Genomic DNA, 112908 nt, shown 5'->3' with positions numbered 1-112908 from the left:
CCAAGTCCTACCGCGTGGCCGGCTTCCGCTCCGGCTGGGTCGCCATCTCCGGGCCCAAGCAGCGTGCGCAGAGCTATATCGAAGGCATCGACATCCTCGCCAACATGCGCCTGTGCGCCAATGTGCCGAGCCAGCACGCCATCCAGACCGCCCTCGGCGGCTACCAGAGCATCAACGACCTGGTCCTGCCCAACGGCCGCCTGCTGGAGCAACGCAACCGCACCTGGGAGCTGCTCAACGACATTCCCGGCGTCAGCTGCGTCAAGCCCATGGGCGCGCTCTACGCCTTCCCGCGTATCGACCCGAAGGTCTGCCCCATCGTCAACGACGAGAAGTTCGTCCTCGACCTGCTGCTCTCCGAGAAGCTGCTGATCGTCCAGGGCACCGCCTTCAACTGGCCCTGGCCGGATCACTTCCGCGTGGTCACCCTGCCCCGCGTCGATGACCTGGAACAGGCAATCGGCCGCATCGGCAACTTCCTCAAATCCTATCGCCAGTAAGGAACGCCAGCATGGGCCAGGCCAGACGCTACCTGCTCACCGGTGCCAGCTCCGGCATCGGCATGGCCCTGGCCCGGCGCCTCGCCAGCCAGGGATATGACCTCGCCCTCGCCGCGCGGCGCGAGGAAACCCTGCAGCAACTGGCCGAGGAACTGCGCAGCCAGTACGGTCGCACCATCGCCGTGCTGCCGCTGGACGTCACCGACTACGCCGCCTGCAAGGACGCCGTAGGCCTGGCGCAGAACGCCCTGGGCGGCCTCGACGGCCTGATTGCCAACGCCGGCATGGGCCTCGCGGGCAAGGCCGGCAGCGGCCGCTTCGAACGCTACCGGCAGACCCTGGAAACCAACCTGCTCGGCGCCATCGCCTGCCTCGACGCCGCCACCGAAGTGTTCCGCGAGCAGGGCCACGGCCATCTGGTCGCCATCGCCTCGGTCGCCGGCAAGCGCGGCCTGCCCGCCACTGCGGGCTATTCGGCGAGCAAGGCCGGGCTGATCAGCTACATGGAATCCCTGGAGCTGGAACTGCACCGCAGCCCCATCGCCACCACCCTGCTGCTGCCCGGCTACATCGACACGCCGATCAACCAGGATGCCGGGCCCCGGCCCTTCCTCATCGACGTCGAGCGAGGCGCCGCACTGATCGCCCGACACATCGAGAAACGCACGCGCAGCGCCTATGTGCCCGGCTGGCCCTGGGCCCTGATCGGCCGCCTGCTGCCGCTGCTGCCCACCTCGCTGATCGCCAGGGCGCTGTGACCATGGACCTGCAGATCGACGACTTCTACAAGGACTGCGCGGCCGGCATGCTGATGCTCTACCAGGCCTTCCCGCGCAAGGTCGCCCTCTATATCGAGGACCTGATCGGCCACGAGGAACCGGACGAGTTCGGCCTGCCCAGCAAACGCCACCAGAGCTGCCTGGGGGCCCTGATCTGGCTGGCCGAGGAAGGCTACATCCGCTACGAAAGCGCCATTCGCTACGAGGCGCTGGACCAGGCCGTACTCAGCGAAAAAGGCTTCCTGCGCCTGTCCCGCGCCCTGCCCCACGTCGTGCGCAGCGACGACGAACTGCCGCCCAGCGTGCGCCGGGTTCACTCAACCCTCGCCCACCAGCTGCGCGAAGCGCTGGCCAGCCGCAACAGCGAACGCACCGCCCGCCTCACCCGGCTGCTCTTCGCCGGAGCCGGCAATGCCGCAGGCGACACAGTTTGAAATAGAGCCCAGGTTGAATAGGCCTCTGGCGCACCTTATATAACCCCGCATTACACCGTCTTTCCCTGAGGAGACCGCTTTAACCATGATGCGCATCCTGTTGTTCGTGGCCACCAACCTTGCAGTCCTGGTGATCGCCAGCATCACCCTCAAGCTGCTGGGCGTAGACCGCTTCACCGGCCAGAATTACGGCAGCCTGCTGGTGTTCTGTGCCGTGTTCGGTTTCGCCGGCTCCCTGGTCTCGCTGTTCATCTCCAAGTGGATGGCGAAGATGAGCACCGGCACCGAAATCATCACCCAACCCCGCACCCGCCACGAACAGTGGCTGCTGCAGACCGTGGAGCAACTGTCCCGCGAAGCCGGGATCAAGATGCCGGAAGTCGGCATCTTCCCCGCCTACGAGGCCAACGCCTTCGCCACCGGCTGGAACCGCAACGACGCACTGGTCGCCGTGAGCCAGGGCCTGCTGGAGCGCTTCTCGCCCGATGAAGTGAAGGCCGTGCTGGCCCACGAGATCGGCCACGTGGCCAACGGCGACATGGTCACCCTGGCGCTGGTCCAGGGCGTGGTGAACACCTTCGTGATGTTCTTCGCGCGCATCTTCGGCAACTTCGTCGACAAGGTGATCCTGAAGAACGAGGAAGGCCACGGCATCGGCTACTTCGTCGCCACCATCTTCGCCGAACTGGTCCTGGGCATCCTCGCCAGCATCATCGTCATGTGGTTCTCGCGTAAACGCGAATACCGAGCCGACGAAGCTGGCGCCCAGCTGGCCGGCACCAATGCCATGATCGGCGCCCTGCAGCGCCTGCGTGCCGAACAGGGCGTGCCGGTGCAGATGCCCGACAGCCTCACCGCCTTCGGCATCAACGGCGGCCTGAAGAACGGCCTCGCCGGCCTGCTGATGAGCCACCCGCCCCTGGAAGACCGCATCGAGGCCCTCCGCCGCCGCGGTTGATACACGGCAAACGAAAAAGGCGGCCGATCGGCCGCCTTTTTCATGCCCGCAATAAACCACTAGGACCGGTGCAAGCGGAACACCGGCTCGAACAGTTCGTCCAGGCCACGGGAGGCGAACTTCCAGTTCTTCTCCAGCACGTCCTGGCGCTCCAGCAACTCCACGCCCCAGAGGGGCTCGAAGCGCTGGCGCACCTCTGCTTCCGGCACCGAGAACGGCGGGCCGTCCAGGCGCTGCTGGTCGTACTCCAGGGTCACCGCCAGCCCCTCGCAATGGGCCGGGAGTATCGCCGCGAGGTGCGCCACATAGCGCTCGCGCATCTCCGGCGGCAGGGCGATGAGCGCGGCGCGGTCGTAGAGCCCGCCACAGTCCGCGACCTCCTGCGCATCCAGGGCGAAGAAGTCCCCCTGGAGGATGTCGATGCCGCCCGCGCGGTAACGGCGCAAGGCACCCTCCTCGCTCACCTCAGGGGCCAGGCCCTGCTCTTCGAAAAAGTCCGTCACCGCCTTCTCTGCCAGCTCCACGCCCAGCACCCGATGGCCCTGGGCAGCCAGCCAGACCAGATCCAGGCTCTTGCCGCACAGCGGCACCAGCACCCGCGAGCCCTGGGCCAGGCCAAGCGACGACCAATACTGCTGCAGGTAAGGGTTGACCTCATCCAGATGAAATCCGATCTGGTCGTTGGCCCATCTGTCCTGCCAGAAACTCTCGTGCACAATCCACCTGCCGATTCGATAGGAACGCTCAAGAATTTATGCTGGATGTCGATACATCCAGCCCCGAATATGGCGCTCATCCTAACGGAGGAAGTGCCCAATGCTACCCAGTCTTTTCATCTCCCATGGTTCCCCGATGCTCGCCCTCGAACCCGGCGCCAGCGGCACCGCCCTCGCGCGGCTGGTCCGTGAACTGCCGCGCCCGGAGACGATCCTGGTGGTGTCCGCCCACTGGGAAAGCGAACACCTGGCGATCAGCGGCGGCACGCAGCTGGAAACCTGGCACGACTTCTACGGCTTCCCGCCCGAACTGCATGCGGTGCAGTACCCCGCCCATGGCGCCCCGGAGCTGGCCAGGGAGGTGCAGCAACTGCTGCGCGACAACGGCCTGGAGGCCGCCATCGACCCACAGCGGCCCATGGATCACGGCGTGTGGGTGCCATTGACGCTGATGTACCCCGAAGCCGATATCCCGGTGCTGCAACTGTCCCTGCCCAGCCGCCTCGGCCCCGCCTTCCAGACCCGGATCGGCCACGCCCTGGCCGCCCTGCGCGAACGCGGCGTGCTGCTGATCGGTTCCGGCAGCATCACCCACAACCTCGGCGAGCTGAACTGGCGCGCCGGGCCGGAGGTGATCACGCCCTGGGCCCTGGAATTCCGCGACTGGATGGTGGAGCGCCTGGAGGCCGGCGACGAGCATGCCCTGCACGACTACCGCACCCAGGCCCCCCACGCCCGCCGCAGCCACCCCAGCGACGAACACCTGCTGCCGCTGTATTTCGCCCGGGGCGCCGGCGGGGATTTCAAGGTGGAGCACAGCGGCTTCACCCTCGGCGCGCTGGGGATGGATATCTATAGGTTCGGTTGAGGCCCCGGGCTGCCCTGCAGCCTTGGGCGAATGTATTGGCTCTGTCTGCGTTAAGTGTTGCCAGAGGATCTAAGCCCAGCTGATTGCCGAGTTTTGCTGGTGCTTCTGGTTTCGCCCACCCGGACGAGTCCCTTTTCCAATCGTTGAAAAGGAACCAAAAAACTTGCCCCTCCATACAGGTCTGGCTTCGCCAGACTCCCCTCGCTCCATCATCGTTCCAGGGGCACGCGCTGACGGGCCATCCCTGGCCCGACATCGCTCTCGCGACATCCATGTCGCTCACCCCCTTACACGACGATTCGCTCGGCCTCCTGGGAAGGGGCGTTTGGCGGCTGCTCCAACTTTCTTCGCTCGAATCCTCACATTGATATACGCACCAACCCAGTACGTGGTGGCGGCTTTCGTAGGATGGTGTAGAGCGAAGCGAAACCCATGCGGTGGAGGTGGTAGAGAGCTAATGAATTCGCCCCTACAGAAGCGCCAACCACTTAACCACCGCCCATAAAAAAGCCCCGCTATTGCGGGGCTTTTTCGTCAGGCGCTGATCAGTCTTCGCGGTAGCGGCGCAGCTTCAGGGACTTGCCCGCGACGCGGGTGTCCTTGAGTTTGCCCAGCAGGCGATCCAGGCCGTCTTCCGGCAGCTCGATCAGGCTGAAGGTCTCGCGGATCTGGATGCGACCGATGGCGTCACGTGCCAGGCCACCCTCGTTGAGGATGGCGCCGAGCAGGTTCTTCGCGGCGATGCCGTCGCGGGTCCCCAGCGCGGTGCGGCAACGCACGCGGCCTTCGGTCAGCGGCAGCGGAGCACGACGCTCGCGGTACTCGCCACGCTCACCCGAGGAACGCTCGCCATCACGCTCGCGACGCTCACGCGGCTGCGAGGCGCTCGGCACCAGCGGCTGCTCGCGCTCGACGTCGGCGAGGTTCAGCGCCTGGCCATTGGTGGCCTTGCGCAGCAGGGCTGCGGCCAGGGCACGCGGGCTGCAACCGATGTCGGCGATCAGGCGATCCAGCAGCTCACCATGGGTGGCTTCGGCATCGGCCACCAGGGGCGCGAGGCCGGTGGTCAGCTTCTTGATGCGCGCGTCCAGCACTTGCTGGGCGTTGGGCAGGCGTACTTCGGCGACCTTCTGGTTGGTCACGCGCTCGATCACCTGCAGCATGCGGCGCTCGCGCGGGGTAACCAGCAGCAGGGCACGGCCTTCGCGACCGGCACGACCGGTACGGCCGATACGGTGCACGTAGGACTCGGGGTCGTACGGCATGTCCACGTTCAGTACGTGGGTGATGCGCGGTACGTCGATACCACGGGCAGCGACGTCGGTGGCGACGACGATGTCCAGGCGACCGTCCTTGAGGGACTCGATCACGCGCTCACGCTGGTTCTGGGCGATGTCGCCGTTCAGCGCGGCAGCCTTATAGCCCTTGGCTTCCAGGGCGGAGGCCAGGTCCAGGGTGGCCTGCTTGGTGCGCACGAAGGCGATCAGGGCGTCGAATTCCTCGACTTCCAGCAGGCGCAGCACGGCACCGACCTTCTGGTCGGCGTGGACCATCAGGTGAGCCTGCTCGATGCGGGCCACGGTCTGGGTTTTGGCGGCGATCTTGACGTGCTGCGGCTCTTTCAGGTGACGCTCGGCGATCGAACGGATCGACGGCGGCAGGGTGGCGGAGAACAGCACGCTCTGACGGCTTTCCGGCAGGGCCTGGAAGATCACTTCCAGGTCGTCCATGAAGCCGAGCTTGAGCATTTCGTCCGCTTCGTCCAGGACCAGCTGCTGCACGGTGGTGAGCATCTGGTCGTCACGACGCAGGTGGTCGCACAGGCGGCCGGGGGTGGCCACGATGACCTGGGCGCCCTGGCGCAGGGCCTTGAGCTGCGGACCCATGGGCGCGCCGCCGTATACGGCGACCACACTCAGGCCGGGCATCTGCTTGGCGTAGGTTTCGAAAGCGGTGGCGACTTGCAGTGCGAGCTCGCGGGTCGGTGCCAGGATCAGCGCCTGCGGCTCACGTTTGGCCGGATCGATACGGGAAAGGATGGGCAGCGCGAAGGCTGCGGTCTTGCCGGTACCGGTCTGGGCCTGGCCAATCATGTCGTGGCCGGCGAGGATCACCGGAATCGACTGGGCCTGGATGGGGGATGGCTCTTCATAGCCCACTGCCGTGATGGCGGAGAGAACATTGGGATGAAGTCCGAGCGCGGCGAATCCGCCGATATCCTGGGTCATGGGTCTGCCTCATGTGCATCCGCAAAGACCCAAATCCCAGAGCTGCATATGCCGAAAGACCTTGTGGGTCACCCTGGCAGCCTGGGAGAGAATTTGCGAGTTGCTTATTGATATGGATGTAACGTCAAGGGTAGTCCGCGTAGCGGACGGTGCAGCCGAAGGCGAATGCCTCGAAAAATGCAGTTCCTGAACGGGGCCAGTTAAGGCCGGCGCGAATCATACCGGAAAAAGCTGACCGCCGTGCGGGTTTTTCACACGTTCGTCATCAACGCCGCCGGACGGTCATTCCCCCGTGGACAAGGGCCGGCGCTCCGGCTATATCCTCCATGCCCCCGCCCCTCCCACGCCAAAGGACCCACCCCATGACCCAAGCCACCCCTGGCCGCGTAAGCCGTGAGAAACGCGGCCACGTCCTGCTGCTCGGACTGGACCGCACCGCCAAGCGCAACGCCTTCGACCAGGCGATGCTCGACGATCTGGTCACGGCGCTGGGCGAGTACGAGCGTGACGACGAGGCGCGCTGCGCACTGGTGTTCGCCCATGGCGAGCACTTCACCGCAGGGCTGGACCTGGCCAATGTCGCCGAAACCTTCAGGAATGGCTGGCAGTTGCCCGATGGCGCGGTCGACCCCTGGGGCACCTTCGGCGGCAAGCGCCTGTCCAAGCCGCTGATCCTGGCGGTGCAGGGCTACTGCTTCACCATCGGCATCGAGTTGATGCTGGCTGCCGACATCAACCTGTGCGCCAGCAACACCCGTTTCGCCCAGATGGAAGTGCAACGCGGGATCTTCCCCTTCGCCGGTGCCACCCTGCGCCTGCACCAGGCCGCTGGCTGGGGCAATGCCATGCGCTGGCTGCTGACCGGTGACGAATTCGACGCCCACGAGGCCTACCGCCTGGGCCTGGTGCAAGAGGTGCTGGCCAGTGAAGAACTGATGCCCCGCGCACTCTGGCTGGCCGAACGGGTGGCCGCCCAGGCGCCCCTCGGCATCCAGGCCACCCTCGCCTCCGCGCGCCAGACGGTGAGCGAAGGCGAAGAAGCAGCCGCCCGCAACCTGTCCGTGGTCGCCAAGCGCCTGCTGGGTTCCGAAGATGCCCAGGAAGGCGTCCGGGCGATGCTCGAACGCCGCCCGGGCGAGTTCAAGGGGCGCTGAAGCTGCCGGGCATCACGCTGGTGCTGCTGCCGGGCATGGACGGCAGCGGCGAGCTGTTCGCTCCATTGATCCAGGCACTGGGCGGCGACCTGCACACCCAGGTCGTGCGCTACCCGCCGGAACAACCACTGGGTTATGGGCCATTGATAGAACGTGTCCGGCAGCAGTTGCCCGCTGGCCGGCCGTTCATTCTGCTCGGCGAATCCTTCTCCGGGCCCATTGCCGTCAGCCTCGCAGCTGAGCGCCCCGCCGGGCTGCTGGGCCTGGTGCTTTGCTGCACCTTTATTCGCAACCCACGGCCACAGCTGGCCTGGCTGAGCGGCCTGCTGCCGCTGGTGTCTCCCCGATTGGCGCCCCGAGCCCTGCTGAGCCAATTGCTGCTCGGCAGGTTCGCCACTCCAGCGCTGGGCCAGGCACTGGTCGACGCCCTGGCTCCACTGTCATCGGCAACCCTGCAGGCCCGGCTACGGGCGGTGCTGGAGGTGGATGCCACCGCGCACCTGCAACAGGTCCAGGTGCCGCTGCTTTATCTGCAGGCGACAGCCGATCGGCTGGTGCCGGCGGATGCCGCCCAGCTCATCGCACACTATTCAGGAGACTTTCAGTGCCTGCAGCTGGAGGCCCCGCACTGCCTGCTGCAAACACGCCCCCACGAAGCCGCCCACGCGCTGGAGCGCTTCGCTAAGACGGTCGACAACGATCAGGGCGATCAGGTCGCCGGGCGCAGCACATCCAGCAGGGGTTGCAGCGAGTAGCCCAGGCGCGGTGCCAGGGCCTCGCAACGGGCGGTGAGCGTACGGATGTCGAGCTGCTGCTCGAGATCGGCGGGAACGATAAGGATGACGTTGCCCTCCTTCACCGGGCACTCCCAGTAATGCCGGTGGTACAGCCCACGCAGCAACGCCGCGCCAAGCGGCCGGCCGTCGTTGCCGGCCCATTGGTTGATCACCAGCCAGCCACCGGGATTCAGGCGCTTCTGGCAGTTTTCAAGGAAGCGCCAGGCCAGGTGGCCGACGCCCGGGCCCGTATCGGTGTAGAGGTCGACGAAGATCAGGTCGGCGGTCTCGGCGGTTTCCAGCAGCTCCAGGGCATCGCCGATGCGCACGGTGAGGCGCGGGTCGTCGTCGAGGCCGAGGTATTCCATGGCCAGGCGCGGCACGTCCGGGCGCAACTCCACCACCTCGACGTCGTCCAGCGGCAGGAACTTCATGCACGCCTGGGTCAGGGTGCCGGCGCCCAGGCCGAGGAACAGCGCGCTTTCCGGGTACTCGTGGCACAGCGCACCCAGCAGCATGGCGCGGGTGTAGTCGTACTCCAGCCAGGCGGGATCGGCCGTGAAGACGCAGCTCTGCTCCACCGCCTCGCCGAATTCGAGAAACCGGTAGTCACCCACCTCGAGCACGCGGATGACGCCGAACTCGTCATGCACCTCTGCCAGCAAACGCTCCTCGCGCATCACCACTCCCCAATCCGCCCCGTGACATTTCGCACCAAGGGCACGCCACAAAGGCGCCGTTTGCCATTGAAGCGAGGTGCCCTCACCTCGCCATAATCCGGGCATGCCGCAGGCCTCGCCAGGCGCTGCCCGAAAAAACCCGAGAAGAATAACAGCCAAGAGGTGCATCCCACTCATGTACGCCATCATCGGCGCCGGCCCCATGGGCCTTTGCGCGGCCCGCCAGTTGCAGAAGCATGGAATCCCCTTCGTCGGCTTCGAGCTGCACGAGGACGTCGGCGGGCTCTGGGACATCGACAATCCCCACAGCACCATGTACGAGTCCGCGCATCTGATCTCCTCCAAACGCACCACCGAGTTCAGCGAGTTCCCCATGGCCGACGACGTGGCGCCCTACCCGCACCACAGCGAGATGCGCCGCTATTTCCGTGATTACGCCCAGCACTTCGGCCTGCGCGCGCACTACCAGTTCGGCACCCGCGTGGAGTCCCTGGAGCGCCGGGAAAAGGGCTGGAAGCTCACCAGCGAGCGCAATGGCGAACGCCGCGAGTGGCTGGTGGACGGCGTGCTCATCGCCAACGGCACGCTGCACGCGCCCAACCAGCCGGAGCTGCCCGGCCGCTTCGACGGCGAACTGCTGCACTCCGCCGACTACCGCTCCCCGGCCCTGTTCGAGGGCAAGCGGGTGCTGGTGATCGGCTGCGGCAACTCGGCCTGCGACATCGCCGTCGATGCCGTGCACCGCGCCCGCTCGGTGGATATCTCGGTACGCCGTGGCTACTACTTCCTGCCGAAGTTCCTCCTCGGCCGCCCCATCGACACCTTCGGCGGCGCGGTAAAACTGCCGCGGGCACTGAAGCAACGCATCGACGGCGCATTGATCCGCGCCCTGATCGGCAAGCCTTCCGACTACGGCCTGCCCGACCCGGACTACCGCCTCTATGAATCCCACCCGGTGGTGAACTCCCTGGTACTGCACCACCTCGGCCATGGCGACATCAAGGCGCGGCCGGACCTGGCCAGCATCGAGGGCCGCCAGGCGGTGTTCTGCGATGGCAGCCGCGCAGACTACGACCTGATCCTCCAGGCCACCGGCTACAAGCTGGATTACCCCTTCATCGCCCGCGAGGAGCTGAACTGGCCCGAGCGGGCCGGCGCGCCGCAGCTGTACCTGAACATCTTCCATCCCGAGCACGACGACCTGTTCATGATGGGCATGGTGGAAGCCTCCGGCCTCGGCTGGCAGGGCCGCGCCGAACAGGCGGAGCTGGTGGCGCTGTTCATCCGCCAGTGCCAGGCCGGCAGCGCCTCGGCCGAGCGTTTCCGCCGCCTCAAGGCCGAGCGCGCCGGGCAGCGCCTGGACGGCGGCTACGCCTACCTGGAACTGGAGCGCATGGCCTACTACGTGCACAAGGACAGCTACCGCAGCAGCGTGAAACGGCATGTCGACGAGCTGCGCCGTGACCTGCGCGAACAGCCCGCCGACATCAGCGCCCTGGCCTGAGGTGGCGGGCGATCCCTGGCTCTGGCTGGGCCTGTTCATCCTCTTCGCCTATGGCCTGGAAGCCGTCACCGGCTTCGGCAGCACGGTGGTGGCCCTGTCCCTCGGCGCCCTGCTGCTGCCGATCGGCCAGTTGCTGCCGGTGCTGGTGCCGCTGAACCTGCTGATGAGCGGCTACCTGGCCTGGCGCTACCGGCACCTGGCCGATGGGCCGCTGCTGCTGGGCGGCATCCTCCCCGCAATGCTCGCCGGCACCCTGCTCGGCTACGCCCTGCTGCCCTGGCTCGAGGGGGCCGCACTGAAGCAGGGCTTCGGCGTGCTGCTCCTCTGGTTCGCCCTGCGCGAGCTGTGGCGCCAGCGCCATGAACGGCCACGGGGCCATTCACCCGCCTGGATGACCCGCCTGCAGATCGGTGCCGGCGGCATCTGCCATGGCCTGTTCGCCTCGGGCGGCCCGCTGCTGGTCTACACCCTGGCCGGCACGCCGCTGTGCAAGGCGCGCCTGCGGGCCACCCTGGCCTGCGTCTGGCTCAGCCTCAACGGCCTGCTCAGCCTGGCCTTCCTGGTGGATGGCCGCCTGGCTCCCGCCCTGCCCCACCTGGCGCTCTACCTGCCCCTGCTGGTACTGGGCGTGGCGGCGGGAGAATGGCTGCACCACCGCGTGGCCGAACGGCACTTCCGCACCCTCACCTACCTGCTGCTGTGCCTCTGTGGCCTGTTGCTGGCCTGGCACGCCTGAAGCACCGCCAGGCGCTGGCAGCGCGGGGCCTTTCGGTTACCATGCGCCATCCGCCACACAGCCCTGATCGAGACCCTGATGAGCAACTTGTCGTCCAGCGCAGACTGGAGCCCGGAAAGCTGGAGAACCAAGCCGATCCTGCAACAACCGACCTACCCGGACGCCGCGCGCCTGGCCAAGGTCGAGCAGACCCTGGCCAGCTACCCGCCCCTGGTGTTCGCCGGTGAGGCGCGCGAGCTGCGCCGCCAGTTCAGCGAAGTGACCGAAGGCCGCGCCTTCCTCCTCCAGGGTGGCGATTGCGCGGAAAGCTTCGCCGAGTTCTCCGCCGCGAAGATCCGCGACACCTTCAAGGTGCTGCTACAGATGGCCATCGTCATGACCTTCGCCGCCGGCTGCCCGGTGGTGAAGGTGGGCCGCATGGCCGGCCAGTTCGCCAAGCCGCGCTCGGCCGATGACGAAACCATCGGTGGCGTCACCCTGCCCGCCTACCGCGGCGACATCGTCAACGGCATCGGCTTCGACCCGGCCAGCCGGATTCCCGACCCGGAGCGCCTGCTGCAGGCCTACCACCAGTCCACCGCCAGCCTCAACCTGCTGCGCGCCTTCGCCCAGGGCGGCTTCGCCGATGTGCACCAGGTGCACCAGTGGAACCTCGACTTCATCGCCAACTCGGCGCTGACCGAGAAGTACAGCCAGCTCGCCGACCGCATCGACGAGACCCTGGCCTTCATGCGCGCCTGCGGCCTGGACACCGCCCCGCAACTGCGCGAGGCCAGCTTCTTCACCGCCCACGAGGCGCTGCTGCTGAATTACGAGCAGGCCTTCGTGCGCCGCGACAGCCTCACCGGCGGCTGGTACGACTGCTCCGCGCACATGCTCTGGATCGGCGACCGCACCCGCCAACTGGACGGCGCCCACGTCGAGTTCCTGCGTGGCGTCGGCAACCCCATCGGCGTGAAGGTGGGGCCAAGCATGCCCAGCGAGGACCTGATCCGCCTGATCGACACCCTCAACCCGGACAACGACCCGGGCCGCCTCAACCTGATCGTGCGCATGGGCGCCGAGAAGGTCGGCGAGCACCTGCCTCGGCTGATCCGCACCGTGCAGGCCGAAGGCCGCAAGGTGCTGTGGAGTTCGGACCCGATGCACGGCAACACCATCAAGGCGTCCAGCGGCTACAAGACCCGCGACTTCGCCATCATCCTGTCCGAGGTGAAGCAGTTCTTCCAGGTGCACCAGGCCGAGGGCAGCCACGCCGGCGGCATCCACATCGAGATGACCGGGCAGAACGTCACCGAGTGCATCGGCGGCGCCCGCCCCATCACCGAGGATGGCCTCTCCGACCGCTACCACACCCACTGCGACCCGCGCCTCAACGCCGACCAGTCGCTGGAGCTGGCCTTCCTCATCGCCGAGACGCTGAAACAGGTCCGCCGCTGACGGCACGGCCTTCAGAAACGACGAAGCCCCGCCAATGCGGGGCTTCGTATTTTCAGCGGGCTCAGGCGGCGATGAACAGCTCGCCGATGCGCTGCTGGGCGCCCTTGATGGCGTTGGCGCGCGGGTCTTCACCGTAGGCCAGGCCTTCGGCGCGGACGATCTCGATATCGGTGATGCCGAGGAAGCCCAGCACCTGCAGCAGGTAGGCCTCATGGGCCTGGCCGCTGGCCTGGCCGGCGTGGATACCACCGGCGGTGGAAACGATCACCACCTTCTTGCCACCGGCGAGGCCCTTGGGGCCGTTCTCGTCGTAGGCAAAGGTTTTGCCGGCGACGGCGATGCGGTCGATCCAGGCCTTGAGCTGGGTGGGCACGGTGAAGTTGTACATGGGCGCACCGATGACGATGGCGTCGGCGGCGAGGAATTCGGCGAGGGTTTCCTCGGCCAGGTTCACTTCGGCCTTCTGCGCGGCGTCACGCAGTTCCGCCGGGGTGCCGCCGGCAACCAGGCTGGCTGCGGAAAGGTGGGCATAGGCGTCGGTGGCGAGGTCGCGGTAGCTGACCTGGGCGGCAGGCTCGGCGGCCTGCCAGGCCTGAACCACGGCACCGCTCAGTTGGCGGGAGGCGGAGGCGTCGCCGAGGATGCTGGAGTCAAGGTGCAGAAGCTTCATGGGTATCCCCTGATTTGGCGATCACCGGATGTGATCGAAGTGAGGAGAATCCTATCCATGAAGCGAAACCCTGATTAGTCGGCAAAAATGCGATGCACCGTCTCATCAGCAGGACGAACCTACGGATCATCGTGCCGAGGTCTGCAGGTCGCTCAGGGTCTGGGTGAAGAAGCGCACCGCCTCGGCATTCAGCTGGCGGTGGATGGCGACCCGGTCGACACCTTCGGCGTCCTGGCACAGCTGCGGCAGCATGGCGTCCATTTCCGCCGAGCACGGCGCCATGAACACGAAGTGCCCCGCCCCCGGCAACAGGCGGAACTCCGGCGGGTTCGGCAGGCGCCGTTGCAGCGCCCCGGCGTTCTGCTCCAGCTGCAGGGTGCGGTCGTCGTCCCCGGAATAAAGCAGCACCGGCACCTGCACCGGTTCGAGTTCCTTGCGGCCGAACATCAGGCCCAGCGGCGCCATCAGCATCAGCGCACTGACCCGGGAATCGGCGATGGCTTCGAGGTCGTCGCGGTCGGAGATCAGCTCGCCGGCATGGCCGCAGGCATCATCGTCGCCCGGCCATTGCCGGCAATAGGCACGCAGGCGCTCGGGTTCGGGCTGGGCGCCGGCGAGGATCAGCGCCGTCTCGCCGCCGGCCGAGTAGCCGATCACACCGACCCGCTCGGTGTCCAGGCTGCCGGCCAGCAGTGCGTCCTGCTCGGCGGCATCTATCGCGGCGGTCAGCTGCAGTGGGCGCCCATAGAGGTTGCTCAGGGTGCCGCTGCGGCTCTGATCCTTGTAGTTGTCGCCGGTGTGCAGCACGGCCAGCACGACGAAACCACGGCGCGCCAGGGCGGTGGCGAGGTCGTGATGGGCCAGGGGCGAACCGCCGTTGCCGTGGGAAAGCAGCACCAGGGGGAAGTGGCCGGTGGCGATGGGCGCATCCATGCCGGCATCGACCTGGTAGAGGCCAAGCTCGGTGCGGGTCGGCTCGCCGGATGCAGGGTAGAAGGCAACGGCGCTCATCTCGCGCTGCCCGTCCACCGGGTCGGTGAGAACCAGGCGATGCACGCCCACCGCCTGCGCGCCGAATGCGGGGAGGGTCGCCAGCAGCGACGCCAGGGCCAGTACTGCAGAAAGACGAACCAACATGGTGCTCACCTTCCGTTCCAGGTTCAGGAATCGGGCGTGCCTGCCATCAATTGCGCCTTGCTTCGCTCCTTGAGCCGGCAGCGCCGACGGCCTATCCGCCGGCGCCACATGCATTGCATGGATCACGCCACAAGTCGTGGCACGGGAGGGGCGATCAGACGCCGCCGAGGAAATCCATCTTGCCGATCTTCACGCCGTTGTGGCGCAGGATGTTGTAGGCGGTGGTGATGTGGAAATAGAAGTTCGGCAGGGAGAAATTCAGCAGGAAGGCCTGCCCCGGGAAGCTCACCTCGCTGCCACGCATCTTCAGCACCACGGTGCGGCCCTCGCTGCCATCTATCTGCTCCGGGCGGATCTCCTGGATGAAGCCGAGGGTGCGGGCGATGCGCTCCTGCAGCTCCGGGAAGCTCGCCTCGGTATCGGCGTAGGGCGGCACCTCCAGCTGCGCCAGGCGCGCTGCGCAGCCCTTCACCGAGTCGGTGGCGATCTGCACCTGGCGCACCAGGGGGAACATGTCCGGTGCCAGGCGCGAGTTGAGGAACACGGCCGGCTCTATGCCTTGCGCCTCGGCGTGGGCAGCGGCCTTGTCGAGGATGGTGGACAGGTTGCCGAGCATGCGGGTGAAGACAGGAATGGAAGCCTCGTACATGGACAAGGACATGGTGCTGACTCCGTGATGGCAGGGGGATGGACCGGGCGAAGGTGCCGGTCGCCGCTCCACGATACACCCGCAACGGGCGGCTTGTGCAGGGCCGCGAGATTGTCCCGCCGACGAAATCCGTGGCGCCGGAATCAGCGTCGGTGCCATAGTTCGTCCCCTCTACAGGACAATCCCCATGCAAGACCTCAACGACCTCTTCTACTTCGCCAAAGTCGTCGAACACGGCGGCTTCGCGGCCGCCGGGCGCCTGCTGGGCATCCCCAAGTCGCGGCTGTCGCGCCGCATCGCCGAACTGGAAACCCGCCTGGGCGCCCGCCTGCTGCAACGCACCACGCGCAAGCTGGCCCTGACCGATGTCGGCGAGCGCTACCTGCGCCATTGCCAGGCGATGCTGCTGGAGGCGGAGCAGGCCGACGAAGCGGTGGCCTCGCTGACCAGCGAACCGCGCGGGCGCATCCGCGTCTCCTGCCCCACCGAGGTGGCGCGCATGCGCCTGCGCCATGTGTTCCCCAGCTTCCTCCAGCGCTATCCGCAGGTGCAACTGGAAGTCATGCTGAGCAACCGGCGCATCGACCTGGTCAACGAAGGCGTCGATGTGGCACTGCGGGTGCGCGAGCAGGACGACGAAGACCCGTCGCTGATCTGTCGCCAACTGAGCCCCGCCCGCGCCCTGCTGGTGTGCGCACCGAGCCTGCTCGAGGGCGTGACTGTGAACGGCCCGGACGACCTCCAGCAATTGCCGGCCCTCGGCGCCCTGGAGACCGACCGCCGCCTGCACTACTTGCTGCGCGACAGCCGGGGCAACCGCCGCGACATCGTCCTGGAAGCCCGCCTGAGCATCGAGGACTTCGAGATCCGCAAGCTCGCCGCCTTGCAGGGGCTGGGCATGACCATGCTGCCGCAGATGAACTGCCAGCAGGAGCTGGAGGCCGGCACCCTGGTGCGCCTGCTGCCGGGCTGGGAGCTGCCGGGTGGCAACTTGCAGGCGGTCTACACCCACCGGCGCGGCATGCTGCCGGCGGTGCGCGCCTGGATCGAGCACCTGGCCGAGGCGTGCCAGGCCGAGGGGCTGCAGCCCATCTGAGCCTTGCGAAGAATAGTTAGCTAGCTTTCATTCACCGCATGACTGGGTGATGATGGCGCTCTTCCCCAGCCCCAGCCGGACAAGCCCCATGAGTGCCGCCGAGCAGTCTGCGACCGCCACCACCTTGCAGATCGTCTCCATCGTCTTCTTCACCTTCATCAGCTTCCTCTGCATCGGCCTGCCGCTGGCCGTACTCCCGGGCTACGTGCACAACGACCTCGGCTACGGCTCGGTACTGGCGGGCATCGTCATCAGCACCCAATACGCCTCCACCCTGCTCTCGCGGCCCATGTCCGGCGCCGTGGCCGACCGCCAGGGGCCCAAGCGCGCCGTGCTCTACGGGCTTGCCGGCTGCGCCCTGAGTGGCGTGCTGACGCTGGCCTCCACCTCGCTGCAACAGTTCCCCACCCTGAGCATGACGCTGCTGCTGGCCGGGCGCGTCGCCCTCGGCGTCGCCCAGGGCCTGGTGGGCACCGGCTCCATCAGTTGGGGCATCGGCCGCGTCGGCGCCGAAAACACCGCGCGGGTCATCTCCTGGAACGGCATCGCCTCCTATGGCGCCGTGGCCCTGGGCGCGCCCCTGGGGGTGCTGATGGTGGGCGGCGTGGGGCTGTGGAGCATGGGCGCGCTGATCGGCCTGCTCGGGCTAGGCGCCCTGGCGCTGGCCTGGAACAAGGAGGCGGCCCCCATCGTCCAGGGCGTGCGCCTGCCATTCCGCAACGTCTTCATGCGCATCGCCCCCAACGGCACGGCGCTGGCCCTGGGCTCCATCGGTTTCGGCACCCTGGCCACCTTCGTCACCCTCTATTACGCGAGCCGTGGCTGGGATGGCGCGGCCTGGTGCCTGACCGCCTTCGGTTGTGCCTTCATCGGTGCACGGCTGCTCTTCGCCGGCGCCATCAACAGCCGTGGCGGCTACCGCGTGGCCATCGCCTGCCTGGGCATCGAGAGCCTCGGCCTGCTCCTGCTGTGGCTGGCCCCGCAGCCCTGGCTGACCCTGTGCGGCGCAGCGCTGACCGGTTTCGGCCTGTCGCTGGTGTACCCGGCGCTGGGCGTGGAAGCCATCTCGCGCATTCCCGCCTCCAGCCGCAGTTCCGCCCTGGGCGCCTACGCGGTGTTCTTCGACCTCGCGCTGGGCATCGCCGGCCCCCTGATGGGCGCCATCGCCACGGGCTTCGGCTTCGGCTCCATCTTCATGGTTGCCGCCGCCATGGCGCTCGTGGGTATGCTGCTCAGCTTCTACCTGCTGCGTATCGACGAACGCAGCGGGCCCACCCCCGCCCCGTGAAGGAACGCCCATGACCGCCGACGAGATCGCCGCTTTCTGCCTGCAATTGCCGGGCGCCCGTGAAGACCTCAAATGGGGCAGCAACCGGGTGTTCTCGGTGGCCGAGAACAAGATGTTCGCCATCCTCGACTTCCTCGGCAGCGACCTGGCCTTCAAGGTGGACGCCGACCTGTTCCTCGGCCACGTCGACCGCCCCGGCATCCGCCCGGCGCCCTACCTCGCCCGCGCCCACTGGGTGACCCTGGCCATGCCGCCTTCGGTGGGCGGTGAAGAGCTGCGCTCGCTGCTCACCCGCTCCCACCAGTTGGTGGTGGCCAAGCTGCCCAAGTACAAGCGCGTAGGCCTGCTGCTGGACTGACTGCGACAATCCGTCAGCTGCACGGGGCCCCTGGTCGTTCTATCGTCCGCGTCAAACCAACAACAAGGACGTCACCCCATGCCTGCACGCCTGTCTGCGCTTCTCGCCCTTGCCGCCTTCGGCGGCTATACCCTCTATGTCATGGCCATCAGCGAACAACCGCTCCTGGAGTTCGGTGCCCAACTGATGAGCCGCCCGGATACCGCCCAGGTGGTGATCGACCTCTACCTCGCCTGCGGCCTGATCGGCATCTGGATGTACCAGGACAACCGCCGCCAGGGACGCGGGCTGCTCTATCTGCTGCCCTTCTACCTGGTCACCGCCGTATTCGCCTCCATCGGCCCGCTGCTCTACCTGGCACTGCGCAGGCCCACCAACCGGACAATCGACGATGGCAGCCACCGCACTGTGGCAGCACCTGTGGAACAGCCAGGCACCGACCCCAGGGCTTGAGCACCTGCGCCTGGAAGGCCGGCGTGCGGACAGCGTCCTGCTGGCCTTCGATGAACAGGGCTGCCCCTACCGCCTGGGCTATCGACTGGAATACAGCCAGCACTGGCGGCCACGCCGCCTGCACGTCCGCGTCGACGACGAGCGCGGCGCCCGCGAGCTGCGCCTGCATTGCAACCGCAGCGGCGAATGGCGGGACGGCTCGGGTGCCCCGCTGCCGCAGCTAAGCGGCTGCCTGGACCTCGACCTCTGGCCCACGCCCTTCACCAACAGCCCGGCGATCTGGCGCCTGGACCTGGCCCAGGACCAGCGCGAAGAAATCGCCGTCGCCTACATCGAGGCGCCGAGCCTCGACCTGCGGGTGATGCGCCAGGCCTATACGCGGCTGGACGAGCGCCACCTGCTGTACCAGAACCTGGATGGCGGTGGCTTTCATGCCGTGCTCCGGCTTGGCGACGACGGGCTGGTGGAAGACTACCCGGGCCTGTTCCGCCGGCTGCGCTGATGGGCGCAACAGGGCCCGCCATCGGCGAAGGCTCTGGGACGCGATTTACGGGAAAAATCCCGCTCATGAGTTGTAAAGTTTTAGATACACTTCACAAAAATTTTCGGCTCAACTTTGGTGCATGCACGCCGATACCCGCTCTAAGCCTTGCGGAAGAACACTATGAGAAACAATCAGCCAGTCACTCAGCGCGAACGTACTTTTCCCGCCCAACAACGCTTGATTTCCACCACGGACAGCAAGGGCGTGATCACCTATTGCAACGAAGCCTTCACCGAGATCAGCGGCTACAGCCGCGACGAGCTGATTCGTTCGCCGCATAACCTGGTGCGCCACCCGGACGTTCCGCCCGCCGTCTTCGCCCATATGTGGGCGACGCTGAAGAAGGGCCGCCCCTGGATGGGCATCGTCAAGAACCGCTGCAAGAGCGGTGACCACTACTGGGTCAACGCCTACGTCACCCCCATCTACGAAGGCAGCCAGGTGGTCGGCTACGAGTCGGTGCGGGTCAAGCCCACCGCCGAGCAGGTACGACGCGCCGAGGCGCTGTACCAGCGCATCAACGCCGGCAAGTCGGCCATCCCCAGCCGCGATCGCTGGCTGCCCATCGTGCAGGATTGGCTGCCCTTCATCCTCATCAGCCAGATCGGCTTCATGATCGGCGCCTGGCTCAACTCGCACTGGGGCTTCCTCCTCGCCGCCCTGCTGTCCGTGCCCCTGGGCCTCAGCGGCCTGGCCTGGCAGAACCGCGGCATCAAGCGCCTGCTGCGCCTGGCCGAGCAAACCACCTCGGACCCGCTGATCGCGCAGATGTACACCGACAGCCGTGGCGCCCAGGCCCGCCTGGAGATGTCCATCCTCAGCCAGGAAGCGCGCCTGAAAACCTGCCTGACCCGCCTGCAGGACACCGCCGAGCACCTCACCGAGCAGGCCCGCCAGGCCGACGCCCTGGCCCACAACAGCTCCGAAGGGCTGGAGCGCCAGCGGGTGGAAACCGAACAGGTGGCCACCGCGGTGAACCAGATGGCCTCCACCACCCAGGAAGTCGCCAGCAACGTGCAGCGCACCGCCGACGCCACCCAGGAAGCCAACCGCCTCACCGGCCAGGGCCGCAGCATCACCGCCGAAACCCGCGAAGCCATCCAGCGCCTGTCGCGCGCCGTGGGGGAAACCGGCGAGACGGTCACCCGCCTGGCCCAGGACAGCAACGAGATCGGCGGCGTGGTCGATGTGATCAAGGGCATCGCCGACCAGACCAACCTGCTGGCGCTCAACGCCGCCATCGAAGCGGCGCGTGCCGGCGAGATGGGCCGGGGCTTCGCCGTGGTCGCCGATGAAGTGCGCCAACTGGCGCAGCGCACCGCCGAATCCACCGGGCAGATCCACCAGCTCATCGCGCAGCTGCAGAAGACCGCCGAGGAAGCCGTGCGCACCATGGAAACCGGGCGCCGCCAGGCCGACGAGGGCGTGGAGCGCGTGCTGGAGGCCGACCAGGCCCTGGTGGGCATCAGCGAGGCGGTGGCCAACATCACCCAGATGACCGACCAGATCGCCGCCGCCACCGAGGAACAGAGCGCCGTGGCCGAGCAGATCAACCAGAGCATCAGCAGCATCGCCCAGCTCGCCGACCAGACCTCCGGCGAAGCCCAGCGCACCGTGCTGCTCAGCGAAGAACTGACCACCACCGCGCAAGGCCAGTACTCGCTGGTGGACCGCTTCAACCGCTGACCTGCTTCACCCCGTAAAAGGGCGCCCTCGGGCGCCCTTTTCGTTTCCGGCCTCAGCCCATGATCAGGCTCATGACCAGATGGATACTCAGCGCCTTGCGCGCCGGCAGGCTTGCGTCGGAGCGATCCCCGCCCGGCTACTCAGCGTCCACCAGCGGGGTGCTCCAGATCACCAGCTCAAGGGCCGCGGCGATCTGAATGCGGTGGTCGGCAAGCTGCACGGGCAACAGGTCCTGGGCCCGCTCCAGCCGGCGCAGCAGCGTGTTGCGGTGCGTGCCCAGCACTTCAGCGGTCTGGGTGATGTTGCAGCCGTTGGCCAGGAAGGCGTGCAGCGAGTGCTGAAGAACCCTGGGCTCCGTGGCCAACCGCCCCAGCGTACTCAGGACGAATTGCCTGGCGGCGCGGAGGTCCTGGGTCATCAGGGAAACCATCCTGACCTGATCGATGGTGGCGACGGCGGGCGCACCCGCCAGGCGCCCCATCAAGCGCTGGGTGGTCAGGGCCTCCAGGTGTGACCGACGGAAGCCGTTCACCCCCATGGCCGGGGAGCCGATGGCCGCGCGTACTTTTGGAAACTGCTGGGCGACGCCTTGCAGCGCGTTCAGGTCCAGCGGCCTTGCCGCGCTCATCCAGACCCAGAGCGTTGCCGGGCCGGCGAACACGATCAGCGGCGCTACCGTGCCGGTAAGCTGCGCCAGCGAACGTGCCATGCCCTCCAGGGGGTGGATGTCCGCATCGGCGATTTCGCTCCAGATGAGGCAGGCATGGTGCCTCTGGAAAAGGCTGTAGCCGAGCCGCCTGCCGAACTGCTCGGTGTCCACATCTCGGCCATCGAGCAGGCGACTGACCAGCGTCCGCTTGTCGATAGGGTCGTCATGGGCCTGGGCATTCTTCTCTTCCAGGATGATCTGGGTCACGACCCGCATATTGCCGTCGATGAACGCCGAGATGGAGCGCGACGAGACCTCCAGGAACTCCTCGAGCACCACTGGATCCTGCGTCAGGCCGAATGCCATCTTCATCCACATGTCCCACGCGGCGTTCTGGGTCGACCTGGCGACATTCATCAACAGCTCGGACAGCCCCCGGCGGGCCAGCTCCTTGGCCGTCTCCACCATGTCGGCCGACACGTAGGACTCCACCGGCTCCCCTGGGCGCTGCATGTTGGCGCTCGCCCAGTGCAGCATTTCTGCCCGATTGGCGCGCCGGCACGCCGCGAGGATGACCGGGTCCTCCAGCAGCCTGGCATCTTCGGGTGAGGAGAAAAGCGCCTGGTTCAGGCGCTCGATCCACTCCGGCGGCAGCGTCTGAGCGATCTCGGCGCCTTTGCGCATGAGCTCACGAACGGCTTCGGAGGGGCGTGGCCAGGAGGACGGAGTGCTGGTCATAGGCAGTGCAAATCACTCAAAAATACCAGTGAAAACGGTGCAGTTTATACCTAGGCGACAGGCCGGGTGAAACCTAGCATGAACCCACTGCCTGAACAAAAAATACAAGGAGGCACCGTGACGCTCCATGTTCCTTTTTTGGGTTTAGCGCAGTGGCAAGCGGCTCCGTTCCTGATGCCCGTTGGTGGAGCATCGATCCGCCTGCGCCAACCGTTCCTCTCAATCTGGAGTGTTTTCAATGTCAGCCTCTCGCGATTCCTTGCCAGGCTTGCCCGTCGTGACCCGATCGAATTCAGCGGAAGAAATTGCGCTGCTGAGCGACCAGGCGGGCGGGGTCATCATCCGTAACTTTCTGACGCCTGAACAAGTCGTACGGATCAACGACGAACTCGAAGCACCGCTTGCCGCGCTCGATGCGGGCTCCAAGCACGAACACGCGTTGGTTGCCGAGTTTCATGGCCATCAGACCAAGAGGCTTACCAACCTCGTTACCCACAGCAAGACCTTTCGTGAGGAAGTCCTGGATGACGACCTCTTTCACGAACTGGGCCGCGTGCTCTACGAACCCGAGTGCGGTGATTGGTGGCTGACCACGGCTCAACTGATCGAGATCGGCCCAGGCAACAAGGCCCAAATGCTGCACCGGGACATGGCGCAGTACCAACCGTTCGTTGCCATGAACAAGCATGCGCCTCGCGCCATCACCAACCTGATGCTGGCGCTCACGGACTTCACCGAGGAAAACGGCGCGACCCGCTTGATTCCAGGGAGCCAGGACTGGGACGACTTCGAAGAGATGGGCACCCCGGAGATGACGATTCCCGCCCTGTTGAACGCCGGGGATGCCGTGCTGTTCGGCGGGAAGGTCGTGCATGGTGGCGGGGCCAACGTAACCGCCGACTACTTCCGTCGCGGGCTGACGATCCCGATGCAGGCTTCGATCATCACGCCTGAAGAAGCCTATCCGCTGATCGTGCCGCTCGAGGTAGTCCGGACCTTGTCCCCGCGGGTGCAGAAGATCCTCGGCTTCCGCTCTCAATACCCCAATGGCAGCCCGGGCCTGTGGCAGCACAACTACGCGGACCTGGCGGATTACCTCCAGCTCTAGACGCCTCCAGCGCAAGAAAAGAGGCCAGGCATCGGATTGCGATGCCTGGCCTTTTGGCCACCAGCCGGTGAACACCTCACTCCTGATAGGCGACGACCCCGCGACGTGAAAACAGCACGGGTACGCCCTCGGGGTCGAACAGCGCCGCGGTCAGCGAAAGGCCGTCAGCCGACTGCTTATCCTGGAAGCTGTGCCCGCTGTCGCGGCTCTCCACCCTGAACCCATCCAGCCCGACCGCCACGACGCGACGGCCCTCCACCGCGACGGACGTGACAGAGCCCTTGCTTTGCGTCGGCAGTCGGCGGAAGCCCTCGCCACCCACGGTCCCCTGCAACAAGGTCCCGCGTTGGCCGCCCAGCAGCAGGCTCCCGTCGGCCAGCACCGCGCCAGACCAGAGCGTGCCTTCGTAGCCGGTGTCCAGGTAACGCCAGCTCTTCCCGAAGTCCTCGGATTGCAGCACCTGCCCATGCTCGGCCGTGGCGTAGAGCGTGTCGCGGCTGTCGGCGAAAAGCCCCATCAGGTTGAGGTCGGCCCTCTTGGCACCGGGTGGGGCTTGCAACGGCTGTTCCGTCCACGTCTTGCCGCCATCCCTGGTGGTCAGCAGCAACGACCAGAGGCCTACCGCAACGCCCTGCTGGGCGTTGAAGAAGTGCACGTCGAACAACGGCCGGTCCTCTTCCGTAGACAGGCGCTGGACCTGCCAGGACTCACCGCCATCCGTGGTCGACAGGATCACGCCCCACTGGCCGACCGCCCAGCCGCGGTTGGCATCCACGAACGACACGCCCGTCAGCTGCGTGGACACGGGTACCGAGCGCGCCTGGCGAAAGTGCTTGCCGTGGTCATCGGACAACAACACGACACCGTGGTCGCCGACAGCGACCACACGCTCTCCGGCCCAGGTGGCGTCCAGCATGGCGGCTTGCGTGGCATGGCTCGCCTGGGCGGCCGGCACGGCCTGCAAAGGCTCGGCCCTGAGAGACTCCAGCGATAGTGCGGCGACGAGCAAAGCCGCCGCGAATGAACCTCTGTAACCCATGTTTCTCTCCTCAGTGCAGCAATGCGCCGACCATGCGCACGGGGCGCTTGCGCGGGAACACCCGCTCCAGCCACACGGCGAAGGCCGGCAGCACGGTCATGGCCATGACCATGTTGACGATGAACATGAAGGCGAGCAGCTTGCCCATGTCGGCCTGGAACTTCAGGTCGGAGAACGCCCAGGTGGCGACCCCGACTGCCAGGGTGATGGCGGTGAAGATCGTGGCCACGCCCACTTCGAGCAGGGCGTACTCGACCGCCTTGGTGATCGACTGGCCATGGGCCTGGTGCAGTTGCAGGCGGTTGTAGATGTAGAAGGCGTAATCGACGCCGATCCCCACGGCCAGCACCATCACGGGCAAGGTGGCAATGGTCAGGCCGATCTGCAGCTCCTTCATGAACCAGTAGCCGATGAAGGTGCCGATGGTCAGCGGCAGGCAGCACACCAGCACGGCGCGCAGGTCGCGGTAGACCGCGAACACCAGCAACGCGATCGCGGCATAGACGTACAGCAGCATGGGCGTTTCGCTTTTTTCCACTTCCTCGTTGATGGCGGCCAGGACACCGGCATTACCCGAGGCGAGGCGAATCGACATGCCCGGCAGCGGGTACCCGCTGCGGAACGCCTTGACCGCTTCCACCACCCCGTTGATCGTCGTGGCCTTGTGGTCGGCCAGGTACAGGTGCACGGCGGACATGCTGCAGTCGTTACGCATCAGCCCGGGCGTGCGCGCCACTTCGCCGGCCAGCGCGGCGTAGTTCATCGGGTCGATGGGCACTGCGGCCATCTTGGGGTTGCCTTCGTTGTAGCCCTCGTTGAACTGCCGCATGGTGGTGGAGAAGGAGGCGACCGACAGCACCCCGGGCACGCCCTGCATGGCCCAGACGAAACGGTCCTGGTACTGCCCCGCTGCCACATCCTCACAGGCCACCGGCACACCTTCACCCGAGGCCGCCGGGTCGGCTTCGAACACCACGCTGAGCCAGTCCAGGCCGATGTCGTAGTTGCTGGCGATGGCGACGGCATCGCGGTTGAAGCGCGAGTCCTCGCGCAGCTCCGGAGCCCCCGCCTGCAGCGAGCCGACGACACGGTCATGGCTTTGCCAGATCGCCACCAGGAAGACCACCAGGGCCACGCCCAGCACCCACTGCGCCTTGCGCCACTCGGCGAGCCGAGCCAGGCCACGCAGCCAATGCGTGCGGCGGCGACGGGAGTTCTCCTGCGCCGCCGCGTACCGGTCGTCGACCCGCAGCATGGAGGCCAGCAAGGGCAACATCAGCAGATTGGTGATGATCTTGAAGGCCACGCCAAGCGATGCCGTGATGGCCAGCTCGCGAACCATCGGGATAGGGATCAGCAGCAGGGTGACGAAGGAAACCAGCGCGGTCACCAGGGCCAGCGTGCCCGGGATCAGCAAGCCGGTGAAGCTCGAGCGGGCCGCCTCCTCCGCGCTCTTGCCGACCGCGATTTCACGGACGATGAAGTTGATCTGCTGAACGCCATGGGAAACCCCGATGGCGAACACCAGGAACGGCACCAGGACCGCCAGCGGGTCGAGCCCGTAGCCCAGCAGGCGCAAGCTGCCGAACTGCCAGACCAGCGACGCCAGCGAGCAGACCAGCGCCAGCAGCGTGAAGCGCAACGAATGGCAGTACCAGTAGACCGCCCCCGCCGTCAGCAACAGCGCCAGCAGGCAGAACTCCAGCACGGCCGAAGCGCCATCGGCGATGTCGCCGATCTGCTTGGCGAAGCCGATGATCTGGATCTCGAATTCGCCATCTTCGAACTGCTGGCGGATCTCCTTCTCCAGCCGGTGATTGAACGCGACGTAGTCCAGATGAGTACCGTCGGCCTCGTACTCATTGAGCTCCGCCGTGATCATCGCGCTGCTCTGATCGCGGGACACCAGGGTGCCAATGAAGCCGCCCTGGGCGGTCGAGCTGGAAATCGCCGCGATGATCCCGTCGTCCAGGTGCTCGGGCGATACCGTGCCCGGCACCAGGGGGTCGGCGCGGAAACCTTCTTCGGTGATCTCGTTGACGAAGGCATTGGGCGTCCATAACGAACGCACGCTGCTCCGGGAGATGCCTGGCAGGAAGGTGACCGCCTGGGTCACGTCGTAGAGGCGCCTCAGCCCCGGGGCACTCCAGATGCCGCCGCCACGGGCCTTGACGACGATGGTCAGGCGGTTGGCTCCCAGCAGGTCATTGCGGTAAGCCTCGAATGTCTCGATGTATTCATGGCCGACCGGCAGTTGCTTTTCGAAGCCGGCATCCATGCGCAACTGCACGGCGAACCAGGCCATGATCAGGGTAAAAATGGCCAGGCTCGCCAGCACCAGCCGGCGATGCCCGAAGAGGACACGCTCGACGCGTGGCAGTACGCCACGCGCCTGGATATCACACAGCGTTACGGAACCGTTCACGGCAGACCTCACAAGGTGCGGGAGATCGCGATACCGACGTAATCACGGTCACGATAGAGCTGGTCGTAAGGCGTATCGCCCCCCATGAACTTGGCGTAATTGAGGGACACCTGCCAACTGGCCGGGTTGCGCACGAAGTTCAGGTAGAGGTTCATGCTGCTCGCACCTTCGGTGAAGGTGGCAGAGAGGTTCGGCGTACGCCCCCCGAGCGACTGCGCATAGAAGAAGCCCGGCGTAACCTGCCACCCCGATAACAGGGTGCCGTCGTAGGTCACGCTGAAGTCCAGGTTGACCCCCGACGAGGTCTTGTCGCCACGGGACTTCGGCGCCGTCGCAGGATCCAGCTGCCAGGTATTGAGCCCCGCAGCCAGTGGCTCGCCATTGACCTCGTCATGCAGCCCCGGGTACTTGATGACCACCAGCTCGGTCAGCAAGGTCCCTGCACTGGCGCCGGTGAAATCGAGCAGCATCGGCGAGTTGGACGGGTTGAGGCTGTAGAGGCCGGTCAGGTGCCATTGGAACCTCTTCTCGTCCTTCCAGCATTTCCCGCCATTGCTCGAGCACAGGTCGATGACCGGGTTGAGCATCACCGAATCCTTGGGCCGGTAGGACAGCTCGGTACCGATCGCCCAATCGCCGACCGGCAGGTTGGCGCTGATGCCGTACATCATCCGATCTTCCTGATAGCGCCAGGTCGGTGCGGCGGCAAAGGTGTTCGGGTCTAGAATGTCCACGCGCAGCGACGGCAACTTGTCGTGATAGCGCATCACGTAGAGCCCATAGTTGACGTCGCTGTCTTCCGGCTGCCAACGCAGCGAAATACCCCACTGGCCACTGTCCCGGGCTTTCTTCTCAGAGAACCCGTAGTCTCGCCGGCCCTCGCCGAGGGCATTGTTGTTGGACCAGTAGCTGCCCACCGGCGGCAGCTCGCTCTTGTTCCAGCGGAATTGGTAGTAGGCCTCGACATTGACCCCGGAGCCCAGGCCCGAGGCGACACTGAGCATGGGCGCCGGCAGCACGGCCTCCTTGAGCTGCACGCCGGGGCGGGCCAGGGCCTGATAGTCGTAGGCGTTGGTGTTGTTGATGCCCCCTGCCACGAACAGGCTTTCGCCCCAGTTGATCACCTGGTTGCCCAGGCGGGCCCGTACCCGCTGCCCACCCAGGTCGAAGCCTTTGCTCACCCAGAGATCCAGCAGGCGAGCCTTGAAGGCGAGCTCGTCGCGGGCGTCGTCGCTGAGCCCGTTGCTGCCGACACTCTCGGGCGTGTTGAACGACAACGTACCCGTGGTATCGGTGGCGGCGAAGTCGCGGATCCAGGTACCGCGCACCATGAAGGTGACGTCCTCGGGCGCCTTCAGCAGCAGCTCGTGGGTGCCCTTGAGGTAGTTGGTGAAGAGGTCGCCCCGGTCGTAGTTCAGGTCGCCCTGGTCAGCCACGCCGGAGCTCTGCTCCAGGCAGCCGGACGGCACGTTGTGCCCGGTCGGCCCCTGGTTGATCAGGTTGCAGCCGCGCGACTCCGTGCGCAGGCCCATGCCTGCCGTGATCGTGGAGTCGAACGAGCCGTGAAGGGTGTCGGTTTCAAAGGTGAACCCCATTGCCAGTGGGGTTGCGCACACGATGGCAAGGCCTGACGCTTTCGTAATTATTTTTTTCATGCTGGCTCTCGATCTGACGTCGTTCTAGCGCTCGCTGATAGCTCGCAGGTTGTCGGAGGTGAAGAAGTCGCGTTTCAGCCGAGGGTTGCCACTGTCTTCGGTGAGCCAGCGGATGTCGTTCTTGCCCGCGCCGATGGTGGTCATGTCGAAGAGGTAACGGCCGTCGACCAGGTTGTACTGGACCTGCGCCTGCACATCGCATGCGCCCGTCTCGTACACGGGGATCGAGAACCCTTCACGCACCTTCCAGATCTGGCCCTGCTTGTCGTAGTCGACAGCCAGCAGGGGGTTCCAGCTGTCCTCGTCGATGTAGAACAGGCGCTTGGGCGCCTGGTGGCGCATGCCCTGGCGAACATTGGCCTCGACGACCCAGACACGATGCAGCTCGTAGCGGCGCGATTGCGGCGCGATGGAGTCGTCGCCTGCGAACGCTTCAACCTTGGCAGCCGTGTCGTAGGCACCAAAGGCGTTGTACGGCACCAGCAGCTCCTGCTTGCCGATCAGCTTCCAATCGAAGCGGTTCATGGCCCCGAAGAAGACGTTCGCCTCATCCACGGTGTACTGGTTGTCCAGCCCGATCTGAGGCGCGTCGTAGGAGTACGACGGCATGCGCCGGACCCGGCGCTGGCCGGGGAAGTAGTAGAAGGTCGTGGCCTGCTCGCCGGCCACGGCCGTCTGCACCGCGGACTGACCGGCCTGCGCCGCTGGCTCCTGGTAATTGAAGAACGTGGCGTTTTCCAGGCGGCCAAGGGACGAGAAAAGCGCACTGCCCTTCTTGCCCCAGGGCGTGAAGAAGAAGGTGTCCGTCGACTGGCGCAACCATTCCCCGCCCTTGCGCGGCGAGACGCCGGAAATGGTCCTGGGAATCTCGACGCCCAGGCCGCGATAACGCATCTTCATGTTCCACATCACCTCTGCGCCGGTGGCAGGCAACGGGAATGGGGCGCCCGGCACATGGGCCTCCTCGAGGGCCACCCCCTCGGCGTCGAGCTTGGCGAAGCCAAGGTTCTGCCGGGTGTTCTCAGCCACGAAATCCGGCACGCCGCAGGTGCGGCGGGTCGGGTAGACCTCCATGCGGTAGCCCGGAATCTTCTTGAACAGTTCGAGCTGGCCCGGGGAAAGCTTGCTCGCGTGCTGCGCCACGCTGCTCGCGTCGATGCTGTAGAGGGGTTTGTCATCCTTGAACCTCCAGTGCTCTCCCCGCACCTGGCCGTAGCTCCAGCCCTCCCCTTGCGGCCCCGGAGCAGCCCAGGCGGGAATCTCCCCGTTCGAATTGGCGGCCACCTCACCGCCCAGCGGCGTCAGCGTCGAACCCAGTTCCTCGGCCCCCTGGGGCGCGGCCTGTACCGAGCAGATCGCGGTCGATGCCGCGAGGGTAACCAGCAGCTGCCTGAACATACGGCGGGCGGATAGGTCGCCATCCTGCCGTGTAGATACGTCTTTCATTAGAGACTCCTCGAACAAGGGCTTGGACTGGCTACCCGACTTTCCAGGCGGAAATCGGCACCTATCGCAAACTGATCATCTGACATGGTCAATTGACCATGTCAGATGACCAACACGCAATCCATATGCCAGAAACTTGTACGAGGAAATTAAATTAGATAAATCAGTTAGTTAGGCGTTATTGGCGATTCATATGCATCAAGTGCCTGCACCATCATGGGAATTAAAGGAACATGTGTTACCCGTATATGCCCACTCATGGCGCACTTCGTAGTTATACGAAGCCCTTCCAAGCCGCCGCCTTTATTGCGCCAGAGTTGATCTCTCGACTGAGAGCCCAACCCTAAAAACGAATCACTCGCCCATAAAAAAACCGCCCCGAGAGGCGGTAAAGAAGCGGACCCAGGGCCCGACATGGAGCTGTTTGAATCAATGAATATGCCGCACAACAGCGCAGCCTGTACCGTTCGATCTAACGGACGTTGAGCAACGCCTCGGCGGAGTTCTTTCTGGAACGCTGAAGTGCACCATAGGCATAGAACGACTGCACGATCGAGTACGACCAGGTCAAGAAGGCCAAGGTCATGAACAGCATCTTCGTGTCATCACCCGGAATCGGAAAGAAGTCATACCGCAGTGCGATCGTCAGCCCCGCCACGGCGGCCAGGGCGGTTGCCAGCGCATGCAGAGGCTCTCTGGCACGGGCCAGTCGCCACACGAAATAGGCCAGGTACGCGGTGTAAGCCAACCACATCACCACATAGAAGTAAGGGAGAAACGCCTTGAATGAGTTCGACATGAAGTAGATGGCCGCGGCCGCAAAACCAGCCAGGAACAATAGGATGTCACTCAGCAGAGACGGCTTGTAATTATGCGTGGCCGCCATCAAACCCAGTGTTGCAATAATCGGAATTCCGACCCCTCGGGAAAAGGCATCGAGAAACATGGCGGCTTTGTAATTGGCCAGCCAACCCGTAAGGAGGAAGACCGTAAAGTTCGTTGCGGATATTCCTACAATCAAAAACTCTCCGCCCAGCAGATAATTTCTTCGCCGGGTGAATGCCACCCCATAATACAAGCCGCATATCGTCAGCAGCACACAGGAGGCCAAGATACTTACTTCTATTAGTTCCACGATAACAGCCTCTATCAATAGGGCCACGTTGTTGGTCAGCCACTTGAAAAGAACAACGGCACGGGTTGCGGTCAGCCTTTTTCGGCCTGGTACTTGCGCACTTTTCTATCCGTCCAGGCGTCCAGCAATGTGGCCGCCGCAAACGCGGACTGCACGACGCACCATTGCAGAGGCTCTGGTAACAGGGACGGTGTCTTGTGCTGCAGTGCCGCCAGCAGCTCCGGTGCTTCACCGTTGATCTGCGCGGCAAACAGCGACCCGACGAGCGATTGGGTGCCCAGCCCATGACCCGAGCAGCCGGTGGTGTAGTAGATGTTCTGCTTCGCGCCCATGACGCCGATCACCGGCAGGAAGTCATAAGCGCCGCTGACGTAGCCACTCCAGCAGTGCTGGATGCCAAGGCCTTGCAATGCCGGATAGCGCTCGCGCAGCACATGGGCCAATGCCTTGTAGGCACCCTGGTCAGGGATGTTGGGCGTCTTCGAACCGTAGGCATAACCCAGCTTCTTGACGGTCAACACCATGGTGCCGTGCGCCGTCAGGCGGTGGCTCTCCATGGTGTAGTGCGGCGTGATGATCCCTTCCCGCCCCTGCCAACCCAACGCAGCCAGTTGCTCCGTCGACAGCGGTTGCGTTTCGATCGCCGACACCCGAATCGCCGCGACCTTGTTGTGCAGCACCCCCAGCTGGGGGGTGTAGGCATTGGTTGCCAGGACCATCACCGGGGCGGTGGCACTGCCGTGCGCCGTCTTGCAGGTGATGACCGGCCCTTCACTGAAGGAGAGCAATGGCGTGCGCTCGAAAAGCTTCACGCCCGCCTTGATGGCCTCGCGACGCAGGCCACTGACGTATTTCCCAGGATTCAAGGTGCCGCCGCACTGTTCGGAGGCGAACAGGAAGGCAGGCGGGATGCCCCGTGCGCGCATCTCGTCACCGTCCACGAAGCGGCTCATCGCCCCCAGCTTCCGACCCAGCGCCATGTTCTCCCGCAGGCGCTTTTCCTGGCTGGGATGAACACCGGCCCGGAGCACACCCGAAGGGTTGTAGTCACAGTCGATGCCCAGTGTCTTCAAGCGGCCTTCGACGTAGGGCACGGCCTCGTCGTAGAACCTGACGAACTGTGCGGCCTGCTCCGCCCCCACGCGACTGACGAACATGTCGCATTCGACGCCCATGCTGCCGAGCAGGTAGCCCGCATTGCGCCCGCTGGCACCGAAGCCCGCGAACTCCTGCTCCAGCACGATGACCTCCGCCCCGCGCGCCCTCAGCTCCAGCGCGGTCGAGAGGCCGGCAAAGCCGGCGCCGACCACGATCACATCGGCGCGCGCGTGGCCCTTGAGCTCCGGTTGCAGATCGCCCGGACGTTCAATCCATCCGCCAAGCGTGCGGAATCTCAACGGCACGGAATCACCGCCAGTTGCCTTGTTCAACGCGTTCATTCAAATCACTCCACGATCACCGACCAACGCTCCGCCAGGGTCGCCCCGTGGCAGGCTCGAGACTGCTAGAAACCTTTCCCCGGCTCGGAGAAAGCAGGCATGCCCAGGAGCTCTTGCGGGTCTCGCATCTGGCCATCGATTTCCACCCAGCCCAGCAGCGTGGAACTGGCGCTCCAGCCCAGCAGGCGCTGCATCTCCGGGGGGAGCTGGCGAACCCGTTCAATGGGAAGGGAAAGGAAGTGGTTCTCTTCGAGGCGCAGGAAGGCCAGGTCGTAGGCCATGGTCAGGCCAGTGCGAGGAGACGACGTGGTATTGGCACCACCGCCGTGGTAGACCGACCCCATCCACAGCAGCGCGGAGCCTGCCTTCATTTCCGCGGCGATGGTTTCTTCCTGGGTCGGCATGCGCTCGTCATCCCATTGGTGGCTACCCGGAATCACGCGCGTGGCACCGTTTTCTTCGGTGAAGTCCGAGATGGCCAGCATCATCTGCAGCCGGGCCTCGCGCCCGAACTGGGGATGTCGCCACAGCGAGGTGGCATCGTCACGGTGCAGGGGCTGCAAGCCTTGGCCCGGCCCGATCTGGATGGCCTGGGTGATGCTGAGCTGAATGTCAGGGGCCATCTCGATGCGGTCGCTGCCCACCCAGACATGGGTCGGTGTCTGCAGGATCTGCCGGGCCGCCCCGATGAACAGCGGGCTCAGGGCCACCTCCACCGCCGTGTCACTGCGCCCGATGATGCGGGCGACACGTCGGGTCTGGGTGCCGGCGAAATAGGGGTCCTGTCCGCAAGGCGTGACGTTCAGGTAGGCGTCCAGCTCTTCGGTGAGGGACTTCAGCGTTGCTGGCGAAACAAACTCGGAAATGATGACGCCGCCGTCACGCCGGATGATCTCCACCACCTGCTCGATCGAGGCATCGCTGCCGACCGTCGAAAGCTTTCGTGTATCCATCTGCTTTGTACCTGTCTGGTTTTGTCATTGTTCTATCCAGCGAACCTGGGCAACCCCGGCTCATCCCACCCAGCACCCAGCGCAGAAGCAGCCTCTTGGTTGCGCTGCCGCAGCCCGGCATTACCAGGGTGGACAATTCATGATTACCGAATATGGTCAAGTGATCAAGTCAATTGATCTTGATTTTTATGTTGCGTCGCGGCCATCGTTTGAACCCTTGAAATTCGAGGGTCCGGCCGACACTCGCTGGCCGGTGGCATCAACCCTGGGCGATGACCACCCGCTGGGTGCGGCCATCCCCGAGGAGCGGAATGGCCTCGACTCATTTCATGGATTGGGGAATGACCTTGCGATAGCATTCGTCACCGCCGGCACCGGACCAGGGGGCTGGCGGCAATACAAAAAAGGGAGAACGCTCAATGGCTCGGATAGGCGCTGAAGAGCGCAGACAGGATTTTATCGAGGCCACCATCAAGGTGATCGCAGAGCACGGCATAGCCAACGCCACGACGCGGCGTATCGCGGCGGCGGCGGATTCGCCGCTGGCCTCGCTGCACTACGTCTTCCACACCAAGGAAGATTTGTTCTATGCGGTCTACGAGTCCTTGATCAACCTGCCGCAGCAGTACTTGCAGCAAGCGCCGGCAGGCAGCACCCCCGCAGAGTCGGTAGGGGAAATGCTGCGCCAGCTGGTCAATTGGTTCGTCGCGCACCCGGAACGGGCCATCACCCAGTTCGAACTCTTCTTCTGGAACCTGCGCAACAACCCGGAAATGGCAGAGAAGATCTACACCGTTTCCACCGAAGCGACCCGGCAGGCCATACAAAAAGCGACGGGCGATGCGCTGGACCAGGCCGCACTGACCTCTGTCAGTCAACTGCTCCTCAACCTCTTCGATGGCTTGCTGCTCGCCTGGATCGCCCACGGCAACCCCGAGCGCCTCGAGGCCGAGACCGAAACGGCCTGCCAGGCGGTGAAGCTGTTGGTAGCCAGCCACTGAGATGCCGGTCGGATGCGCCGTGCTCCAGTGGCACGGCAATCCGAGCCTCTGGATGCTCCTTGCAAGCCCCCGCCAGTCACCGCCCTGACGCCTCCAACGCCCTCCCCGGATCACCGGTGCTGCAGGGCGGATAGCCGCCTAGCCCCGCGCCCTCCCCTTCGATCACGACGCCCTCGTTGCGGCTGGTCGGGTCAGCCACGCGCTGGCTGACCCGGTTCAAATCGTCCCAAAAGAACAGTTGCACGGTGCATTTTGCACCTTGCTCCGTCTGCCAGGCCGCCCCATCATGGTCAAATGATCAAGTCAAAAGATCAGTCTCTACAACACAACAATAGGAGGCGACATGTCCTCGCACACTGCTCTTCCGGTTGAGCCACTCGATATTCTGATCATGGGAGCCGGTGTGTCTGGCATCGGCGCGGCGGCCTACCTGCGACGCCATCAGCCAAACAAGACCTTTGCGATTCTCGAGTCCCGTGAGCGAATGGGGGGCACCTGGGACCTGTTCCGCTACCCCGGCATCCGCTCCGACTCCGACCTGTACACCTTCGGCTTCGACTTCAAGCCCTGGACCAAGGCGAAGTCCCTGGCGGACGCCGCAGACATCATCGAATACCTGCGCGAAGCCATCGACGAGCATGAGCTGGACGCCCTCATCCAGTACAAGCAGACCGTCATCTCGGCGAACTGGCAATCGGACAAGGGCCTGTGGGCGGTGCTGGTGGACGATGGCGACTCGGAGCAGCTCCGCACTGTCGAGTGCCGCTGGCTGTTCAGCGCGGGCGGCTACTACCGGTACGACCAGGGGTTCAGCCCCCGCTTCGAGGGAAGCGAGCAGTTCAAGGGACAGATCGTCCACCCGCAACACTGGCCAGAGGACCTGGACTACACGGGCAAGCGTGTCGTCGTCATCGGCAGCGGCGCGACGGCCGTGACCCTGATTCCGGCCATGGCGGACAAGGTCTCCAGCATCACCATGCTGCAGCGCACGCCCTCCTACATCATCAACCAGCCGGCCAATGACTCGGTCGCGGCGTTCTTCCGCAAGGTCCTGCCCGAGCAGGCCGCCTACTCCCTGACGCGCTACAAGAACGCCAGGATCACCCTGGCCTTCTGGGCCTTCTGCCAGCGCTTCCCCACGCTTTCCCGCAAGCTGCTCCTGTGGCTGACCCGCAAGGAGCTGCCGAAGGACTATCCGGTCGACGTGCATTTCAATCCGCCCTACAACCCCTGGGACCAGCGCCTGTGCACGGTTCCCGAAGGCGACCTGTTCAAGGCGATCAGCGCGGGCAAGGCGGACATCGTCACCGACCATATCGAGCGCTTCACCGAATCCGGCCTGTTGCTGAAGTCCGGCAAGACCCTGGACGCCGACATCATCATCACGGCCACTGGGCTGAATGTGCAGATGTTCGGGGGCATCAGCCTGTACAAGGACGATAAGCCCATCGTTCTCAGCGAAACCCTCGCCTACAAGGGCACCATGCTCTCCGGCGTCCCCAACTTCGCGTTCGCGGTGGGCTACACCAACTCCTCCTGGACCCTGAAGGTGTGCCTGCTGTGCGACCACTTCTGTCGCCTGCTGGGCTTCATGGACAGCCAGGGCCATAACGTCTGCGAACCCACGGCGCCGGACGGGATCGAGACCCGCCCGCTGCTGGATTTCGGTGCCGGCTACGTGCAACGCGCGCTGGACAGCATGCCGCGCCAGGGGCCGAGCGAGCCCTGGGTGATGTCGATGGACTACTTCCGCGATGTCAAACTCCTGCGCCGCGGCACGGTGGCCGAGGAGTGCCTGGCGTTCTCCTCGGTGCCCAGCGCGCCCCTGCACGCGAAGGTCGAGCTGCAGCAATCAGGTGGCCGCGGATGAGCCCCGATCGCTTCTGCGAACTGCCTGGCGCGCGCAGGATCTGCTATCGCAGCCACGGCCACGAAGACGCACCAGCGGTGCTGCTCATCGTCGGCCTGGGGCTGCAGCTGACCTACTGGCCGCAAGCGCTCATAACCGGACTGGTCGAACAGGGATTGCGCGTCATCACCCTGGACAACCGGGACTCGGGCAGGTCCTTCTTCACCGACGTGACCCCGCCCTCGGTCATGCAGCAGTTCTTCCGCAAGCGGACCCCCGGCTATGACCTGGGGGACATGGCCAGCGACGTCATTGCACTCATGGATGGCTTGCAGCTGGAAACGGCGCATGCCGTGGGCATGTCGATGGGCGGCATGATCGCCCAGACGCTCGCGGCGCGTTACCCCACGCGCATCAGGACCCTCACCTCCATCTTCTCCACGACCGGTTCACTGCGCGTGGGCCAGCCCGCGCTCAAGGCCATCTTCAAGCTGCTGCGCCGCCCCCCGCGCAATCAGCAGGAAAGCGTTCGCGACTACCTGGACATCATGCGCGTGATCGGCTCGACGCTCGAGTGGGGCGAGGTGGCGATGCGCGACTACGCCACGCACGCCTGGGAACGAGGTGGCGGCGAGGCCAGCAACCTGGGCACGGCGAGGCAGATCGGCGCAATCATCAACTCGGGTGACCGTACCCAGGAACTCCAGGGCATCCGTTGCAGCACGCTGGTCATTCATGGGGACAAGGACCTCATGGTCGCGACCAACGGAGGCTTCGCCACCGCCGCGGCGATCCCCGGGTCGAGCCTGGTGCTATTGCCCGGGATGGGTCATGACCTGCCGAAATGCCTGACAGGCACGCTGCTGTCCCTTCTCTCGGGGCACATGCGCTAGTACCGACCTCCTTTTGGGGCGTGCAGCTTGCCGCCCCTTTTTTTATTCAACCAGAGGCTTCTCGCAGCCCCTTTCGCAGGACACAGAACAACAAGATTCCGGCTTGTTGAAACCGTCAAGCCGTACGCCAAGCGCCCGAGCCGTCCAGACGAACTCGCCCGGGTGCTCCTCCACTGCCCTTTCGACAATCACAACAATCGAGCAAGAGGTCTGTATGGAATTCAAGTTCTTACTCCCCAGCAAAGTCGTCATGGAACCCGGCCTGCGCGAGCGCACCGGTGAGCATCTGCGGGCACTCGGCCTGAGCCGCATCCTGATCGTGACCGATCCCGGGGTGAAGGCAGCCGGCCTGCTGGACAGCGTCTACGCCAGCCTGGAGAAAGCCGGCATCGCCTTCGAGGAAGTGGCGGACATCAAGGCCAACCCACGCAGCGAAGACATCAACCAGACCGCGCAGCGGTACCGGGGCACAGGCATCGACGGCCTGCTGGCCGTGGGCGGCGGCAGCGCGATGGACGCGGCCAAGGCCATCAGCCTGCTGCTCACCCACGACGGCCGCATCGAAGACTACGAAGGCTCGTTCACGCTCAGCCATGCCATACCGCCCATCGTCGCCATTCCGACCACGGCGGGCACCGGCAGCGAGGTAACCTGCTTCTCTGTGATCACCGACACCGCCCGGCATTTCAAGATGAACGTCCTGGATTATCGGATCGGCCCGGTACTGGCACTGCTCGACTCGCACATCACCGACACGCTGCCCGCCTCGATTGCCGCCGCGACCGGTATGGATGCGCTCACCCACGCCATCGAGGCCTATACCTGTCGCGTGTCTAACCCGATCAGCGACGGCCTGGCACTGCATGCCATCCGCCTGATCAGCCAGCACCTCAAACCCGCCGTGCAAGAGCCGGGCAACCGGGAAGCCCGGGAGCAGATGCTGGTGGCGAGCCTGATCGCCGGCATGGCATTCGGCAACGCCGACGTCGGCAGCGTGCACTGCATTTCCGAAGCGATCGGCGGCATGTACGACACGCCGCACGGCGTGGGCAACGCGATCTTCCTGCCCTTCGTATTCGGCCACAACCGTGACGCCGACATCGTCCGCCATGCCCAGGTGGCCTATGCGCTGGGGATCGACCCCAGGCTTTCGCCGGTCGACGCCGCCGAGGCCGCTGTCAGCCATCTGTTCCAGATGAGCAAGGACCTTGGGATCCCCCGCTTCGCCGACGTCAGAGGCGTGCGCGAGGAAGACTTCCCGACCCTGGCGGAGAACGCCAAGCAGAACTTCTCGGACGCCAGCAACGCCAAGTCGATGTCCGTGCAGGCCTACCACGACATCATCACCACCGCTTACCAGTTCGTCGCGTGAGGGGGGCCGGTCATGAATCAGTCAAACCCCGGCGCCTCGTTGAGGCGCACCCTGGGCCCGTTCTCCGTGCTGCTGTTCGGCCTGGCGTTCCTGGCGCCCCTGATCGTCTTCGGCACCTACGGCGTGATCTCGCAGGCAAGCGGGAACACCACGGCGATGGCCTATCTGGTCGCGGCGACCGGCGTGGTGTTCACGGCGTTCAGCTATGGCCGATTGGTGAAGGTGTTCCCGGTGGCCGGCTCGGCCTACACCTATACCCGCAAGATGCTGAATGCCAATCTCGGCTTCATGGTGGGTTGGGCCGCCCTGCTCGATTACTTCTTCATCCCGATGCTGATCTGGCTGCTCGGCGCCAGCTACCTCAACATGGCGTTTCCAGAGGTACCCCAGTGGGTGTGGATCACCGGGTTCATCCTCTCCACCTCGCTGCTCAATGTCCTCGGCATCCAGGTCGCCAACCGCTTCAACCTGCTGCTGATGGCAGTGCAGCTCGCCATCATCGCCGTGTTCATCGGCCTGTGCGTGCACTACATCGTGGCGGCCAACGGCCCTGGCGGGCTGCTGTCGGCCAGGCCGTTCTTCGACCCGGACGTGCCCTTCGCCACCACCATGGCCGGCGCCGCCATTGCCGCGTACTCGTTCCTGGGCTTTGACGCGCTGTCCACGCTGAGCGAAGAGACCCGCGACCCGGGCCGGACGCTGCCACGCGCCATCGTGCTGGTCGCGTTGATCGGCGGCACGATCTACGTCGGCTCCTCGTACTTCATGTACCTGGCGCACCCCTCCCCCATGTTCGAGCAGGTGGATGGGGCGGCCTTCGAGATTGCCCGGATGATCGGCGGCGACCTGTTCTTCGCCGTGGTCCTGGCGGGGATCATCGTCGCGCACTTCGCGGCGGGGATGTCCTTCCAGGCCAGCGTGGGCCGGCTGCTCTACGCCCTCGGCCGGGACAACCAGTTGCCCCGCAAGCTGTTCGGCGTCCTGCACCCTCGCTACAAGACACCCGCCTTCAACATCCTGCTCTGCGGCGTCTTCGGCACCGCGGGTTTTGGCTTGACCATCGCCACCGCGACATCACTGGTCAACTTCGGCGCTTTTCTCGCCTTCACCGCCGTCAACCTGTGCGCGTTGCGACTCACCTTCGATGCACGCACCAGGGATGGGGCCGGCCTGCTGCTTGGCGTGCTCTTCCCCTTCATCGGCCTGATCACGGCCGGGTGGATGCTGGTCAGCCTGGACAAGGACGCACTGATCATGGGCTGTGGCTGGCTCGCCCTGGGGGCGGTTTATCTCGCCTGCCGGACCCGCCTCTTCCGCCACCCCGTGCCTGACGCGCTGGTGTAGCGGGCGCTTTCCAATCGAACCCCCTGACGACAACCCCACGGCAAGCCCCTGGCCTTGCCGTTCAATGGCGAGAATCGACATGCAAACAAAACTCCTGATCAATGGCACCCTCGTGGCCGGCGAAGGCGAAAGCCTGGCCGTGTACAACCCTTCCCTGGGCAGCGTCCTGGTGCAGACCACCGAGGCCAGCAGTGCCCAGGTCCAGGCCGCCGTGCAAAGCGCGGATGCGGCCTTCGACGCCTGGTCGCAAACGCCCCCCAAGGACCGCGCGGCCCTGCTGCTCACCCTTGCCGACAGCATCGATGCCCAGGCAGCGGTGTTCGCCCGCCTGGAAGCGGACAACTGTGGCAAGCCCTACAGCGCCGCGCTGCAGGACGAACTGCCGGCCGTATCGGACGTGTTCCGCTTCTTTGCCGGTGCCGTCCGCTGCCTGCAGGGCTCGGCGGCGGGCGAGTACCTGCCGGGGCACACCTCGATGATCCGTCGCGACCCGGTGGGCGTCGTCGCGTCCATCGCGCCCTGGAACTACCCCTTGCTGATGGCGGCCTGGAAGCTCGGCCCGGCCCTGGCCGGCGGCAACACCGTGGTCCTGAAGCCCTCCGAGCACACCCCGATGAGCACCCTGAAGCTGGGGGAACTGCTCGCCGAGATCTTCCCTGCCGGCGTGGTCAACATCGTCCATGGCCGTGGCGCCACAGTGGGTGAACCGCTCACCAGCCACGCCCGGGTCCGCATGGTGTCGCTGACCGGCTCCGTGCGCACCGGCAGCCGGATCATCGAAGGCACCGCCGACAGCGTTAAACGCATGCACATGGAGCTGGGTGGCAAGGCGCCGGTGCTGATCTTCGACGATGCCGACATCGACGCCGCCGTCGAAGGCATCCGCGCCTTCGGTTTCTACAACGCCGGCCAGGACTGCACCGCCGCGTGCCGCCTCTATGTGCAGAAGTCGGTCTACCCGGAGTTCGTCCGCAAGCTCGGCGATGCGGTGTCCAGCATCCAGTGCGGGCTCCAGGACGATCCGTCGACCGAGATGGGCCCGCTGATCACCCAGGAGCACCTGGAACGCGTCGAAGGCTTCGTCAACCGCGCCAGGGAGCTCCCGCATATAGAGGTGGTCACCGGTGGCAAACGGGCGGCGGGGAACGGGTTCTTCTTCGAGCCCACCGTCCTGGCCGGCGCCACGCAGGAGGATGAAGTGGTGTGCCGTGAAATCTTCGGCCCGGTGGTCACGGTCACGTCGTTCGAGGACGAAGCCCAGGCCCTGGCGTATGCCAACGCCTCCGACTACGGCCTGGCCTCGTCGGTGTGGACGGCCGATGTGGGGCGCGCCCATCGCCTCGCCGCCCGCCTGCAGTACGGCTGCACCTGGGTCAATACCCACTTCATGCTGGTGAGCGAGATGCCCCACGGCGGGGTGAAGCTGTCCGGGTACGGCAAGGACCTCTCCATGTATGCCCTCGAAGACTACACCGTGGTGCGCCACGTGATGTTCAAGCACTGAAGGCCCCCAAGGCACAGCTCCCCCACTATTTCCAAGAGGTTATGCATGAACAATATCGAGACGTTCGAGAGGCTCGAGTCCAACGTGCGGATGTACTGCCGCGACCTGCCGCTGGTGTTCGATACCGCCCAGGGCAGCACGATCCGCGGCGAGGATGGCCGCGAATACCTGGACTTCTTCGCTGGCGCCGGCGCCCTGAACTACGGCCACAACGACCCGCGCATGCGCGATGCCCTGATCGCGTACCTGTCGTCCAACGGTGTGACCCACGCCCTCGACCTGCACACCACCACCAAGCGCCAGTTCCTGGAGTCGATCGAGCGTGACCTGTTCAAGCCACGCGGCTGGGACTACAAGGTTCAGTTCACCGGCCCCACCGGTGCCGATGCCGTCGAGGCAGCGCTGAAGCTGGCGCGCAAAGCCACGGGGCGCACCAAGGTCGTCTCGTTCTATGGCGCCTACCACGGCATGACGGCCGGCGCGCTGGCCGTCACCGGCAACCGCACTCGCCGGGGCCCCGGGCTGTCCAGCGACGTGGTGTTCGTGCCGTACGAAGACAGCCCCTACGGCGCGTTCGACAGCATCGGCTTCCTCGAGCGCCTGGCCAACGACCCGGGCAGCGGCTCGGAAATCCCCGCGGCCGTGATCGTGGAATCCGTGCAGATCCAGGCGGGCGTCTACCCGGCCTCCAACGCCTGGTTGCAGCGGCTGCGCAAGTGGACCACCGATCACGGTGTGCTGCTCATCTGCGATGAGATCCAGGCGGGCTGCGGCCGCACCGGCGACTTCTTCGGCTTCGAGCGCTCCGGCGTCGTGCCGGACCTGATCACCTGTGCGAAATCGATCGGCGGCTTCGGGCTGCCGATGGCGATCCTGTTGATTCGCGCCGAACTGGATGTGTGGCAACCCGGCGATCACATCGGCACCTTCCGTGGCAACCAGCTGGCGTTCCTGACGGCCCAGATCGCGCTCGGTTACTGGCGCGACGAGCCGTTCCTGAAGCGGCTCGCCGACAACTGCGCGGCCATGGAACGTGCGGTCGCCGGCTACGCCGAGATCCCAGGCGTAGCGTCCGCGCGCTGCCGCGGCATGATCGCCGGCATCGACTTCGGCCGCGGCAACGTGGCCTTCGCCAAGGATGCCCAGCAGCGGGTGCTGCAAGCCGGCGTGCTGGTCGACCGCTGCGGCCCGAACGGCGAAATCATCAAACTGATGCCGCCGGTGAACACCCCCACCGACCAGCTCGAACAGGGCCTCAAGGCGTTCGGCGAATCGGTCGCGGCAGCGCTTAGCCAGTAACGGTACACGCCTGCGTGCGGCCTGTACCGATACAGGCCGCACGCAGGCTCATCGCAGGCAGCAGACAATCCGTCCGTGGCAGGAAATCACGCCAATGAGCAACGTCAATTCGATCGTGCAGAACGATCTGTCTTCGCTGATCCACCCCTACACCAACCTGGCGCAACACCGTGAGACAGGCCCTTTCGTGATCACCGGCGGGGACGGCGTGCGGGTCTTCGATGACCAGGGCAACGCCTATATCGAAGCCATGTCGGGCTTGTGGAGCGTTGCCCTGGGGTTCAGTGAACAGCGGCTGGTCGACGCCGCCATCGAGCAGTTCAAACAGCTGCCCTACTATCACAGCTTCAGCCACAAGACCAACGCCCCGGCGGCGGCGCTCGCCGCCAAACTGGCCGAGCTGGCGCCCGGCGATCTGAACCATGTGTTCTTCACCAACTCGGGGTCCGAGGCCAACGACTCGATGGTGAAGATGGTCTGGTACGTGAACAACGCGCTGGGCAAACCGCACAAGAAGAAGTTCATCTCCCGTCAGCAGGCGTACCACGGCACTACAGTGGCCTCCGCCAGCCTGACCGGCATCCCGTCGATTCATCGCGACTTCGATCTGCCGGCCATCCCGGTTCATCACCTGACCTGCCCGAACGCCTATCGATTTGCCCGGCCCGGAGAAACGGAAGAGGCCTTTTCGGCCCGCCTGGCGGATGAGCTGGAGCGCTACATCCTGGCCGAGGGAGCGGAAACCATCGCTGCCTTCATCGGCGAACCGGTGATCGCGGCGGGCGGCGTGATCCCTCCGCCACAAGGCTATTGGGCGGCGATCCAGGCGGTGTGCAAACGCTACGACATCCTCGTGGTGGTCGACGAAATCGTCACCGGCTTCGGCAGGCTCGGCACAATGTTCGGCTCCCAGCTGTACGGCATCCAGCCCGACATCCTGGTGCTCTCCAAACAGCTCACCTCCTCCTATCAGCCTCTGGCGGCCCTGGTGGTTTCCGACGCCATTCACGACGTGCTGGTCAGCCAGAGCCAGCGCCTGGGTGCCTTCGCCCATGGGCTGACCTGTACGGGCCATCCCGTCGCCACCGCCGTGGCGCTGGAAAACATCCGCATCATCGAAGAGCGCGACCTGGTGGGCCATGTCCAGCGTCTGGCCCCTGAATTCCAGCGCCGCCTGCGCGCATTCGCCGACCATCCCCTGGTAGGCGATGTCCGGGGTGTCGGGCTGGTGGGCGCTATCGAGCTAGTGGCGAACAAGGCCACTGGCCAACCGTTCGCCCAGCCCGGCGTGTTGGGAGGTTACCTGTTCAAGCAGGCACACAAGCACGGGCTGATCATCCGCGCCATCTACGACACGATCGCCTTCTGCCCGCCATTGATCACCACGCAAGACGACCTCGACGCGATCTTCAGCGCATTCGATCGGGCGCTGGCTGACGCGACGGACTGGGCCCGGTCACAGAACCTTCTGTAAACAAAAACAAGAACCTGGAGTGTTGAATCATGCATAACCCCGTTGATACCGGTTCAGGCTTCGACGTATCCGTCGTGGGGCTTGGGGCCATGGGCACGATCATGGCGCAAGTGCTGCTCAAGCAAGGCAAACGCGTAGCGGTCTGGAATCGCTCCCCCCACAAGGCGCAGGCACTCGTGGCTGCCGGCGCCCACCTCTGCGACAGTGCGCACGCCGCGCTGGCGGCGAGCCCGGTCATCCTCCTGGTGCTTCTGGACAACGCGGCGGTACTCGAGGTTCTGCAATCTGCCGAGGTGAACCCTGCACTGGCCGACCGCACGATCGTCAATTACACCACCGAGTCCCAGGAAGAGAGCATGGCGCTCCAGGCGCTCGTCAACCGTGCGGGCGGTCACTACGTCAAGGGCATGATCGTGGCCTACCCGCGCAACATCGGCCACGCCGAAAGCTACTGCATCCATACCGGCGAGCGGGAAGCCTTCGAGCAGCATCGCGCACTGCTGCAGGTGCTGGCGGGCCACACCCTGTTCCTGCCCTGGGAGGAAACGTACGCGTTCGCCGCCCTGCTGCATGCCCATTCGTTTGCCGCGATGGTGGCGTTCTACGAAGCCGTGGGCACGAGCCAGGTATTTGGCATGCCCGCTGCCAAGATGGCCCGGCTGATTCTCGACACGTCGCGCTTCTTCGTCGCCGATGCACTCGAGGAAGCCGTGCAACGCCTGGAGCAGCAGGACTTCGCGGGTGACCAGGCAAGGCTCGACGTGCACGCCAGTGCCTTCGCGGAGATTGGCCAGGCCATGCAGGCAGCCGGTGCCTGGACGCCGGTGTTCGACGCCGTGTGCCAGGTGGCTCAGCGTGCAACGTCGATGGGTTACGGCGACCAGGACATCGTGGCCACCACCCAGGCGTTCGCGGCAGCGGCCCTCCCCTCGCAACCCTAGCGTTAACCGGCGCTGACCCGCCCCGTCATCACGGGGCTTTCCAGGCCCACGCCAGCCTCACAAAGGCCCATTTAATGGCGCGCTTTATCAAGTCTCCGCAGGCGCCACGGACCAGACTCGACGGCAATTACAACAATAAGTCCGGAGGTTCCTATGCGTGCTTTTGCTTTTCTACTGGCAGGCCTGGCGCTCGCCCTGTTCCTGACGACCCATACCCCGAAGCCTTACGTAGAGAATCGCACGGCCGTGCCCACAGGGCACCCGGTCGCGAGCATAGGCGATATCTTCCGCCACTATTGATGGACGAGGCCCGGCGCTGATTGCTCTCGGCGCCGGTCGGCCCCACCTACCGGCGCGTGCGCCCTCGCCCCAGCAGACGCGGCTGGCGCTGGATGCCCTGACTCTTCTGCCAGTTCAACGGGCTCATGTGGAACCAGCGGTGGAAGGCGCGGCAGAATCCGCTGGCATCGGAGTAACCGAGCATCGTGGCCAGCTCGCCGATGTTGACCGAAGGCCTGGAAAGATACGCTTGCGCCATGCACTGCCGGACCTCATCCAGCAACTGCTGGAAAGTCAGTCCTTCGTGCTCCATGAGCTGACGCAACTCGTTCGGCGTCACCGCCATGACACTGGCCACCCTGTCCGCCGTAGCCCGCCCGGCGGGCAGCAGCTGATGCAACAACTGCTTGATCTGGTCGCACAGGTTGTCGCTGGAGAGCGGCTCCAGGCGCTGCATTCGCCTGGCGACCACCTGGTGCAACGCCTCGTCGGAGGCGGCATTGGGCCGGTCCAGGATCGCCGGCTCGAACACCATGGCCAGACAGTGCGCACCGAAGGTCGGCGCCATGCCCAGGGCCTGGGCATAAAGGGCCGTGTCGGTGCTGGCCGGGTGCCTCAGCAACAGGGCGCTGGGCAACCAGTGCTCCCCCACCAGCGCCCGCATCAATTGAATGCCCACCGCACAGGCCAGCTCCTCGGCCTGGTGCACGCCGGGCACGTTCGACTGACGGACGTGATAGCTGAGGGTGACCCACCCGCCTTGATGGTCCAGCCCCACCTCGGCGGCACCGTTGTAGAGCGCGTAGTGGTTGCGTAACTCCAGCAACGCCTCGCCGACCGTGCGCGTATTGCGCAGCAGGTAGAGCAGATCGCCAAAGACGCCGGGGGCCTGGAACAACCCGTATTGCAGGCCGAACAGCGCATTCCCCGAATGCAGGCTGCAGGCCTCCAGCAAGGCGCAATATTGCTGGTAGGGGAAAAGGCCGTCCTCGTGCTGCACGCTGTGGCTCGGCAAGCCGATGTGCCTGAGCATCTGCACGGGATCGAGTCCCTGCGCCGCAGCGAACGCATGGAACCCGGTAAGGCTGATCGCCCGAACGAAAGGAACGGTCGCCATAGGGGTCACACCTCGGCGGATGGCGGTGGCGACGCGGGGCACGTGGCGCTGGGGTCGAGCGCCAGCGTCGGGTGCAATTGGCGTTTCCATTGTTGCGGGCTGACGCCATGCCAGCGGCTGAACGCCCGGGAGAACGCACCGAGCTGGGTGTACCCCAGCAAATCCGCCACCTGCGTCAGGCTGATCGAGGCATCGCGGATCAGGCGTGTGGCCACCGCCTGGCGCGTCTTGTCCAGAAGCGCCTGGAAACTCGTGCCCTGTGTCAGCAGGTAGCGCTGCAGGCTGCGTGGGCTGACATTCAGATCCATGGCGATCTGCTCCACCGTGACGCGCCCGTGGGGCATCCGGTTGCGAATGAGCCGTTGAACGTGGAGGGGCAGCGACTGCAAGCTGATGTCCGCCAGCTCTTCCTGAAGCTGCCGCGTCAGCTGCATGAACCTTTCATCCTGTACGGCGAGCCGTGTATCCAGGAGAGAGGGGGCGAAGACCCAGGCGTTCTCCAGGCTGGAGAAGCGCGGTGTCACACCCAGCAGACACCGGTAGGCGGCCGGCGCCACAGCCGCGCCATGCTGCAGGAGCAAGGCCTGGGGGCGCCACAGGTGCTTGAGCAGGCTCTGCATGAGTTGCGCGCTCATGCCCATGGCCCATTCCACGGTCTGCCGTACGCAGGGAATCTCGGCATCGGTGACCTGGTAGAGCAACCGTGCGCTGCCGGCATGCCGTTCGATACGGAACTGCACCGCAGTGCCAAGCACATGGGAATGCCGGCTCAACGCGTGCACCACCTCGCCGACGGTGTGCGCGCCCTGAATGGCATGCAGCAGGCTCCCCATGCCGCGCATGCCATGCTCCAGGCCGAACTGCAGCGCGAACAGGCCATTGCCCGAACGTTGTGCGCACAACGCCAGCAACTGGTTGAACTGCCGGGTTTCGATCGCCGCGTCGAGGTCGCCCGGGCCGAGCGAGACCGCTGCCATCAGCGCATGGGGCTCAAGACCTTGCGCGAGGGCGAAGTCGTCAAAACCCAGTAACGCGCTACCCAGGATGGAGGACGTCATCATTGAAGGTCCGGCTCACGATTTCTGGCCACTGACGGGTGCATGGATTACCTGGATTTTGGCGGATGATGTGAAGCCTTTCCTCGGGATGATCCAGCAGACTCGATCGGCCTGGCGGCTGGCCGGAAGGGTGACCACGCATCACCCTTCCGGTCGGTCGCCGCATACCGAGCGACGGCAGCTCGATCAGCCTGCGTGGTCTGCGGTTTCCGCTGCCTGTTGCCGGGCCCACTCGCGCAGGACGAACTTCTGGATCTTGCCGGTAGCGGTCTTGGGCAACTCTGCCAGCGTTACATGCCGTGGCGCCTTGAAATGCGCCAGGCGCTCGCGGCACCAGCGAATCAGATCGTCACCCGTGGTCGTTGCCCGGGCATCGGCACGCAGGGTGACGAAGGCCTGGGGGGTCTCGCCCCAGCGCGCATCCGGGCGCGCTACCACAGCGGCCTCGATCACCCCGGGGTGCTGGTAGAGCACCTCTTCGATTTCCAGCGAGCTGATGTTCTCGCCTCCGGAAATGATGATGTCCTTGCTCCGGTCCTTGATTTCCACATACCCGTCCGGATGCAGCACGGCCAGGTCACCCGTGTGCAGCCAACCGTCGGCCAGGGCGCTGCGGGTCGCCTCCGGGTTATGCAGGTAGCCTTTCATCACCGTGTTGCCGCGCACCACCAACTCGCCCAGGGTGGTTCCGTCAGCGGGCACCGGCTGGCCGGTGTCGGCGTCCAGCACAGTGGCTTCCTCCAGCATCGGGTGGGCCACGCCCTGGCGGCTCATGAACCGGGCCCGGTCCTCCAGCGGCAGCTCGTCGACGCCCGGCTGCCACAGGCACAGGGTGCTGGGGCCGTAGCTTTCGGTCATGCCGTAGGCGTGGGTGATGCTGAAGCCGAGCGCCTCCATGGCGGCAATCACTGCGCTGGGGGGCGCGGCGCCGCCGGTAATGACCGACACCGGCCCGCCGGGCGCGCCGGCATGCTTGGCATGGATCAGCATCGACATCACCACCGGTGCGGCACTCAGGTGGGTCACGCCGTGCACGGCGATCGCGGCGTGAATGGCCTCCGGCTGCACCTTGCGCAGGCATACATGAGTGCCACCCGACAGGGTCACGGCCCAGGTGTGGCTCCAGCCGTTGCAGTGGAACATCGGCAGGGTCCACAGATACACGCTGCGCGGCCCCAGCTGGAAGATCAGGGCGCCGGCGCAGGCATTCAGGTAGGCGCCGCGGTGGTGCAGGACCACGCCCTTGGGATCGCCGGTTGTACCGGAGGTGTAGTTGATGGCGATGGACTGCCATTCGTTGCGCGGTGCAGTCAGCGGTCGGTTGGCGTCGCCCTGGGCCAGGAAGCCCTCGTAGTCCAGATCAGCTACCGGGTCGCCGCCCTCGGCCTGGGCATCGTCGATGCCCACCAGCAAAGGCGGCGTCTCCAGCATCGCCAGCGCCTGGTGGACCACGGCGCCGAACTCACGGTCGCAGATCAGCACCCTGGCTTCGCAGTGACGCAGGATGAACGCGATGCTGCGTGCCTCCAGGCGGATATTGATGCACACCAGGACCGCCCCGGCACCGGGTACGCCGTAGTGCGCCTCCAGCATCTCGGGGATGTTCGGCGCCAGGATCGCCACCCGCTCGCCCGGCTGTACGCCGACCCGCTCGAGGGCGCTGGCCAGGGCGCAACTGCGCTGGTGCAGCTGCTGGTAGCTGTAGCGGCGGTCGCCATAGACCACCGCGTCGCGCTGCGGGTAGACCTGCGCAGCGCGCTTGAGAAACGACAGTGGCGACAGCGGCACATGGTTGGCCGCGTTGGGGGCCAGTTCGTGTTCGAAGCTCGGCGTCATCATGCCAGGCACCTCGTCCATGGGCAGTCCAGGGGTTGCACGCACATATCCATCTCCTGTTTCTTGTTGTCCTGACCGCCCCTGCACCCCGGCGAACGCCGGCGCCGCAGGGCCAGTCACCGCGGCGCCTACAGGCTGCTGCACTGATGGCCGCCATCGACCACGATCTCGCTACCGCTCATGCCCCGTCCGGCGTCGCTGGCGAGCAGCAGCAAGGCTCCGTCGAGGTCCGCCGGCTGGTTGAAACGCCGGCTGGGAATACGCGCACGCAACTTCTGCCCCGCTTCGCCGGCCAGGAAGACCTCGTTCAGGTCGGTCATCACATAGCCCGGCGCCAGGGCGTTCACCCGTATGCCGTGGCGCGCCAGCTCCAGGGCCATGGCCCGGGTTAGGTGAGCCAGGCCGGCCTTGGCCGCGAGATAGGGGCCAACGGCGCCGGCCACACGGCTGGCGAGGATCGAGGTGACGTTGATCAGGCTGCCGCCCTTCCCCGCCGCGACCATGCGCCGGGCGCTTTCCTGGGCCACGGCCCAGGCGCCCTTGAGGTTGGTATCGAGCACGCGATCCCAGCTGTCATCGTCGCAGGCCAGCAAGGGTTGGCTGTCGCTCACCCCGGCGTTGTTGACCAGCACATCCAGCGGGCCCGCGGCATCGAGCACCCGGCAGATATCCTCGCGGCAGGTCACATCGAGGGCGAAGGCACGGGCACGTCCCCCCGCCCCCTCGATGGCCTCCACCAGTTCCTGTAGCGGCGCCTGGCGCCGGGCCGTCACCACCACCTCGGCGCCCGCGGCGGCCAGGGTCATGGCGAAGTGTCGGCCCAGGCCACTGGAGGCGCCGGTCACCAGGGCACGGCGACCGTCGAGGGAGAACAGTCGAACCAGGTCGGGCTGCATCAGTGGCTCCCCGGGCGCTGGCCGAGCAGCTTCTTCGCCAGGCTCATCCGGTGCACTTCGCTCGGGCCGTCGTAGATGCGGAACGGGCGGATGTCACGGAAGATGCGCTCCACCACCGTGTCCCCGGTCACTCCACGCCCGCCCAGCACCTGCATGCAGCGATCCACCACCCGCCACAGCGCCTCGGAGCTGATCACCTTGGCCATGCTCGAATCGACATTGCCCCGCTGGCCCTGGTCGAGCACCCAGGCGCAGTGCCAGACCGCCAGGCGCACCACATGCAGGTCCATCTGGTTGTCGGCCAGCATGAAGCCCACGCCCTGGTGCTCGCCCAGCGGCTTGCCGAAGGCGTCGCGAGTGCGCGCATAGTCGCAGGCGATGTCGTGGGCACGGCGCGCGGCACCGAGCCAGCGCATGCAGTGGGTCAGGCGCGCAGGCGCAAGGCGCACCTGGGCGTAGCGGAAGCCCTTGCCGATCTCACCCAGTACATCGCTCGCCGGCACCCGCAGGTTATCGAAGCGCAGTTGGCCGTGACCGCCGGTGAAGCAGCGATCCAATGAATCCAGCTGACGCTCGTGGACGATGCCCTCACGCTGCATGTCGGTGAGGAACATGGTCGCCGTGCCGTCTTCCATGCGCGCCATGACGATGGCGAAGTCGGCCCCCTCGGCGCCGGTGATCAGCCATTTGCGGCCATTGATCACGTAGTCGTCACCGTCGCGGGTGGCAGTCGTGCGCAGCATCGACGGATCGGAGCCCGAGCCCGGCGCCGGCTCGGTCATGGCGAAGCACGAGCGGGCACGCCCCTGGACCAGCGGCCGCAGCCAGCGGTCCTTCTGCGCCTCGGTGGCGACCACGTCCATCAAGTGGATGTTGCCTTCGTCCGGGGCGTGGATGTTCAACGCCACCGGGCCCAGGGGCGAGTAGCCGGCCTCTTCGAAAACGATGGCCTTGGCCACGTGGCTCAGCCCCAGGCCGCCCATCTCGCGGCTGGCATGGGGGGTCAGCAGGCCCACATCGCGTGCGCGGTCCAGCAGGTCCAGGCGCAGGGCGTCACTGGGGCCGTGGGCGCCCTGGCGGGGGTCGTTTTCAAAGGGGATTACCTGTTCCGCAATGAAGTCTCGGGTCTTGGCCTGCAGCGCCAGGAGTTCGTCCGGGAGGGAGAAGTTCATGGTTGTCCTTGTGGGGCGAGTCGGTCGTGAGAAGTGGGTGTGGCCAGCCGTGCTCAGGGCACGGCCTTGGGATTGCTGATCGCCAGTTGGGCGAGCGTGATTGCGCGCAAGGCGCCAACCAGGTTGCGACGGGCGTGCGGGGCATCATGTGCACCGGCGCGGATCGCGCCCGCCAACTGGCGGCGGGTCTCGGGCAAGGTGGCGGGCGCCCCATCCACCAGGGCCGCCAGGCGCGTCCGCTCCTGGTCGTCGAGCACCGCCTTGGCGCGGCTTTCCCGGGCGGCGATGGCCATGGCGTTGGCGATCATCAGCACCGGATAGCGCAGCTCGCCGGGCGAGGCCGGCAAGACCTGCTCCAGCAGCGTCTGGCGGGCAATGTCGAGCAGTTCAGCGGCATTCGGCTGGGTCATGGCGCATCGGCTCCAGTCATGTTCAGGATGTCGAGTTCGAGCTCGGGCAACAGGCGTGCAGTCAATGCCAGCTCGAGGGAAGGTTCTTCACCGGAGAGGTGGCGCTGACCTTGCTGCAGGGCGATCACCGCCCAGCGCAGGGTGGCCATGACCTGCCAGTAATGCAGTTGGCTGCGCTCGATGCGCAGAGCGGACAGCCCGTGGTAGCCCTGCAGGAAATCCTCCAGCACGCCGATGCCACCCGCTTCGAGGTCGGGCCGGGTGAAGCGCCAGCAGGGGGCGGTAAACCAGCCCAGGTCCTCGCAAGGGTCGCCCCAGCCGGTGAATTCCCAATCCAGCACGGCCTCGAGGCCCTGCTCGCTGGCCAGGTAGTTGCCCGTGCGGTAGTCGCGGTGCAGCAGGCACAGATCGCTGCTGGGCGGAGCCTGCAGCTCGCACCAGCGCAACCCCCACTCCAGCACCGGATAGGCATCGGCGAGGGTGTCGAGGTAGCGGCGATAGGCCTGGATGGTCACCAGCGCCGGCGAGCTGTCCGGCATGGGCAGGAAATCCAGCGTGGCGCACGGCGGGCGGACCTGATGCAGACGCGCCAGGTTGGCACCGAGCTGCGCCGCCAGCCGCGATTGGCCCTGGGCCCCAGCGCCCGCGCTGAGCAACCGCCCGGCGGCGATACCCGGCACGTACTCCATCAGGAAGAACACCCGGCCATGGACGCGAACATCGCGGCATAGCCAGAGCGGGCGTGGCACCTTCACACCTGCCTGGTGCACCACCTGCAACACGGCGAACTCCTGTTCGCGATCGAGGCTGGCGGGAAGCGCGGAGAGGGCATCGCTGCGCAGCACCCAACGCCGGGAACCGGCCCACGGGCCGCCTTCTATCTGCAGGTCCAGCAGCCAGTTTTCCTGGATGGCGCCACCGCTCAGGCGCTTGCGGGCCTGGATGACCACCCGCGTGGCCGAGGCCTGTTCGCGGATGAAGTCGGCCAGGCGGTGATCGTCGGACCGGGCCTCCGGCGTATCGCTGGCCGGAGAAATCGTTGGAGAACTGCTCATGGATCGGGGGACTCTGCCTGGGTTCTGATGGGCAGACACCCGGGAGCAAACCCTGGGCCAATTTCCCGAGAGTCCGCTGCAGGCCTCATGCAGCCTGGGATTGGGCGTTCCCAGGGAGCGTAGCGACAAGCCTGTCGTTGCAACTATGCAATCCATTCATTCAGTATCGAAACACTTCAACAATGAACAGACTCAGCCATGAACCCTCCCTCCTCCCAGGTTGTCGTGCTGATAAGCCACCTGCAACGCCCCCAGCAACGCAGCCGGCTCGCCCATGTGGTCACCAGGCTGACGCCGGACTATCCCGACACCCATATCGAGGTCCTCGATACCTCGGTGACCGAAGCGTTGCAGACCGCCCGCGAACTGGAGCAGACGGGCAAGGTCGATGTGTTCGTCTGCGCCGGGGCCACCGCCGCCTACCTGCGTAAACACCTGACGCGCCCGGTCCTGGCGATGCGAGTGGGCGGCGGCGACCTGCTCCGGGCATTGGGGCAGGCCAGTGAAATCTCCTCGCAGGTGGCCGTGATCAGTTATAGGCGCATCAATCAGGACCTGCAGACCATGGCCACGCTCTTCACGGTGCAGATTCACCAGGCCGCCTACACCTCGCTCGAAGAGGCCCGCCAGGCCGTGGAACAGGCGGCCCGGCTGGGCTGTCGCAGCATCATCGGCTCATCGACGGTGGTGGAGCTGGCGGAACAGGCAGGGCTGCATGGCGTGCTTTCGCTGAGCGAGGACACCGCGCGGAAGGCCCTGGAGGAAGCCATGGGCATTCTCGACAGCCAACGCATCGAGATCGCCAAGCGACGGCATCTGGATGCCGTGCTGAAACACATCCCCGCTGGCGTCGCGGCGGTCGACAACCAGGGCGTGGTGCAGTCGCTCAATCCGGCCCTCGCCCAATTGCTGGAGCTGCCGATCAGTGCCGCGCTGGGGCGACCGCTGGAGCAATTGTGCCCGGAGCTGGACCTGCAGCAGGCGTTGCAAGGTGGCGCCAGCGAGGAAAACCGGGTGATCCGCCTCGGCTCGCACGCGGTGGTCAGCAACCTGCTGCCCATCCTGGAGAACGGCGAACGCACCGGCCTGGTCCTGACCTGCCAGGACATCACGGCCGTGCAGCGCGCCGACCAACGCATCCGCTCCACCCGCCGTCCCGGCGCGTTCGCCGCCCGCTATCGGCTCGACCAGCTGGACGGCAACAGCAAGGCCAACCGCGAAATGCTGCAACTGGCCAAGCGCTTCGCCACCAGCCAATCGACCATCCTCATCACCGGCGAAAGCGGCACCGGCAAGGAGCTTCTGGCCCAGGGCATCCACAACGAAAGCCCACGCTGGAAAAGTCCCTTCGTCGCCATCAACTGCGCCGCGTTTCCCGAGTCCCTGCTGGAAAGCGAGCTGTTCGGCTATGAGGAAGGCGCCTTCAGCGGCTCACGCAAGGGCGGCAAGCCAGGCCTGTTCGAAGCCGCGCACCGAGGCACGCTGTTCCTCGACGAGATCGGCGACATGCCCGTGTCGCTGCAGACCCGCCTGCTGCGCGTGCTGCAGGAGCGCGAGGTCCTGCGCCTGGGGGGCACCGAGCCGATTGCCATCGACGTGCGCATCATTGCCGCCACGCACAAGGACCTCAGTGCAGCCATGAACGAGCGCGAGTTCCGTACCGACCTGTACTACCGGCTCAACATCCTTCGCCTGCAGACCACCCCTCTACGCGAACGCCCCGAAGACATCCCCCTGATCTGCCGGGGCATCAGCCAGCGCCTGCTGGCCCAGGGCCAACCCACGGGCGCGGCCGCCATCACCGAGGCCTTGCAACCGTACCTCTTGCGCCACGCCTGGCCAGGGAACGTCAGGGAGCTGGAGAACGTCATCGAGCGAGCAATGCTCTCCGCTAACGAAATCCTCCACGAGCATGGCGTGGATGAGCAGTACCTGGCTCGCGTCCTGCCCGAACTGCGGGAAGGCCTGACGCAGCCAGCCCCCGAGAAGCAGCGACCGCGCACAAAGGAGGACTTGCACACCATCGGCAAAACCGCGCAGCTGCAACACATACAGGAAACGCTGGAAAGCTGTCAGGGCAACCTGGACGAAGCGGCGCGCCGACTGGGGATCAGTCGGACCACGCTATGGCGGCGGCTTCGTTCGGCAGATTAGGTGGGGCGTGAGTGGGCTCTTTCAGCTGTATCAGACACGACGTCAGAGGCAAGGAGCGAGCTGCTAGCTTGTAGTTTTCCCGACTCCATTCGCTGTTTGCGGTTGATCACAAAGGGCAGTTAACGGCCAGAAGCAGCTGTCCTATGAAGATAACTTTCGCTCCTTTGCTGTCGATCGCCTAGAGTACCAGCCAGCGTACAGCCACAGTTGGCCGCACGATGGATTGAAGCTCCTACGGGGGCACAGTAGGTTTACTCAGCCTGAGTTACTTCTACTCATCTATCGTGGCATTGCGGTATTGTGGGGCTTTGTCTGTGGCCAATGAAGAAATCATGAGTATTAAACCTGAATACTTTGAAGAGTTGCGCGAGATGCTTATTTCAGGCGCTATCACTGCAATCACCTTTGATACACAAATATTTGACAGGAACGGTAGAACTTTCAGGAAGGGGCTTCTAGCACAGTTTGGACAGATAAAAAACTCTAACATCCAACTGATTGTCACCGAGCTGGTTCGCGATGAGATAGAAAAACATATACTTGAAATGCACAGTGCAAGACATAAGCGAGTTAATGACGCATTTTCGCTCGTAGCTCAGCATTTGAGTGATGATTTAGCTGATGAAATACGTGAAGAACTCGAAGCAAGGGCGACCCCAGAGCAAATCGCCTTTTATGAAATAAATGATTTTTTTCTAGCCACAAATGCCGAGCTAGCATTCTACGAAGAAATATCCATCAGGAATATTTTTGAGCTTTATTTTAATAACAACCCACCCTTCCACAAAAGCAACGATAAGAAACACGAATTCCCTGATGCTGTGGCGCTTCTAAGCCTGGAAGCATATGCAGAGAACAGAGGCATTCTAGTCGTTTCCTCCGACAAGGATTGGATTAAATTCTGCAGCAACTCTAAAAATAAAAGACTTCACTGCATCCCAGACCTAACAACTGCATTTTCGCTGATAAATTCAATAGAAACCGATGCCAAGGAGATCGCTAGCCAGCGCTCTTTACAGCTCCAGAGATTCAATGATGACGGAGACCTCAAAGCAGCAATTAGCGATAATCTGATCGAAAGACTCAAGCACGAGTTACTTTTTACCGCCAGAACCAATTATTTCTACAATGCTCGCTGTGCAGACATAAAAATTGTCTCCATTACCCACAGGGAGGATAAAGCATTTGGAAAAATCCGGGATGATTTAAGCAAGACGATTTGGGCGCTTGAGTTAGACACCGTATGCCATGTCGCCGTGGATGTTGATTTTTTTGATGACAACGAAAGCTATATTGGCCGCAATAGCTACTATCACTTTTTGCCTATATCCACGACTTCAATTATCAAGATAACAGGCGAATCTATTGATGTCGAAGTTAGTTTCGACGTGAAAACGACTTTAGACTTGGGGGTAATTACACCAAACGAGCCAACTCGGAGCGTGACAGAAGATCACTAGGTATACAGCCCATGACGACCTGCTGCTTGCCGCTAGCCGCTCCTGATGGCCGCCAGCAGCCCGTCGTGGCTGGCAATATCTCAGCCATAAATACCTGTGGCGAGATGAAAAAGCCGGACGCTCGATCCGAGGAGACCTCCAGACTACCTTACTCCTAGAGTCGCATTGCCTGTCGCGGCAGTGACTACCTCCAAGTGTTTTCGCGGAAGAGCCATAACCGGCCAACTAATCTCCGCCACGTCTTGGGCTGCTATTCATCGGCTGGTGCTAAGCTCTACGAGTTGTATGGGCAGCCAGTTCACAGCCGTAACGAAGGGGCTGACTGGAAATTAGTAAAAACTGAGGAGTGTGGCTGTGGTTTTGACCGATGCATCTCTAGAATTTGCCCGCAATCATATAACAGCTTTTTACGACACTGATTTTTATCCGAAGCCTTTTGAATTTTATGCGCTATGGAATTCTTGGGCCGAGGTTAAAAGCTATCTCCTCGCAGCCTCATTAGCTGGAGCGCACACCAGCAATCCGAAAGTTCTTCCTTGGGCTAAGGCGCGCGGAGGATACCGAATCGTTCATCAACTTGAGCCCTTAGACTCTCTAATATATACAGCCCTAATATATCTAGTGGCCGAAAAAATCGAAAACTCGCGAATGCTACCATCCATTGCATGCTCCTACCGAATTGAGGTTGATGAAAATAGTTATTTCTCGAAGGGATCTGGCTTTCCTGCATATAGAGAAAGCTGCGAGAGGCTAGGTGGGATTTATGAATATGTGCTTTCTACAGACATTAGTGACTTCTACAATCAAATATATCTTCATCGAGTAGGCAACGTAATTGACTCGGTCGGAGCACCCGCAGGCACTGGCAGGGAGATCGAGAGCTTCTTATCTCGACTAAACAACAAAGCATCTCAAGGCATACCAGTAGGGCCTGCAGCTTCAATAATTTTGGCAGAGGCAATTCTTCTTGATGTTGACCAATTCATATCCAACCATCACGTCGAGCATGTTCGCTATGTAGACGACATACGTATATTTTCGGATTCGGAAGAGCAGCTTTCAGAGATTCTCGAAAACCTAGTGATTTATCTTCACGACCAACACAGGCTCGGTCTAGTTTCAGAAAAAACCTCCATTAGATCGTCCGCTCAATTTCTGCAAGAAGAGCTTCAAAACCAGTATCAAATGGACAAGCTTGATATCCTGAATGAGATTGAAGCCGGAAACCAATATGGCACATATGAATCAGAACAGGACAATGAGTACGAAGACCACCAAGAATATGATGAGCATGGGCAGTATTACGAGGAAAGCGACGACGAAGACGATGATGGCGAGGATCTAGGAGCATCGTTATTGGATGCCCTTTTAAGGGTTCGGAATTTTGGCTATATAGATCTCGCCGTCTTGAGGGCCATCATTAGAAGGGCTAAGCATGGACAAGTACCCGAGATAGCAAAACCCATACTAGAGGATATAGAGTTTTACAAGCCCGTGATCAATGACGTTTGCCTGTACTTGGCTTCCTTGCCAACAGCAGAAATTAAAGAGATTTTGCCGCTACTATCAACCCTGTGCCAAACCAACAGAATAAGCAATCGAAGTATGAGGATTTGGATGGAGTGGCTTTTTACCCGTGAGGCACAGTTTCTAACCGACCAAAACATTCGACGCTATGTTTATCAAGGCACACCTACAAGCGCGGCCGCAGCTGCATTACTGGAAGGAAACATTGCATGGGCAAAAGAGGCGAAGCAGAAAATTTTGACCTCAGCATCGTGGGACAGAAGAGCTTACATCCATGCGCTCAATATATTGTCAAAAGATGAGTCTGAAAAATATCTAAAATTCATTAAGCAAAATCCATCTTTAACTCATACGGATAAATGGGTGTGTGCTTGGGTCTTGGCCGGATGTCCAACGTAGCCAGCTTATTGGATATTGGAGGCGCTACTAACTCATGATCTTGGTCGCTTCGAACGGTAGCTTTAGGCCGATAGCTACCTGCTGCCGGCACCTACTCTCGGTCTTGACTGGATGCTTGCGCGCACCGCTCCAGTGACAGAAGACAGCGCAAGGGAAAATGAGTGCCGGTAAACGCTCGTGTGATGCACCCACTGTGTCGTCCTTCCCTGATGCTGATCCGACGCCATAGTCTGCGGGCTGCCCAGCCGCAACAGGGCCGATCAGGCCCTCAGGAAGCTCGCAATCTCGCCCGCAGCGCTGTCCAGGTGCTGCTCATGGGTGAAGCCGGAAGCTTTGAGCGGCTTGAGGTCGTGATCGCCCGACGTCAGCCAGTGCAGCCGGATCGACGATGACAGGTCATAGCCGCCGACGGCGGTGCGGTCGCCGAGGGCATCACGCTCGCCCTGGATGATCAGGGTCGGGGTCTTCAGTTCGGCCAGGTGCGCGACCCGGGGTTTCTCCGGTTTGCCGGCGGCATAGAAGGGATAACCCAGGCAGACCAGCGCATCCGCGCCCAGCTCGTCGGCCAGCAGGCTGGCCATGCGACCGCCCATGGATTTGCCACCGATGGCCAATTGCCCCGTGACTTGCTGTCGCACCTCGGCATGCACGGCACGCCAGTGATCGAGCAATTGCCCCTGGGGATTCGGCGGGCGTTTGCGCCCGTCCTCACGCCGCGCAGCCATGTAGGGAAACTCGAAACGAACCACCGCAATGCCGCGCCCGGCAAGCTTTTGCGCCATTTCGTCCATGAAGGCGCTGTCCATCGGCGCTCCCGCGCCATGGGCCAGCACCAATGTGCTCTCGATAGGGCCCGAAGGCCGGTTCCACAACAACATAGGGAAATCTCCGGTGGACGGCGTCCGTTGATCCAAATCAATAGGACTTGAAGGGGCTTTCACCATGCTTCGCACGCAATTCCAAGAAACCGTGTACGGAAGCCCACAAACATGAACACAGCAGTCAGTACCGCCTACAACTACAAGGTGGTCCGCCAGTTCGCCATTATGACGGTGGTCTGGGGAATCGTCGGGATGGGGCTCGGCGTTCTCATAGCTGCCCAGCTAGCCTGGCCGGAGCTCAACTTCAACCTGCCCTGGACCAGCTTTGGGCGCTTGCGACCCTTGCACACCAACGCGGTGATTTTCGCGTTCGGTGGTTGCGCATTGTTCGCCACCTCCTATTACGCCGTCCAACGCACCTGCCAGACCCGCCTGGTCTCGGACAAACTCGCTGCCTTCACCTTCTGGGGTTGGCAACTGGTGATCGTCCTGGCCGCCGTAAGCCTGCCGCTGGGTTTCACCAGCTCCAAGGAATACGCCGAGCTGGAATGGCCGATCGACCTTCTCATCACCATCGTCTGGGTCAGCTACGCCGCCGTGTTCTTCGGCACGGTGATGAAGCGCAAGACCAAGCACATCTACGTCGGTAACTGGTTCTTCGGTGGCTTCATCCTCACCGTGGCCATTCTCCACGTGATCAACAACCTGGAGATTCCGGTCACCCTGACCAAGTCCTACTCGCTCTATGCGGGTGCGACCGATGCGATGATCCAGTGGTGGTACGGCCACAACGCCGTGGGCTTCTTCCTGACCGCCGGCTTCCTGGGGATGATGTACTACTTCGTTCCGAAGCAGGCGGGTCGCCCGGTCTACTCCTACCGCCTGTCCATCGTCCACTTCTGGGCGCTGATCGCGGTCTACATCTGGGCCGGCCCGCACCACCTGCACTACACCGCGCTGCCGGACTGGGCGCAGAGCCTGGGCATGGTGATGTCGCTGATTCTGCTGGCGCCGAGCTGGGGCGGCATGATCAACGGCATGATGACCCTGTCGGGCGCCTGGCATAAGCTGCGCGACGATCCGATCCTGCGCTTCCTGGTGGTCTCCCTGGCCTTCTACGGCATGTCCACCTTCGAAGGCCCGATGATGGCCATCAAGACCGTCAACGCCCTCTCCCACTACACCGACTGGACCATCGGCCACGTACACGCCGGCGCCCTCGGCTGGGTAGCGATGATTTCCATCGGTTCGCTGTACCACCTGATTCCGAAGGTCTTCGGTCGCGAGCAGATGCACAGCGTCGGCCTGATCAACGCCCACTTCTGGCTGGCCACCATCGGCACCGTTCTCTACATCGCCTCGATGTGGGTCAACGGCATCGCCCAGGGCCTGATGTGGCGCGCAGTGAACGAGGACGGCACCCTGACCTACTCCTTCGTCGAAGCGCTTGAAGCCAGCCACCCCGGCTTCGTGGTGCGCATGATCGGCGGCGCGATCTTCCTCAGCGGCATGCTCCTCATGGCTTACAACACCTGGCGCACCGTGAAGGCTGCCAAGCCGGCCGAATACGACGCCATCGCCCAGATCGCCTGAGGAATCGATAGATGAAAAAGCATGAAGTCATCGAGAAAAACGTCGGCCTGATGGCGTTGTTCATGATCCTGGCAGTCAGCATCGGCGGTCTGGTACAGATCGTCCCGCTGTTCTTCCAGGACGTCACCAACACCCCGGTCGAAGGCATGAAGCCCTACACCGCGCTGCAACTGGAAGGTCGCGACATCTACATCCGTGAAGGCTGCGTAGGCTGCCACTCGCAGATGATCCGCCCGTTCCGCGCCGAGACCGAGCGTTACGGCCACTACTCCGTCGCCGGTGAAAGCGTCTGGGACCATCCCTTCCTGTGGGGTTCCAAGCGTACCGGCCCGGACCTGGCCCGTGTCGGCGCCCGCTACTCGGACGACTGGCACCGCGCGCACCTCTACAACCCGCGCAACGTGGTACCGGAGTCGAAGATGCCGGCCTACCCGTGGCTGGTGGAGAACAAGCTCGACGGCAAGGACACCGCCGCCAAGCTCAGCGCCATGAAGACCCTGGGCGTGCCCTACACCGACGAGGACATCGCCGGTGCCTCCGAGGCGGTCAAGGACAAGACCGAGATGGACGCCCTGGTCGCCTACCTGCAGGTGCTCGGCACCAGCCTGAAGACCAAGAGGTAAGGCGCCATGGACGTTGGAATACTGCGCGGCCTCGGCACCTTGCTGGTGCTGGTCGCGATGATCGGGGTGTTCTGCTGGGCCTACAGCGGCCGGCGCAAGGCTGACTTCGAGCAAGCCGCGCTGCTGCCTTTCGGCGATGACGCCGAGCCCAGCCTGCAAGACCGGAATGTTTCTAGGAGCACACACGAATGACCACTTTCTGGAGCTGGTACATAACCCTGCTCACCCTCTTCACCCTGGTGGCGCTGCTCTGGCTGGTGTTCGCCACCCGCAAGGGCGAGGCCAAGGGCACGGTCGACAAGACCATGGGCCATGCCTTCGACGGTATCGAGGAGTACGACAACCCGCTGCCCAAATGGTGGTTCATGCTGTTCGTGGGCACCATCGTCTTCGCCATCGGCTACATGGTGCTCTACCCCGGCCTGGGCAACTGGACCGGCCTGTTCCCCGGCTACGAAGGTGGCTGGACCCAGGAGAAGCAATGGCAGCGTGAAGTGGACAAGGCCAACGCACAGTACGGCCCGATCTTCGCCAAGTACTCGGCCATGTCGCTGGAAGCCGTCGCCCAGGACCCGCAAGCCATGAAAATGGGCGGCCGCCTGTTCGCCACCTACTGCTCCATCTGCCACGGCTCGGACGCCAAGGGCGCAGTGGGCTTCCCCAACCTGGCTGACAGCAGCTGGCGCTGGGGCGGCGACGCCGAAACCATCAAGGCCACCATCCTCCACGGTCGCATGGCTGCCATGCCGGCCTGGGGTGAAGTGCTGGGTGATGAAGGCGTGAAGAACGTCGCGGCCTATGTTCGCCAGGACCTGGCCGGCCTGAAGCTGCCCGAAGATGTGAAAGCCGACGTGGAAGCCGGTAAAGCCATGTTCGCCACCACCTGCACCGCCTGCCACGGTCAAGAAGGCCACGGCACTGCAGCCATGGGTGCTCCGGACCTGACCCAACCGGCCGCCTGGATCTACGGTTCCAGCCTGGCCCAGCTGCAACAGACCATCCGCTACGGCCGCAACGGCCAGATGCCTGCCCAGGAGCAATACCTCGGCCAGGACAAGGTGCACATCCTTGCCGCCTACGTGTACAGCCTGTCCCGCAAGGACGGCGAGAAAGTAGCCAGCGAGTGATCCGAACCGGCGACGCAAGGAGGCGTCGCCACACCGGCCGGACCGAAAGGCACCGGACGGAGCCGCGCAAAGGCAGCCCAACGCAAGACGGGCAACACGGACACAAGGATGTGTCCACCCCTCCCCAGCCCCTCCTTATATATAGTGCGACCCAATGTCGCACCCCTCCCGACCAGCTGCCTTCCCCCCCAAAGCTCATCGTCTACGCTGCTGAATAATCCTCATCGGTCATGAGGACAAGGCGGTTCCCCCTCCTCGCCCCCGGTTCGAAGTGCTCCACCAGACCCCGGGCGACCCGGCTGGAATCCTTGCCACGAGGGCTCTGAAAGGGTGATTGTGTCGGCATGTGTCGTTGCAATGACTACCCTCTTTCTCCATACTGCCGCCGCTTTTTTGTCCCCCGAAAAACTCCATTAACCGTGGAACCCCTAGCATGAGCACAGCAATCAGTCAGACTGCTTATAACTATAAGGTGGTCCGCCAGTTCGCCGTTATGACGGTGATCTGGGGGGTCATTGGGATGGGTCTAGGCGTGTTCATCGCCGCACAACTCGTGTGGCCGGAACTCAACCTGAACCTTCCGTGGACCAGCTTCGGCCGTCTGCGCCCCTTGCATACCAACGCGGTGATCTTCGCCTTCGGTGGTTGCGCCCTGTTCGCCACGTCCTACTACGTGGTGCAACGTACCTGCCAGGCCCGGCTGATTTCCGATGGATTGGCAGCCTTCACGTTCTGGGGCTGGCAAGCCGTGATCGTGCTGGCAGTGATCACACTGCCCCTGGGTTACACCTCCTCCAAGGAATACGCTGAGCTCGAGTGGCCGATCGACATCCTCCTGGGGATCGTCTGGATCACTTACGCAATCGTGTTCTTCGGCACCATCGTCAAGCGCAAGACCAAGCACATCTATGTGGGCAACTGGTTCTTCGGTGCCTTCATCCTGGTGACTGCGCTCCTGCACATCGTCAACAGCGCGGAAATCCCGGTCTACGCCTTCAAGTCGTACTCCGTGTACGCCGGCGCGACCGACGCGATGATCCAGTGGTGGTACGGCCACAACGCCGTGGGCTTCTTCCTGACCACCGGCTTCCTGGGGATGATGTACTACTTCGTTCCGAAACAGGCCGAGCGTCCGATCTACTCGTATCGCCTGTCCATCGTGCACTTCTGGGCGCTGATCACCCTGTACATCTGGGCCGGTCCGCACCACCTGCACTACACCGCTCTGCCGGATTGGGCCCAGTCCCTGGGCATGGCGATGTCCCTGATTCTGCTGGCTCCGAGCTGGGGCGGCATGATCAACGGCATGATGAGCCTGTCGGGCGCCTGGCATAAGCTGCGCAGCGACCCCATCCTGCGCTTCCTGGTGGTTTCCCTCGCCTTCTACGGCATGTCCACCTTCGAAGGCCCGATGATGGCGATCAAGACCGTCAACGCCCTCTCCCACTACACCGACTGGACCATCGGCCACGTACACGCCGGCGCCCTCGGCTGGGTAGCGATGATTTCCATCGGTTCGCTGTACCACCTGATTCCGAAGGTCTTCGGTCGCGAGCAGATGCACAGCGTCGGCCTGATCAACGCCCACTTCTGGCTGGCCACCATCGGTACCGTTCTCTACATCGCCTCGATGTGGGTCAACGGCATCACCCAAGGCCTGATGTGGCGTGCGGTCAACGAAGACGGCACCCTCACCTACTCCTTCGTCGAAGCTCTGGAAGCCAGCCATGCCGGTTACCTGGTACGCATGATCGGCGGCGCGTTCTTCGTCACCGGCATGCTGCTGATGGCCTATAACACCTGGCGCACCGTGCGTGCCGCCAAGCCGTCCGAATACGAAGCCGCTGCCCAGATCCCGCAAGGAGCTCACTAATGAAGCAACACGAATTAGTCGAGAAGAACGTAGGTCTGCTGGCGCTGTTCATGGTCATCGCCGTGAGCATCGGCGGTCTGGTGCAGATCGTTCCGCTGTTCTTCCAGGACGTCACCAACACCCCGGTCGAAGGCATGAAGCCGCGCACCGCGCTGGAACTCGAAGGCCGTGACATCTACATCCGCGAAGGCTGCGTAGGCTGCCACTCGCAGATGGTCCGTCCGTTCCGTGCCGAGACCGAGCGTTATGGTCACTACTCCGTCGCCGGCGAAAGCGTCTGGGACCACCCCTTCCTGTGGGGTTCCAAGCGTACCGGTCCGGACCTGGCCCGCGTAGGCGGCCGCTACTCCGACGACTGGCACCGCGCGCACCTGTACAACCCGCGCAACGTGGTTCCGGAATCGAAGATGCCGTCCTACCCGTGGCTGGTGGAGAACAAACTCGACGGCAAGCACACTGCCGCCAAGATGGAAGCTCTCCGTACCGTAGGCGTGCCCTACACCGACGATGACATCGCCGGCGCCAAAGACGCAGTCAAGGGCAAGACCGAGATGGACGCGCTGGTCGCGTTCCTTCAAGGCCTTGGCACCTCGATCAAGAACAAACGGTAAGCATGATGGATATCCAGACTCTCCGCGGGCTGGGAACCATCCTGGTGTTCGTCGCCTTCATCGGCGTCGTGCTCTGGGCATACAACAGCAAGCGCAAGGACAGCTTCGACGAAGCTGCCAACCTGCCCTTCGCAGACGACAAGCCAGCGAACACCAAGAGCGACGAAGAAGCTTCTAGGAGTAAGAGCGAATGACCACGTTCTGGAGTTGGTACGTAACCCTGCTCACCAGCGCCACACTGGTGGCGCTGACCGTGCTGATCTTTGCCACCCGCAAAGGCCAGCGCCAGGAAAGCACCGAAGAAACCGTCGGCCACGCCTTCGACGGTATCGAGGAATATGACAACCCGCTGCCCAAGTGGTGGTTCATGCTGTTCGTCGGCACCCTGATTTTCGCCGTCGGCTACCTGGTCCTGTACCCGGGCATGGGCAACTGGAAAGGCATCTTCCCCGGCTACGGCGAAGTCACCGAAGGCAAGGCCTTCGCTGACGGCCAGCCCGGCTGGACCGGTGTCCACCAGTGGGAAAAGGAAATGGACAAGGCCGATAAGCAATACGGCCCGCTGTTCCAGAAGTACGCTGCCATGCCGATCGAGGAAGTGGCCAAGGACGAGAAAGCCCTGAAAATGGGTGGTCGCCTGTTCGCTTCCAACTGCTCGGTCTGCCACGGTTCCGACGCCAAGGGCTCCTATGGTTTCCCCAACCTGACCGACGCCGACTGGCGCTGGGGCGGTGAGGCCGAAACCATCAAGGCCACCATCCTTGGCGGCCGCCACGGCATCATGCCGGCCTGGGGTGAAGTCATCGGCGAACAAGGCGTACGTGATGTCGCCGCCTTCGTCCGCGTGACCCTGGATGGCCGCGACCTGCCGAAGGACGCCAACGCCAATCCGGAAGCCGGCAAGGCGATCTTCGCTGCCAACTGCGTGGCGTGCCACGGTCCGGAAGGCAAGGGCACCCCGGCAATGGGCGCGCCGAACCTGACCCACCCGGGCGCGTTCATCTACGGCAGCAGCTTCGCTCAGCTGCAGCAGACCATTCGTTACGGCCGCCAGGGCACCATGCCGGCTCAGGAAGAACACCTGGGCAACGACAAGGTTCACCTGCTTGCCGCCTACGTCTACAGTCTGTCGCACAAGAACGCCGCAGAGACCGAAAGCAAGTAACGCCGAGCCTGCCATGCGCGACGCACTGTCGCACATGGCAGGCTGCTATGAGGCGTACCATATGCGGCAGGCAAAAAAGATCCCGTTCGGCACGCACTGATCGGGGCAAGCCCCAACCGTCGTGGTACGAGTAGATGAGCGAACAGATCCCCGTCCAGAACATTACCCCTCCCCCGGCCAAGAGCGGTGCCAGCACCGACCTCTACGCCAGCCGTGAAAAGATCTACACCCGCGCCTTCACCGGCATCTTCCGCAACCTGCGCATGGCAGGCGGCGCCCTCCTCTTCCTGCTCTACTTCGGTACCGTCTGGCTGAGCTGGAACGACCGGCAAGCCGTCTGGTGGAACCTTCCCGAGCGCAAGTTCTACATCTTCGGCGCCACCTTCTGGCCCCAGGACTTCGTGCTCCTGTCGTGGCTATTGATCATCTGCGCCTTCGGCCTGTTCTTCATCACCGTCTTCGCTGGCCGCGTCTGGTGCGGCTATACCTGCCCGCAGAGCGTCTGGACCTGGATATTCATGTGGTGCGAGAAGGTCACCGAAGGCGACCGCAACCATCGCATGAAGCTGGACAAGGCCCCCATGAGCGGCGCCAAGCTCATGCGCAAGTCAGCCAAGCACAGCCTCTGGCTGCTGATCGGTTTCGTCACCGGCGTCACCTTCGTCGGCTACTTCACCCCCATCCGCGAACTGGTGATCGACCTCTTCACCGGCAACGCCGATGGCTGGGCCTATTTCTGGGTCGGCTTCTTCACCCTGGCCACCTACGGCAACGCGGGCTGGCTGCGCGAGCAGGTGTGCATCTACATGTGCCCCTATGCCCGCTTCCAGAGCGTGATGTTCGACAAGGACACCCTGATCGTCTCCTACGATCCGCGTCGCGGCGAATCCCGCGGCCCGCGCAAGAAAAACGTCGACTACAAGGCCCAGGGCCTCGGTGACTGCATCGACTGCACCATGTGCGTCCAGGTCTGCCCCACCGGCATCGACATCCGCGACGGCCTGCAGGTCGAGTGCATCGGCTGCGCGGCCTGTATCGACGCCTGCGACAGCATCATGGAGAAGATGAACTACCCCAAAGGGCTGATCAGCTACACGACTGAACACAACCTGAACGGGCAACAAACCAAGCTCATGCGCCCACGCCTGATCGGGTACGCTGCCGCGCTCGTTGCGATGATCGGCCTGTTCGGTTACGCCGTCGCCGCCCGTTCTCTGGTGGAGCTGGACGTGATCAAGGACCGCGTCCTGTACCGCGAGAACGAGCAGGGTCGCATCGAGAACGTCTACACCCTGAAGATCATGAACAAGGCCCAGAAGGACCAGGTCTTCACCATCGAAGCCGAAGGCCTCGACGGCCTCGTCTACGAAGGCAAGACCCAGGTCAAGACGGAAGCGGGCGAAGTGCTCTCGGTGCCGGTGGAACTGTCCATCGACCCGGAAAACCTGCCCTCCAGCACCAACAACATTCTCTTCCGGGTCCGCTCGGTCGATGACACCAGCATCACCACCGACGCCGACAGCCGCTTCATCGGCCCCAGCGTCCGCTGAACAACGAGATCCCCATGCAGTCCGAATCTCCCGCAAGCCCCTGGTACAAGCAGCCCTGGCCCTGGTTCATCCTCGGCATCCTCGGCACCTCCGTGGTGCTGGGCACCTCGATGCTGGTGATCGCCATCAACAACCCGCCGAGCCTGGTGGTCGACAACTACTACGACGTCGGCAAGGGCATCAACACCTCGCTCGAGCGCGAGGAGCTGGCCAAGCGCCTCGGCATGAAGGCCCAGGTGCGCCTGGATGACCAAAGCGGCGTGGTCCAGGTCAACCTGACCGGCAACAGCCACCCACAACAACTGGTGCTCAGCCTGCTCTCCCCCACCCAGCAGGAGAAGGACCGCCGCATCGTGCTGCAACCGCAGTCCGGTGACCTGTACAGCGGCCACCTGGAAGACTCGGTCAGCGGCCGCCGCTTCGTCGAGCTGATCGGCCAGGAAGATGGCCAGGACTGGCGCCTGTTCGAGGAAGAAACCCTCGAGAACGGCAGCGTGACCCTGCTGGGCGAATAAGCCAGGCCCCATGCCCGCGCCCCTATCCTGCTACCACTGCGGCCTGCCGGTGCCCTCCGGCAGCCCCTACGAGGCCCGCGTACTCGGTGAGACGCGGGCCATGTGCTGTCCGGGTTGCCAGGCCGTGGCCGAAGCCATAGTCGCCGGCGGCCTGGAGGGCTACTACCGCCACCGCAGCGAAACCGCCGCCAACCCCGAAGCCCTGCCCAGCGCGCTCCCCGACGAACTGGCCCTGTTCGACCGCGAGGATGTGCAGCGCCCCTTCGTCCAGCACCAGGGCGAGCTCAGCGAAACCAGCCTGCTGATCGAAGGCATCAGCTGCGCCGCCTGTGGCTGGCTGATCGAACGGCACCTGCGCACCCTGCCCGGGGTGGACGAGGCGCGCCTCAACCTGTCCAACCACCGCCTGCACGTACGTTGGTCCGACAGCCAGCTGCCCCTCAGCGAGCTGCTCAAGGAGCTGCGCCGCATCGGTTACGCCGGCCATCCCTACAAGGCCGATGACGCCGCCGAGCGCCTGGCCGCCGAGAACAAGCGCGCCATGCGCCAGCTCGGCGTCGCCGGCCTGCTGTGGATGCAGGTGATGATGGCGGCCATGGCCACCTGGCCCGAATTCAACATCGACCTGAGCCCGGAGCTGGACAAGATCCTGCGCTGGGTCAGCCTGTTCCTCACCACGCCCATCGTCTTCTACTGCTGCGGCCAGTTCTTCCGTGGCGCCCTGCGCGACCTGCGCACCCGCCACCTGAGCATGGACGTCTCGGTGTCCCTGGCCATCGGCGGTGCCTATGCCGCCGGCATCTGGTCCACCGTCACCGGCATCGGCGAGCTGTACTTCGACGCCGTCGGCATGTTCGCCCTGTTCCTCCTCGCCGGCCGCTACCTGGAACGCCGCGCCCGTGAACGCACCGCCGCCGCCACCGCGCAACTGGTCAACCTGCTGCCCGCCTCCTGCCTGCGCCTGGACGACAGTGGCCAGAGCCAGCGCATCCTCCTCGGCGAGCTGGCCGTGGGCGATCGCGTCCTGGTGCCACCGGGCGCGCTGATGCCGGCGGATGGCCTGATCCTCGAAGGCCAGTCCAGCGTCGACGAATCCCTGCTCACCGGTGAATACCTGCCCCTGCCTCGCAGTCGCGGCGACGCCGTCACCGCCGGCACGCTCAACGTCGAAGGCCCGCTGACCCTCGAAGTGCAGGCCCTCGGCGACCAGACCCGCCTTTCCGCCATCGTGCGCCTGCTGGAACGCGCCCAGGCGGACAAACCGCGCCTCGCCGAGCTGGCCGACAAGGTCGCGCAGTGGTTCCTGATCATCGTGCTGCTGGCCGCCGCCGCCGTCGGCCTGGTTTGGTGGCAGATCGACCCGTCACGGGCCTTCTGGATCGTCCTCTCGCTGCTGGTCGCCACCTGCCCCTGCGCACTCGCCCTGGCCACGCCCACCGCACTCACCACCGCCACCGGCAGCCTGCACAAGCTCGGCCTGCTGCTGACCCGTGGCCACGTGCTGGAAGGGTTGAACCAGATCGACACGGTGATCTTCGACAAGACCGGCACCCTCACCGAAGGCCGCCTCACCCTCAGCGCCATCCATCCCCTGGGCCCGCTCGACAACGACGCCTGCCTGGCCCTGGCCGCCGCGCTGGAGAACCGTTCTGAGCACCCCATCGCCCGTGCCTTCGGCCGTGCGCCGCGCCCCGCCGAGCAGGTGGAGAACGTCCCCGGCAAGGGCCTCGAAGGCCTTGTCGACAGCCAGCGCCTGCGCATCGGCCAGGCTGCGTTCGTGGCCGAATTGGGCGGCTGGGCCGAGCCGGAGATTCCCGGCAGCAACGGCCAGTGGCTGCTGCTCGGCAATGAACAGGGCCCGCTGGCCTGGCTGGTGCTGGATGACCGCCTGCGCGAAGACGCCCCGCTGCTGCTCGATGCCTGCCGCGCCCATGGCTGGCAGGTGATGCTGCTCTCCGGCGACAGCTCGCCCATGGTCGGCGAGATCGCCCGTCGCCTCGGCATCGACGACGCCCGTGGCGGTCTTAGCCCCGACGCCAAGCTCGACGTACTGCGCGACCTGCACCAGCAGGGCCGTCGCGTGCTGATGCTAGGCGACGGGGTCAACGACGTACCGGTCCTGGCCGGCGCCGACATCAGCGTCGCCATGGGCAGCGCTACCGACTTGGCCAAGACCAGCGCCGACGCCGTACTCCTCTCCAACCGCCTGGAAAGCCTCGTGCAGGCCCTCTCGGTGGCCGGGCGCACGCGCCGCATCATCATCCAGAACCTGGCCTGGGCGACCCTGTACAATGGCCTGGTCCTGCCCTTCGCGGCGCTGGGCTGGGTCACCCCGGTCTGGGCCGCCTTCGGCATGTCGGTCAGCTCGCTGCTGGTGGTGATCAACGCCCTGCGGCTGGCCAGAAGCTAGAGGCCGGCCGGGGCGCCCTCCCCTTCCGGCCTATCGCCCAGGCTCCATAACGAGATTTCCCGATGCCTGCGTTATACATCCTGATCCCCGTCGCCATCGGCCTGGTCGGCTTCGCCATCTGGCTGTTCTTCTGGGCCGTGGACAGCGGCCAGTACGACGACCTCGACGGCCCCGCCCACAGCATCCTCTTCGACGACGAAGACCCGGGCCACAAGGCCGGCATCGCCGAGGCCGACGAAGGCGAGGGCGAGGGCAAAAACGAGGAAAGCCCCGACGACGAGGACAAGCGCGGTGCTTGAACTGGCACCCCTGCTGGTTTCGGCGCTGATCCTCGGCCTGCTGGGGGGCGGCCACTGCATCGGCATGTGCGGCGGCCTGATGGGCGCCCTGACCCTGGCCATCCCGCCGGAGCAGCGCGCACGGCGCTTCCGCCTGCTGATCGCCTACAACCTCGGTCGCATCCTCAGCTACACCACCGCCGGCCTGCTCATCGGCCTGGCCGGCTGGGCCGTGGCCAGCAGCCCGGCAGCCATGGTGCTGCGGGTGATCGCGGCGCTGCTGCTGATCACCATGGGGCTCTACCTGGCCGGCTGGTGGAGCGGCCTGACCCGTATCGAAGCGCTGGGGCGCGGCCTCTGGCGTCATATCCAGCCGGTGGCGAGCAAGTTGCTGCCGGTCTCCACCCTGCCCCGCGCGCTGCTCCTCGGCGCCCTCTGGGGCTGGCTGCCCTGCGGCCTGGTCTACAGCACCCTGCTGTGGGCGGCCAGCCAGGGCTCGGCCAGTGAAAGCGCCCTGCTGATGCTGGCCTTCGGCCTCGGCACCTGGCCGGTGCTGCTGGCCACCGGCCTCGCCGCCGAACGCATCACCGCACTGCTGCGCAAACGTGGCATCCGCATCGCCGGCGGCCTGCTGGTGATCCTCTTCGGCATCTGGACCCTGCCCGGCCCGCACCAGCATTGGCTGATGGGGCACTGACAGCGGAGCTGGAAGCTGGAAAGTTTCTGGCAGCGCGTGGCGGGGTCGAGCATCGATTCGAGCGCATAAGTAGCCGCTGGGCCCCGGCGCTGCGACAGCATGACCCAGGTCAAGAAGCGCCGGTCAGGCGGCACCTAGACTGCCGAGCACTGACTGCTGAACCTGGAATGCCCGCATGCTCGACGATATTCGCTGGGACTCCGGCCTGATCCGCCGCTACGACGCCGCAGGCCCTCGTTACACCTCCTACCCGACCGCCGTGCAATTCAACGAGCGCATCGGCTCCTTCGACCTGCTTCACGCACTGCGCGACAGCCGCAAGGCCCTGCGCCCGGTCTCGCTCTATGTGCATGTGCCGTTCTGCGCGAACATTTGCTACTACTGCGCCTGCAACAAGGTCATCACCAAGGATCGCGGCCGCGCCCTGCCCTACCTGGAAAAGCTCGAGCGCGAGATCGAACTGATCGCCTGCCACCTCGACCCGCAACAGAAGGTCGAACAGCTGCACTTCGGCGGTGGCACGCCGACCTTCCTCAGCCACGACGAACTGCGCCGCCTCATGGGGCACCTGCGCCAGCACTTCAGCCTGCTCGATGACGATTCGGGGGATTACGGCATCGAGATCGACCCGCGTGAAGCGGACTGGTCGACCATGGGGCTGCTGCGCGAGCTGGGCTTCAACCGCGTCAGCCTGGGTGTGCAGGACCTCGACCCGGTGGTGCAGCGCGCCGTCAATCGGCTGCAGAGCCTGGAGGAGACCCGCGCCATCGTCGAAGCGTCGCGCACGCTGCAGTTCCGTTCGGTGAACATCGACCTGATCTACGGCCTGCCCCGGCAGACGCCGGAAAGCTTCGCGCGCACCGTGGCCGAAGTCATCGCCCTGCAGCCGGACCGGCTCTCGGTGTTCAACTATGCGCACCTGCCGGAACGCTTCATGCCCCAGCGGCGCATCAAGACCGAGGAGCTGCCGAGCCCCGCACAGAAGCTGGAGATGCTCCAGCGCAGCATCGAACAGCTGACCAGCGCCGGTTACCGCTACATCGGCATGGACCACTTCGCCCTGCCCGACGACGAACTGGCCATCGCCCAGGAAGACGGCCGCCTGCAACGCAACTTCCAGGGCTACACCACCCACGGGCACTGCGACCTGATCGGCCTGGGCGTTTCCGCCATCAGCCAGATCGGCGACCTCTACTGCCAGAACGACGCCAACATCGCCACGTACCAGGAGAAGCTGCAGAACGGCCTGCTCGCCACCCGGCGCGGCCTCGCCTGCATCGAGGACGACCGCATCCGTCGGGCGGTGATCCAGCAGTTGATCTGCGAATTCGAGCTGGATTTCCAGTCGATCGAAACGCTCTTCAACATCGAGTTCAGGGGGTATTTCGCGGCGGTCTGGCCGCAGCTGGAGCAGATGTCCAATGATGGGCTGATCACCCTCAGCGAACGCGGTATCGACATCCTGCCGCCCGGGCGCCTGCTGGTGCGCTCGGTGTGCATGCTCTTCGACCACTACCTGACGCCAGAGACCACCCAGCGTTTCTCCCGGGTGATCTGAGGGGCATCACTTCATCAGCAGCTGAGCGGCCTCAACCATCTGTTCGCCGCTCAAGCCTGCATCGCGCATGGCCTTCATCAGGCTGGCGGTGGCCTGGGTAATGGCGCCGTTGAGGCTGGAAATCTCGCTTTGCAGGCCTTCCATGCTGCGCAGACGGGCCTCCTCGTCGAGGCTCTGGTCGGCGGAGATCGACTGGAGCTCGGCCATCTTCTCGCGCAGGTCTTCCTTCAGCTTGCGAATCATCTTGAGGATCTGCTTGACGGTGTTCGGCAAGCTGCTGTCGTCGATATCCTCATTCTTCTTCGCCTCATCGGCACGCGCCTTGCCCGCTTCGGAAAGGCTCACGCGGATGCCCACATGACCGATGCGGTCGTCCAGACCGCCATCGGCACTTTCCTCGCCCTGCCCCGCACCCTTCGCCTCATCAGCGCGCGCGGCTGCGAAACGCTGGCCGATCTGCGGCCAACTGGAAACGTCTACTCTCATGATCGCTCGCTCCTTTAGGATCAATACCGAGATATCGACTGCGCAACGAAGAACTTGAATACGTTTCCTTGGGCCTTTTCCTAGCCCTGAGCGCGCCCCATGCGTTACCCTTACGCCTATTGTGTGTTTGCTTTTGCAAGGGATCCGTGGATGTCCGAGATCATCAAGGTACGCAACCTGCCTCAGGCACATTGCAAGGACTGCAGCCTCGCCGCCCTCTGCCTGCCCCTGTCGCTGAACATGGAAGACATGGACTCGCTGGACGAAATCGTCAAGCGCGGTCGTCCGCTGAAGAAAGGGGACTACCTCTTCCGTCAGGGCGATACTTTCGAGTCCGTTTTCGCCGTACGTTCCGGTGCGCTGAAAACCTTCGGTGTCACCGATGCCGGCGAAGAGCAGATCACCGGCTTCCACCTGCCCAGCGAGCTGGTCGGCCTCTCCGGCATGGACACCGAGCTCTACCCGGTATCCGCCCAGGCACTGGAAACCACCTCGGTGTGCGAAATCCCCTTCGAGCGCCTCGACGAGCTTTCCGTCCAGCTGCCGCAGCTGCGCCGCCAGCTGATGCGCGTCATGAGCCGCGAAATCCGTGACGACCAGCAGATGATGCTGCTGCTCTCCAAGAAAACCGCCGACGAGCGCATCGCCACCTTCCTGGTGAACCTCTCCGCACGCTTCCGCGCCCGTGGCTTCTCGGCCAACCAGTTCCGCCTGGCCATGTCGCGCAACGAGATCGGCAACTACCTGGGCCTCGCGGTCGAGACCGTCTCCCGCGTGTTCACCCGCTTCCAGCAGAGCAACCTGATCGCCGCCGAAGGCAAGGAAGTGCACATCCTCGATCCCATCGAGCTCTGCGCCCTCGCTGGCGGCAGCATCGAAGACTGATCCCCGCGCCGGCCGCTCGGCCGGCGCTCTCCCCTCTTTCCAGGTTCCGCACCATGATTTTCGACGAATTCGATATCAAGACCCTGATCCGCCCGGTGGTGGACTTCCCCAAGCCCGGCGTGGTCTTCCGCGATATCACCCCGCTGTTCCAGTCCCCCCGCGCCCTGCGCCTGGTGGTGGACAGCTTCATCCAGCGCTACGTCGAAGCCGAGTTCAGCCACATCGCCGCCATGGACGCCCGCGGCTTCCTGATCGGCTCCATCGTCGCCTATGAGCTGAACAAGCCGCTGGTGCTGTTCCGCAAGCAGGGCAAGCTGCCCGCCGACGTGCTCGCCCAGGGCTACCAGACCGAGTACGGCGAAGCCTTCCTCGAAGTGCACAGCGACAGCCTCTGCGACGGCGACAAGGTACTGATCTTCGATGACCTGATCGCCACCGGCGGCACCCTGCTGGCCGCCACCGCCCTGGTCCGCCGCATGGGCGCCAGCGTGTTCGAGGCCGCCGCCATCATCGACCTGCCGGAACTCGGCGGCTCCCAGCGCCTGCAGGACATCGGCATCCCCACCTTCTCGCTCACCGCCTTCGCCCTCGACGAGAAGTGATCTTCCGGGGCCCGCACGCCGGGCCCCAATCCCCTCCCAAAGTCTGAACCCATGGCATTTGCGCCAGGCTTGCGGCCGCCCGCGCGAAACCGGGGCGAGCCCCTGGCCGCTCGGGCCATGGCGGGCAATGATGGCGACTCCTGCGTACAACAAGAGGTCGCCATGAACCCTCGCAGCAAGCTCTCCGACTGCTTCAGCCGTGAAGAAATCCAGCGCCTGAGCCAGCGCTCCGACGCCGCCGCCTGGTGGGCCGTCGGCTCCACCTGGGCGATCATCGCCGCCACCTTCGCCGTGCTCGCCCTCTGGCCCAACCCGGTGACCTTCGTTCTCGCCCTGGTCATCCTCGGCGGCCGCCAGCTGGCCCTGGCCATCCTCATGCACGAGGCCGCCCACGGCACGCTGTTCCGTACCCGCTGGCTGAATGACCGCCTCACCGACTGGCTCTGCGCGCGGGTCATCTGGGTCGACGTCGCCCGCTACCGCAAGCACCACATCCGCCACCACGCCCACACCGGCACCGATGAGGACCCGGACTGGAGCCTGTCGCGCCCCTTCCCCACCCGCCGCGCCTCGCTGCTGCGCAAGTTCGCCCGTGATCTGTCCGGCATCAGTGGCCTGCGCCGGCTGCTGGGCCAGTTGCTGATGGACCTGGGCGTGCTGGAGTACACCGTCGCCGCCGAGGTCACCCGGCGCCCCCGGGGCGATCGCCGCTGGCACCATTACCTCGCCGAAGGCGCCCGCAACATGGGCCCCATGCTCCTGGCCAATGCCGCGCTGGCGGGAATCCTGGCCGCTTGCGGCGAGTTCTGGCTGTTCGGCGTCTGGTGGCTGGCCAACCTCACCACCTACAGCCTGTTCATGCGCATCCGCTCCCTGGCCGAGCACGCCTGCACCGAGCGCGGCCGCGACATGCTGCGCAACACCCGCACCACCCGCGCCGGCTGGCTGGCGCGGGCCACCGTCGCGCCGCTGCGGGTGAACTACCACATCGAGCACCACCTGATGGCCGCCCTGCCCTGGTTCCGCCTGGCCGAAGCCCATCGGCTGCTGCGCCAGCGCGGCCTGGTGCCGGTCCCTCCCGGCTACCTGGAGGTGCTGCGCCGGGTCAGCGAGACGGCCACAAAATAGCCATAACCCGCCGAAAGTTGGTCGGTGGGAGCGTGCGAAAACTGCGTTAATCCTCAACAGTTACATCGTTCGATGGCACGGTCAGCCGTGTCAGCAAGAGCCAGACAACAACAAGGGACGGCTCCCAACCACGAGGATTGCCCAATGACCGCCAGCGCCGCCGCCAACCTGCCCAAGGCCAATTTTCCCGTCCGTCGCATGGACTTCAGCTTCGACTCCACCCAGAAATACTGGTGGAGCGGCGATCCCTTCATGAGCCACTTCATGAACAACCTGTCGTCGCTCTTCCCCTATGGCGAGAAATTCTTCGTCGACAGCGTGCGCGGCGTGCGCGACCAGATCAGCGACCCGCAGCTGCAGAAGGACATCAGCGCCTTCATCGGCCAGGAAGCCATGCACTCCAAGGAACACGCCACCTACAACGACTACGCCGCCGCCCACGGCATCGACCTGGAGCGCCTGGAACTGCGCATCAAGGTGCTGCTGGAGTGGGTCACCCGCTTCACCACCAAGAAGCAGCGCCTGGCCGCCACCTGCGCCCTGGAACACTTCACCGCAACCATGGCCGAGCAACTGCTGCGCCGCGAAGACCTCAGCACGCAGATGGACGACCAGAAGATGTACCAGCTGTGGATGTGGCACGCGATCGAAGAGAACGAGCACAAGGCCGTGTGCTACGACGCCTACATGGCGGTCGGCGGCGGCTACTTCGAGCGCACCATCACCATGGCCCTGACCACCGTGATGTTCATCGGCGTGATCGGCGCCTTCCAGCTGCACCTGCTGCGCAAGGACGGCCAGCTGTTCAACCTGCGCAGCTGGGGCCGCGGCCTGAAGACCCTGTTCAGCCTGCGCACCGGCTACTTCCCGCGCATGATCAAGCCCTACCTGGACTACTACCGCCCCGGCTTCCACCCCTTCGACCATGAAACCAAGGCGCTGGAACAACGCTGGAAGGAGCGCCTCGGCTTCAACGGCTGAGTGACTCAGACCCAATGAAAAGCCCGGCAATCGCCGGGCTTTTCATTTGACGCGTCCGCGCGGGCCCTATCGCGAGCCGCCGCCCAGCGACCCCATCGCCTCCAACCCCTGCAGCACGCTGGCGCCGGTGAAGAGGAACAGCACCTGCTCCTCGGCCTCCAGGCGGATGTCGGCACGGCGCTCGGGCTCACCGATGAAATCCAGGGACATCTGGAACAGGTTGCGGCTGATCAGGCTGGACACCCGCCGCACCACCGCATCGGGCACCAGCGCCGGTAGCAGCTTGAATTCGACTATGTCCTCGGCCATGTCATCGGCGAACGCGTCCATCACCTCGCGCAGGGCCTCACGCATAGCCGGCGACGCACCATGCAGCTCACGCACGCCGATGATGAAGGCCTCGGCGTTGTCGGCGACGAAGTCGAAGAACAGGTTCACCGTTTCATGGCACACGCGCTTGCCGCGCCCCAGGTCGATGCCCATCAGCTTGGGCATGGCCCTGTGCTCGCCCTGCACCGCCCGCGCCGCCGCTTCCCGGCGCAGGTCACGCAAGGGCTGGCGCAACTGGGTGGAGATGTTGCGGATCATCGCCAGGCCCAGGTCGTCCACGTCCTTGAAATGGCGATAGAAGGTATTGGGGTTGAGCCCCGCCTCCCGCGCCAGCTCGCGCAGGCCGAGGCTGCTCAGGCTGCGGCTCTGGGAGGTCAGGCGCAGGGCCGCCTCCATCAGCAGGCGCTTGCCCGGTGCATCGACTGCTCTTTCCTTGGACTGTTGCCCGTCGTCCAGCACAGAACTCATGGCTGACCCTACCTAAGGTTGGTTGTACCGCGATGGCTTGCTGGCGAGTATACATCTGTCTACATTGGTATACAGCTGTATACGCCACAAAATAAGCATAACAGGAGCTTGGCCATGAACGCGCCCGTATCACCTCCCACCCCTGCCCGCCACTGCAAGGTTGCCATCATCGGCTCCGGCTTCTCCGGCCTGGGCATGGCGATCCGCCTGAAACAGAAAGGCGAGAACGACTTCCTCCTGTTCGAGAAGGAAGCCGGCGTCGGCGGCACCTGGCGCGTCAACAACTACCCGGGCTGCGGTTGCGACGTGCAATCGCACCTGTACTCCTTCTCCTTCGAGCCGAACCCCAACTGGACGCGGATGTTCGCCAAGCAGGAAGAGATCAAGGGCTACCTGGAAGGCTGCTGGGAGAAATACCGCCTGCAGGACAAGACCCTTCTCGGCACCGAAATCACCCGCGTGGCCTGGAGCGACAGCGAAGAGCTCTGGCACATCGACGACGCCGCCGGCAATCACTACACCGCGCAGTTCGTGGTGTCCGGCATGGGCGCCCTCTCCACCCCGGCCATCCCCCACCTCAACGGCCTGGAGAACTTCGCCGGCAAAAGCTTCCACTCCCAGCAGTGGGACCACAACTACGACCTGGCGGGCAAGCGCATCGCCGTGGTCGGCACCGGCGCCTCGTCCATCCAGTTCGTCCCGCAGATCCAGAAGGTGGTCGGCCAGCTCGACCTCTACCAGCGCACCGCGCCCTGGGTCATGCCCAAGCCGGACCGCGCCATCAGCGAAAACGAACGCTCGCGCTTCAAGCGCTTCCCCCTGCTGCAGAAGCTCTGGCGCGGCGGCATCTACGCCATCCTCGAAAGCCGCGTGATCGGCTTCGCCCTGACCCCCAAGGTGATGAAACTCGCCCAACTGGTGGCCAAGGGTTACATCAAGCGCAAGATCAAGGACCCGGTGCTGCGCGCCAAGGTCACGCCCGACTACACCATGGGCTGCAAGCGCGTGCTGATCTCCAACGACTACTACCCGGCGCTGACCCAGGCCAACGTCGACGTCATCACCGACGGCATCCAGGAAATCCGCGCCAACAGCATCGTCACCCAGGACGGCCAGGAACGCCCGGTGGACGCCATCATCTTCGGCACCGGCTTCACCCCCAGCGACCCGCTGCCGCGCGGCGTGGTCTTCGGCCGCGGCGGCGTCGACCTGCTCGACACCTGGCCGGAAGGCCCGGAAGCCTACAAGGGCACCCTCACCGCCGGTTTCCCCAACCTGTTCTTCCTCATGGGCCCGAACACCGGCCTGGGCCACAACTCGATGGTCTACATGATCGAATCGCAGATCCACTACGTGCTCGGCGCCCTCGAACTGCTCGACCAGCGCAAGCTGCAGAGCCTGGAGGTCAAGCGCGAGGTGCAGGACAAGTTCAATGGCAAGATCCAGGGCAGCCTCGGCAACACCGTGTGGAACGCCGGCGGCTGCAAGAGCTGGTACATCCACCCGGTCAGCGGCCGCAACTGCACCGTATGGCCCGGCTTCACCTGGCGCTTCCGCCTGCTGACCCGCAACTTCGACCCGGCGGCCTACCACTTCAGCCGCATCCAGCCGGTGCACGCCGCCCAGGGGCCGCTGACCATCGCCACCACTACCGCTGCAGAAGGAGTACCGGCATGAAGTCCTTCGAGAACAAGGTCGCCGCCATCACCGGCGCGGGCTCCGGCATCGGCCGCGCCCTCGCCTACGGCCTGGCCCGCCAGGGCTGCCACCTGGCGCTTTCCGACGTCAACGCCGAAGGCCTGGCGGAAACCGCCGCCCAGGCCCGCAAGCTCGGCGTGCAGGTCACCGACACCCTGGTCAACGTCGCCGACCGCGAAGCGGTACACGCCTGGGCCGACCAGGTGGTGCTCGACCACGGTCGGGTCAACCTGATCTTCAACAACGCCGGTGTCGCCCACGCCGGCACCGTGGAAGGCAGCGACTACTCGGAATACGAGTGGATCATGAACATCAACTTCTGGGGCGTGATGCACGGCACCAAGGCCTTCCTGCCGCACATCAAGGCCACCGGTGACGGCCAGGTGGTCAACGTCTCCAGCGTGTTCGGCCTGTTCGCCCAGCCGGGCATGAGCGCCTACAACGCCACCAAGTTCGCCGTGCGCGGCTTCACCGAAGCCCTGCGCCAGGAACTGGACATGGAAGGCTGCGGCGTCTCCGCCAGCTGCGTGCACCCCGGCGGCATCAAGACCAACATCGCCAAGACCGCACGGATGAACGACAGCCTCGCCCGGGTGGTCGGCCAGGAAACCGACCAGGCACGCAAGCAGTTCAACGACCAGCTGCTGCGCACCACCCCGGACAAGGCCGCCTCGGTGATCCTGCGCGGCGTGCTCAAGGACAACCGGCGCATCCTCATCGGCGCCGACGCCTGGGCCCTGGACGGCATGCAACGTCTGCTGCCGACCTTCTACCAGCGCCTGGTCACCACCTCCATGCGCCTGGCCGCCCGCTTCGCACCCAAACCCCGTCGGGACCGGGAAGCGCAGAACCTGGCGGACTGACCCACCCCGCGTAGCCGTGCCCAGCCCGGGGCTCACCTCCCCGGGCTGAAGCCCGGGCTACGCGGTGGTCGTATCGCCCTTATCGTCGGGTTGCACCCGACCTACCTGCACACCCCTCGTAGGAGAGAGCTCTGCTCGCGAAGCCCTGCTCTTCCCTGCCCCCTTCCCTCCTTCACTCCCCTATTCCTGCAAAATCCGTTCGGATATCCGAACGATAAAACCCGCCAAAGCCGGAACCCCGAACACCACGCCTCCAAGCCCCTCCAACACCTAAAAATAAACCCTTATAAATCAATCGATTACAGACAAATCAACACGACCATACAGATGGCACGCATCCTGCCATTACAGATCCCCGACGGCGCCGAACCGCTGGCGTCGATAAGAACAAACAAAGTCGAGGACTGAAACACATGCGTATCCTTCCGAAGGTTCTGGCCGCCGCCATTGCAGCGACCCTGATTTCCGCTCCCGCTATCGCCGAAGAACTGACCGGCACCCTCAAGAAGATCAAGGACAGCGGCACCATCGTCCTCGGTCACCGTGACGCCTCCATCCCCTTCTCCTACCTCGGCACCGAGCCGGGCAAGCCGGTGGGCTACTCCCACGACATCCAGCTGAAGGTCGTCGAAGCCATCAAGAAGGAACTGGCCCTGCCGGACCTGAAGGTGCGCTACAACCTGGTGACCTCGCAGACCCGCATCCCGCTGGTGCAGAACGGCACCGTCGACATCGAGTGCGGCTCCACCACCAACAACCTCGAGCGCCAGAAGCAGGTCGGCTTCTCCATCGGCATCTTCGAAGTCGGCACTCGCCTGCTGTCGAAGAAAACCGCCGGCATCAACGACTTCGCCGACCTCAAGGGCAAGAACGTGGTGACCACCGCCGGCACCACCTCCGAGCGCCTGCTCAAGTCCATGAACGCCGAGAAGCAGATGGGCATGAACATCATCTCGGCCAAGGACCACGGCGAATCCTTCCTGATGCTGGAATCCGGCCGTGCCATCGCCTTCATGATGGACGACGCCCTGCTCTACGGTGAGATGGCCAAGGCCAAGAAGCCCGCCGACTGGGTCGTCACCGGCGAACCGCAGTCCTATGAAATCTACGGCTGCATGGTCCGCAAGGAAGACGAGGCCTTCAAGAAAGTAGTCGACAAGGCCATCGCCGACACCTTCGCCTCGGGCGAGATCAACGGCATCTACGACAAGTGGTTCACCCAGCCGATCCCGCCGAAGAACCTCAACCTCAACTTCCCCATGAGCGACGAGCTGAAGAAGCTGATCGCCTCCCCCACCGACAAGTCGGCCGAAGAGATCTGATCTGTCGCGCCCATCCCGCCTCGCGGGATGGGCCAGGAGCAAGGGCCGCCGGCTCCCCGCGGCGCCGGCCGGCCCCTCCTCCCTCCACTGCCTTCAACCGCAGAAAGACAAGAACCCTGAGGGGAAAACCCTGATGAACTACAACTGGGACTGGGGCGTGTTCTTCAAGTCCACCGGCATCGGCAGCGAGATCTACCTGGACTGGTTCGTCACCGGCCTGGGCTGGACCATCGCCATCGCCCTCGCCGCCTGGATCGTCGCGCTCCTGCTGGGCTCGCTGCTCGGCGTCATGCGTACCGTGCCCAACCGCTGGGTGTCCGGCATCGCCACCACCTACGTGGAAATCTTCCGCAACGTGCCGCTGCTGGTGCAGCTGTTCCTCTGGTACTTCCTGGTGCCGGACCTGCTGCCCGAGCCGCTGGAAATCTGGTTCAAGCAAGACCTCAACCCGGCCACGTCCGCCTACCTGAGCGTGGTCGTGTGCCTCGGCCTGTTCACCGCCGCCCGCGTCTGCGAGCAGGTGCGCACCGGCATCCAGGCGCTGCCCGCCGGCCAGGCCTCCGCCGCCCGCGCCATGGGCTTCCGCATGCCGGCGATCTACCGCTACGTGCTGCTGCCGCAAGCCTTCCGCATCATCATTCCGCCGCTGACCAGCGAGTTCCTCAACATCTTCAAGAACTCCTCGGTGGCCTCCCTCATCGGCCTGATGGAGCTGCTCGCGCAGACCAAGCAGACCGCCGAGTTCTCCGCCAACCTGTTCGAGGCCTTCACCCTCGCCACGCTGATCTACTTCACCCTGAACATGAGCCTGATGCTGTTCATGCGCATGGTTGAACGCAAGGTCGCGGTCCCGGGCCTGATCGCCGTAGGAGGCAAATGATGGAGATGGATTTCAGCGCAATCATCCCCGCCCTGCCGGGCCTGGTCGACGGCATGCTGATGACCCTGCAACTCATGGCGCTGGGCATCATCGGCGGCGTGGTACTCGGCACCCTGCTGGCGCTCATGCGCCTGTCGCACAACCCGCTGCTGTCGAAGCTCGGCGCCCTGTACGTCAACTACTTCCGCTCCATCCCGCTGCTGCTGGTGATCACCTGGTTCTACTTCGCGGTGCCCTTCGTGCTGCGCTGGATCACCGGCGAAGACACCCCGGTGGGCGCGTTCACCTCCTGCCTGGTCGCCTTCATGATGTTCGAGGCGGCGTACTTCTGCGAAATCGTCCGCGCCGGCATCCAGGCCATCCCCCGTGGGCAGATGGGCGCCGCCCAGGCCCTGGGCATGACCTACGGCCAGACCATGCGCCTGATCATCCTGCCCCAGGCGTTCCGCAAGATGACCCCGCTGCTGCTGCAGCAAAGCATCATCCTGTTCCAGGACACCTCGCTCGTTTACACCGTGGGCCTGATGGACTTCCTCAACGCCGCCCGTTCCCGTGGCGACATCATCGGCCAGCCGCACGAATTCCTGATCTTCGCCGGCCTGGTGTACTTCACCGTCAGCTTCGCCGCCTCGCAGCTGGTCAAGCTCCTGCAAAAAAGGTTAGCCGTATGATTTCGATCAAGAACGTCAACAAGTGGTACGGGGAATTCCAGGTGCTGACCGACTGCAGCACCGAGGTCCAGAAAGGTGAAGTGGTGGTCGTCTGCGGGCCGTCCGGCTCCGGCAAATCCACCCTGATCAAGTGCGTCAACGCGCTGGAGCCCTTCCAGAAGGGCGACATCGTCGTCGACGGCACCTCCATCGCCGACAAGAAGACCGACCTGCCCAAGCTGCGCTCCCGCGTCGGCATGGTGTTCCAGCACTTCGAGCTGTTCCCGCACCTGTCGATCACCGAGAACCTCACCATCGCCCAGATCAAGGTGCTCGGCCGCAGCAAGGAAGAAGCCACCGCCAAGGGCCTCAAGCTGCTGGAGCGCGTCGGCCTCTCCGCCCACGCCCACAAGCACCCTGGCCAACTCTCCGGCGGCCAGCAGCAGCGCGTCGCCATCGCCCGCGCCCTGGCCATGGACCCGGTGGTGATGCTGTTCGACGAACCCACCTCGGCGCTCGACCCGGAGATGGTCAACGAAGTGCTCGACGTGATGGTGCAACTGGCCAACGAAGGCATGACCATGATGTGCGTCACCCACGAGATGGGCTTCGCCCGCAAGGTCGCCGACCGGGTGATCTTCATGGACGCCGGCCAGATCGTCGAAGACTGCCCCAAGGAAGAGTTCTTCGGCGACGTCAGCCAGCGCTCCGAACGCGCCCAACAGTTCCTCGCCAAGATCCTGCAACACTGATGCACCGCGCCCCTCTCCACCTCGGAGAGGGGCCGCGTCGCCCCACCCGCCGCTCGGCGCCCCGCACCGACTGGCAAGGCCCGGACCACTTATGATGCAATGCCCTCCCGCCAGCCTCCGCGCCGTGCCGCCCGCATTGACCGTGAAACCGCGCCTGCTCCGCCACCTCTCGCTGACCCTGCTGCTGGTCCTGGCCATGTTCGGCGTCGGCTGGATCGGCTACCACCTCAGCGAGCTCTCCGGCATCCGCGCCCTGCGCGAGAACGGCGAACGCCAGCTGGAACTCCACGCCCGCGCCGTGGAGAGCGAAATCAACCGCTACACCTACCTGCCCAGCCTGCTGGAGCTGGAATCCAGCGTCAGTCACCTGTTGCTCAACCCCACGCCCTACCGGCGCAACCTGGTCAACGACTACCTCGAAGGGCTCAACCGCCGCAGCGGCAACCGCGCCATCTTCCTCCTCGACACCAACGGCCGCGTGCTGGCCACCAGCAACTGGCGCGACGCCGACAGCTTCCTGGGTGAAGACCTGGCCTTCCGCGCCTACTTCCAGCAAGCGATGAAGGGCGAGCCCGGGCGCTTCTACGGCATCGGCAGCACCACGGGCGAGGCCGGCTACTACCTGGCCCACGGCCTGCGCTACGAAGGCCGCATCATCGGCGTCGCGGTGGTCAAGGTGAAGCTCGAAGCGCTGCAGGAGCGCTGGGAAAAGGCCCGCCTGCAGGCCTTCGTCAGCGACGAGAACGGCATCATCATCCTCTCCAGCGACCCGGTCCTGCGCATGAAGGCCATCCGCGCGCTCTCCGCCGAAGACAAGGAGCGCCTGGCCCGCAGCCTGCAATACCACTGGTGGGCGCTCAACGAGTGGCAGCCGCGCTCGCGCCAGGACCTGGGCGACGGCCTGGAAACCCTCAGCTTCGCCTCGCCCCTGCCCGACGGCGGCGAACAGGAGATCGCCTACCTGGCACAGAGCCGGCCGCTCAGCGACACCCCCTGGCACTTCACCCTGCTCTCACCGCTGGCCGACCTGCGCCGCGAAGCCGTCATCCACGGCCTGCTGGCCGCCGCCGGCCTGGCCCTGCTGGCCTTCCTCGCCATCGCCTGGAACGAGCGGCGCAAGGTGCTCGCCACCCGCCTCGCCGCCCGCGAGGCACTGCTCCAGGCCAACAACGAACTGGAACGCAAGATCGCCGAACGCACCCAGGACCTGCGCTCCAGCAACCAGCGCCTGATGGGCGAGATCCGCGAACGCCGGCAGACCGAGGAAAACCTGCGCAAGGCCCAGGACGGCCTGGTCCAGGCCGGCAAGCTGGCGGTGATCGGGCAGATGTCCACCAGCATCGCCCACGAACTCAACCAGCCCCTGGCCGCCCTGCGCACCCTCTCCGGCAACACCGTGCGCTTCCTCCAGCGCGGCGCGCTGGACGTGGCCAGCACCAACCTCACCGCCATCAACGAGCTGGTCGACCGCATGGGCCGCATCACCGCCAGCCTGCGCGCCTTCGCCCGGCGTGCCGACGACCATGGCCAGGCCAGCCTGGGCAAGGCCGTGGACGCGGCGCTGTTCATCCTCCACACGCGCCTGGAACACACCCCATTGACCCTGCACCGCGCCTTCGCCGATGCCCGCCTGGCCATCGACCAGACCCGCCTGGAGCAGATCCTGGTCAACCTTATCGCCAACGCCCTCGACGCCATGAGCGGCCAGGCCGACTGCCAACTCTGGCTCGACGGCCACGACGAAGACGGCACCTATATCCTCCGCGTGCGCGACAACGGCCCCGGCATCTCCCCGGCCGTGCGCGAGCACCTGTTCGAACCCTTCTTCACCACCAAGCCCGGCGAACACGGCCTGGGCCTTGGCCTCACCCTGTCCGCCAGCCTCGCCACCGCCGCCGGTGGCAGCCTCGGCGTGCAACATCCCGAGGACGGCGGCACGGCTTTCGAGCTGCGCCTGCCGCAGATCGCCGCCCCCTCCGAAACGAGCCCCCGCCCATGACCGAGCCGCTCAGCGTCCTTATCGTCGAAGACGACCCCCACGTCCTGCTCGGCTGCCAGCAGGCACTGGCCCTGGAAGACATCCCCAGCATCGGTGTCGCCAGCGCCGAGGAAGCCCTCAAGCAGATCGGCACCGACTTCGCCGGCATCGTCATCAGCGACATCCGCCTGCCGGGCATGGACGGCCTCGAGCTGCTCGCCCGCCTCAAGGCCCGCGATCGCAGCCTGCCAGTGGTGCTGATCACCGGCCACGGCGACATCTCCATGGCGGTGGGCGCCATGCGCGACGGCGCCTACGACTTCATGGAGAAGCCCTTCTCCCCCGAACGCCTGGTGGAGGTCACCCGGCGCGCCCTGGAGCAGCGCGGCCTGGCCCGCGAGGTCTCCGCCCTGCGCCGCCAACTGGCCGGGCGCCAGTCCCTGGAGCAACGCATCATCGGCCGCTCGCCAGCCATGCAGGCCCTGCGCGAGCTGATCGCCAACGTCGCCGACACCGCCGCCAACGTGCTGATCGAAGGCGAGACCGGCACCGGCAAGGAACTGGTCGCCCGCTGCCTGCACGACTACAGCCGGCGCCAGCCCCAGCAGTTCGTCGCGCTCAACTGCGGCGGCCTGCCGGAGAACCTCTTCGACAGCGAAATCTTCGGCCACGAGGCCCACGCCTTCACCGGCGCCGGCAAGCGCCGCATCGGCAAGATCGAGCACGCCCACAACGGCACCCTGTTCCTCGACGAGATCGAGAGCATGCCCATGAACCTGCAGATCAAGTTCCTCCGCGTGCTGCAGGAGCAGACCCTGGAGCGCCTCGGCTCCAACCAGCCGATCCCAGTGGACTGCCGCGTGGTCGCCGCCACCAAGGCCGACCTCGACGAACAGGGCAAGGCCGGCCAGTTCCGCAGCGACCTCTACTACCGACTCAACGTGGTGACCCTGGAACTGCCGCCGCTGCGCGACCGCCGCGAAGACATCCTGCTGCTGTTCGACCACTTCCTGCAGCTCGCCTCGCTGCGCTTCGACCGCGCCATGCCGGAGATCGACCGCGCCACCGTCTCCAGCCTCATGGCCCACGACTGGCCGGGCAACGTGCGCGAACTGCGCAACGTCGCCGAGCGCTACGCCCTCGGCCTCCCCGTGTTCAAGAAGACCGGCCTGGCCCTGGACTGCAACGAACCCAGCTTCGCCGAAGCCGTGGAAGCCTTCGAACGCAACCTCCTCGGCGACGCCCTGGAACGCCACGGCGGCAACCTCAGCCAGGCCGCCATCGCCCTCGGCATGGCCAAGACCACCCTGTTCGACAAGGTCAAGAAATACGGCCTCTGACCCGCCCTCGGCCAAACCCGGACGCCCTCACCGCGTAGGGTGGACCACGCTTCATCGGTCCACCTTCCGTACTCGCCGACCACTCCGCCGGTGGATGAAAAGAGCGTCATCCACCCACAGACGTGCCACCGCAAAACACCGAGGACCGGAATGGTTGTAGGGGCGAATTCATTCGCCCGCTCTTCTGCTGGGCACCGAAAACAGGCCACAAACAAAAACGCCGGCCCAGTGGCCGGCGCTTTCCTTGTACCCGAGATGTCAGGCTGCGAAGCCACCGTCGATCGTCAGGTTGGCACCGGTGATGTAGCCCGCTTCCGGGCCGGCCAGGTAGGCCACGAAGCTGGCGATCTCCTCGGCCTTGCCGTAACGCGCCAGCGCCATCATCTGCTTGAGGGAGTCAGCGAAGTCGCCTTCGGCCGGGTTCATGTCGGTGTCCACCGGGCCGGGCTGCACGTTGTTCACGGTGATGCCACGGGGGCCCAGGTCACGGGACAGGCCCTGGGTGAAGCCGGCCACCGCCGCCTTGCTCATGGCGTAGACCGAGCCACCGGCAAAGGGCATGCGTTCGGCGTTGGTGCTGCCGATGGTGATGATGCGGCCACCCTCGCCCATCACCCGGGCGGCTTCCTGGCTGGCGATCACTACGCTGCGTACGTTCACCGCCAGGGTGCGGTCGAGGTCTTCGATGGCGAATTCCTCGATGGGCGCCACGGCCAGCACGCCGGCGTTGTTCACCAGGATGTCGAGGCGGCCGAAGCTGTCCACGGTGTAGCGGATGGCGCCGCGCAGGGCCTGCTCGTCGCTGCTGTCGGCCTTGATGGCCAGGGCGCGGCCACCGGCTGCTTCGATGGCTTTCACCACCTCTTCGGCGGCCTGGCCGGAAGCGGCGTAGGTCAGCGCCACGGCGGCGCCTTCACGGGCCAGGCGCTTGGCGATGGCGGCGCCGATACCACGGGAGCCGCCCTGGATGAATGCAACCTTGCCGCTGAGAGTTTGAGTCGAGGTCATGATGGTTCTCCAATTGTCTGTAGGGGGATTCGGGCTTGGCCGGTTGGCTGTTGCTCGATGACGGGGCCAGTATCGGAGAGAGATTGACAACCGATAAGCCGGCAATCGCTATATTCTTTCGATCCAAACGGTTTACGGTGGCGCCATGGAAACCCTGAACAGCATCGAATGCTTCGTCCGCAGTGCGGAAGCCGGCAGCTTCGCCGAGGCCGCACGGCGCCTGGGCCTGACGCCAGCGGCGGTTGGCAAGAACGTGGCGAAACTGGAAAGCGGGCTGGGGGTGCGGCTGTTCCAGCGTAGTACACGCAGCCTGAAACTCACCGAGGCCGGCGAACGCTTCCTCATCGAGGTCAGCGGCGGCCTCGCCACCATCCAGGGCGCGGTGGCCAACCTCGCCAGCGCGGGCGGCCAGCCGGCGGGCAACCTCAAGGTGAGCATGGGGTTGATGTTCGGCCGCGAGTACATAGTCCCGCTGCTCGAGGGCTTCCTCGCCCGCTATCCCGCCATCGTCCCCGACTGGCATTTCGACAACCGCCAGGTGGACCTCATCGGCGAAGGCTTCGACATCGGCATCGGCGGCGGTTTCGAGCTGCCCCAGGGGGTGATCGCCCGGCAGATCGGCCCGGGGCATCGCGTGCTGCTGGCCTCCCCCGGCTACCTGGAGAAACACCCGCAGCCACAGGCGCCGGCGGACCTCCCCCAGCACGACGGCATCCTCCTGCGCTCGCCGCAGACCGGCCGCGTGCGCAACTGGGTGCTGCGCAACGGCAGTGACGACCAGTCCCCCATCGACCTGCGGCCGCGCATGCTGATGAGCGACCCGGAAGCCGCCTGCCACGCCGCGTGCATGGGCCTGGGCATCACACTGGTCAGCACGGTGCACGCGGTGCACTTCATCGAGCGCGGCCAGCTGGTGCGAGTACTGCCGGACTGGCACGTGCTCTCCGACCCACTGTGCCTCTACTTCAGCGCGCAGAAGCTGTTGCCGGCCAAGACCCGCGTCTTCATCGACCATGTGGTGCACGCCTTCCGCGAGCAGGGCCTGGCCGAACGCTTCTCCGCCCAGGGCCCCGCCTGCGGCGGCCGGGGCTGATCGGCACCGTTGCCACTCAGGCAATAGTCATTATCGAAGTGGGTGATTTTTCCGCCCCCGGGGCCGCGGATAACCTTTGTTCATCAAAGGACAACGCCACCCCAGGGGGCCCGAAATGAATCGCCTGCTCGCCATCGCACTCGCCGCTACCACCCTCATCCTCGCCGGCTGCGCCAGCCAACCGGAGCCGCGCCCGTACACCGATGCCGAGGTCAAGCAGTTCTCCCTGGAGATGCTCAACCGCGCCGGCCTGTCCTACGAGGATTACGAGAAAGTCCGCTCCGCGCTGATGAACCCCAAGGTCTCCAGCGCCAGCCGCGACTACGAGGCCGCCTTCATCCGCCGCAACGAGGGCTGAACCCGGGGCTATGCTTTGCGCTTGACCGCCTGGCCACCAGGCGGCCCCGACCGAGCGAAAGGCCCGCCCCAATGAGCAGCACCGCCTCCCCCACCGCCCATCGCGAATGCGCCACCTCACGGCTCATCGACGCACCGCCGGCCCGGGTATTCCGTGCCATCGCCAGCCCCGAGCACCTCGCCCGCTGGTGGGGCCCGAACGGCTTCAGCAGCACCTTCGACACCTTCGAATTCCGCCCCGACGGCGCCTGGCGCTTCACCCTCCACGGCCCCGACGGCACCGACTACCCCAACCACAACGTGTTCCGCGAAATCACCCCCGGGCGGGTGCTGATCGAACACCTCTCCGACGACCACCACTTCTTCCTCACCATCACCCTCACGCTCGAGGGCACCGGCACACGGGTGGGCTGGCAGCAGGTCTTCGACAGCGCGGAACACCGCGAACAGATCGCCGCCTTCGTGCTACCGGCCAACGAGGAAAACCTCGACCGCCTCAGCGCCGAAGTACGCAACGTCGATTGGCCCATGGCCTAAGCGCCACAGCGCCCGCACCGCACCGCACCGCACCGCTTCCGTAGGATGGCGTAGAGCGCAGCGAAACCCATCGATGCGAGGCTCGGCTTAGGACATTGGTATCCGCCCGGACGCAGACTTCATTGCATCAGGCCATGCCTGCGCTGCAGGACCTCTTCGAGGCTCTGAGCACTGCCGACGGTATCGACACGTCCGGAATGAACATCCACCAGATAGGCACTCACGCCCACCCGGCAGTAACTGATGAGCCCTTGCTCGACATAACCCCTGGTATTGCCTTGCACAATCCAGCAGTCACCCCGCTCTGAAAGCGTGCAGGACGAGACGACGAATTGATCCAGCGGGTCGTCGCACACCTGGCGATTGCCCAGGGCGAGGACGATGGCGCGGGCCGCCGCCTCGTCGATCATGCGAGCCTCCCGCTGGCCAGCGGGCGATGAAGGGGGTTACGACTCAGCATGATCGGCGGTTCCCTGTGCCGGAGGTTCGAGGACAGGACTCTAGCGCCATCGACAGCGGATGGCAGCCGTGCAGGCCCCATCCTTCGCTTGGAAAAACACAGGTTCAGTCCCCCAGATCCTCATGGTGGTCCGAGAAGCCTTGCCGCCAGTAGACCGCGACGCGCATCGCCTCCTTCGGCTGGCCCTTCTCCACCAGCAGGGCGCGGGTGCGGGTCATCATCCCGTGCTCGCCGGCGCCCCAGGCGTAGCCTTCGCCAGCCGGCAGCTGCAGGGCCTGTACGGCGGCGACCAGTTCCTCCGGCGTATCCACCCAGCGCAGGTCGAGATTCGCGGCGCTGCGGAAATCGCGGCGGTCGGCCTCGGCCAGCTGCACGATGGCGGTGACGCGGGCGCCGGCCGGCAGTTCCTCCAGGCGGCGGTGGATCGCCGGCAAGGCGCTGGAGTCGCCCACCAGCAGGTGCCAGTCGTAATCCATGGGGATGATCATCGAGCCGCGCGGGCCGCCGATCAGCGCGGAGTCGCCCGGCTGCGCGCGCTCGGCCCATTCGCAGGCGCCGCCCTCGCCGTGCAGGGCGAACTCGAGGGTCAGCTCGCGACGTTCAAGATCGAAGTGGCGCGGGGTGTAGTCGCGGCGGATGAGCTCACCCTGCTCGTCCACGAACATGAACTTGATGTGGTCGTCGAAGGAGGCGGAAACGAAGTCCGCCAGTTCGTCACCGCCGAAGGTGACGCTCATGAAATGCGGGCTGATGCGCTCCACGCGGAGCACGTCCAGCTCGCGGCGGCGCAGTTCGTGGCGCACGCGCTGCACGCGGCGGGTCTGTACGGGTTGGTCCATGGGCTGTTGCTCGCAAGGGATGGTTGATAACATCAACGATCATAAAAACCACTAGTTGATATTATCAACCATATGACCGCCGATACAGCCGAAGACGTCTTCGAATCCATCCACTCCGTCATGCACCTCTACCGCGCCCGGCAGTACCGGACGCTGCGCGACGGCGCTCACGACCTCGCCCACATGGAGTTCAAGGCGCTGAACTTCTTCGCCCACAATCCGGGGGCGACCCAAAGCGACCTGGTGGCCCACTCCGGGCGCGACAAGGCGCAGATCGCCCGCCTGATCCAGGCGTTGCGCGCCAAGGCGCTGCTGGAAGGCAAGGCCGACGAGGCCGACAAGCGCAGCATCCGGCTCTACCCCACCGCCGCGGGCACGGCTCTGCACCAGGAGGTGCGCCAGCAGGGCCGGCGCCTCAACCAGGTAGCGGTGGACGGCTTCAGCCAGGCGGAATGCCAGCAGCTGCTCGACCTGCTGGCGCGGGTGCAGGCCAACCTCGGCACCGAAGCGTGATCCCCTGGCCCGGGGCTCAGTCCCGGGCCACCGCGCAACCCTTCCCGGGCAGCCCCTGCAGCGCGCGCTCCAACAGCTCCGTGGTGCGGCGGCTGTGGAGGATGCCGGTGTGGCTCTCATTGACCAGGTACAGCCGCTCGGCCTCGTCCTGGGCGGCCGCGCGCAGCTCGCTGGCCAGCGGCACCACGCCATCGTTCGGCTCCGGCAGCATGCGCCGGTTGCCCGCGTAGCTAACCAGCATCCATTGGCGGATATGCGCGGGCAGCGGCGTGGCGAACAGCGCCTGCAGGTAGGGGCTGCCGGGGGCCATGTCACGCCACACCGGCACCTCCAGCGGCACCCGCTGCACGCCCGTGGCCGCCGAGGGATGCCCTTCCCAGGGCGTCGACAGCGTCGCGAACAGGCACAGGCGTTTGGCCTCGCCCTCATCGAGAAACTGCAACGCCCGTCGCGCCACCAGGCCGCCCATGCTGTGGGCGAACACGTGCATGCGCCGTGGTGCAAGGCGCAGCAGCATGTCGCGCATGGCGATGCTGAGCATGTAGGCGCTGTTGCGCAGCGGCAGCCCGCTCGGGTAGTGGAACAGCACCAGCTGGAAACGCTGCAGGTCCAGGCTGGCGGCCAATGCCTGCCAATCGCGCGGCGAGGCATTGATGCCGTGCACCAGGATGACCGGCTCCTTGTCCGGGTCCCAGGGCGCCAGCAGGTACAGCCCGTAACCCACCTCGCGCATGAAGGTCAGCGGCTGCCAGGCCCCCAGGCGGATGGCGGCATCGTCGAAACGCGGATCGGTGAAATCCACCACCTGCAGGTAATTGCGCTGCAAGCGCGGCTGTTCGCGGTAGAGCACCTCCAGGCTGAGGTCCAGCCTGGGCGCCCCTGCCAGGCCACCCACCGCGAGATGCAGGCTGTTGAGCCGCGCCAGCCGCTCGCGCTCGGCCAGGTCGGGCTGCACGCTCAAGGGGGCGGAACGGGCATCGGGCAGCCAGTGGCGAGGCTCGTCGCCATCCAGGGCGAAATCGCCGTTGCGGTCATCGAAGGCCAGCAACTGATAGGCACCCCGCGCCTGGGTGAAGTAGAAGGCCTCGCCCGGCGCGACGATGCGGTAGGCGACGAAAGCACCCTTGCCATCCAGCAGGGCCACCAGCGCACTGCGCCCGGGCTCCGTGGCCTGCAGGCGCCCCGCTACCACCACCAGTTCCTGGCGGGCGCGCTGCATTTCCCTGTCCACCTCCAGCAGGCTGCAGCCGCCACCGGTGATCGTTGCCAGCACGAGGAGTATCCGCAGAACGGCCATCCGTCTCGCCTCATCCCTTGCCCCTGCAAGCAAGCCTAGTCGGATCGGCCCAGGCCACCGCAGAATAGGCGCCGCGATTTTCCCCACCGGTCAGGGACGACAGATGCACGACAACGATGAAATCCAGGCGATCCGCCAGCAGCTGGCCCGCCCCGCCACGCAGTTCACCGCCGGCGGCTTCCGCCCCACCCAGGCCGACGACGAAAGCTGGCTGGGCCGGGTCTTCCTGTTCCGCCCCGACGAAGGCATCCCCTGCAACGCGGCCGGGGACGCGATGCTGCCCCTGGCCCAGTTCCACCTGCCGAGCCTGCCGGTCAATCACCCGCTGCTGGCGGAGGTGCGGGTGCTGACCCTGTTCATCTCCGCCGATTTCGGCGAGCCGCTGGAGCCCATGGGCGCCCACTGGCTCATCCGTGAATACGGTCACCACGAGGTGCTGGAGCGCAAGGAGCTGGCCGCGCCGGCTTCCTTCATCAAACCCTTCCCGCTCAAGGCCGAACGGCTGGACGAGGACTACCCGCTGTGGGACGGCGGCGGCGTGCCGGCGGACCTGGAAGACCGCATCCTCGAACTGGAACGCCAAGGCACGATCGACAGCTACTACGACATCGTCAGCCACTGCTACGCGCACAAGATCGGCGGCTACCCGTCCTTCTGCCAGTCCGGCATCGACCCGGGCGACGGCTTCGAATTCGTCTTCCAGATCTCCTCCGACGCCAAGATCAACCTCAACGTCGTGGACAGCGGCAGCCTGATGTTCTGGAAGCACCGCAGCAGCGGCGAATGGGCGCTCTACTACGACTTCTACTGAGCCCCAGCCCCCTCACCCACGGTTCATCCCAACGCAGGACCCCATGCAGGCCATCCCCCAGAAACAGATCAGGGCCCACTACGACGCCCACACCCTCCGCGTCTACCAGGCCTACTCCGACGCCATCGCCGACAGCGCGCTGGCCCATGGCACCTTCGTCTCGCCGCCCTTCAAGCTGGAGCGCATGACCTGGATAAAACCCTCCTTCCTCTGGATGATGTACCGCGCCGGCTGGGGCCTGAAGGACAGCGGGCAAAAGCGCATTCTCGCCCTCGACATCAGCCACGAAGGCTTCGCCTGGGCCCTGGCCAACAGCTGCCCCAGCCACCCGGAGCCGGGCCAGGGCAAGGAGGAATGGGAGCGCATCAAGAACGCCTCGCCGGTACGCATCCAGTGGGACCCGGAGCGCAACCTGCACCTCGAGCCGCAGCCCCACCGCGCGATCCAGATCGGCCTGGGCCCGGAGGCTTCAAAGCGCTACGTGGAGCAGTGGATACAGGGCATCACCGAGGTCACCGGCCTGGCCCATGACATCCACGCCCTGGTGCAGGCTGGAGAGCTGGAAGAGGCGCAGCGCAGGCTGCCCGAAGAGCGCGAATACATCCCTTGAAACACCTGTTCCTCCAACCCGGCCGGCGGCGTGCGGCAGCGGGTTAGCGTCGTCACGAAAGCCGTCTACGCTCACCCACGACCCGCCCGCCATCCACTCCAGGAGGACAACACCATGGCATTGCGCATCAACGATCTGGTCCCTGACTTCAAGGCCGAAACCGACCAGGGCAGCATCAGCTTCCACGATTGGATCGGCTCCAGCTGGGCCATCCTCTTCTCCCATCCCAAGGACTTCACCCCGGTGTGCACCACCGAGTTCGGCGCCGTGGCGCAACTGGCCGCCGAATGGGCCAAGCGCGGCACCAAGGTGATCGGCGTCTCGGTGGACGGGGTGCAGGCGCACCAGAAGTGGAAGGGTGATATCGAGGCGTTCTGTGGCGCCAACGCCACCTTCCCGATCATCGCCGACGAGTCCCTGGCCGTGTCCAAGGCCTTCGACATGCTGCCCGCCGAGGCCTACCTGCCCGATGGCCGCACCGCCGCCGACACCGCCACCGTGCGCTCGGTGTTCATCATCGGCCCGGACAAGAAGCTCAAGCTGTCCATGACCTACCCGATGTCGGTGGGTCGCAACTTCGCCGAGGTGCTGCGCGCCCTCGACGCCCTGCAACTGACCTACAACGTGCCCCTGGCCACCCCGGCCAACTGGACCGAAGGCCATGATGTAATCGTCGCCCTCGCCCTCAATGACGACCAGGCTCGCGAGAAGTACGGCAGCATCGACATCAAGCTGCCCTACCTGCGCACCACCGCCGCGCCGAAGTAGGTCCGCTCCACCCGGTGGTAGCCCGGGCTTCAGCCCGGGACCACCGTCCCGCTCCTGCGCCACACGCTCGCCACCCAGGGCTGCTGCTCCCGCGGCAGGCCCGCCGGGCGGTAGTAGTGCTCCAGCTCCTCGAACCCCGCCGCCTCCAACAGCGCCTTCCAGGCCGGGAAATCGTGCCAGGCGCCATAGCGGTTGCCGCTCCAGCCTTCCTGGTTCTGCCCGCGCGGGTTGGAGCTGAACAGCACCCCACCCGGCTTCAGCGTCGCGTGCAGCTGGCCCAGCACCCTCGGCAGCTCCTGCCCCGGCACGTGGAACAGCGTGGCATTGGCGAACACGCCATCGAAGCGCCCGGCCGGCAACTGCAGGTCGAGGAAGGACTGCAACCACACCTCGCACCCGGAATCCGCCCGCGCCATCTCGACGAAGCGCTCGGCGCCGTCCAGCCCCACCGGCGTGTGGCCCAGGGCGCGGAAGGTGCGCAGGTCGCGCCCCGGCCCGCAGCCGAAATCGAGGATGGCCAGCGGCGCCTGGCCGTGGATATGCCGCAACAGGGCCTCGATGTTCTGGCTCACATCATGGTCGCGGGTGTTCTCGCGGAAGCCATCGGCGTTCTGGTTGTAGTCGTCCAGCGTGGTGGCGCTGAGGTTGGCGAGCTCATCGGGCAGCAAGGGCATGGGGGTCTCTCGTGAGATAGGCCCGGGGATTCTACCCGGCCCCGCCACCGCGCTCACCGCCCCTTAAAATGACGAACGACATCTATGCGACGAATAATATTACGCATATCATCTAAAGCATCGAAGGCATCCCCGAGAGTGCAGGACCATGAACCGACACGCGCACACCCTCCGCCCCCTGGCCCTGCTGGCAGCGCTGCTGGCCATTGGCGGCTGCAACAGCCAGGCCGACACCCGGAACGCCGCCAGCGGCCAGCAGCCACGGCCGGTACTGGCCGCCCAGGTGGAAAGCGCCAGCCACCACCAGGCCGCCTACACCGGGGTGGTGGCGGCGCGCACCGAGAGCGACCTGGGCTTCCGCGTCGGCGGCAAGGTGATCGAACGCCGCGTCGACCCCGGCGCCCGGGTGGCCAAGGGCGACACCCTGCTGGTGCTGGACATCGAGGATTTCGAGCTGGCCCTGCGCGCCGCCAACAACCGCGTCAGCGCCGCCCGTGCGCAACTGCGCCAGGCCCGTGACGACGAAAGCCGCTACCGCCGCCTGTCCACCACCGGCGCCGTATCGCGCCAGGTGTTCGACCAGGCCGCCACCAACCTGCGGGTGGCCGAGGCCGAACTGGCCGCCGCCAGCTCCGAAGCCAGCCAGGTGCAGAACCGCCGCAGCTACTCGACCCTCAAGGCCGATGGCGACGGCATCATCACCGACGTGCGCGTCGAGCGCGGCCAGGTGGTCGCCGAAGGGCAGATCGTCGCCCGCCTGGCCCACGACGGCGCCCGCGAAGCGGTGATCGACCTGCCGGAAACCCAGCGCGCCCTGGCCGGCAGCAACGCCCTCGCCTACCCCTTCGATGCCCGCGAACAGGCGGTGAAAGCCAGCCTGCGCGAACTCTCCGCCTCCGCCGACCCGGTCACCCGCACCTACCGCGCCCGCTACATCCTCGACGGTGCCGCCGAGCGCTTCAGCATCGGCTCCACCATCACCGTACGCCTGCAGAGCGAGCAGGCCGAGCTGCTGCGGGTGCCCATCGGCGCCCTGCACAACCCCGGTTCAGGCAGCGGCGTCTGGGTCATAGGCGAGGACGACAGCGTGCACTTCGCCGCCGTGAAGGTCGCCCGCCTCGGCCAGGAATACGCCCTGCTGGAAGGCGGCGTCAGCGCCGGCCAGCGCGTGGTCGCCCTCGGCGCCCACCTGCTGCACGAGGGCGACAAGGTGCGCCTGCTGCCCGGCCAGGCCCTGGCGCTGGCCCGCCAGAACGACGAGGTGCGCTGAGATGCGCGGCCTCAACCTCTCCGAGATCGCCGTACGCAACCCGGCGGTGACCCTGTTCCTGATCATCGCGGTGATCCTTTCCGGGGTCTTCGCCTTCGGCAAGCTGGGCCGCGCCGAAGACCCCTCCTTCACCGTCAAGACCATGACCGTCACCGCCACCTGGCCCGGCGCCACGGCGCGGGAGATGCAGGAGCAGGTCGCCGACCGCCTGGAGAAGCGCCTGCAGGAGCTGGACTTCTACGACCGCGTGGAAACCATCGCCCAGCCCGGCTTCGTCTCGATGAAGGTGCAGTTCCTCGAATCCACCCGCCCCGGCGATATCCAGGAGCTGTTCTACCAGACCCGCAAGAAGCTCAGCGACGAGGCCGCCCGCCTGCCCCGTGGCGTGCAGGGCCCGTTCTTCAACGACGAATACTCCGACGTCTACTTCGCCCTCTACGCCCTGGAGGCCAAGGCCCTGCCCCACCGCGAGCTGGTGAAGATGGCCGAGGACCTGCGCCAGGGCTTCCTGCGCCTGCCGGGGGTGAAGAAGGTCAACATCCTCGGCGAACAGGCCCAGCGCGTGTTCGTCGAGTTCTCCTACCAGCGCCTGGCCACCCTCGGCATCAAGCCGGAGCAGATCTTCGCCGCCCTCGCCGCGCAGAACGGCGTCTCCCCCGCCGGCTTCGTCGAGACCGCCGGGCCACGCGCCTACATCCGCATCGACGGCGCCTTCGACACCCTCGCGCTGATCGAGAACGTGCCCATCGCCGCCGGCGGCAAGGTGTTGCGCATCGCAGACGTGGCCACGGTCAGCCGCGGCTACGAAGACCCGGCCAGCTACCGCATCCGCCACCAGGGCGACCCGGCGCTGATGCTCGGGGTGATCATGGAGCCGCACTTCAACGGCCTCGACCTGGACCGCACCCTGCAGGCCGAGGAAGACCGCATCCACGCCGACCTGCCCCTGGGCGTGAGTTTCGACAAGGTCTCCGACCAGGCGAAGAACATCCGCCTGGCGGTGGACGAATTCATGCTCAAGTTCTTCGTCGCCCTGGCCGTGGTCATGCTCATCAGCCTGCTCGCCCTGGGCTTCCGCGTCGGCCTGGTGGTGGCCGCGGCGGTGCCGCTGACGCTGTCCATCGTCTTCGTGGTCATGCTGATGACCGGCCGCGAGTTCGACCGCATCACCCTTGGCGCGCTGATCCTCTCCCTCGGCCTGCTGGTGGACGACGCCATCATCGCCATCGAAATGATGGTGGTGAAGCTGGAGGAAGGCTTCGACCGCATGAAGGCCGCCACCTTCGCCTGGAGCTCCACCGCCGCGCCCATGCTCACCGGCACCCTGGTGACCATCATCGGCTTCCTGCCGGTGGGCTTCGCCCGCTCCGGCGCCGGGGAATACGCCGGCAACATCTTCTGGATCGTCGGCTTCGCCCTGATCGCCTCCTGGCTGGTGGCGGTGGTGTTCACGCCCTACCTCGGGGTGAAGATGCTGCCGCGCATCGTTCCCGTGCCCGGCGGCCACGACGCCCTCTACGCCGGCCCCTGGTACGCGCGCCTGCGCCGCCTGGTGAGCGCCTGCGTCGAGCACCGCTGGCTGGTCACCGCCCTGGTGCTCGGCGCCTTCGTGCTCTGCGTGCTGGGCATGGGTGCGGTGAAGAAGCAGTTCTTCCCCAACTCCGACCGCTCCGAGCTGATCCTCGAGGTGTACATGCCGCCGGGTAGTGCCTTCAAGGCCACCGAAGCGGTGGTCGCCCAGGTGGAAAACGCGCTGCTGGAAGAACCGCAAACGAAACTGGTGGACGCCTATGTCGGCGGCGGCGCACCGCGCTTCTTCCTCTCGCTGAACCCGGAGCTGCCGGACCCGGCCTTCGCCAAGCTCATCGTGCAGACCGCCAGCGCCCACGACCGCGACGCCCTCAAGGCGCGCATGCGCGAACGCATCGCCGCCGGTGAATTCCCCTCGGCGCGGGTGCGCGTCACCCAGCTGCTGTTCGGCCCGCCGGTGCCCTTCCCCGTGGTGTTCCGCGTGGCCGGGCCGGACGCCGACGTGCTGCGCGGCATCGCCGAAGACGTGCGCCAGGTGGTGGCCGCCAACGCCCTGACCCGCGACAGCTTCCTCGACTGGGGCGAGCGCACCAGCGCCTACCGCCTGGTGCTGGACCAGGACCGCCTGCGTCTGCTCGGCTTCACCCCCGACCAGGTGCGCAGCCAGGTCAACGCCCTGCTCACCGGCAACAACGTCACCGAAGTGCGCGAAGGCACCCGCAACGTACTGGTCGTCGCCCGGGCGCTGGATGACCAGCGGGAAAACCTCGGCAACCTCGCCGACCTGACCCTGACCAACGCCGCCGGGCAGTCCGTGGCGCTGGAACAGGTCGGGCGCTTCCAGGCGGTGATGGAGGACCCGGTGCTCAAGCGCCGCGACCGCGACATCACCTTCGAGGTGCGTGCCGACATCGTCGACGGCACCCAGCCGCCGGACGTGGAAATGGCCGTGTGGCGCGACCTGCAGCCGCTGCTGGCGCAGCTGCCGTCCGGCTACCGGGTGGAGATCGCCGGCCCGGTGGAGGAAAGCGCCAAGGCCAACAAGGCCCTGGCCGCGCTATTCCCCATCATGATCCTGCTGACCCTGGTGGTGATCATGTTCCAGGTGCGCTCCTTCGGCGTGATGTTCATGGTCTTCGCCACCGCGCCCCTGGGGCTGATCGGTGCCGTGCCCACACTGCTGCTGTTCGACCAGCCCTTCGGCTTCAACGCCATCCTCGGGCTGATCGGCATCGGCGGCATCCTCATGCGCAACACGCTGATCTTCACCGACCAGATCCGCCAGAACCGCGAGGCCGGCCAGGAAGTACGCGAGGCCATCATCGAGGCCACGGTGCGCCGCGCCCGCCCGGTGGTGCTCACCGCCCTGGCGGCGGCGCTGGCCTTCATCCCGCTCACGCTCTCGGTGTTCTGGTCGTCCCTGGCCTTCGTGCTCATCGGCGGCGTGCTGGTCGGCACCCTGCTCACCCTGCTGTTCCTGCCGGCACTCTGCACCCTGGTGCTGGTGCGCAAACCCCGTCGCCCACCGGAGGACTCATCCATGGACGCCACCCGCCGCTCCGGCCTGCTGCTCGCCCTGCTCGTCGGCCTCTGCGGCCTGGGCGAGGTCTCCACCCAACTGCTGCTGCCCAGCCTCGCCGCCATCGAGCACGGCTTGGCGGCAGCGCCCGGCTCGTCCATGGTGGCGCTCTCGGTGTTCGTCGGCGCCTTCGGCGTGGGCCAACTGTTCTTCGGCCCGCTGTCGGACCGCATCGGCCGCAAGCCGGTGCTGCTGGCGGGCGTCGCCACCTATGTGCTGGCCTCGCTGTGGATGGCCTTCGCCCACTCCATGCCGGAGTTCATCGCCGGCCGCGCCCTGCAGGGCCTCGGCGCCTGCGCCGCGCTGGTGGTGGCACGGGCCATCGTGCGTGACGTCTGGCGTGAAAAAGCCGGGCCGATCATGGCCATCACCGTGATCGGCATGCTCTGCACCATCATGCTGTCGCCGGTCATCGGCGGGCTGATCGCCGCCAAGGCCGGCTCCTGGCGTGCGGTGGTGGTGGCCACGGTGATCATCGGCATCGTCGCCCTGCTCGCCTGCACCCTGCTCTACCGCGAAAGCAACCAGGCCAAGGACCCGCTCGCCGGGCGCCTGGCCACCCTCGCCGGCAACTACCGCGAACTGCTCAAGGGGGCCGAGGTGCGCGCCTTCTCCTTCGCCATCGCCGGCACCTACGGCGCCATGTTCTGCGTGATCGCCGGGTCCTCGCGGGTGTTCGTCGGCCAGCTCGGCCTGAGCCCCACCCAGTACGGGCTGATCTTCGGCGGCATCGTCTCGGGGCTGATCGCCGGCGCCATCCTCAGCAACCGCCTCATCATGAAGCTGGGCCCGGCGCGCCTGGTGGGCATCGGCACCGCGCTGGTGGCCACCGGTGCGGTGGTCACCCTCGCCGTGCTGCTCGCCGCCGGCCCCTCAGTGCCCGGCCTGCTGTTGCCGCAGATGCTGCTCACCCTCGGCGCCGGCATGGTGCTGCCCGGCTCGGTGGCCGGCGCGGTGATCCCCAACCCGACCCGGGCGGGGCTCGCCGCCGGCTTCATCGGCTTCGCCCAGATGGCCGGCGCCACCCTCTCCGGCCTGCTGCTCAGCGCCCTGCAGAACGACAGTGCACTGCCGATGATCAGCCTCAACGTCACCTTCGCCGTCGCCGCTTTCGGCCTGTTCCGCCTCGCTCGGGCGCACCAGGCGCGCACAGCGGCGCTGGCGACGGATTGAGGGCGGAATAACAGCGCTGGCTGGCACCCACCCTGCAAGAAAAGGGGGTGGGTCAGTTGCGGAAAAGAATCGGGCGACGCGGTCCCACCTCTGGAGCGTGAGAGGGGGCCTGCCGTGGTGTCGCCCGAACTGCGCGAGAATGCGCGAGGTGTGTTGGCGCCCTGATCAGTGCGCTTCGTACTTCTGCAGCAGGATGTACTGCACGCCACCGTTCTTGTGGCCACAGCTGGCGCAGGAGGCCTCGGAGGTCTCCCCGGCTTCCATGTTGCTGTTGCAGCCATTGATTTCACGGCCGCTGTTGGTCACCACGGTCCAGCAGATGGCCGCGGCGGTGTTGCCGGTGTTGGTGATGCGGGTGTAGCCCGAGCCACCGTTCGGGTAGGAGCAAGCCTCCATGTGCACCGGGTAGGCCTTGTGGGTCCAGCCCTCGCAAATGTCTTCATCCGCCTGGGCGAAGGTCGCCACCCCGGCCAGCATCAACAGGCCCAACGCTATTCTTTTGATCATCACTCCCCCTCCGGAGCACCTCTGGTCGATGGCTGCGTGCACTGGCGCCCGCAGACACAGGCATTCTCCGGGAAGCCCCCGGCCTCGCACATCCCCAGAATTGGCTATTCGGCTGTTTACCGGGCGCAGTCGCCTGACCAATAATGGCAAAAAGCCAATATCAAGCCTGTTCCGAGGTTGGAAGCATGGATGTCTCTGAACCCTTGGGCCTGGGCCCGCTGATCGCCAGCATCTATGAGGCGGCCCTGGACAATGGCCGCTGGAACGCCTTCCTCGCCGGTTTCGCCGCGCGCCTCGACTCCCACGCCGCGATGATCTGGGGCCACGACTTCAGCGACCGCAGCGCCGAGATCGACAACAGCACCGGCTCCATCGCCACCTTCACCGGCATCGACGCCCAGGCGATGGCGGACTTCGCCGAGTACTACTGCCAGCGCAACGTCTGGATGGAAGACCCGCTGAAGCACGGCGAGGGCCACGTGGTCACCTCCTCCAGCCTGTTCCCGGACGACCAGCTCAAACGCACCGAGTACTACGCCGACTGGCTGCGCCACCAGGACTTCTTCTATTCATCCGCCGCGGTGGTATCCAAGCGCGAGGACCGCTCGCTGAACGTCACCGTGGTGCGCTCCGAGCGGGCGGGCATCTTCCGCGAGGAAGAACTGAAGGTGATCTCCGCGCTGATGCCGCACCTGCAGGCCGCCTTCGCCCTGCACCGCCGGCTGCACCGGCTGGAGGCGCTGTCCCAGGCGTCGATGGCCGCGCTGGAGACCAGCACCTTCGGCATCATCCTGCTGGACCATCGCGGCCGCGTGCTCCACGCCAACAGCCTGGCCCACGGCCTGGCCAACCGCTCCGGGTTGCTGCGCTTCGGCCCTGCCGACAGCCTGCGGGCCACCTACGCCGCCGACGACAACCTGCTGCAACAGCGCCTGTTCGGCGCCCTGCGCACCGGCGTGGGTGCCACCGGCGACGGCGGTGGCGCCTTGCGCCTGCGCGGGCTGGAAGGTACTCAGCTGGACGCCGTGATCGCGCCCCTGCCCAGTTGGGCCTCGCCCTTCGGCGAACGCAGCTCGGTGGTGGTCTTCCTCAGCGATCCGGGCGCCGTGATCGGCTCGCTGGCACCGATGCTGCGCGCGATCTACGGCATGACCCCCGCCGAAGCGCGGCTCACCGAGGCCCTGGTCAACGGCCTCACACCCCAGGAATACGCCGAGCGCCAGCAGGTCTCCCTGCACACCGTGCGCGCCCAGTTCAAATCCGCCGCTGCCAAGGCCGGCACCAGCCGCCAGGCCGACCTGGTGCGCATCGTCCTCACCGGCCCCGCCGTGCTGCGCTGGCAGGCCAACGGCATGATCCCGCCGCAGACCACCTAGGCACGGCGCGTGGGTTAGTGCCGTAGGTTGGCGCCGAGCGCAGCGAGGCCCAACGCAGCGATGTCCGGCCTGGCGACGTTGGGCTTCGTACCTCAGCCCAACCTACGAGTGCTCCGGGTTTCCATATGACTCCGCTGGTGGATGATGGAGCGCCATCCACCCTACGCAACGGTCAGCCCCGGCGCGGGGTTGGGGCCGCACCGTAGGTTGGCGCCGAGCGCAGCGAGGCCCAACGCAGCGATGTCCAGCCTGGCGACGTTGGGCTTCGTACCTCAGCCCAACCTACGAGTACTACGGGTTTCCATATGACTCCGCGGGTGGATGATGGAGCGCCATCCACCCAACGCAGCGGCGTCAGGCCGGCACCGTCGCCTTCATCGATTCGCGCTCGGAAAAGGCGGCGAAGAAGCGTTCCAGCCGCGGGTGGCCAGTGCGCCAGCCCAGGTCGGCGAAGCGGAAGTCGAGGTAGCCGAGGGCGCAGCCCACGGCGATCTGGGCGATGTCCACCGGGCCCTGGAGCTGGTCGGCGATGGCTTCCAGGGCCTCCAGCGCGCGGTGGATCTTGCCCAGCTGGCCGTCCTTCCACTCCTGCCACTGCAACGCCTCGGGGCGGATGGCGCCCTCGTAGCGCACCAGCAGCGCCGCATCCATCAGGCCGTCGGCCAGGGCCGCGCGGGTCAGGCAGGTCCAGCGCTCGCTGCCATGGGGGAAGAAGGCGTCGCCGCTCTGCAGGGCATCGAGGTATTCGCAGATGACGCGGCTGTCGAACAGCGCCTCGCCCTCGGCGGTGAGCAGCACCGGAATCTTGCCCAGCGGGTTGGCGCGGTTGACCTCGGCATTCTCCTTGATCGGCAGCACGGCGGTGTCGAGCATCTCGATGCCCGCAGCGAGCCCGGCCTCCAGGGCCAGCACCCGGACCTTGCGGGCGAAAGGCGACGCTCCGGCATAGATCAGTTTCATCACGCAGTTCCTCCTGTGTGCGGGCCGGCTCGGCTGCCGGCATCCGCTGTGGTTGCAACTGGACCACCACCGGCGGCGCCGGTAGCATCCCCGCCCATCGCGCCCGGGAGCTGCCCATGGTCATCGACAGGAAAATCAAACTGGACTCCGCAGACATCAGACGCCTGGACGATCTGGATGTCGCGCTGGAGTTGCTGCACTTCGGCTTCCGCGGCCTCACCGTGGACGCCGACGCCTACCTGGAAACCCTCGGCCTGTCGCGCGTGCACCATCGCATCCTCTACGCCATCCGGCGCGTCGACGGCATCAACGTCGGCGAACTGGCCGCCCTCCTCGGGGTCAGCAAGCAGGCACTGCACCGCCCGCTGACCCACCTCTTCGAACGCGCCCTGGTGACCCAGCAGCGCGACCCGGAACAGCACCGCTACAAGCGCCTCTCCCTCAGCACGGAAGGCCACGACCTGGAGCACCGCGCCACCGACCTGGAGCGCCGGGTCATCCGCGCCGCGCTGGACACCACCGACACGGACGGCCGGATCGCCTGGCACTCGGTCATGCAATCCCTGGCCGCCCGCCTCGACTGATCAGCCCGCCGAGGTGATGCGCTCGCGCACCACGATGCACTTGGCCAGCGGCTGGATCAATGCCTCGGTCGCTTCCTCCCAGGGCACCACGCTGGGGCTCACCAGCAGCGGGTCGCAATGCCCCTGCTCCACCAGCTCCAGCACCCTGGGGATGTGCGGCCGCACGCTGCAGGCGCCCACCGAGAGGGTGACGTCGCGCATGTACATGCCGAACAACGGGATGGCCGGGTCCTCGAAGATGATGCCGATGCACGAGCAATGCCCGCCCGGCGCCAGTGCCAGCAGGCCGGTGCGCAGGGCCTGCGGGTCGCGGGTGGCGGACACCACCAGGTCGTAGCGCTCGTTCAGCGCGCCGTCGGCGCCGTTGCGCAAGGTGGCGCCGCTGCGCACGGCGAGGTCGTCGCGGTAGCCGTCGCCATCCAGGTAATCCACCTCGGCCGCTCCGGCAGCGCGGGCCATCTGCACCGCGAGAATGCCCAGGCTCTCGGTGCCGCCCACCACCAGCACCTTCGCCTCCTCCCGCGTCGCCAGCGGGCGGCTGGTGGCCACCCAGGCGTCGGTGAGGTTGTCGCTGGCGCTGGCCACGGCCACCGGGTCCAGCCCCGGCGGCAGCACCACCAGCATGGCGTCGGCGAAGGGCACCCGCACCACCTCGGAGAACAACCCGCCCCAGTGGCCGCCGGCCGGCACGCCATAGGCCGCGTGGCGGGCGACGCCGGTGCAGGCCGTGCTGCGCCCCGCCAGGCATTGGCGGCAGGTGCCGCAGGCGATCTTCCAGGGCACCGAGACCAGGTCGCCGCGCTTCACCGTGGTCACCTGCGCGCCCACGTCCAGCACCTCGGCCACGCACTCGTGGCCCAGGGCGAAGGGCGGCTTGAACGGCGTCAGCCCGGCCACCAGGCGCCGGTCGAGGTCGCAGGAGGCCGAGGCGATGGGCCGCACCAGCGCCGCCAGCGGCGAATCCAGCACCGGTGACGGCGCCTCCTCCCAGGCCAGGCGCCCCGCGCCCTTGACGATGAGTTCGCGCATGGTTCAGTCCCGTACGTTGAAGGTGGTGGTGGCGCGGGCGCAGAGCTTGCCGGCCGCGTCGCGGATATGGGCGTCGCACACCGCCAGGCTGCGGGTGCGCTCCACCAGCCAGCCCTCGACGCTGTACACCTCGCCGACCTTGAGCGGGCGCAGGTACTTCACGCCCAGGTCCACCGTCGAATAAGGCGTGTCGGCGGCCAGGGTGGAGAACAGCGCCAGGGCCGCCGCGCCATCCAGGCAGGTGGCGGCGAAACCGCCGTGCACCGCGTTGGCCGGGTTGAGGTGACGGGCATCCGGCCGCGCTTCGATGAAGATGCGCCCGGGCTCCACGCCCACCGCCTTCATCGCCATGGTGTCGCCGATGGAGGGTGCGGGCAGCTTGCCGGCGATCACCGCCTGGAGAATCTGCAGGCCGGAGATGACGGGCTTGTTGGGGGTATCGGACATGATCAAGGTTCCTGGTTCAGCCGAGGGTCGGCGAGCAATGCGGGATGGATGGCGGCGAGTTGCGCCGCCGTGTCGGGGTATTCGCGAAAGCCGGTGATCAGCCCGTCGCGCAGGGTGAACAGGTGCGCCCACTGGTTGTGGTAGACCCGGTCGCTGGCCAGCACCCGGCAACGCGCGCTGCCCAGCGCCACCACCTGGCCGGCGGCCTCGTCGACCACCAGGGCCTGGGGCGCGAAGGCCTGGAACTCCAGGTGCGCATGCAGCTCGGCGATGAATTCGCGCACGCCGGCGTGGCCGTCATGGCGCCGCGCCCAGGGCATCAGCGCGACGAAACCCGGCGCCTCCCAGCTGCATGCCGGGTCGCACAGGGCCAGCAGCGCGGGCAGGTCGCCCTGGGCGAAGGCGGCATAGGCCGCCTCGGTGATATCGATCAGAGCCTGGCGTCCGGACATGCGGGCAGCCCTCCACAGGGCCAGCGCGAGGGAATCGCCCTGCAGCCCGTGGACGGACGATACGTGAGCGCCAACTCTCAAATCAACATTGTTGATATGACAAAAAAGAAGGCATTCCGGCAAGGTCGACAGGGCTCTGGAACGGGTGTTTCCGCCATCTGCCGCAACACACTGGCGTTGACGACCGGGCGTGTGGATGGTCATATGCGCGCCGTTCCAGGTGCCTCCCGCCGTCGTGCGTGAGGTGAAACGGGAAGCCGGTGCGTCCTCAGGACCAGTCCGGCGCTGCCCCCGCAACGGTAAGCGAGCGCTGCATTCGATACGCCACTGTGCAACAGCATGGGAAGGCGAATGGAGCGTGATCCTCGCAAGCCCGGAGACCGGCCTGGAGCATCGATAGGCAAACCCGCGGTGGGCGGGCACGGGCCGGTTTCCGCATGGGCGCTCGTGCCCGTGCACGCCTTTGCATTCCCTCCGGGCTCCATTCATTCCTGACGTGATAGGAACGACATGTCCCGTACCTTCAGCTCCAACGCTCCGGCGAGCGCCGCCCTCGGCCTGCTCGCACTGTCCATCTCCCTCGCCCTGCACGCCGAAGACGGCGCCCTGGCCCTGCCCGCCACCGCCGTCACCGGCCAGGCGGACGATGCGGCCATCAGCCTCGACACGCCGCTGCCCGCCGGCTCGCGCCTGGGCCTCTCCGCCCTGGAAACCCCGGCCAGCACCAGCAGCATCAGCGGCGACGAGGTGCGCGGGCGCAACAACGCCACCGTGCAGGACGCCGTGACCCGCTCCGCCGGCATCAGCAACATCGGCACCCCCGGCAACGGCGGCACCGCGCTCTCGGCCCGCGGCTTCACCGGCCACGCCTCGGTGATGCAGCTGTACGACGGCACGCGCTTCTACACCGGCATGGGCACCGTCACCTTCCCCACCGACCCGTGGATGGTCGAGCGCATCGACGTGATCCGTGGCCCGGCTTCGGTGCTCTACGGCGAAGGCGCCACCGGCGCGGTGATCAACGTGGTGCCGAAGAAGCCCTTCGAGGGCGAGATCCGCAACCGCCTGCGCCTGGGCTACGGCTCCGACGACCGCCAGCAGATGGCCCTGGACAGCGGCGGTTCGCTCACCGACACCCTCAGCTACCGCCTCAACCTCAACCGCGAAACCAGCCACGGCTGGATCGACCGTGGCGACTCGAAGAACCTCGGCCTCAGCGCCGCCCTGCGCTGGCAGGCCCGCGACGACCTGGCCTTCACCCTGGCCCATGACCAGGGCGACCTCACGCCGATGAACTACTTCGGCACGCCGCTGATCGACGGCCACCTGCGCGACAGCCTGAAGGAGAAGAACTACAACCTGCACAACGCCGAGCAGCACTACAACGACCAGTGGACCCGGCTCGTCACCGACTGGACCCTGGCCAACGGCATCAGCGCCAGCAACCAGCTCTACCACATCAAGAGCCGCCGCTACTGGCGTAACGCCGAGGCCTATAACTGGGACGCCGGCCTGGGCCAGCTGGAGCGCGCCGAGAACCTGCGCATCAAGCACGAGCAGGAGCAGATCGGTGATCGCCAGACCTTCACCTTCGACCACTCGCTGTTCGGCCTCAGCAGCCGCACCCTGGTGGGCGCCGAGTTCAACCGCATCCGCTTCAACCTGCTGAATAACTCGCCCTACATCGACGTAGGCGGCGACTATGTCGACCCGTGGAACCCCACGCCCGGCTACTACCAGAGCGCCTCGGCCTACGGCCCGCACTCGCGCAGCGAAACCCGCACCGTCGCCCTGTTCGCCGAGAACCGCACCCAGTTCGACGAGCGCTGGTCCCTGGTCACCGGCATCCGCCGCGACCAGAACCACATCGACCGCGACGACCTGCGCGCCAACACCCGCAGCGACCGCAGCCTCTCCGGCGGCAACTGGCGCGCCGGCCTGGTGTTCGCCGCCACGCCGCAGCTGTCCTTCTACGGCCAGTACTCCACCAGCGAGGACGGGGTGAGCAACCTCATCACCCTCAGCCCCACCCAGCAGAAGATGGACCTCACCGAGTCCAAGCAGACCGAGTTCGGCCTCAAGCAGCAATTCTGGGACGGGCGCGGCGAATGGACCCTGGCCGCCTACCACATCGTCAAGAAGAAGCTGCTCTCCCGCGAGTCGGTAACCCGCCCCACCCAGCAAATCGGCCAGCAATCCTCCGATGGCCTGGAAGCCACCCTGGAGCTGGCGCTGGAGCAGGGCTGGCACGTCTCGGCCAACGCCGCCGTGGTGCGTGCCGAGTACGACGACTTCAACGAGTCCGTCGGCGGCCAGCTGATCTCCCGTTCCGGCAACAGCCCCACCGATGTGCCGCGCCGCACCGCCAACCTGTGGCTGAGCAAGCAGCTGGGTCGTGACCTGGACGCCGGCCTCGGCGCGCGCTACGTCGACGCCCGTTACGCCGACGCGGCCAACACCGTGAAGGTGCCGGGCTACACCGTGCTCGACGCCAACCTCGGCTGGCAGGTGCTGCCGGATACGCGCCTGGGCCTGAAGCTGAACAACCTGCTGGACCGCCGCTACGCCGTCACCCAGCAGAACGGTGGCCAGCAATGGCTGCTAGGCCAGCCCCGCTCGTTCTTCGTCACCGCCGACTACAGCTTCTGACCCGGCGAAAGGGAGTGCCCGGCATGTCATCACTGAACATCAGCGACCTCGCCTGGGCACCCGACGGCCGCCCACGCTGGCTCCTGCAGGGCATTGACCTGCAGGTGCGCGCGGGCGAGTTCGTCGGCCTCATCGGCCCCAACGGCAGCGGCAAGACCAGCCTGCTGCGCTGCGCCTACCGCGCCGAGCGCCCGGCCTCCGGCTGGGTGGCCCTGGACGGCGACGACCTCTGGCGACGCAGCCCGCGCTGGTGCGCGCAACGCATCGCCGTGGTGTTGCAGGAGTTCCCCCAGGACTTCGGCCTGGCCGTGGCCGAAGTGGTCGCCATGGGCCGCTCACCGCACAAGGGCCTGTTCGACGGTGACGATGCCGAGGACGCGCGCATCGTCGACGAAGCCCTCGCGGCGGTGGGCATGGCCGGGTTCCGCGAGCAGGCCTTCGCCCGCCTCTCCGGCGGCGAGAAGCAGCGCGTGCTGCTGGCCCGCGCCCTGGCCCAGCGTCCCGGCCTGCTGCTGCTCGACGAGCCCACCAACCACCTCGACCCGCGCTACCAGCTGGAGCTGCTGCAGCAGCTGCGCGAGCTGCGCCTAAGCACCCTGGCCAGCTTCCACGACCTCAACCTGGCGGCGGCCTTCTGCGACCGCCTCTACGTACTGGACCAAGGCCGCGTGGTGGCCAGCGGCACCCCCACCGACGTGCTCACCGCCGAACTGCTGCAACAGGTGTTCGGCGTGCGTGCCCTCGTGGACCGCCACCCCCTCGCCGACCATCCGCGCATCACCTGGATCACCCCATGAAGCCTTTGCCTATCGCCCTGCTCGCCCTGCTCCTGGCGCCCCTCGCCCAGGCCACCGACTACCCGCTGAGCGTCACCAGCTGCGACCGCCAGGTGGTGTTCGAACGCGCACCGCAGCGGGCGGTGAGCCAGGACATCAACCTCACCGGGATGATGGTCGCCCTCGGCCTGCAATCGCGCATGGTCGGCTACAGCGGCATCAGCGGCTGGAAGACCCCCGACGCCCGGCTGATGGCCGCCCTGGGCGACCTGCCGGAGCTGGCACGCAAATACCCCTCCATCGAGACGCTGCTCAACGTCGACGCCGACTTCTTCTTCGCCGGCTGGAACTACGGCATGCGCGTGGGCGGCGAAGTCACCCCGGCCACCCTCGCGCCCCTGGGCATCCCGGTGTACGAGCTGAGCGAATCCTGCGCCCACGTGATGCCGCGCGAGGCCGCCAGCCTGGAGGACCTCTACCGCGACCTCGACAACCTCGGCCGCATCTTCGACGTCGAGGCCCGCGCCAACGCCCTGGTCGCCGGCCTGCGCACGCGCCAGGCCGAGGTGGCCAGGCGCCTGGAGAACGGCAGCGAGGTGCCCCGGGTGTTCCTCTACGACAGCGGCGAGGACCGCCCCTTCACCTCCGGCCGCCTGGGCATGCCGCAAGCGATCATCGACGCAGCCGGCGGCCACAACCTGATGGACGACCTCGCCGCCAGCTGGACCCAGGTCAACTGGGAAACCGTGGTCGAGCGCGACCCGCAGGTGATCCTCATCGTCGACTACGGCGAACGCAGCTGGCAGCAGAAGCGTGACTTCCTCCTGGCCCACCCGGCCCTGCAATCGGTCGAGGCGATCCGCGAGCAGCGCTTCCTGGTCCTGCCCTACCTCGCCGTCACCCCCTCGGTGGAGAACATCGAGGCCATCGAGACCCTGGCCGCCGGCCTGCACCCCGAACGCTTCGCCGGTAAGGCGCCATGAGCCCGGTGCGCTCGCCCGGCGCCTACCGCCTGCTGCTGCTCGGCCTCGCCGTGGCGCTGGTGCTCTCCTGCATCGCCGCCCTGGGCTTCGGCCCGGCCGCGGTGCCCCAGGCCCACGTCTGGGGCATCCTCGCCGAGCGCCTGGGCGTGAGCGCTGCGGGCGACTGGAGCCGTGGCCAGGAACACATCGTCTGGCTGATCCGCGCGCCCCGGGTGCTGCTCGGTGCGCTGGTGGGCGCCGGCCTGGCCCTGGTGGGCGGCGCGTTGCAGGCGGCCACGCGCAACCCGCTGGCCGACCCGCACCTGCTGGGGGTCAGCTCCGGCGCGGCCCTGGGCGCGGTGCTGGTGCTGCTCTACCTGGGCGAATTCATCGGTGTGCTCAGCCTGCCCCTGGCCGCCTTCGTCGGCGCCCTGGGCAGCACCCTGCTGGTGCTGGCCATCGCCAGCCGCCACGGCCGCCTGGAAAGCGACCGCCTGCTGCTGGCGGGCGTCGCCGTGTCCTTCCTGTGCATGGCGCTGGTCAACCTGCTGTTGTTCCTCGGCGACCACCACGCCGCCAGCTCGGTGGTGTTCTGGATGCTCGGCGGCCTCGGTGCCGCACGCTGGGAGCTGCTCTGGCCACCGGCGCTGTGCCTGGCCCTGGGGCTGCTCGTGCTGCTCGCCCAGGCCCGCGGGCTCAACGCCCTGATGGCCGGCGAGCAGACCGCCGTCAGTCTGGGCTTCAGCGCCCGTCGCGTACGCCTGCAGGTGTTCGTCTGCGCCTCGCTGCTCACCGGGGTGCTGGTGGCCCTCAGCGGCGCCATCGGCTTCGTCGGCCTGATGCTGCCGCACCTGGCCCGGCGCCTGGTGGGCGCCGAGCACCGCCGCCTGCTACCGGTGGCCGCCCTGCTCGGCGCGCTGTTCCTGGTCTGGGTCGACGTCGCCGCCCGCACCCTGGTCGCCCCCGAGGACCTGCCCATCGGCATCGCCACCGCAGCCATCGGCGGGCTGTTCTTCGTTGGTCTGTTGCGTCGTCGTTGAAGGGGAGTCATCAGCCCCGCCCGATGGGTTTCGCCGAGCTCTACCCATCCTACGAAAGTCCGTGCGCACCACGTGGCAATGCCCTGGGCGAAGAAAGCTGGAGCAGCCGCCAACGCCCCTCCAGGAGGCCGAACGCAGTCGT

The 112908-nt window shown here is 65.6% G+C and carries 105 protein-coding genes, 1 pseudogene and 1 riboswitch (1 of these 107 only partly in view); of the genes and pseudogenes, 72 read left to right on the top strand and 34 right to left on the bottom strand.

Annotated features, from left to right (window positions below; translation table 11 throughout):
• The 4 genes from OEJ36_RS23145 to htpX form a co-directional block, all read left to right on the top strand.
• Positions 1 to 500, top strand: the 3' portion of a protein-coding gene (locus OEJ36_RS23145; protein WP_021217363.1) for a pyridoxal phosphate-dependent aminotransferase. Its footprint begins 712 nt before the window's first position; 500 of the gene's 1212 nt are visible here — the last part of the coding sequence; its start codon lies beyond the left edge, outside the window; it ends in the stop codon at positions 498 to 500.
• An 11-nt stretch (positions 501 to 511) separates the two neighbouring features.
• Positions 512 to 1258, top strand: coding sequence for an SDR family NAD(P)-dependent oxidoreductase (locus tag OEJ36_RS23140; RefSeq protein WP_263403529.1), 747 nt, complete (start codon positions 512 to 514; stop codon positions 1256 to 1258).
• 2 nt (positions 1259 to 1260) lie between these two features.
• Positions 1261 to 1713: a hypothetical protein gene (locus OEJ36_RS23135; RefSeq protein WP_263403528.1), complete on the top strand. Its 453-nt coding sequence runs from the start codon at positions 1261 to 1263 to the stop codon at positions 1711 to 1713.
• A gap of 85 nt (positions 1714 to 1798) precedes the next feature.
• A complete protein-coding gene (htpX, locus tag OEJ36_RS23130) occupies positions 1799 to 2671 on the top strand; it encodes a protease HtpX (protein ID WP_021217366.1) in 873 nt (290 codons plus the stop codon).
• Positions 2672 to 2730: 59 nt separating this feature from the next.
• Here htpX and OEJ36_RS23125 read toward each other — a convergent pair whose 3' ends face one another.
• Positions 2731 to 3387 (bottom strand): thiopurine S-methyltransferase, encoded by a 657-nt coding sequence (locus OEJ36_RS23125; protein WP_263403527.1) that lies wholly within the window; start codon positions 3385 to 3387, stop codon positions 2731 to 2733.
• A 100-nt stretch (positions 3388 to 3487) separates the two neighbouring features.
• Between OEJ36_RS23125 and OEJ36_RS23120 the strand changes: the two genes are divergently transcribed.
• The gene (locus OEJ36_RS23120; RefSeq protein WP_263403526.1) at positions 3488 to 4255 is read left to right on the top strand and encodes a DODA-type extradiol aromatic ring-opening family dioxygenase; all 768 of its coding nucleotides are present in this window, start codon (positions 3488 to 3490) and stop codon (positions 4253 to 4255) included.
• A 545-nt stretch (positions 4256 to 4800) separates the two neighbouring features.
• Here the strand turns inward: OEJ36_RS23120 and OEJ36_RS23115 are convergent.
• Complete coding sequence (locus OEJ36_RS23115) at positions 4801 to 6483, bottom strand: DEAD/DEAH box helicase (RefSeq protein WP_043243461.1); 1683 nt, start codon at positions 6481 to 6483, stop codon at positions 4801 to 4803.
• 362 nt (positions 6484 to 6845) lie between these two features.
• Here OEJ36_RS23115 and OEJ36_RS23110 point away from each other — a divergent pair, with 362 nt between their 5' ends.
• Complete coding sequence (locus tag OEJ36_RS23110; RefSeq protein ID WP_043243462.1) at positions 6846 to 7637, top strand: crotonase/enoyl-CoA hydratase family protein; 792 nt, start codon at positions 6846 to 6848, stop codon at positions 7635 to 7637.
• A gap of 20 nt (positions 7638 to 7657) precedes the next feature.
• Positions 7658 to 8392, top strand: coding sequence for an alpha/beta fold hydrolase (locus OEJ36_RS23105; RefSeq protein WP_263403525.1), 735 nt, complete (start codon positions 7658 to 7660; stop codon positions 8390 to 8392).
• Here OEJ36_RS23105 and OEJ36_RS23100 read toward each other — a convergent pair.
• A complete protein-coding gene (locus OEJ36_RS23100) occupies positions 8347 to 9093 on the bottom strand; it encodes a spermidine synthase (RefSeq protein ID WP_021222168.1) in 747 nt (248 codons plus the stop codon). The genes OEJ36_RS23105 and OEJ36_RS23100 overlap by 46 nt on opposite strands.
• Before the next feature lie 175 nt (positions 9094 to 9268).
• Between OEJ36_RS23100 and OEJ36_RS23095 the strand changes: the two genes are divergently transcribed.
• From OEJ36_RS23095 to OEJ36_RS23085, 3 genes are all read left to right on the top strand, one after another.
• Positions 9269 to 10597 (top strand): flavin-containing monooxygenase, encoded by a 1329-nt coding sequence (locus OEJ36_RS23095; protein WP_263403524.1) that lies wholly within the window; start codon positions 9269 to 9271, stop codon positions 10595 to 10597.
• On the top strand, positions 10554 to 11333 hold the full coding sequence (locus OEJ36_RS23090; protein WP_263403523.1) for a sulfite exporter TauE/SafE family protein: 780 nt from the start codon (positions 10554 to 10556) through the stop codon (positions 11331 to 11333). Before OEJ36_RS23095 ends, OEJ36_RS23090 begins: the two co-directional genes overlap by 44 nt.
• A gap of 78 nt (positions 11334 to 11411) precedes the next feature.
• Complete coding sequence (locus OEJ36_RS23085) at positions 11412 to 12773, top strand: class II 3-deoxy-7-phosphoheptulonate synthase (protein WP_263403522.1); 1362 nt, start codon at positions 11412 to 11414, stop codon at positions 12771 to 12773.
• A 61-nt stretch (positions 12774 to 12834) separates the two neighbouring features.
• On the opposite strand, the gene OEJ36_RS23080 is transcribed toward OEJ36_RS23085, so the two are convergent.
• From OEJ36_RS23080 to OEJ36_RS23070, 3 genes are all read right to left on the bottom strand, one after another.
• A complete protein-coding gene (locus OEJ36_RS23080; RefSeq protein WP_263403521.1) occupies positions 12835 to 13443 on the bottom strand; it encodes an FMN-dependent NADH-azoreductase in 609 nt (202 codons plus the stop codon).
• Positions 13444 to 13569: 126 nt separating this feature from the next.
• Positions 13570 to 14580, bottom strand: a complete 1011-nt coding sequence (locus OEJ36_RS23075) for an alpha/beta hydrolase family protein (RefSeq protein ID WP_411861044.1) — start codon at positions 14578 to 14580, stop codon at positions 13570 to 13572.
• Between the two features lie 154 nt (positions 14581 to 14734).
• Positions 14735 to 15241, bottom strand: coding sequence for a DUF1993 family protein (locus OEJ36_RS23070; RefSeq protein WP_043243466.1), 507 nt, complete (start codon positions 15239 to 15241; stop codon positions 14735 to 14737).
• Between the two features lie 175 nt (positions 15242 to 15416).
• On the opposite strand from OEJ36_RS23070, the gene OEJ36_RS23065 reads away from it, so the two are divergent.
• The 6 genes from OEJ36_RS23065 to OEJ36_RS23040 all read left to right on the top strand — a co-directional run bounded on the left by OEJ36_RS23065 (position 15417) and on the right by OEJ36_RS23040 (position 20654).
• Complete coding sequence (locus tag OEJ36_RS23065) at positions 15417 to 16325, top strand: LysR substrate-binding domain-containing protein (RefSeq protein WP_263403519.1); 909 nt, start codon at positions 15417 to 15419, stop codon at positions 16323 to 16325.
• An 88-nt stretch (positions 16326 to 16413) separates the two neighbouring features.
• Positions 16414 to 17613, top strand: a complete 1200-nt coding sequence (locus OEJ36_RS23060) for an MFS transporter (protein WP_263403518.1) — start codon at positions 16414 to 16416, stop codon at positions 17611 to 17613.
• A gap of 10 nt (positions 17614 to 17623) precedes the next feature.
• A complete protein-coding gene (locus OEJ36_RS23055) occupies positions 17624 to 17971 on the top strand; it encodes an MmcQ/YjbR family DNA-binding protein (RefSeq protein ID WP_263403517.1) in 348 nt (115 codons plus the stop codon).
• 78 nt (positions 17972 to 18049) lie between these two features.
• Complete coding sequence (locus tag OEJ36_RS23050; protein WP_263403516.1) at positions 18050 to 18424, top strand: DUF2834 domain-containing protein; 375 nt, start codon at positions 18050 to 18052, stop codon at positions 18422 to 18424.
• Positions 18363 to 18926 carry a putative glycolipid-binding domain-containing protein gene (locus OEJ36_RS23045; RefSeq protein WP_263403515.1) on the top strand — a complete coding sequence of 188 codons (564 nt, stop codon included), beginning with the start codon at positions 18363 to 18365 and terminating at the stop codon, positions 18924 to 18926. The genes OEJ36_RS23050 and OEJ36_RS23045 overlap by 62 nt, the downstream gene beginning before the upstream one ends.
• 162 nt (positions 18927 to 19088) lie before the next feature.
• Positions 19089 to 20654, top strand: coding sequence for a methyl-accepting chemotaxis protein (locus OEJ36_RS23040; RefSeq protein WP_263403514.1), 1566 nt, complete (start codon positions 19089 to 19091; stop codon positions 20652 to 20654).
• 136 nt (positions 20655 to 20790) lie between these two features.
• Here OEJ36_RS23040 and OEJ36_RS23035 read toward each other — a convergent pair whose 3' ends face one another.
• Complete coding sequence (locus OEJ36_RS23035; RefSeq protein WP_263403513.1) at positions 20791 to 21987, bottom strand: helix-turn-helix domain-containing protein; 1197 nt, start codon at positions 21985 to 21987, stop codon at positions 20791 to 20793.
• A gap of 292 nt (positions 21988 to 22279) precedes the next feature.
• Between OEJ36_RS23035 and OEJ36_RS23030 the strand changes: the two genes are divergently transcribed.
• Positions 22280 to 23149 (top strand): phytanoyl-CoA dioxygenase family protein, encoded by an 870-nt coding sequence (locus tag OEJ36_RS23030; RefSeq protein WP_236208041.1) that lies wholly within the window; start codon positions 22280 to 22282, stop codon positions 23147 to 23149.
• 76 nt (positions 23150 to 23225) lie between these two features.
• On the opposite strand, the gene OEJ36_RS23025 is transcribed toward OEJ36_RS23030, so the two are convergent.
• The 7 genes from OEJ36_RS23025 to OEJ36_RS22995 form a co-directional block, all read right to left on the bottom strand.
• Positions 23226 to 24188, bottom strand: coding sequence for a WD40/YVTN/BNR-like repeat-containing protein (locus OEJ36_RS23025; RefSeq protein WP_263403512.1), 963 nt, complete (start codon positions 24186 to 24188; stop codon positions 23226 to 23228).
• Positions 24189 to 24198: 10 nt separating this feature from the next.
• The gene (locus tag OEJ36_RS23020) at positions 24199 to 26613 is read right to left on the bottom strand and encodes an efflux RND transporter permease subunit (protein ID WP_263403511.1); all 2415 of its coding nucleotides are present in this window, start codon (positions 26611 to 26613) and stop codon (positions 24199 to 24201) included.
• 8 nt (positions 26614 to 26621) lie between these two features.
• Positions 26622 to 28268, bottom strand: coding sequence for a DUF1302 domain-containing protein (locus OEJ36_RS23015; protein ID WP_317891599.1), 1647 nt, complete (start codon positions 28266 to 28268; stop codon positions 26622 to 26624).
• A gap of 24 nt (positions 28269 to 28292) precedes the next feature.
• Positions 28293 to 29714, bottom strand: a complete 1422-nt coding sequence (locus OEJ36_RS23010; protein ID WP_263403509.1) for a DUF1329 domain-containing protein — start codon at positions 29712 to 29714, stop codon at positions 28293 to 28295.
• 472 nt (positions 29715 to 30186) lie between these two features.
• The gene (locus OEJ36_RS23005) at positions 30187 to 30849 is read right to left on the bottom strand and encodes a hypothetical protein (protein ID WP_263403508.1); all 663 of its coding nucleotides are present in this window, start codon (positions 30847 to 30849) and stop codon (positions 30187 to 30189) included.
• Between the two features lie 71 nt (positions 30850 to 30920).
• Complete coding sequence (locus OEJ36_RS23000; protein ID WP_263403507.1) at positions 30921 to 32288, bottom strand: NAD(P)/FAD-dependent oxidoreductase; 1368 nt, start codon at positions 32286 to 32288, stop codon at positions 30921 to 30923.
• Between the two features lie 65 nt (positions 32289 to 32353).
• Entirely contained in the window at positions 32354 to 33241 is an 888-nt protein-coding gene (locus tag OEJ36_RS22995; protein WP_263403506.1) for a phytanoyl-CoA dioxygenase family protein, read from the bottom strand.
• A gap of 139 nt (positions 33242 to 33380) precedes the next feature.
• On the opposite strand from OEJ36_RS22995, the gene OEJ36_RS22990 reads away from it, so the two are divergent.
• The 10 genes from OEJ36_RS22990 (at position 33381) to OEJ36_RS22945 (ending at position 44918) form a co-directional block, all read left to right on the top strand.
• Positions 33381 to 33680, top strand: coding sequence for a hypothetical protein (locus tag OEJ36_RS22990; RefSeq protein ID WP_263403505.1), 300 nt, complete (start codon positions 33381 to 33383; stop codon positions 33678 to 33680).
• The gene (locus tag OEJ36_RS22985; protein WP_263403504.1) at positions 33661 to 34242 is read left to right on the top strand and encodes a TetR/AcrR family transcriptional regulator; all 582 of its coding nucleotides are present in this window, start codon (positions 33661 to 33663) and stop codon (positions 34240 to 34242) included. Before OEJ36_RS22990 ends, OEJ36_RS22985 begins: the two co-directional genes overlap by 20 nt.
• Before the next feature lie 343 nt (positions 34243 to 34585).
• On the top strand, positions 34586 to 36112 hold the full coding sequence (locus OEJ36_RS22980; RefSeq protein ID WP_263403503.1) for a flavin-containing monooxygenase: 1527 nt from the start codon (positions 34586 to 34588) through the stop codon (positions 36110 to 36112).
• Positions 36109 to 36984, top strand: a complete 876-nt coding sequence (locus tag OEJ36_RS22975) for an alpha/beta fold hydrolase (protein WP_263403502.1) — start codon at positions 36109 to 36111, stop codon at positions 36982 to 36984. Before OEJ36_RS22980 ends, OEJ36_RS22975 begins: the two co-directional genes overlap by 4 nt.
• Before the next feature lie 214 nt (positions 36985 to 37198).
• Positions 37199 to 38356 carry an iron-containing alcohol dehydrogenase gene (locus tag OEJ36_RS22970; protein WP_263403501.1) on the top strand — a complete coding sequence of 386 codons (1158 nt, stop codon included), beginning with the start codon at positions 37199 to 37201 and terminating at the stop codon, positions 38354 to 38356.
• Between the two features lie 12 nt (positions 38357 to 38368).
• Positions 38369 to 39700 carry an APC family permease gene (locus OEJ36_RS22965; RefSeq protein ID WP_263403500.1) on the top strand — a complete coding sequence of 444 codons (1332 nt, stop codon included), beginning with the start codon at positions 38369 to 38371 and terminating at the stop codon, positions 39698 to 39700.
• A gap of 79 nt (positions 39701 to 39779) precedes the next feature.
• Positions 39780 to 41204 (top strand): gamma-aminobutyraldehyde dehydrogenase, encoded by a 1425-nt coding sequence (locus OEJ36_RS22960; protein ID WP_263403499.1) that lies wholly within the window; start codon positions 39780 to 39782, stop codon positions 41202 to 41204.
• Between the two features lie 45 nt (positions 41205 to 41249).
• Entirely contained in the window at positions 41250 to 42503 is a 1254-nt protein-coding gene (locus tag OEJ36_RS22955) for an aspartate aminotransferase family protein (RefSeq protein ID WP_263403498.1), read from the top strand.
• Between the two features lie 94 nt (positions 42504 to 42597).
• Positions 42598 to 43977, top strand: coding sequence for an aspartate aminotransferase family protein (locus tag OEJ36_RS22950; RefSeq protein WP_263403497.1), 1380 nt, complete (start codon positions 42598 to 42600; stop codon positions 43975 to 43977).
• Between the two features lie 29 nt (positions 43978 to 44006).
• A complete protein-coding gene (locus tag OEJ36_RS22945; protein WP_263403496.1) occupies positions 44007 to 44918 on the top strand; it encodes an NAD(P)-dependent oxidoreductase in 912 nt (303 codons plus the stop codon).
• 346 nt (positions 44919 to 45264) lie between these two features.
• On the opposite strand, the gene OEJ36_RS22940 is transcribed toward OEJ36_RS22945, so the two are convergent.
• From OEJ36_RS22940 to OEJ36_RS22910, 7 genes are all read right to left on the bottom strand, one after another.
• The gene (locus OEJ36_RS22940) at positions 45265 to 46314 is read right to left on the bottom strand and encodes an AraC family transcriptional regulator (protein ID WP_263403495.1); all 1050 of its coding nucleotides are present in this window, start codon (positions 46312 to 46314) and stop codon (positions 45265 to 45267) included.
• Between the two features lie 5 nt (positions 46315 to 46319).
• Positions 46320 to 47372 (bottom strand): AraC family transcriptional regulator, encoded by a 1053-nt coding sequence (locus OEJ36_RS22935; protein ID WP_263403494.1) that lies wholly within the window; start codon positions 47370 to 47372, stop codon positions 46320 to 46322.
• 186 nt (positions 47373 to 47558) lie between these two features.
• Positions 47559 to 49229 carry an acyl-CoA synthetase gene (locus OEJ36_RS22930; RefSeq protein ID WP_411861043.1) on the bottom strand — a complete coding sequence of 557 codons (1671 nt, stop codon included), beginning with the start codon at positions 49227 to 49229 and terminating at the stop codon, positions 47559 to 47561.
• A gap of 107 nt (positions 49230 to 49336) precedes the next feature.
• Positions 49337 to 50104, bottom strand: a complete 768-nt coding sequence (locus tag OEJ36_RS22925) for an SDR family NAD(P)-dependent oxidoreductase (RefSeq protein WP_263403493.1) — start codon at positions 50102 to 50104, stop codon at positions 49337 to 49339.
• Positions 50104 to 51276, bottom strand: a complete 1173-nt coding sequence (locus OEJ36_RS22920; protein ID WP_184488837.1) for an acyl-CoA dehydrogenase family protein — start codon at positions 51274 to 51276, stop codon at positions 50104 to 50106. Before OEJ36_RS22920 ends, OEJ36_RS22925 begins: the two co-directional genes overlap by 1 nt.
• Positions 51277 to 51329: 53 nt before the next feature.
• Entirely contained in the window at positions 51330 to 51686 is a 357-nt protein-coding gene (locus OEJ36_RS22915) for a DUF6285 domain-containing protein (protein ID WP_263403492.1), read from the bottom strand.
• On the bottom strand, positions 51683 to 52741 hold the full coding sequence (locus OEJ36_RS22910) for a phosphotransferase family protein (RefSeq protein ID WP_263403491.1): 1059 nt from the start codon (positions 52739 to 52741) through the stop codon (positions 51683 to 51685). The genes OEJ36_RS22915 and OEJ36_RS22910 overlap by 4 nt, the downstream gene beginning before the upstream one ends.
• Positions 52742 to 52939: 198 nt before the next feature.
• Here OEJ36_RS22910 and prpR point away from each other — a divergent pair, with 198 nt between their 5' ends.
• From prpR to OEJ36_RS22895, 3 genes are all read left to right on the top strand, one after another.
• Positions 52940 to 54895 (top strand): propionate catabolism operon regulatory protein PrpR, encoded by a 1956-nt coding sequence (gene prpR / locus OEJ36_RS22905; RefSeq protein WP_263403490.1) that lies wholly within the window; start codon positions 52940 to 52942, stop codon positions 54893 to 54895.
• A 332-nt stretch (positions 54896 to 55227) separates the two neighbouring features.
• Positions 55228 to 56355: a PIN domain-containing protein gene (locus OEJ36_RS22900; protein WP_263403489.1), complete on the top strand. Its 1128-nt coding sequence runs from the start codon at positions 55228 to 55230 to the stop codon at positions 56353 to 56355.
• Between the two features lie 354 nt (positions 56356 to 56709).
• Positions 56710 to 58281: an RNA-directed DNA polymerase gene (locus OEJ36_RS22895; RefSeq protein WP_263403488.1), complete on the top strand. Its 1572-nt coding sequence runs from the start codon at positions 56710 to 56712 to the stop codon at positions 58279 to 58281.
• Between the two features lie 260 nt (positions 58282 to 58541).
• On the opposite strand, the gene OEJ36_RS22890 is transcribed toward OEJ36_RS22895, so the two are convergent.
• A complete protein-coding gene (locus OEJ36_RS22890) occupies positions 58542 to 59225 on the bottom strand; it encodes an alpha/beta fold hydrolase (protein ID WP_411861042.1) in 684 nt (227 codons plus the stop codon).
• A 45-nt stretch (positions 59226 to 59270) separates the two neighbouring features.
• Between OEJ36_RS22890 and ccoN (OEJ36_RS22885) the strand changes: the two genes are divergently transcribed.
• The 14 genes from ccoN (OEJ36_RS22885) to hemN all read left to right on the top strand — a co-directional run bounded on the left by ccoN (OEJ36_RS22885) (position 59271) and on the right by hemN (position 73102).
• Positions 59271 to 60695, top strand: coding sequence for a cytochrome-c oxidase, cbb3-type subunit I (gene ccoN, locus OEJ36_RS22885; RefSeq protein WP_263403486.1), 1425 nt, complete (start codon positions 59271 to 59273; stop codon positions 60693 to 60695).
• A gap of 11 nt (positions 60696 to 60706) precedes the next feature.
• Complete coding sequence (ccoO, locus tag OEJ36_RS22880) at positions 60707 to 61318, top strand: cytochrome-c oxidase, cbb3-type subunit II (RefSeq protein ID WP_021222189.1); 612 nt, start codon at positions 60707 to 60709, stop codon at positions 61316 to 61318.
• A 6-nt stretch (positions 61319 to 61324) separates the two neighbouring features.
• The gene (locus OEJ36_RS22875; protein ID WP_021222190.1) at positions 61325 to 61510 is read left to right on the top strand and encodes a CcoQ/FixQ family Cbb3-type cytochrome c oxidase assembly chaperone; all 186 of its coding nucleotides are present in this window, start codon (positions 61325 to 61327) and stop codon (positions 61508 to 61510) included.
• Positions 61507 to 62445 (top strand): cytochrome-c oxidase, cbb3-type subunit III, encoded by a 939-nt coding sequence (ccoP, locus tag OEJ36_RS22870; protein ID WP_263403485.1) that lies wholly within the window; start codon positions 61507 to 61509, stop codon positions 62443 to 62445. Before OEJ36_RS22875 ends, ccoP (OEJ36_RS22870) begins: the two co-directional genes overlap by 4 nt.
• Before the next feature lie 433 nt (positions 62446 to 62878).
• Entirely contained in the window at positions 62879 to 64318 is a 1440-nt protein-coding gene (gene ccoN / locus OEJ36_RS22865) for a cytochrome-c oxidase, cbb3-type subunit I (protein WP_263403484.1), read from the top strand.
• Positions 64318 to 64929, top strand: a complete 612-nt coding sequence (gene ccoO / locus OEJ36_RS22860; RefSeq protein WP_043243475.1) for a cytochrome-c oxidase, cbb3-type subunit II — start codon at positions 64318 to 64320, stop codon at positions 64927 to 64929. Before ccoN (OEJ36_RS22865) ends, ccoO (OEJ36_RS22860) begins: the two co-directional genes overlap by 1 nt.
• Before the next feature lie 5 nt (positions 64930 to 64934).
• Complete coding sequence (locus tag OEJ36_RS22855; protein ID WP_031288830.1) at positions 64935 to 65123, top strand: CcoQ/FixQ family Cbb3-type cytochrome c oxidase assembly chaperone; 189 nt, start codon at positions 64935 to 64937, stop codon at positions 65121 to 65123.
• The gene (gene ccoP, locus OEJ36_RS22850; RefSeq protein WP_263403483.1) at positions 65120 to 66094 is read left to right on the top strand and encodes a cytochrome-c oxidase, cbb3-type subunit III; all 975 of its coding nucleotides are present in this window, start codon (positions 65120 to 65122) and stop codon (positions 66092 to 66094) included. The genes OEJ36_RS22855 and ccoP (OEJ36_RS22850) overlap by 4 nt, the downstream gene beginning before the upstream one ends.
• Positions 66095 to 66228: 134 nt before the next feature.
• Complete coding sequence (gene ccoG, locus OEJ36_RS22845) at positions 66229 to 67644, top strand: cytochrome c oxidase accessory protein CcoG (RefSeq protein ID WP_263403482.1); 1416 nt, start codon at positions 66229 to 66231, stop codon at positions 67642 to 67644.
• A gap of 14 nt (positions 67645 to 67658) precedes the next feature.
• Entirely contained in the window at positions 67659 to 68159 is a 501-nt protein-coding gene (locus OEJ36_RS22840) for a FixH family protein (protein ID WP_263403481.1), read from the top strand.
• Between the two features lie 10 nt (positions 68160 to 68169).
• The gene (locus tag OEJ36_RS22835; protein ID WP_263403480.1) at positions 68170 to 70569 is read left to right on the top strand and encodes a heavy metal translocating P-type ATPase; all 2400 of its coding nucleotides are present in this window, start codon (positions 68170 to 68172) and stop codon (positions 70567 to 70569) included.
• A 62-nt stretch (positions 70570 to 70631) separates the two neighbouring features.
• Positions 70632 to 70868 carry a cbb3-type cytochrome oxidase assembly protein CcoS gene (gene ccoS / locus OEJ36_RS22830; RefSeq protein ID WP_263403479.1) on the top strand — a complete coding sequence of 79 codons (237 nt, stop codon included), beginning with the start codon at positions 70632 to 70634 and terminating at the stop codon, positions 70866 to 70868.
• Positions 70861 to 71544 (top strand): sulfite exporter TauE/SafE family protein, encoded by a 684-nt coding sequence (locus OEJ36_RS22825; RefSeq protein WP_021222200.1) that lies wholly within the window; start codon positions 70861 to 70863, stop codon positions 71542 to 71544. The genes ccoS and OEJ36_RS22825 overlap by 8 nt, the downstream gene beginning before the upstream one ends.
• Before the next feature lie 175 nt (positions 71545 to 71719).
• Positions 71720 to 73102 (top strand): oxygen-independent coproporphyrinogen III oxidase, encoded by a 1383-nt coding sequence (gene hemN / locus OEJ36_RS22820; RefSeq protein ID WP_263403478.1) that lies wholly within the window; start codon positions 71720 to 71722, stop codon positions 73100 to 73102.
• A 6-nt stretch (positions 73103 to 73108) separates the two neighbouring features.
• On the opposite strand, the gene OEJ36_RS22815 is transcribed toward hemN, so the two are convergent.
• Positions 73109 to 73588, bottom strand: a complete 480-nt coding sequence (locus OEJ36_RS22815) for a hypothetical protein (protein WP_263403477.1) — start codon at positions 73586 to 73588, stop codon at positions 73109 to 73111.
• Positions 73589 to 73738: 150 nt separating this feature from the next.
• On the opposite strand from OEJ36_RS22815, the gene fnr reads away from it, so the two are divergent.
• The 4 genes from fnr (at position 73739) to OEJ36_RS22795 (ending at position 77184) form a co-directional block, all read left to right on the top strand.
• Entirely contained in the window at positions 73739 to 74473 is a 735-nt protein-coding gene (gene fnr, locus OEJ36_RS22810; protein ID WP_021222203.1) for a fumarate/nitrate reduction transcriptional regulator Fnr, read from the top strand.
• Between the two features lie 53 nt (positions 74474 to 74526).
• On the top strand, positions 74527 to 75075 hold the full coding sequence (locus OEJ36_RS22805; protein ID WP_021222204.1) for an adenine phosphoribosyltransferase: 549 nt from the start codon (positions 74527 to 74529) through the stop codon (positions 75073 to 75075).
• A gap of 162 nt (positions 75076 to 75237) precedes the next feature.
• Complete coding sequence (locus OEJ36_RS22800; RefSeq protein WP_263403476.1) at positions 75238 to 76203, top strand: fatty acid desaturase family protein; 966 nt, start codon at positions 75238 to 75240, stop codon at positions 76201 to 76203.
• Positions 76204 to 76347: 144 nt separating this feature from the next.
• Positions 76348 to 77184, top strand: coding sequence for a metal-dependent hydrolase (locus OEJ36_RS22795; RefSeq protein WP_021222206.1), 837 nt, complete (start codon positions 76348 to 76350; stop codon positions 77182 to 77184).
• 66 nt (positions 77185 to 77250) lie between these two features.
• Here OEJ36_RS22795 and OEJ36_RS22790 read toward each other — a convergent pair whose 3' ends face one another.
• Complete coding sequence (locus OEJ36_RS22790) at positions 77251 to 77982, bottom strand: TetR family transcriptional regulator (protein WP_184489475.1); 732 nt, start codon at positions 77980 to 77982, stop codon at positions 77251 to 77253.
• 114 nt (positions 77983 to 78096) lie between these two features.
• On the opposite strand from OEJ36_RS22790, the gene OEJ36_RS22785 reads away from it, so the two are divergent.
• The 8 genes from OEJ36_RS22785 (at position 78097) to OEJ36_RS22750 (ending at position 87465) form a co-directional block, all read left to right on the top strand.
• Positions 78097 to 79659: a flavin-containing monooxygenase gene (locus OEJ36_RS22785; protein WP_263403475.1), complete on the top strand. Its 1563-nt coding sequence runs from the start codon at positions 78097 to 78099 to the stop codon at positions 79657 to 79659.
• Positions 79656 to 80543 (top strand): SDR family NAD(P)-dependent oxidoreductase, encoded by an 888-nt coding sequence (locus tag OEJ36_RS22780; RefSeq protein ID WP_263403474.1) that lies wholly within the window; start codon positions 79656 to 79658, stop codon positions 80541 to 80543. Before OEJ36_RS22785 ends, OEJ36_RS22780 begins: the two co-directional genes overlap by 4 nt.
• 413 nt (positions 80544 to 80956) lie before the next feature.
• Positions 80957 to 81865: a glutamate/aspartate ABC transporter substrate-binding protein gene (locus OEJ36_RS22775; protein ID WP_184489478.1), complete on the top strand. Its 909-nt coding sequence runs from the start codon at positions 80957 to 80959 to the stop codon at positions 81863 to 81865.
• Positions 81866 to 81998: 133 nt separating this feature from the next.
• A complete protein-coding gene (locus OEJ36_RS22770) occupies positions 81999 to 82745 on the top strand; it encodes an amino acid ABC transporter permease (protein ID WP_021222211.1) in 747 nt (248 codons plus the stop codon).
• Positions 82745 to 83416, top strand: coding sequence for an amino acid ABC transporter permease (locus tag OEJ36_RS22765; RefSeq protein ID WP_263403473.1), 672 nt, complete (start codon positions 82745 to 82747; stop codon positions 83414 to 83416). The genes OEJ36_RS22770 and OEJ36_RS22765 overlap by 1 nt, the downstream gene beginning before the upstream one ends.
• On the top strand, positions 83413 to 84147 hold the full coding sequence (locus OEJ36_RS22760; protein ID WP_021222213.1) for an amino acid ABC transporter ATP-binding protein: 735 nt from the start codon (positions 83413 to 83415) through the stop codon (positions 84145 to 84147). Before OEJ36_RS22765 ends, OEJ36_RS22760 begins: the two co-directional genes overlap by 4 nt.
• 94 nt (positions 84148 to 84241) lie before the next feature.
• On the top strand, positions 84242 to 86146 hold the full coding sequence (locus OEJ36_RS22755) for an ATP-binding protein (protein ID WP_263403472.1): 1905 nt from the start codon (positions 84242 to 84244) through the stop codon (positions 86144 to 86146).
• Positions 86143 to 87465 (top strand): sigma-54-dependent transcriptional regulator, encoded by a 1323-nt coding sequence (locus OEJ36_RS22750; RefSeq protein ID WP_263403471.1) that lies wholly within the window; start codon positions 86143 to 86145, stop codon positions 87463 to 87465. The genes OEJ36_RS22755 and OEJ36_RS22750 overlap by 4 nt, the downstream gene beginning before the upstream one ends.
• Before the next feature lie 258 nt (positions 87466 to 87723).
• On the opposite strand, the gene OEJ36_RS22745 is transcribed toward OEJ36_RS22750, so the two are convergent.
• Positions 87724 to 88473 (bottom strand): 3-oxoacyl-ACP reductase family protein, encoded by a 750-nt coding sequence (locus tag OEJ36_RS22745; protein ID WP_263403470.1) that lies wholly within the window; start codon positions 88471 to 88473, stop codon positions 87724 to 87726.
• A 145-nt stretch (positions 88474 to 88618) separates the two neighbouring features.
• Between OEJ36_RS22745 and OEJ36_RS22740 the strand changes: the two genes are divergently transcribed.
• The 3 genes from OEJ36_RS22740 to OEJ36_RS22730 all read left to right on the top strand — a co-directional run bounded on the left by OEJ36_RS22740 (position 88619) and on the right by OEJ36_RS22730 (position 90460).
• The gene (locus OEJ36_RS22740) at positions 88619 to 89566 is read left to right on the top strand and encodes a LysR family transcriptional regulator (RefSeq protein WP_263403469.1); all 948 of its coding nucleotides are present in this window, start codon (positions 88619 to 88621) and stop codon (positions 89564 to 89566) included.
• A 115-nt stretch (positions 89567 to 89681) separates the two neighbouring features.
• Complete coding sequence (locus OEJ36_RS22735) at positions 89682 to 89924, top strand: hypothetical protein (RefSeq protein WP_263403468.1); 243 nt, start codon at positions 89682 to 89684, stop codon at positions 89922 to 89924.
• A gap of 71 nt (positions 89925 to 89995) precedes the next feature.
• Positions 89996 to 90460, top strand: coding sequence for an SRPBCC family protein (locus OEJ36_RS22730; RefSeq protein WP_263403467.1), 465 nt, complete (start codon positions 89996 to 89998; stop codon positions 90458 to 90460).
• A gap of 119 nt (positions 90461 to 90579) precedes the next feature.
• On the opposite strand, the gene OEJ36_RS22725 is transcribed toward OEJ36_RS22730, so the two are convergent.
• Together OEJ36_RS22725 and OEJ36_RS22720 are read right to left on the bottom strand one after the other, a co-directional pair.
• Entirely contained in the window at positions 90580 to 90870 is a 291-nt protein-coding gene (locus OEJ36_RS22725) for a hypothetical protein (RefSeq protein WP_263403466.1), read from the bottom strand.
• Between the two features lie 154 nt (positions 90871 to 91024).
• Positions 91025 to 91759: a siderophore-interacting protein gene (locus OEJ36_RS22720; RefSeq protein WP_263403465.1), complete on the bottom strand. Its 735-nt coding sequence runs from the start codon at positions 91757 to 91759 to the stop codon at positions 91025 to 91027.
• Positions 91760 to 91831: 72 nt separating this feature from the next.
• Here OEJ36_RS22720 and OEJ36_RS22715 point away from each other — a divergent pair, with 72 nt between their 5' ends.
• Positions 91832 to 92272 (top strand): MarR family winged helix-turn-helix transcriptional regulator, encoded by a 441-nt coding sequence (locus OEJ36_RS22715; RefSeq protein ID WP_263403464.1) that lies wholly within the window; start codon positions 91832 to 91834, stop codon positions 92270 to 92272.
• A gap of 16 nt (positions 92273 to 92288) precedes the next feature.
• On the opposite strand, the gene OEJ36_RS22710 is transcribed toward OEJ36_RS22715, so the two are convergent.
• Complete coding sequence (locus OEJ36_RS22710) at positions 92289 to 93545, bottom strand: esterase/lipase family protein (protein WP_263403463.1); 1257 nt, start codon at positions 93543 to 93545, stop codon at positions 92289 to 92291.
• A 127-nt stretch (positions 93546 to 93672) separates the two neighbouring features.
• Between OEJ36_RS22710 and OEJ36_RS22705 the strand changes: the two genes are divergently transcribed.
• The 3 genes from OEJ36_RS22705 (at position 93673) to OEJ36_RS22695 (ending at position 95758) form a co-directional block, all read left to right on the top strand.
• The gene (locus OEJ36_RS22705; protein ID WP_263403462.1) at positions 93673 to 94380 is read left to right on the top strand and encodes a YwqG family protein; all 708 of its coding nucleotides are present in this window, start codon (positions 93673 to 93675) and stop codon (positions 94378 to 94380) included.
• A gap of 43 nt (positions 94381 to 94423) precedes the next feature.
• On the top strand, positions 94424 to 94990 hold the full coding sequence (locus tag OEJ36_RS22700) for a DUF4291 domain-containing protein (protein ID WP_263403461.1): 567 nt from the start codon (positions 94424 to 94426) through the stop codon (positions 94988 to 94990).
• A gap of 114 nt (positions 94991 to 95104) precedes the next feature.
• Positions 95105 to 95758 (top strand): peroxiredoxin, encoded by a 654-nt coding sequence (locus OEJ36_RS22695; protein WP_263403460.1) that lies wholly within the window; start codon positions 95105 to 95107, stop codon positions 95756 to 95758.
• Positions 95759 to 95787: 29 nt separating this feature from the next.
• On the opposite strand, the gene OEJ36_RS22690 is transcribed toward OEJ36_RS22695, so the two are convergent.
• A complete protein-coding gene (locus OEJ36_RS22690) occupies positions 95788 to 96432 on the bottom strand; it encodes a class I SAM-dependent methyltransferase (protein WP_263403459.1) in 645 nt (214 codons plus the stop codon).
• A gap of 148 nt (positions 96433 to 96580) precedes the next feature.
• On the opposite strand from OEJ36_RS22690, the gene OEJ36_RS22685 reads away from it, so the two are divergent.
• The 3 genes and pseudogenes from OEJ36_RS22685 to OEJ36_RS22675 all read left to right on the top strand — a co-directional run bounded on the left by OEJ36_RS22685 (position 96581) and on the right by OEJ36_RS22675 (position 101984).
• Positions 96581 to 97702 carry an efflux RND transporter periplasmic adaptor subunit gene (locus tag OEJ36_RS22685; protein ID WP_263403458.1) on the top strand — a complete coding sequence of 374 codons (1122 nt, stop codon included), beginning with the start codon at positions 96581 to 96583 and terminating at the stop codon, positions 97700 to 97702.
• A 1-nt stretch (position 97703) separates the two neighbouring features.
• Positions 97704 to 100754: pseudogene (locus tag OEJ36_RS22680) on the top strand (efflux RND transporter permease subunit); the annotation flags it as partial.
• An 18-nt stretch (positions 100755 to 100772) separates the two neighbouring features.
• Positions 100773 to 101984 carry a Bcr/CflA family efflux MFS transporter gene (locus OEJ36_RS22675; RefSeq protein ID WP_263403535.1) on the top strand — a complete coding sequence of 404 codons (1212 nt, stop codon included), beginning with the start codon at positions 100773 to 100775 and terminating at the stop codon, positions 101982 to 101984.
• Between the two features lie 165 nt (positions 101985 to 102149).
• Here the strand turns inward: OEJ36_RS22675 and OEJ36_RS22670 are convergent, their stop codons facing one another.
• Positions 102150 to 102491, bottom strand: coding sequence for a hypothetical protein (locus OEJ36_RS22670; protein ID WP_263403457.1), 342 nt, complete (start codon positions 102489 to 102491; stop codon positions 102150 to 102152).
• A 185-nt stretch (positions 102492 to 102676) separates the two neighbouring features.
• On the opposite strand from OEJ36_RS22670, the gene OEJ36_RS22665 reads away from it, so the two are divergent.
• A complete protein-coding gene (locus OEJ36_RS22665; RefSeq protein ID WP_263403456.1) occupies positions 102677 to 103867 on the top strand; it encodes a helix-turn-helix transcriptional regulator in 1191 nt (396 codons plus the stop codon).
• A gap of 354 nt (positions 103868 to 104221) precedes the next feature.
• Here OEJ36_RS22665 and OEJ36_RS22660 read toward each other — a convergent pair whose 3' ends face one another.
• On the bottom strand, positions 104222 to 104827 hold the full coding sequence (locus OEJ36_RS22660) for a glutathione S-transferase (RefSeq protein ID WP_263403455.1): 606 nt from the start codon (positions 104825 to 104827) through the stop codon (positions 104222 to 104224).
• Positions 104828 to 104943: 116 nt separating this feature from the next.
• On the opposite strand from OEJ36_RS22660, the gene OEJ36_RS22655 reads away from it, so the two are divergent.
• Complete coding sequence (locus tag OEJ36_RS22655) at positions 104944 to 105411, top strand: MarR family winged helix-turn-helix transcriptional regulator (protein WP_263403454.1); 468 nt, start codon at positions 104944 to 104946, stop codon at positions 105409 to 105411.
• On the opposite strand, the gene OEJ36_RS22650 is transcribed toward OEJ36_RS22655, so the two are convergent.
• Genes OEJ36_RS22650 through OEJ36_RS22640 form a run of 3 tightly spaced genes read right to left on the bottom strand, consistent with a single transcriptional unit; the run spans position 105412 to position 107339 of the window.
• Positions 105412 to 106440 (bottom strand): zinc-dependent alcohol dehydrogenase, encoded by a 1029-nt coding sequence (locus tag OEJ36_RS22650; protein WP_263403453.1) that lies wholly within the window; start codon positions 106438 to 106440, stop codon positions 105412 to 105414. It abuts the gene before it with no gap.
• Between the two features lie 3 nt (positions 106441 to 106443).
• A complete protein-coding gene (locus tag OEJ36_RS22645; RefSeq protein ID WP_263403452.1) occupies positions 106444 to 106887 on the bottom strand; it encodes a PaaI family thioesterase in 444 nt (147 codons plus the stop codon).
• A 2-nt stretch (positions 106888 to 106889) separates the two neighbouring features.
• The gene (locus OEJ36_RS22640) at positions 106890 to 107339 is read right to left on the bottom strand and encodes a nuclear transport factor 2 family protein (protein WP_263403451.1); all 450 of its coding nucleotides are present in this window, start codon (positions 107337 to 107339) and stop codon (positions 106890 to 106892) included.
• Positions 107340 to 107540: 201 nt separating this feature from the next.
• Positions 107541 to 107743, top strand: a riboswitch (cobalamin riboswitch).
• Positions 107744 to 107849: 106 nt separating this feature from the next.
• Between OEJ36_RS22640 and OEJ36_RS22635 the strand changes: the two genes are divergently transcribed.
• The 4 genes from OEJ36_RS22635 to OEJ36_RS22620 are packed head-to-tail and all read left to right on the top strand — an operon-like array spanning position 107850 to position 112766.
• Positions 107850 to 109988 carry a TonB-dependent receptor gene (locus OEJ36_RS22635; RefSeq protein WP_263403450.1) on the top strand — a complete coding sequence of 713 codons (2139 nt, stop codon included), beginning with the start codon at positions 107850 to 107852 and terminating at the stop codon, positions 109986 to 109988.
• Positions 109989 to 110011: 23 nt separating this feature from the next.
• Positions 110012 to 110785 carry an ABC transporter ATP-binding protein gene (locus OEJ36_RS22630; protein WP_263403449.1) on the top strand — a complete coding sequence of 258 codons (774 nt, stop codon included), beginning with the start codon at positions 110012 to 110014 and terminating at the stop codon, positions 110783 to 110785.
• A complete protein-coding gene (locus OEJ36_RS22625) occupies positions 110782 to 111747 on the top strand; it encodes an ABC transporter substrate-binding protein (RefSeq protein ID WP_263403448.1) in 966 nt (321 codons plus the stop codon). Before OEJ36_RS22630 ends, OEJ36_RS22625 begins: the two co-directional genes overlap by 4 nt.
• Positions 111744 to 112766 (top strand): FecCD family ABC transporter permease, encoded by a 1023-nt coding sequence (locus OEJ36_RS22620; RefSeq protein ID WP_263403447.1) that lies wholly within the window; start codon positions 111744 to 111746, stop codon positions 112764 to 112766. The genes OEJ36_RS22625 and OEJ36_RS22620 overlap by 4 nt, the downstream gene beginning before the upstream one ends.
• Positions 112767 to 112908 lie beyond the last annotated feature (142 nt).

Source organism: Pseudomonas sp. PDM13, assembly GCF_025685765.1.
GTDB lineage: Bacteria > Pseudomonadota > Gammaproteobacteria > Pseudomonadales > Pseudomonadaceae > Metapseudomonas > Metapseudomonas solani.
This window is presented reverse-complemented; position numbering and strand designations above follow the sequence as displayed.

Coding starts and splice junctions, on each gene's coding strand:
- OEJ36_RS23140 (WP_263403529.1), top strand. CDS start 512: ATGGGCCAGGCCAGACGCTACCTGCTCACCGGTGCCAGCTCCGGCATC.
- OEJ36_RS23135 (WP_263403528.1), top strand. CDS start 1,261: ATGGACCTGCAGATCGACGACTTCTACAAGGACTGCGCGGCCGGCATG.
- htpX (WP_021217366.1), top strand. CDS start 1,799: ATGATGCGCATCCTGTTGTTCGTGGCCACCAACCTTGCAGTCCTGGTG.
- OEJ36_RS23120 (WP_263403526.1), top strand. CDS start 3,488: ATGCTACCCAGTCTTTTCATCTCCCATGGTTCCCCGATGCTCGCCCTC.
- OEJ36_RS23115 (WP_043243461.1), bottom strand. CDS start 6,483: ATGACCCAGGATATCGGCGGATTCGCCGCGCTCGGACTTCATCCCAAT.
- OEJ36_RS23110 (WP_043243462.1), top strand. CDS start 6,846: ATGACCCAAGCCACCCCTGGCCGCGTAAGCCGTGAGAAACGCGGCCAC.
- OEJ36_RS23100 (WP_021222168.1), bottom strand. CDS start 9,093: ATGCGCGAGGAGCGTTTGCTGGCAGAGGTGCATGACGAGTTCGGCGTC.
- OEJ36_RS23095 (WP_263403524.1), top strand. CDS start 9,269: ATGTACGCCATCATCGGCGCCGGCCCCATGGGCCTTTGCGCGGCCCGC.
- OEJ36_RS23085 (WP_263403522.1), top strand. CDS start 11,412: ATGAGCAACTTGTCGTCCAGCGCAGACTGGAGCCCGGAAAGCTGGAGA.
- OEJ36_RS23080 (WP_263403521.1), bottom strand. CDS start 13,443: ATGAAGCTTCTGCACCTTGACTCCAGCATCCTCGGCGACGCCTCCGCC.
- OEJ36_RS23075 (WP_411861044.1), bottom strand. CDS start 14,580: ATGTTGGTTCGTCTTTCTGCAGTACTGGCCCTGGCGTCGCTGCTGGCG.
- OEJ36_RS23070 (WP_043243466.1), bottom strand. CDS start 15,241: ATGTCCTTGTCCATGTACGAGGCTTCCATTCCTGTCTTCACCCGCATG.
- OEJ36_RS23065 (WP_263403519.1), top strand. CDS start 15,417: ATGCAAGACCTCAACGACCTCTTCTACTTCGCCAAAGTCGTCGAACAC.
- OEJ36_RS23060 (WP_263403518.1), top strand. CDS start 16,414: ATGAGTGCCGCCGAGCAGTCTGCGACCGCCACCACCTTGCAGATCGTC.
- OEJ36_RS23055 (WP_263403517.1), top strand. CDS start 17,624: ATGACCGCCGACGAGATCGCCGCTTTCTGCCTGCAATTGCCGGGCGCC.
- OEJ36_RS23050 (WP_263403516.1), top strand. CDS start 18,050: ATGCCTGCACGCCTGTCTGCGCTTCTCGCCCTTGCCGCCTTCGGCGGC.
- OEJ36_RS23045 (WP_263403515.1), top strand. CDS start 18,363: ATGGCAGCCACCGCACTGTGGCAGCACCTGTGGAACAGCCAGGCACCG.
- OEJ36_RS23040 (WP_263403514.1), top strand. CDS start 19,089: ATGAGAAACAATCAGCCAGTCACTCAGCGCGAACGTACTTTTCCCGCC.
- OEJ36_RS23035 (WP_263403513.1), bottom strand. CDS start 21,987: ATGCGCAAAGGCGCCGAGATCGCTCAGACGCTGCCGCCGGAGTGGATC.
- OEJ36_RS23030 (WP_236208041.1), top strand. CDS start 22,280: ATGTCAGCCTCTCGCGATTCCTTGCCAGGCTTGCCCGTCGTGACCCGA.
- OEJ36_RS23025 (WP_263403512.1), bottom strand. CDS start 24,188: ATGGGTTACAGAGGTTCATTCGCGGCGGCTTTGCTCGTCGCCGCACTA.
- OEJ36_RS23015 (WP_317891599.1), bottom strand. CDS start 28,268: ATGAAAAAAATAATTACGAAAGCGTCAGGCCTTGCCATCGTGTGCGCA.
- OEJ36_RS23010 (WP_263403509.1), bottom strand. CDS start 29,714: ATGAAAGACGTATCTACACGGCAGGATGGCGACCTATCCGCCCGCCGT.
- OEJ36_RS23000 (WP_263403507.1), bottom strand. CDS start 32,288: ATGAACGCGTTGAACAAGGCAACTGGCGGTGATTCCGTGCCGTTGAGA.
- OEJ36_RS22995 (WP_263403506.1), bottom strand. CDS start 33,241: ATGGATACACGAAAGCTTTCGACGGTCGGCAGCGATGCCTCGATCGAG.
- OEJ36_RS22990 (WP_263403505.1), top strand. CDS start 33,381: ATGATTACCGAATATGGTCAAGTGATCAAGTCAATTGATCTTGATTTT.
- OEJ36_RS22985 (WP_263403504.1), top strand. CDS start 33,661: ATGGCTCGGATAGGCGCTGAAGAGCGCAGACAGGATTTTATCGAGGCC.
- OEJ36_RS22980 (WP_263403503.1), top strand. CDS start 34,586: ATGTCCTCGCACACTGCTCTTCCGGTTGAGCCACTCGATATTCTGATC.
- OEJ36_RS22975 (WP_263403502.1), top strand. CDS start 36,109: ATGAGCCCCGATCGCTTCTGCGAACTGCCTGGCGCGCGCAGGATCTGC.
- OEJ36_RS22970 (WP_263403501.1), top strand. CDS start 37,199: ATGGAATTCAAGTTCTTACTCCCCAGCAAAGTCGTCATGGAACCCGGC.
- OEJ36_RS22965 (WP_263403500.1), top strand. CDS start 38,369: ATGAATCAGTCAAACCCCGGCGCCTCGTTGAGGCGCACCCTGGGCCCG.
- OEJ36_RS22960 (WP_263403499.1), top strand. CDS start 39,780: ATGCAAACAAAACTCCTGATCAATGGCACCCTCGTGGCCGGCGAAGGC.
- OEJ36_RS22955 (WP_263403498.1), top strand. CDS start 41,250: ATGAACAATATCGAGACGTTCGAGAGGCTCGAGTCCAACGTGCGGATG.
- OEJ36_RS22950 (WP_263403497.1), top strand. CDS start 42,598: ATGAGCAACGTCAATTCGATCGTGCAGAACGATCTGTCTTCGCTGATC.
- OEJ36_RS22945 (WP_263403496.1), top strand. CDS start 44,007: ATGCATAACCCCGTTGATACCGGTTCAGGCTTCGACGTATCCGTCGTG.
- OEJ36_RS22940 (WP_263403495.1), bottom strand. CDS start 46,314: ATGGCGACCGTTCCTTTCGTTCGGGCGATCAGCCTTACCGGGTTCCAT.
- OEJ36_RS22935 (WP_263403494.1), bottom strand. CDS start 47,372: ATGACGTCCTCCATCCTGGGTAGCGCGTTACTGGGTTTTGACGACTTC.
- OEJ36_RS22930 (WP_411861043.1), bottom strand. CDS start 49,229: ATGGACGAGGTGCCTGGCATGATGACGCCGAGCTTCGAACACGAACTG.
- OEJ36_RS22925 (WP_263403493.1), bottom strand. CDS start 50,104: ATGCAGCCCGACCTGGTTCGACTGTTCTCCCTCGACGGTCGCCGTGCC.
- OEJ36_RS22920 (WP_184488837.1), bottom strand. CDS start 51,276: ATGAACTTCTCCCTCCCGGACGAACTCCTGGCGCTGCAGGCCAAGACC.
- OEJ36_RS22915 (WP_263403492.1), bottom strand. CDS start 51,686: ATGACCCAGCCGAATGCCGCTGAACTGCTCGACATTGCCCGCCAGACG.
- OEJ36_RS22910 (WP_263403491.1), bottom strand. CDS start 52,741: ATGAGCAGTTCTCCAACGATTTCTCCGGCCAGCGATACGCCGGAGGCC.
- prpR (WP_263403490.1), top strand. CDS start 52,940: ATGAACCCTCCCTCCTCCCAGGTTGTCGTGCTGATAAGCCACCTGCAA.
- OEJ36_RS22900 (WP_263403489.1), top strand. CDS start 55,228: ATGAGTATTAAACCTGAATACTTTGAAGAGTTGCGCGAGATGCTTATT.
- OEJ36_RS22890 (WP_411861042.1), bottom strand. CDS start 59,225: ATGGTGAAAGCCCCTTCAAGTCCTATTGATTTGGATCAACGGACGCCG.
- ccoN (WP_263403486.1), top strand. CDS start 59,271: ATGAACACAGCAGTCAGTACCGCCTACAACTACAAGGTGGTCCGCCAG.
- ccoO (WP_021222189.1), top strand. CDS start 60,707: ATGAAAAAGCATGAAGTCATCGAGAAAAACGTCGGCCTGATGGCGTTG.
- OEJ36_RS22875 (WP_021222190.1), top strand. CDS start 61,325: ATGGACGTTGGAATACTGCGCGGCCTCGGCACCTTGCTGGTGCTGGTC.
- ccoP (WP_263403485.1), top strand. CDS start 61,507: ATGACCACTTTCTGGAGCTGGTACATAACCCTGCTCACCCTCTTCACC.
- ccoN (WP_263403484.1), top strand. CDS start 62,879: ATGAGCACAGCAATCAGTCAGACTGCTTATAACTATAAGGTGGTCCGC.
- ccoO (WP_043243475.1), top strand. CDS start 64,318: ATGAAGCAACACGAATTAGTCGAGAAGAACGTAGGTCTGCTGGCGCTG.
- OEJ36_RS22855 (WP_031288830.1), top strand. CDS start 64,935: ATGGATATCCAGACTCTCCGCGGGCTGGGAACCATCCTGGTGTTCGTC.
- ccoP (WP_263403483.1), top strand. CDS start 65,120: ATGACCACGTTCTGGAGTTGGTACGTAACCCTGCTCACCAGCGCCACA.
- ccoG (WP_263403482.1), top strand. CDS start 66,229: ATGAGCGAACAGATCCCCGTCCAGAACATTACCCCTCCCCCGGCCAAG.
- OEJ36_RS22840 (WP_263403481.1), top strand. CDS start 67,659: ATGCAGTCCGAATCTCCCGCAAGCCCCTGGTACAAGCAGCCCTGGCCC.
- OEJ36_RS22835 (WP_263403480.1), top strand. CDS start 68,170: ATGCCCGCGCCCCTATCCTGCTACCACTGCGGCCTGCCGGTGCCCTCC.
- ccoS (WP_263403479.1), top strand. CDS start 70,632: ATGCCTGCGTTATACATCCTGATCCCCGTCGCCATCGGCCTGGTCGGC.
- hemN (WP_263403478.1), top strand. CDS start 71,720: ATGCTCGACGATATTCGCTGGGACTCCGGCCTGATCCGCCGCTACGAC.
- OEJ36_RS22815 (WP_263403477.1), bottom strand. CDS start 73,588: ATGAGAGTAGACGTTTCCAGTTGGCCGCAGATCGGCCAGCGTTTCGCA.
- fnr (WP_021222203.1), top strand. CDS start 73,739: ATGTCCGAGATCATCAAGGTACGCAACCTGCCTCAGGCACATTGCAAG.
- OEJ36_RS22805 (WP_021222204.1), top strand. CDS start 74,527: ATGATTTTCGACGAATTCGATATCAAGACCCTGATCCGCCCGGTGGTG.
- OEJ36_RS22800 (WP_263403476.1), top strand. CDS start 75,238: ATGAACCCTCGCAGCAAGCTCTCCGACTGCTTCAGCCGTGAAGAAATC.
- OEJ36_RS22795 (WP_021222206.1), top strand. CDS start 76,348: ATGACCGCCAGCGCCGCCGCCAACCTGCCCAAGGCCAATTTTCCCGTC.
- OEJ36_RS22790 (WP_184489475.1), bottom strand. CDS start 77,982: ATGAGTTCTGTGCTGGACGACGGGCAACAGTCCAAGGAAAGAGCAGTC.
- OEJ36_RS22785 (WP_263403475.1), top strand. CDS start 78,097: ATGAACGCGCCCGTATCACCTCCCACCCCTGCCCGCCACTGCAAGGTT.
- OEJ36_RS22780 (WP_263403474.1), top strand. CDS start 79,656: ATGAAGTCCTTCGAGAACAAGGTCGCCGCCATCACCGGCGCGGGCTCC.
- OEJ36_RS22775 (WP_184489478.1), top strand. CDS start 80,957: ATGCGTATCCTTCCGAAGGTTCTGGCCGCCGCCATTGCAGCGACCCTG.
- OEJ36_RS22770 (WP_021222211.1), top strand. CDS start 81,999: ATGAACTACAACTGGGACTGGGGCGTGTTCTTCAAGTCCACCGGCATC.
- OEJ36_RS22765 (WP_263403473.1), top strand. CDS start 82,745: ATGGAGATGGATTTCAGCGCAATCATCCCCGCCCTGCCGGGCCTGGTC.
- OEJ36_RS22760 (WP_021222213.1), top strand. CDS start 83,413: ATGATTTCGATCAAGAACGTCAACAAGTGGTACGGGGAATTCCAGGTG.
- OEJ36_RS22755 (WP_263403472.1), top strand. CDS start 84,242: ATGCAATGCCCTCCCGCCAGCCTCCGCGCCGTGCCGCCCGCATTGACC.
- OEJ36_RS22750 (WP_263403471.1), top strand. CDS start 86,143: ATGACCGAGCCGCTCAGCGTCCTTATCGTCGAAGACGACCCCCACGTC.
- OEJ36_RS22745 (WP_263403470.1), bottom strand. CDS start 88,473: ATGACCTCGACTCAAACTCTCAGCGGCAAGGTTGCATTCATCCAGGGC.
- OEJ36_RS22740 (WP_263403469.1), top strand. CDS start 88,619: ATGGAAACCCTGAACAGCATCGAATGCTTCGTCCGCAGTGCGGAAGCC.
- OEJ36_RS22735 (WP_263403468.1), top strand. CDS start 89,682: ATGAATCGCCTGCTCGCCATCGCACTCGCCGCTACCACCCTCATCCTC.
- OEJ36_RS22730 (WP_263403467.1), top strand. CDS start 89,996: ATGAGCAGCACCGCCTCCCCCACCGCCCATCGCGAATGCGCCACCTCA.
- OEJ36_RS22725 (WP_263403466.1), bottom strand. CDS start 90,870: ATGATCGACGAGGCGGCGGCCCGCGCCATCGTCCTCGCCCTGGGCAAT.
- OEJ36_RS22720 (WP_263403465.1), bottom strand. CDS start 91,759: ATGGACCAACCCGTACAGACCCGCCGCGTGCAGCGCGTGCGCCACGAA.
- OEJ36_RS22715 (WP_263403464.1), top strand. CDS start 91,832: ATGACCGCCGATACAGCCGAAGACGTCTTCGAATCCATCCACTCCGTC.
- OEJ36_RS22705 (WP_263403462.1), top strand. CDS start 93,673: ATGCACGACAACGATGAAATCCAGGCGATCCGCCAGCAGCTGGCCCGC.
- OEJ36_RS22700 (WP_263403461.1), top strand. CDS start 94,424: ATGCAGGCCATCCCCCAGAAACAGATCAGGGCCCACTACGACGCCCAC.
- OEJ36_RS22695 (WP_263403460.1), top strand. CDS start 95,105: ATGGCATTGCGCATCAACGATCTGGTCCCTGACTTCAAGGCCGAAACC.
- OEJ36_RS22690 (WP_263403459.1), bottom strand. CDS start 96,432: ATGCCCTTGCTGCCCGATGAGCTCGCCAACCTCAGCGCCACCACGCTG.
- OEJ36_RS22685 (WP_263403458.1), top strand. CDS start 96,581: ATGAACCGACACGCGCACACCCTCCGCCCCCTGGCCCTGCTGGCAGCG.
- OEJ36_RS22675 (WP_263403535.1), top strand. CDS start 100,773: ATGGACGCCACCCGCCGCTCCGGCCTGCTGCTCGCCCTGCTCGTCGGC.
- OEJ36_RS22670 (WP_263403457.1), bottom strand. CDS start 102,491: ATGATCAAAAGAATAGCGTTGGGCCTGTTGATGCTGGCCGGGGTGGCG.
- OEJ36_RS22665 (WP_263403456.1), top strand. CDS start 102,677: ATGGATGTCTCTGAACCCTTGGGCCTGGGCCCGCTGATCGCCAGCATC.
- OEJ36_RS22660 (WP_263403455.1), bottom strand. CDS start 104,827: ATGAAACTGATCTATGCCGGAGCGTCGCCTTTCGCCCGCAAGGTCCGG.
- OEJ36_RS22655 (WP_263403454.1), top strand. CDS start 104,944: ATGGTCATCGACAGGAAAATCAAACTGGACTCCGCAGACATCAGACGC.
- OEJ36_RS22650 (WP_263403453.1), bottom strand. CDS start 106,440: ATGCGCGAACTCATCGTCAAGGGCGCGGGGCGCCTGGCCTGGGAGGAG.
- OEJ36_RS22645 (WP_263403452.1), bottom strand. CDS start 106,887: ATGTCCGATACCCCCAACAAGCCCGTCATCTCCGGCCTGCAGATTCTC.
- OEJ36_RS22640 (WP_263403451.1), bottom strand. CDS start 107,339: ATGTCCGGACGCCAGGCTCTGATCGATATCACCGAGGCGGCCTATGCC.
- OEJ36_RS22635 (WP_263403450.1), top strand. CDS start 107,850: ATGTCCCGTACCTTCAGCTCCAACGCTCCGGCGAGCGCCGCCCTCGGC.
- OEJ36_RS22630 (WP_263403449.1), top strand. CDS start 110,012: ATGTCATCACTGAACATCAGCGACCTCGCCTGGGCACCCGACGGCCGC.
- OEJ36_RS22625 (WP_263403448.1), top strand. CDS start 110,782: ATGAAGCCTTTGCCTATCGCCCTGCTCGCCCTGCTCCTGGCGCCCCTC.
- OEJ36_RS22620 (WP_263403447.1), top strand. CDS start 111,744: ATGAGCCCGGTGCGCTCGCCCGGCGCCTACCGCCTGCTGCTGCTCGGC.